Source organism: Salinarimonas soli, from assembly GCF_008386575.1.
Taxonomy (GTDB): Bacteria; Pseudomonadota; Alphaproteobacteria; order Rhizobiales; family Beijerinckiaceae; genus Salinarimonas_A; species Salinarimonas_A soli.
This window is the reverse complement of record NZ_VUOA01000034.1, coordinates 1-113,779: the sequence shown is the minus strand read 5'-3', so window position 1 is coordinate 113,779 and position 113,779 is coordinate 1. Positions and strand designations below refer to the sequence as shown.

General features: G+C 69.5%; 99 protein-coding genes and 1 pseudogene (1 of these 100 cut by a window edge). 51 read left to right on the top strand and 49 right to left on the bottom strand.

Annotation, left to right across the window (positions count from 1 at the left end; translation table 11 throughout):
* The 3 genes in view from F0L46_RS18975 to F0L46_RS18965 are tightly spaced (at most 38 nt apart) and all read left to right on the top strand, a layout consistent with a single transcriptional unit that may run on beyond the window.
* Positions 1–539, top strand: the 3' portion of a protein-coding gene (locus tag F0L46_RS18975) for an MAE_28990/MAE_18760 family HEPN-like nuclease (protein ID WP_149820462.1). Its footprint begins 196 nt before the window's first position; only the last 539 of its 735 coding nucleotides appear in the window; its start codon lies beyond the left edge, outside the window; it ends in the stop codon at positions 537–539.
* Entirely contained in the window at positions 536–1,606 is a 1,071-nt protein-coding gene (locus F0L46_RS18970) for a DNA cytosine methyltransferase (RefSeq protein ID WP_149820460.1), read from the top strand. The genes F0L46_RS18975 and F0L46_RS18970 overlap by 4 nt, the downstream gene beginning before the upstream one ends.
* A gap of 38 nt (positions 1,607–1,644) precedes the next feature.
* Positions 1,645–2,067 carry a very short patch repair endonuclease gene (locus F0L46_RS18965; protein WP_149820458.1) on the top strand — a complete coding sequence of 141 codons (423 nt, stop codon included), beginning with the start codon at positions 1,645–1,647 and terminating at the stop codon, positions 2,065–2,067.
* Positions 2,068–2,298: 231 nt separating this feature from the next.
* Here the strand turns inward: F0L46_RS18965 and F0L46_RS18960 are convergent, their stop codons facing one another.
* The 5 genes from F0L46_RS18960 to F0L46_RS18940 are packed head-to-tail and all read right to left on the bottom strand — an operon-like array spanning position 2,299 to position 8,614.
* A complete protein-coding gene (locus F0L46_RS18960) occupies positions 2,299–5,229 on the bottom strand; it encodes a hypothetical protein (RefSeq protein WP_149820456.1) in 2,931 nt (976 codons plus the stop codon).
* A complete protein-coding gene (locus F0L46_RS18955) occupies positions 5,229–6,938 on the bottom strand; it encodes a hypothetical protein (RefSeq protein ID WP_149820454.1) in 1,710 nt (569 codons plus the stop codon). The genes F0L46_RS18960 and F0L46_RS18955 overlap by 1 nt, the downstream gene beginning before the upstream one ends.
* 3 nt (positions 6,939–6,941) lie before the next feature.
* The gene (locus F0L46_RS18950; RefSeq protein WP_149820452.1) at positions 6,942–7,448 is read right to left on the bottom strand and encodes a hypothetical protein; all 507 of its coding nucleotides are present in this window, start codon (positions 7,446–7,448) and stop codon (positions 6,942–6,944) included.
* 58 nt (positions 7,449–7,506) lie between these two features.
* A complete protein-coding gene (locus F0L46_RS18945; protein ID WP_149820450.1) occupies positions 7,507–8,133 on the bottom strand; it encodes a hypothetical protein in 627 nt (208 codons plus the stop codon).
* Positions 8,126–8,614 (bottom strand): GNAT family N-acetyltransferase, encoded by a 489-nt coding sequence (locus F0L46_RS18940; RefSeq protein ID WP_149820448.1) that lies wholly within the window; start codon positions 8,612–8,614, stop codon positions 8,126–8,128. Before F0L46_RS18940 ends, F0L46_RS18945 begins: the two co-directional genes overlap by 8 nt.
* Before the next feature lie 702 nt (positions 8,615–9,316).
* On the opposite strand from F0L46_RS18940, the gene F0L46_RS18935 reads away from it, so the two are divergent.
* Positions 9,317–9,517 (top strand): hypothetical protein, encoded by a 201-nt coding sequence (locus F0L46_RS18935; protein ID WP_149820446.1) that lies wholly within the window; start codon positions 9,317–9,319, stop codon positions 9,515–9,517.
* Positions 9,518–10,096: 579 nt separating this feature from the next.
* Positions 10,097–10,384: a helix-turn-helix domain-containing protein gene (locus F0L46_RS18930; RefSeq protein ID WP_240540064.1), complete on the top strand. Its 288-nt coding sequence runs from the start codon at positions 10,097–10,099 to the stop codon at positions 10,382–10,384.
* 6 nt (positions 10,385–10,390) lie between these two features.
* On the opposite strand, the gene F0L46_RS18925 is transcribed toward F0L46_RS18930, so the two are convergent.
* The 6 genes from F0L46_RS18925 to F0L46_RS18900 form a co-directional block, all read right to left on the bottom strand.
* Positions 10,391–10,729, bottom strand: coding sequence for a hypothetical protein (locus F0L46_RS18925; RefSeq protein ID WP_149820444.1), 339 nt, complete (start codon positions 10,727–10,729; stop codon positions 10,391–10,393).
* 51 nt (positions 10,730–10,780) lie between these two features.
* A complete protein-coding gene (locus tag F0L46_RS18920) occupies positions 10,781–11,245 on the bottom strand; it encodes a hypothetical protein (protein WP_149820442.1) in 465 nt (154 codons plus the stop codon).
* A gap of 531 nt (positions 11,246–11,776) precedes the next feature.
* Complete coding sequence (locus F0L46_RS18915) at positions 11,777–11,992, bottom strand: hypothetical protein (protein ID WP_149820440.1); 216 nt, start codon at positions 11,990–11,992, stop codon at positions 11,777–11,779.
* Between the two features lie 799 nt (positions 11,993–12,791).
* Positions 12,792–14,029 (bottom strand): IS3 family transposase gene (locus F0L46_RS18910; RefSeq protein ID WP_149820438.1). Its coding sequence is split into 2 segments (ribosomal slippage): positions 12,792–13,669 and positions 13,669–14,029, totalling 1,239 coding nucleotides; the frame shifts between segments, so codons are not numbered across the junction.
* A gap of 122 nt (positions 14,030–14,151) precedes the next feature.
* Positions 14,152–15,024, bottom strand: coding sequence for an EamA family transporter (locus F0L46_RS18905; protein WP_149820436.1), 873 nt, complete (start codon positions 15,022–15,024; stop codon positions 14,152–14,154).
* 33 nt (positions 15,025–15,057) lie between these two features.
* Entirely contained in the window at positions 15,058–15,438 is a 381-nt protein-coding gene (locus tag F0L46_RS18900; RefSeq protein ID WP_149820434.1) for a hypothetical protein, read from the bottom strand.
* Between the two features lie 1,571 nt (positions 15,439–17,009).
* On the opposite strand from F0L46_RS18900, the gene F0L46_RS18895 reads away from it, so the two are divergent.
* Positions 17,010–17,285 carry a hypothetical protein gene (locus F0L46_RS18895; RefSeq protein WP_149820432.1) on the top strand — a complete coding sequence of 92 codons (276 nt, stop codon included), beginning with the start codon at positions 17,010–17,012 and terminating at the stop codon, positions 17,283–17,285.
* Positions 17,286–17,381: 96 nt separating this feature from the next.
* Here the strand turns inward: F0L46_RS18895 and F0L46_RS18890 are convergent, their stop codons facing one another.
* Complete coding sequence (locus tag F0L46_RS18890) at positions 17,382–18,104, bottom strand: class I SAM-dependent methyltransferase (protein ID WP_210247662.1); 723 nt, start codon at positions 18,102–18,104, stop codon at positions 17,382–17,384.
* 196 nt (positions 18,105–18,300) lie between these two features.
* Here F0L46_RS18890 and F0L46_RS18885 point away from each other — a divergent pair, with 196 nt between their 5' ends.
* On the top strand, positions 18,301–18,738 hold the full coding sequence (locus F0L46_RS18885; RefSeq protein WP_240540063.1) for a translation initiation factor 2: 438 nt from the start codon (positions 18,301–18,303) through the stop codon (positions 18,736–18,738).
* Positions 18,739–19,489: 751 nt separating this feature from the next.
* Here the strand turns inward: F0L46_RS18885 and F0L46_RS18875 are convergent.
* Positions 19,490–20,467 (bottom strand): phospholipase D family protein, encoded by a 978-nt coding sequence (locus tag F0L46_RS18875; protein WP_149820428.1) that lies wholly within the window; start codon positions 20,465–20,467, stop codon positions 19,490–19,492.
* Between the two features lie 169 nt (positions 20,468–20,636).
* Between F0L46_RS18875 and F0L46_RS18870 the strand changes: the two genes are divergently transcribed.
* The 4 genes from F0L46_RS18870 (at position 20,637) to F0L46_RS18855 (ending at position 24,276) form a co-directional block, all read left to right on the top strand.
* Positions 20,637–20,993, top strand: a complete 357-nt coding sequence (locus tag F0L46_RS18870; protein WP_149820426.1) for a hypothetical protein — start codon at positions 20,637–20,639, stop codon at positions 20,991–20,993.
* Between the two features lie 71 nt (positions 20,994–21,064).
* A complete protein-coding gene (locus F0L46_RS18865; RefSeq protein ID WP_149820425.1) occupies positions 21,065–21,259 on the top strand; it encodes a type II toxin-antitoxin system ParD family antitoxin in 195 nt (64 codons plus the stop codon).
* A 55-nt stretch (positions 21,260–21,314) separates the two neighbouring features.
* Positions 21,315–23,687 carry a PAS domain-containing hybrid sensor histidine kinase/response regulator family protein gene (locus tag F0L46_RS18860; protein ID WP_149820423.1) on the top strand — a complete coding sequence of 791 codons (2,373 nt, stop codon included), beginning with the start codon at positions 21,315–21,317 and terminating at the stop codon, positions 23,685–23,687.
* A 298-nt stretch (positions 23,688–23,985) separates the two neighbouring features.
* Complete coding sequence (locus F0L46_RS18855; RefSeq protein WP_240540062.1) at positions 23,986–24,276, top strand: DUF6894 family protein; 291 nt, start codon at positions 23,986–23,988, stop codon at positions 24,274–24,276.
* 570 nt (positions 24,277–24,846) lie between these two features.
* Here F0L46_RS18855 and F0L46_RS18845 read toward each other — a convergent pair.
* Positions 24,847–25,083, bottom strand: a complete 237-nt coding sequence (locus F0L46_RS18845) for a hypothetical protein (RefSeq protein WP_149820419.1) — start codon at positions 25,081–25,083, stop codon at positions 24,847–24,849.
* Positions 25,084–25,167: 84 nt separating this feature from the next.
* Positions 25,168–25,512 (bottom strand): hypothetical protein, encoded by a 345-nt coding sequence (locus F0L46_RS18840; protein ID WP_149820417.1) that lies wholly within the window; start codon positions 25,510–25,512, stop codon positions 25,168–25,170.
* Between the two features lie 1,069 nt (positions 25,513–26,581).
* On the opposite strand from F0L46_RS18840, the gene F0L46_RS18835 reads away from it, so the two are divergent.
* Together F0L46_RS18835 and F0L46_RS18830 are read left to right on the top strand one after the other, a co-directional pair.
* Positions 26,582–26,863: a hypothetical protein gene (locus tag F0L46_RS18835; protein ID WP_149820415.1), complete on the top strand. Its 282-nt coding sequence runs from the start codon at positions 26,582–26,584 to the stop codon at positions 26,861–26,863.
* A gap of 21 nt (positions 26,864–26,884) precedes the next feature.
* Positions 26,885–27,133, top strand: a complete 249-nt coding sequence (locus F0L46_RS18830) for a hypothetical protein (protein WP_149820413.1) — start codon at positions 26,885–26,887, stop codon at positions 27,131–27,133.
* A gap of 11 nt (positions 27,134–27,144) precedes the next feature.
* On the opposite strand, the gene F0L46_RS18825 is transcribed toward F0L46_RS18830, so the two are convergent.
* Positions 27,145–27,429 (bottom strand): hypothetical protein, encoded by a 285-nt coding sequence (locus F0L46_RS18825; RefSeq protein ID WP_149820411.1) that lies wholly within the window; start codon positions 27,427–27,429, stop codon positions 27,145–27,147.
* 281 nt (positions 27,430–27,710) lie between these two features.
* On the opposite strand from F0L46_RS18825, the gene F0L46_RS18820 reads away from it, so the two are divergent.
* From F0L46_RS18820 to F0L46_RS18815, 3 genes are all read left to right on the top strand, one after another.
* The gene (locus F0L46_RS18820; protein WP_149820409.1) at positions 27,711–27,929 is read left to right on the top strand and encodes a hypothetical protein; all 219 of its coding nucleotides are present in this window, start codon (positions 27,711–27,713) and stop codon (positions 27,927–27,929) included.
* Between the two features lie 123 nt (positions 27,930–28,052).
* Positions 28,053–28,187: a hypothetical protein gene (locus F0L46_RS27090; RefSeq protein ID WP_276315607.1), complete on the top strand. Its 135-nt coding sequence runs from the start codon at positions 28,053–28,055 to the stop codon at positions 28,185–28,187.
* A 992-nt stretch (positions 28,188–29,179) separates the two neighbouring features.
* Positions 29,180–29,410, top strand: coding sequence for a hypothetical protein (locus F0L46_RS18815; protein WP_210247661.1), 231 nt, complete (start codon positions 29,180–29,182; stop codon positions 29,408–29,410).
* A gap of 166 nt (positions 29,411–29,576) precedes the next feature.
* Here F0L46_RS18815 and F0L46_RS18810 read toward each other — a convergent pair whose 3' ends face one another.
* Complete coding sequence (locus tag F0L46_RS18810; protein WP_438646693.1) at positions 29,577–29,888, bottom strand: DUF6894 family protein; 312 nt, start codon at positions 29,886–29,888, stop codon at positions 29,577–29,579.
* A 326-nt stretch (positions 29,889–30,214) separates the two neighbouring features.
* Between F0L46_RS18810 and ku the strand changes: the two genes are divergently transcribed.
* Genes ku through ligD form a run of 3 tightly spaced genes read left to right on the top strand, consistent with a single transcriptional unit; the run spans position 30,215 to position 34,068 of the window.
* On the top strand, positions 30,215–31,114 hold the full coding sequence (gene ku, locus F0L46_RS18805) for a non-homologous end joining protein Ku (protein ID WP_149820403.1): 900 nt from the start codon (positions 30,215–30,217) through the stop codon (positions 31,112–31,114).
* A gap of 11 nt (positions 31,115–31,125) precedes the next feature.
* Entirely contained in the window at positions 31,126–31,443 is a 318-nt protein-coding gene (locus F0L46_RS18800) for a hypothetical protein (RefSeq protein ID WP_149820401.1), read from the top strand.
* A 3-nt stretch (positions 31,444–31,446) separates the two neighbouring features.
* A complete protein-coding gene (gene ligD / locus F0L46_RS18795) occupies positions 31,447–34,068 on the top strand; it encodes a DNA ligase D (protein WP_149820399.1) in 2,622 nt (873 codons plus the stop codon).
* Positions 34,069–34,271: 203 nt separating this feature from the next.
* On the opposite strand, the gene F0L46_RS18790 is transcribed toward ligD, so the two are convergent.
* From F0L46_RS18790 to F0L46_RS26260, 8 genes are all read right to left on the bottom strand, one after another.
* Positions 34,272–36,881, bottom strand: coding sequence for a DUF3987 domain-containing protein (locus F0L46_RS18790; protein WP_149820397.1), 2,610 nt, complete (start codon positions 36,879–36,881; stop codon positions 34,272–34,274).
* A gap of 82 nt (positions 36,882–36,963) precedes the next feature.
* A complete protein-coding gene (locus tag F0L46_RS18785) occupies positions 36,964–37,347 on the bottom strand; it encodes a hypothetical protein (RefSeq protein WP_149820395.1) in 384 nt (127 codons plus the stop codon).
* 527 nt (positions 37,348–37,874) lie between these two features.
* On the bottom strand, positions 37,875–39,092 hold the full coding sequence (locus tag F0L46_RS18780; RefSeq protein ID WP_149820393.1) for a tyrosine-type recombinase/integrase: 1,218 nt from the start codon (positions 39,090–39,092) through the stop codon (positions 37,875–37,877).
* Positions 39,093–39,553: 461 nt separating this feature from the next.
* On the bottom strand, positions 39,554–40,594 hold the full coding sequence (locus tag F0L46_RS18775; RefSeq protein ID WP_188312041.1) for a DUF1176 domain-containing protein: 1,041 nt from the start codon (positions 40,592–40,594) through the stop codon (positions 39,554–39,556).
* Between the two features lie 283 nt (positions 40,595–40,877).
* Complete coding sequence (locus tag F0L46_RS18770; RefSeq protein WP_149820389.1) at positions 40,878–41,459, bottom strand: hypothetical protein; 582 nt, start codon at positions 41,457–41,459, stop codon at positions 40,878–40,880.
* Positions 41,460–41,597: 138 nt separating this feature from the next.
* Positions 41,598–44,297 (bottom strand): tetratricopeptide repeat protein, encoded by a 2,700-nt coding sequence (locus F0L46_RS18765; RefSeq protein WP_149820387.1) that lies wholly within the window; start codon positions 44,295–44,297, stop codon positions 41,598–41,600.
* Between the two features lie 325 nt (positions 44,298–44,622).
* Positions 44,623–45,165: a hypothetical protein gene (locus F0L46_RS18760; RefSeq protein ID WP_149820385.1), complete on the bottom strand. Its 543-nt coding sequence runs from the start codon at positions 45,163–45,165 to the stop codon at positions 44,623–44,625.
* A gap of 248 nt (positions 45,166–45,413) precedes the next feature.
* On the bottom strand, positions 45,414–45,590 hold the full coding sequence (locus tag F0L46_RS26260) for a hypothetical protein (protein ID WP_188312040.1): 177 nt from the start codon (positions 45,588–45,590) through the stop codon (positions 45,414–45,416).
* A gap of 269 nt (positions 45,591–45,859) precedes the next feature.
* On the opposite strand from F0L46_RS26260, the gene F0L46_RS18755 reads away from it, so the two are divergent.
* From F0L46_RS18755 to F0L46_RS18740, 4 genes are all read left to right on the top strand, one after another.
* Positions 45,860–48,550: an ABC transporter transmembrane domain-containing protein gene (locus tag F0L46_RS18755; RefSeq protein ID WP_149820383.1), complete on the top strand. Its 2,691-nt coding sequence runs from the start codon at positions 45,860–45,862 to the stop codon at positions 48,548–48,550.
* Positions 48,543–48,995 (top strand): Crp/Fnr family transcriptional regulator, encoded by a 453-nt coding sequence (locus tag F0L46_RS18750; protein WP_149820381.1) that lies wholly within the window; start codon positions 48,543–48,545, stop codon positions 48,993–48,995. The genes F0L46_RS18755 and F0L46_RS18750 overlap by 8 nt, the downstream gene beginning before the upstream one ends.
* Positions 48,992–50,779: an adenylate/guanylate cyclase domain-containing protein gene (locus F0L46_RS18745; protein WP_149820379.1), complete on the top strand. Its 1,788-nt coding sequence runs from the start codon at positions 48,992–48,994 to the stop codon at positions 50,777–50,779. Before F0L46_RS18750 ends, F0L46_RS18745 begins: the two co-directional genes overlap by 4 nt.
* A gap of 136 nt (positions 50,780–50,915) precedes the next feature.
* Positions 50,916–52,787, top strand: a complete 1,872-nt coding sequence (locus F0L46_RS18740) for an adenine deaminase (protein WP_149820377.1) — start codon at positions 50,916–50,918, stop codon at positions 52,785–52,787.
* A 1-nt stretch (position 52,788) separates the two neighbouring features.
* On the opposite strand, the gene F0L46_RS18735 is transcribed toward F0L46_RS18740, so the two are convergent.
* The 5 genes from F0L46_RS18735 to F0L46_RS18715 are packed head-to-tail and all read right to left on the bottom strand — an operon-like array spanning position 52,789 to position 57,860.
* The gene (locus tag F0L46_RS18735) at positions 52,789–54,111 is read right to left on the bottom strand and encodes an amidohydrolase family protein (protein ID WP_188312039.1); all 1,323 of its coding nucleotides are present in this window, start codon (positions 54,109–54,111) and stop codon (positions 52,789–52,791) included.
* Positions 54,111–55,175 carry an ABC transporter ATP-binding protein gene (locus F0L46_RS18730; protein ID WP_149820374.1) on the bottom strand — a complete coding sequence of 355 codons (1,065 nt, stop codon included), beginning with the start codon at positions 55,173–55,175 and terminating at the stop codon, positions 54,111–54,113. The genes F0L46_RS18735 and F0L46_RS18730 overlap by 1 nt, the downstream gene beginning before the upstream one ends.
* 6 nt (positions 55,176–55,181) lie before the next feature.
* On the bottom strand, positions 55,182–55,970 hold the full coding sequence (locus F0L46_RS18725; RefSeq protein ID WP_149820371.1) for an ABC transporter permease: 789 nt from the start codon (positions 55,968–55,970) through the stop codon (positions 55,182–55,184).
* Positions 55,967–56,794, bottom strand: a complete 828-nt coding sequence (locus F0L46_RS18720; RefSeq protein ID WP_149820369.1) for an ABC transporter permease — start codon at positions 56,792–56,794, stop codon at positions 55,967–55,969. The genes F0L46_RS18725 and F0L46_RS18720 overlap by 4 nt, the downstream gene beginning before the upstream one ends.
* Positions 56,795–56,822: 28 nt before the next feature.
* Complete coding sequence (locus F0L46_RS18715; RefSeq protein ID WP_438646695.1) at positions 56,823–57,860, bottom strand: ABC transporter substrate-binding protein; 1,038 nt, start codon at positions 57,858–57,860, stop codon at positions 56,823–56,825.
* 202 nt (positions 57,861–58,062) lie between these two features.
* Here F0L46_RS18715 and F0L46_RS18710 point away from each other — a divergent pair, with 202 nt between their 5' ends.
* The 3 genes from F0L46_RS18710 (at position 58,063) to F0L46_RS18700 (ending at position 61,483) form a co-directional block, all read left to right on the top strand.
* Positions 58,063–58,719 (top strand): SOS response-associated peptidase, encoded by a 657-nt coding sequence (locus F0L46_RS18710; RefSeq protein ID WP_149820363.1) that lies wholly within the window; start codon positions 58,063–58,065, stop codon positions 58,717–58,719.
* A gap of 22 nt (positions 58,720–58,741) precedes the next feature.
* Positions 58,742–59,440 carry an HAD family hydrolase gene (locus F0L46_RS18705; protein WP_149820362.1) on the top strand — a complete coding sequence of 233 codons (699 nt, stop codon included), beginning with the start codon at positions 58,742–58,744 and terminating at the stop codon, positions 59,438–59,440.
* 336 nt (positions 59,441–59,776) lie between these two features.
* The gene (locus F0L46_RS18700; RefSeq protein ID WP_149820361.1) at positions 59,777–61,483 is read left to right on the top strand and encodes an IlvD/Edd family dehydratase; all 1,707 of its coding nucleotides are present in this window, start codon (positions 59,777–59,779) and stop codon (positions 61,481–61,483) included.
* 30 nt (positions 61,484–61,513) lie between these two features.
* On the opposite strand, the gene selD is transcribed toward F0L46_RS18700, so the two are convergent.
* Positions 61,514–63,673 (bottom strand): selenide, water dikinase SelD, encoded by a 2,160-nt coding sequence (selD, locus tag F0L46_RS18695; protein WP_149820360.1) that lies wholly within the window; start codon positions 63,671–63,673, stop codon positions 61,514–61,516.
* 308 nt (positions 63,674–63,981) lie between these two features.
* Here selD and F0L46_RS18690 point away from each other — a divergent pair, with 308 nt between their 5' ends.
* From F0L46_RS18690 to F0L46_RS18665, 6 genes are all read left to right on the top strand, one after another.
* Entirely contained in the window at positions 63,982–64,911 is a 930-nt protein-coding gene (locus F0L46_RS18690) for a LysR family transcriptional regulator (protein ID WP_149820358.1), read from the top strand.
* Positions 64,912–64,988: 77 nt separating this feature from the next.
* Positions 64,989–65,801 carry a putative hydro-lyase gene (locus tag F0L46_RS18685; RefSeq protein ID WP_149820356.1) on the top strand — a complete coding sequence of 271 codons (813 nt, stop codon included), beginning with the start codon at positions 64,989–64,991 and terminating at the stop codon, positions 65,799–65,801.
* A gap of 59 nt (positions 65,802–65,860) precedes the next feature.
* Positions 65,861–66,913, top strand: coding sequence for a TRAP transporter substrate-binding protein (locus F0L46_RS18680; protein WP_149820354.1), 1,053 nt, complete (start codon positions 65,861–65,863; stop codon positions 66,911–66,913).
* Between the two features lie 139 nt (positions 66,914–67,052).
* Positions 67,053–67,667: a TRAP transporter small permease subunit gene (locus F0L46_RS18675; protein ID WP_149820353.1), complete on the top strand. Its 615-nt coding sequence runs from the start codon at positions 67,053–67,055 to the stop codon at positions 67,665–67,667.
* Positions 67,668–67,670: 3 nt separating this feature from the next.
* Complete coding sequence (locus F0L46_RS18670) at positions 67,671–68,957, top strand: TRAP transporter large permease (RefSeq protein ID WP_149820351.1); 1,287 nt, start codon at positions 67,671–67,673, stop codon at positions 68,955–68,957.
* Positions 68,958–68,959: 2 nt separating this feature from the next.
* On the top strand, positions 68,960–69,640 hold the full coding sequence (locus tag F0L46_RS18665) for a DUF2848 domain-containing protein (RefSeq protein WP_149820348.1): 681 nt from the start codon (positions 68,960–68,962) through the stop codon (positions 69,638–69,640).
* 96 nt (positions 69,641–69,736) lie between these two features.
* Here the strand turns inward: F0L46_RS18665 and F0L46_RS18660 are convergent, their stop codons facing one another.
* The 3 genes from F0L46_RS18660 to F0L46_RS18650 form a co-directional block, all read right to left on the bottom strand.
* Positions 69,737–72,028: a xanthine dehydrogenase family protein molybdopterin-binding subunit gene (locus F0L46_RS18660; protein ID WP_149820346.1), complete on the bottom strand. Its 2,292-nt coding sequence runs from the start codon at positions 72,026–72,028 to the stop codon at positions 69,737–69,739.
* A complete protein-coding gene (locus F0L46_RS18655; RefSeq protein ID WP_149820344.1) occupies positions 72,025–72,483 on the bottom strand; it encodes a (2Fe-2S)-binding protein in 459 nt (152 codons plus the stop codon). The genes F0L46_RS18660 and F0L46_RS18655 overlap by 4 nt, the downstream gene beginning before the upstream one ends.
* A 153-nt stretch (positions 72,484–72,636) precedes the next feature.
* Positions 72,637–73,041 (bottom strand): hypothetical protein, encoded by a 405-nt coding sequence (locus F0L46_RS18650; protein WP_149820341.1) that lies wholly within the window; start codon positions 73,039–73,041, stop codon positions 72,637–72,639.
* Positions 73,042–73,206: 165 nt separating this feature from the next.
* Here F0L46_RS18650 and F0L46_RS18645 point away from each other — a divergent pair.
* A pseudogene (locus F0L46_RS18645) lies at positions 73,207–74,076 on the top strand (NAD(P)-dependent oxidoreductase); the annotation flags it as partial.
* A gap of 207 nt (positions 74,077–74,283) precedes the next feature.
* Here F0L46_RS18645 and F0L46_RS18640 read toward each other — a convergent pair.
* The gene (locus F0L46_RS18640; protein ID WP_240540061.1) at positions 74,284–74,916 is read right to left on the bottom strand and encodes a 4'-phosphopantetheinyl transferase family protein; all 633 of its coding nucleotides are present in this window, start codon (positions 74,914–74,916) and stop codon (positions 74,284–74,286) included.
* A gap of 72 nt (positions 74,917–74,988) precedes the next feature.
* Between F0L46_RS18640 and F0L46_RS18635 the strand changes: the two genes are divergently transcribed.
* Complete coding sequence (locus tag F0L46_RS18635) at positions 74,989–75,591, top strand: TenA family protein (protein WP_149820626.1); 603 nt, start codon at positions 74,989–74,991, stop codon at positions 75,589–75,591.
* Between the two features lie 4 nt (positions 75,592–75,595).
* Here the strand turns inward: F0L46_RS18635 and F0L46_RS18630 are convergent, their stop codons facing one another.
* Positions 75,596–76,888 carry an FAD-binding domain-containing protein gene (locus F0L46_RS18630; RefSeq protein ID WP_149820338.1) on the bottom strand — a complete coding sequence of 431 codons (1,293 nt, stop codon included), beginning with the start codon at positions 76,886–76,888 and terminating at the stop codon, positions 75,596–75,598.
* Positions 76,889–77,039: 151 nt separating this feature from the next.
* On the opposite strand from F0L46_RS18630, the gene F0L46_RS18625 reads away from it, so the two are divergent.
* Both F0L46_RS18625 and F0L46_RS18620 read left to right on the top strand, forming a co-directional pair.
* The gene (locus F0L46_RS18625; RefSeq protein WP_188312038.1) at positions 77,040–77,732 is read left to right on the top strand and encodes an AzlC family ABC transporter permease; all 693 of its coding nucleotides are present in this window, start codon (positions 77,040–77,042) and stop codon (positions 77,730–77,732) included.
* Positions 77,725–78,039, top strand: coding sequence for an AzlD family protein (locus F0L46_RS18620; protein ID WP_149820334.1), 315 nt, complete (start codon positions 77,725–77,727; stop codon positions 78,037–78,039). The genes F0L46_RS18625 and F0L46_RS18620 overlap by 8 nt, the downstream gene beginning before the upstream one ends.
* 215 nt (positions 78,040–78,254) lie before the next feature.
* Here F0L46_RS18620 and F0L46_RS18615 read toward each other — a convergent pair whose 3' ends face one another.
* Complete coding sequence (locus F0L46_RS18615) at positions 78,255–78,815, bottom strand: superoxide dismutase family protein (protein WP_149820332.1); 561 nt, start codon at positions 78,813–78,815, stop codon at positions 78,255–78,257.
* Between the two features lie 128 nt (positions 78,816–78,943).
* Here F0L46_RS18615 and F0L46_RS18610 point away from each other — a divergent pair, with 128 nt between their 5' ends.
* Entirely contained in the window at positions 78,944–79,675 is a 732-nt protein-coding gene (locus tag F0L46_RS18610; RefSeq protein ID WP_149820330.1) for a TlyA family RNA methyltransferase, read from the top strand.
* On the top strand, positions 79,668–80,900 hold the full coding sequence (locus F0L46_RS18605; RefSeq protein WP_149820328.1) for a class I SAM-dependent RNA methyltransferase: 1,233 nt from the start codon (positions 79,668–79,670) through the stop codon (positions 80,898–80,900). The genes F0L46_RS18610 and F0L46_RS18605 overlap by 8 nt, the downstream gene beginning before the upstream one ends.
* Positions 80,901–81,250: 350 nt before the next feature.
* On the opposite strand, the gene F0L46_RS18600 is transcribed toward F0L46_RS18605, so the two are convergent.
* Together F0L46_RS18600 and F0L46_RS18595 are read right to left on the bottom strand one after the other, a co-directional pair.
* The gene (locus tag F0L46_RS18600) at positions 81,251–84,979 is read right to left on the bottom strand and encodes an AsmA family protein (protein WP_149820326.1); all 3,729 of its coding nucleotides are present in this window, start codon (positions 84,977–84,979) and stop codon (positions 81,251–81,253) included.
* Between the two features lie 42 nt (positions 84,980–85,021).
* Positions 85,022–86,437: an FAD-binding oxidoreductase gene (locus F0L46_RS18595; protein ID WP_149820324.1), complete on the bottom strand. Its 1,416-nt coding sequence runs from the start codon at positions 86,435–86,437 to the stop codon at positions 85,022–85,024.
* Between the two features lie 229 nt (positions 86,438–86,666).
* Here F0L46_RS18595 and F0L46_RS18590 point away from each other — a divergent pair, with 229 nt between their 5' ends.
* Complete coding sequence (locus tag F0L46_RS18590; protein WP_149820323.1) at positions 86,667–87,215, top strand: thioesterase family protein; 549 nt, start codon at positions 86,667–86,669, stop codon at positions 87,213–87,215.
* Positions 87,216–87,259: 44 nt separating this feature from the next.
* On the opposite strand, the gene F0L46_RS18585 is transcribed toward F0L46_RS18590, so the two are convergent.
* Positions 87,260–87,526 carry a hypothetical protein gene (locus tag F0L46_RS18585; protein ID WP_149820322.1) on the bottom strand — a complete coding sequence of 89 codons (267 nt, stop codon included), beginning with the start codon at positions 87,524–87,526 and terminating at the stop codon, positions 87,260–87,262.
* Positions 87,527–87,653: 127 nt separating this feature from the next.
* Between F0L46_RS18585 and F0L46_RS18580 the strand changes: the two genes are divergently transcribed.
* On the top strand, positions 87,654–90,011 hold the full coding sequence (locus tag F0L46_RS18580) for an ATP-dependent helicase (protein WP_149820320.1): 2,358 nt from the start codon (positions 87,654–87,656) through the stop codon (positions 90,009–90,011).
* Between the two features lie 113 nt (positions 90,012–90,124).
* Positions 90,125–92,491 carry a CHASE3 domain-containing protein gene (locus tag F0L46_RS18575; RefSeq protein ID WP_188312037.1) on the top strand — a complete coding sequence of 789 codons (2,367 nt, stop codon included), beginning with the start codon at positions 90,125–90,127 and terminating at the stop codon, positions 92,489–92,491.
* A 217-nt stretch (positions 92,492–92,708) separates the two neighbouring features.
* On the opposite strand, the gene recJ is transcribed toward F0L46_RS18575, so the two are convergent.
* From recJ to glpX, 3 genes are read right to left on the bottom strand one after another with little or no spacing between them, the layout of a single operon-like run.
* Entirely contained in the window at positions 92,709–94,526 is a 1,818-nt protein-coding gene (gene recJ, locus F0L46_RS18570; RefSeq protein ID WP_149820319.1) for a single-stranded-DNA-specific exonuclease RecJ, read from the bottom strand.
* Positions 94,523–94,966 carry a GNAT family N-acetyltransferase gene (locus F0L46_RS18565; protein ID WP_149820622.1) on the bottom strand — a complete coding sequence of 148 codons (444 nt, stop codon included), beginning with the start codon at positions 94,964–94,966 and terminating at the stop codon, positions 94,523–94,525. The genes recJ and F0L46_RS18565 overlap by 4 nt, the downstream gene beginning before the upstream one ends.
* A 59-nt stretch (positions 94,967–95,025) precedes the next feature.
* Entirely contained in the window at positions 95,026–96,027 is a 1,002-nt protein-coding gene (glpX, locus tag F0L46_RS18560) for a class II fructose-bisphosphatase (protein WP_149820317.1), read from the bottom strand.
* 197 nt (positions 96,028–96,224) lie between these two features.
* Here glpX and F0L46_RS18555 point away from each other — a divergent pair, with 197 nt between their 5' ends.
* Complete coding sequence (locus tag F0L46_RS18555) at positions 96,225–96,788, top strand: putative glycolipid-binding domain-containing protein (RefSeq protein WP_240540060.1); 564 nt, start codon at positions 96,225–96,227, stop codon at positions 96,786–96,788.
* A gap of 3 nt (positions 96,789–96,791) precedes the next feature.
* Here the strand turns inward: F0L46_RS18555 and F0L46_RS18550 are convergent, their stop codons facing one another.
* Positions 96,792–98,114: a homoserine dehydrogenase gene (locus tag F0L46_RS18550; protein WP_149820315.1), complete on the bottom strand. Its 1,323-nt coding sequence runs from the start codon at positions 98,112–98,114 to the stop codon at positions 96,792–96,794.
* Positions 98,115–98,380: 266 nt separating this feature from the next.
* Here F0L46_RS18550 and F0L46_RS18545 point away from each other — a divergent pair, with 266 nt between their 5' ends.
* Both F0L46_RS18545 and F0L46_RS18540 read left to right on the top strand, forming a co-directional pair.
* Positions 98,381–100,039: a M20/M25/M40 family metallo-hydrolase gene (locus F0L46_RS18545; RefSeq protein ID WP_149820313.1), complete on the top strand. Its 1,659-nt coding sequence runs from the start codon at positions 98,381–98,383 to the stop codon at positions 100,037–100,039.
* 19 nt (positions 100,040–100,058) lie between these two features.
* Positions 100,059–101,150, top strand: a complete 1,092-nt coding sequence (locus F0L46_RS18540) for a sulfite oxidase (protein WP_149820312.1) — start codon at positions 100,059–100,061, stop codon at positions 101,148–101,150.
* A 236-nt stretch (positions 101,151–101,386) separates the two neighbouring features.
* On the opposite strand, the gene F0L46_RS18535 is transcribed toward F0L46_RS18540, so the two are convergent.
* On the bottom strand, positions 101,387–102,118 hold the full coding sequence (locus F0L46_RS18535; protein ID WP_149820310.1) for a ceramidase domain-containing protein: 732 nt from the start codon (positions 102,116–102,118) through the stop codon (positions 101,387–101,389).
* A gap of 87 nt (positions 102,119–102,205) precedes the next feature.
* On the opposite strand from F0L46_RS18535, the gene F0L46_RS18530 reads away from it, so the two are divergent.
* Positions 102,206–102,985: an exodeoxyribonuclease III gene (locus F0L46_RS18530; RefSeq protein ID WP_149820308.1), complete on the top strand. Its 780-nt coding sequence runs from the start codon at positions 102,206–102,208 to the stop codon at positions 102,983–102,985.
* A 154-nt stretch (positions 102,986–103,139) separates the two neighbouring features.
* Here the strand turns inward: F0L46_RS18530 and F0L46_RS18525 are convergent, their stop codons facing one another.
* Complete coding sequence (locus tag F0L46_RS18525) at positions 103,140–103,958, bottom strand: tetratricopeptide repeat protein (protein ID WP_149820306.1); 819 nt, start codon at positions 103,956–103,958, stop codon at positions 103,140–103,142.
* Positions 103,945–105,672 carry a dihydroxy-acid dehydratase gene (gene ilvD / locus F0L46_RS18520; protein WP_149820303.1) on the bottom strand — a complete coding sequence of 576 codons (1,728 nt, stop codon included), beginning with the start codon at positions 105,670–105,672 and terminating at the stop codon, positions 103,945–103,947. Before ilvD ends, F0L46_RS18525 begins: the two co-directional genes overlap by 14 nt.
* Before the next feature lie 400 nt (positions 105,673–106,072).
* Here ilvD and F0L46_RS18515 point away from each other — a divergent pair, with 400 nt between their 5' ends.
* Complete coding sequence (locus F0L46_RS18515; protein WP_149820301.1) at positions 106,073–106,966, top strand: NAD-dependent epimerase/dehydratase family protein; 894 nt, start codon at positions 106,073–106,075, stop codon at positions 106,964–106,966.
* A gap of 9 nt (positions 106,967–106,975) precedes the next feature.
* On the opposite strand, the gene F0L46_RS18510 is transcribed toward F0L46_RS18515, so the two are convergent.
* Entirely contained in the window at positions 106,976–107,617 is a 642-nt protein-coding gene (locus F0L46_RS18510; protein WP_149820299.1) for a hypothetical protein, read from the bottom strand.
* Between the two features lie 194 nt (positions 107,618–107,811).
* On the opposite strand from F0L46_RS18510, the gene metZ reads away from it, so the two are divergent.
* From metZ to F0L46_RS18485, 5 genes are all read left to right on the top strand, one after another.
* A complete protein-coding gene (metZ, locus tag F0L46_RS18505; RefSeq protein ID WP_149820296.1) occupies positions 107,812–108,996 on the top strand; it encodes an O-succinylhomoserine sulfhydrylase in 1,185 nt (394 codons plus the stop codon).
* Between the two features lie 74 nt (positions 108,997–109,070).
* Entirely contained in the window at positions 109,071–109,637 is a 567-nt protein-coding gene (locus F0L46_RS18500; RefSeq protein WP_149820292.1) for a class I SAM-dependent methyltransferase, read from the top strand.
* Between the two features lie 271 nt (positions 109,638–109,908).
* Positions 109,909–110,616: an NAD-dependent deacylase gene (locus F0L46_RS18495; RefSeq protein ID WP_149820290.1), complete on the top strand. Its 708-nt coding sequence runs from the start codon at positions 109,909–109,911 to the stop codon at positions 110,614–110,616.
* Positions 110,617–110,647: 31 nt separating this feature from the next.
* Positions 110,648–111,283: a glutathione S-transferase family protein gene (locus F0L46_RS18490; RefSeq protein WP_149820288.1), complete on the top strand. Its 636-nt coding sequence runs from the start codon at positions 110,648–110,650 to the stop codon at positions 111,281–111,283.
* Between the two features lie 71 nt (positions 111,284–111,354).
* Complete coding sequence (locus tag F0L46_RS18485) at positions 111,355–112,338, top strand: DUF808 domain-containing protein (protein WP_149820286.1); 984 nt, start codon at positions 111,355–111,357, stop codon at positions 112,336–112,338.
* A 4-nt stretch (positions 112,339–112,342) separates the two neighbouring features.
* Here F0L46_RS18485 and pcaDC read toward each other — a convergent pair whose 3' ends face one another.
* Entirely contained in the window at positions 112,343–113,503 is a 1,161-nt protein-coding gene (gene pcaDC, locus F0L46_RS18480) for a bifunctional 3-oxoadipate enol-lactonase/4-carboxymuconolactone decarboxylase PcaDC (RefSeq protein WP_149820284.1), read from the bottom strand.
* Between the last annotated feature and the right edge of the window lie 276 nt (positions 113,504–113,779).

Genomic DNA, 113,779 nt, shown 5'->3' with positions numbered 1-113,779 from the left:
CCGCCAGCGGCTGCATCGACGCCGTCTGCGACGCCTGCCGAAGTGGCGCGTGGCTGCCTCGGGACCTATCCGCCGCGCTCCGCCGCGAGTGGGTCCGGTATATCGCCCGGACGCACGAGGACCTGAACCATGAGAACCGCCTCCATCGGACGGTCGAGTTGGTGGAGGCGCTCGTCGATGCCCTCCCGATCTCGCGCTTGAGCGTGGAAAAGTCCGGCGGCAGCTGGGACGATGGTCAGATCGAGAGTATCGTGAAGCGCATGGGCTTCGAGCTTCGGATCACGCGTGACGTCTACAGGGGCATCAAGCGCGCGGTGCGTGACGACAAGGGCCCGATGAAGTTCGTGGCCGACCTCCGCAACCAGCTCGCCCACGGCAGCATCTCGTTCGTCGAGTGCGGGGACGGCGCCACCGTGGGGGACCTTCGCGACCTGCGGGACCGGATCGGGCTCTACCTCGGCGAGATGGTGGACGCCTTCGCGGTATGGATCGATGCTCATGAGTTCCTCGTGCCCGAGCGCCGGCCGGGGCCCGCGTGACGGCGCCGCGGATCCAATGCGTCGACCTCTTCTGCGGGGTCGGCGGGCTGACGCACGGTCTCGCGAGAGCCGGGATCGAGGTGGTCGCCGGCATCGACCTGGATCGAACCTGTCGCTTCCCGTACGAAGCCAACAACCGCGCTCGCTTCATCCATGCCGACGTCAAGGATCTGAAGGGCGACGACGTCGCAGCACTGTTCGACGGGCGGTCCCTACGGCTGCTCGCCGGCTGTGCCCCGTGCCAGCCCTTCTCGACCTATAGCCGGAGCTCGCGGCTCGAACGGCCCGACCACAACTGGGCGCTCGTGGGCGAATTCGCCCGCCTGGCGCGCGAAGTCCGGCCCGACCTGATCTCCATGGAGAACGTGCCGCAGCTCGCGGACCACCCCGTCTTCGGGGAGTTCGTGGCAGCCCTTGATGGCTACAGCGTCTCGTGGCGAGTCGAGGACTGCGTCCGTCACGGGATCCCGCAGACCCGCAAGCGGCTCGTACTCGTCGCCTCGCGCCTCGGCCCCGTCGGTGTCGCCCCTTTCGATGCGGGGCCGCACCCCGTCACCGTTCGTGAGGCCATAGCTCATCTCCCGGTGCTGCAAGCCGGTCAGGCGGACCCGGAGGACGTCCTTCACGTCGCGTGTCGGCTGAGCGAGATCAACCTCCGGCGCATCCGGGCCTCGCGTCCGGGCGGCACATGGAGGGACTGGGATCCCTCCCTGCGAGCGCGCTGCCACCGGGAGAAGAGCGGCGAGACCTACCCGAGCGTCTACGGCCGGATGGCCTGGGACGAACCCTCGCCCACGATCACGACGCAGTGCTTCGGATACGGCAACGGCCGGTTCGGGCATCCGGAGCAGGATCGCGCCATCTCCTTGCGGGAGGCGGCGATCCTCCAGACCTTCCCGCGGGACTACCGTTTCATTCCTCCCGGCGAGCGGGCGCGTTTCAGCGTCCACGGCCGCCTGATCGGGAATGCGGTGCCGGTCAGGATCGCCGAGGCAATCGGGCGAGCGCTCGTTGCCCACGTCCGGACCCATGCCGCCGAGAGCGGCCGCACCCGCGACGCCGCTTGACGAGCGAGCCTCCTCCGACGCCCGAACGATCGGCGCTCATGTCGAGGATCCGGGGGCGCGACACGAAGCCCGAGATGGTGGTGCGCTCCGTTGCGCACGCCCTCGGGCGGCGTTTCCGATTGCAGCGCCGAGACCTCCCTGGGACGCCCGACCTCGTATTTCCGCGGTCCAGAGCGGTCATCTTCGTCCACGGCTGCTTCTGGCATCGACACTCAGGATGCAGGAAGGCCAGCACGCCGAGCACGCGCCGCGAGTTCTGGGAGGAGAAGTTCGCCCGCAACGTCGTGCGCGATGCCGCCAACGAGCGCAAGCTCCGCGCGATGGGTTGGGCAGTCCTCGTGATCTGGGAGTGCGAGACGAGGGACAGAGAGCGCTTGGCCGAGATCATCGGCACCTTCCTCTCCGAACGGGATTGCGAACTATGCGCGACCCGTGGCCGTCGAGGCGGGATCGAGCAATGAGCCGAACGGGTCCTCGACCTCTCACAGATGAGCGGCGCCGCGAACATTGCCGCGATGCACGCTATACGATCATCGCTGGCGCTATACTGTCTGAGTGGACGCGCGCTGCATAGGGTCGGATCAGGCCCTTGTGACGGCAGTAGTCGAACCAAGCGCGTGTGACGGCGCCGGCGAGCTCGCCGTCCTCGTCGAGGACGTGCTACTCCGGCTCACAGGCCTCCGTGCGGACGTTCAACGCCGGAAAATCGCGTCCTTCACCGGGTCCTCGTCCTCCAGCATGTCGAGCACCGTCGACACCTGATTCGGCATCCACGTCTTGGCGCGCCGCGCCAGCGCCGCCCGGTTGGCCGGGTTGTTCTCCTTGAGCAGGACGGCGGCCGCCTCCGGGTTGAGGAGCGCCTCGTCGAGCAGGCGGTTGATCGCCCCCTCGCGGGCCCGCGTGACGGCCCGGCGGCCGGCGACTGCCGCGATGGAGGTGAAGAGGTACGATCCGCTCACCTGACCGCGCTTGTAGGCGTAGAATCGGCTCTGGAGCGTCTCGGGCGTGAGCACGTTCGAGGCCTGCGCCGTGCCGCTGGAGTTCGGCGCCTTGGCCCGCGTGCGCACCTCGACACCCTGGAGCGCCTCGGCGATGTTGCTGATGTTCATCAGATGCGATGGATCGTCACGATAGAGGCGCGCCAGCACAACGGAGTTGCGAGGATCGTCGAGGAAGCTCTTGAGGGCGTTCGGCATCCAGGGCTGCTGCCCCGTCACGCTTTTCGTCGATTCGCCCCCGCGCCGAGCGTTTTTCTGCATCATCTCCCAAAGGATCCGACGTGCGCCCTCCACGGCCTCCGGCGTGTTGCCCGCGAAATTGAGCAGCTCGTCGATGGCCTCGCCGGGCCTCGGGGCGTTGAGCACCCCGCGCATCGCCCGCTCGGCGTTCTCGTCGCCGAAGACGAGGTAGCGGCCAACGGGCCCGCGGCCCCTCACGTTATCGCTCCCGAGGTCCCGGACGAGGCTCGTCGCGGCGTCCTCGGCCACGCGCACGGCCCGGCCGACGCCGGCCGCCGTCCCGAGCTCCTGCCGCAGGTCCGGGAAGCGTTCGAACACCCGCCCGTATTGGCGCAGGTAGGCGTCGAGCTGATCCGGTTGTTCCAGCAGCCCGCGGCTGCGCACGTCGGAGACGATCTGGTCCCGCACGGCCGAGCGCACGCGATCGTCGTTGCCGGCCTCGCGCATGAGGCTCTCGAAATCGGCGATGCGGCCCTCGTCGGCTTGGACGAACTTCGACGGCACGGCGCTGTCCGGCTGGCGGTACATGCCCTGCTGGCGGTCGAGCGATTGCGCGATGGCCGTCTGCGGCCGGGTGAAGCGGTCGTTGAGGTCGCGCGACACGCCGCGGGCCTGCTCGTAGGCTTGGCGCAGGTTCTCGGGCACCGTGGCTTCAAGGTGGCCGTCGATGGCCTCGATGTACTGGTCAATCAAGCGCGCCTTGTTGTCGTCGCCAGCCGTGCGCGCCTCGCGCGCCGCGGTCGACAACCGGCTCCGGAGGTCCGTGACCTGGGAGATGGGGTAGACGGCCGGCTGCGGCCCCTGGAGACCCTGCGCGGCGGCCACGGTCTCGTCGGGCTGGGCCCGGCGCACAAGATCGTCGGGGATACTCGTGAGCTCGCGAGGAAGTGCCGTGCGCTGCGACGCCTCGCCCGTGGCGTCCGTGATGGCGCGGAAGCGCTCGGCAAGCGGCGTGACATCGGCCGAGCCCGCGTTCGCAACGCCGCTCCAGGCCTCGCGCTCAACCTCCCGGGCAGCCTCCTTGGCGTCCTCCAAGGCGGCGCGGATGTTGGCGCCGCGCCCCTCGGCGTTCATCGCCGTGTTGAGGCGCGCGGTCGCCTCGTCGAACCGCCGCTGCACGGCCTCGACGTTGGCCGACGCCTCGCCGAGCAGATTGTCGCGGCGGTCCTCCAGGGCAACACGAAGCTGCCCCGGGCTGCCTTGCGGCTCGGATCGCGCCATGGCGGCGTCGATGGCGTTCGTGTTCTCGCCGACGCGCTGCGTGTACATGCCCGAGTTGGGGCCGCTCTGGCGGCCGTATTCGAGGGCCGCGAGGCCGGGGTTCTGCGTGCGGTCGGCGAGGCTCTCCTGGTAGCCCGGCACCGCGTCGTTAACCCGCGAGCCGCGCTGGATGGCTTCGACGAGCGGATCCGTGTTGAAGTCGCCCGTCTCGCCCATGCGGGCGCCGGGCAGGTTGGCGGCCTCGCCCAGGCGGTTGACGACGGTCTCACGCACGACGCGGTCGGTGTAGTTCGGGCTGCCGCGCAGCGCGTTGAGAACCTCGATCACCTTCGGCACCGTGGCCCTCGTCATCGCCCCGGCGCCAAGGGCGGCCAGCCCGCCGCCCAGCTCGGCCGCGCCCTGTACGCCCTTGCTCTGACCCTGCGTCAGCTCGCCGCCCGTCGCGGCGCCCACACCCATCAGGCCCGACGCCATGACCTCCTTTTGCAGGAAGCGCCCGGGATCGACGGCGGCCGGCTCGACGAACATGCGGGCGAGCGGCCCCATCTCCCGCGCGCCCTGGACGCCGGCGCGGGCGCCCGCCGCCAGGAGCCCCGCAGTCGGCACGGCCGACGCCCCGATCTCCTCGCCGATGCGCTTCGTGAAGCGCTCGGCCGCGTTGACGGGCGCCGGCGGCGGGGCCGGGAGGAGGTTCTCCTTGAGCCATTCGGATCCGGCAAACGGCTTACGGCTCATCGGGCCGAAACCGCGCGGTTGTTCGCCCGTGACAAGATCGCTCAAACTGGGGGATCGCTGCACGCCTGGAATCAGATTGAGCAGCATCGGCGCGGCGTTCACGAGATCGACGGGCAGGCCGGCGAGGTTCATCGCGCCCTCTGACGCCCCGCGCACGCCCTGCGCCGCCATGCCGGCCGCGCCCTGGAGGCCTTCGATCAGCATGTCGAGGCCCGAACGGGGCTTCGCCTGCGGAATCGGCTGGCGCGGATCGGGGATGCCGAGCGCCTTGAACTGATCGGCCGTGCTCGGCCCCGCGGGGAGCGCGGCGGGGGCTGGGGGTGCCGCGGGCGTTGGTGCCACGGGCGCGTCCGGGAACTGTGACCACGGGTCGATGGCCGCCGGTGCGGCGCTCGGCGCGTCAGGGAAGATGGCCCAAGGGTCCGACATCAGGGCCTCACCTTCTGTCGCCCGTCGGGCGTCACGAACGGCGTGCCGGGCGGAAGCGCCATCGCCTCTTCGAGGGAGTTGACGCGCCGCGGCGCGCCTGGCCCCTCGCCAGTTGGTGACGGCACGCCGGGCCGCAGCGCCACGGTGCCACCCGACAGCACGCCGATGGCCTTGCGCTCCTGGTCGAGCACCTTGCGGGACGCGCCGACGGCGGCCAACGACGAGGCGGTGTTCTGGAGATAGCCGCCCTGCACGCGCTCAAGCGCCCGTTCGTAGGCCTGTCGGCTCACCTCGCCCGACGGGTTCTCCGTGCGCGCGATGCCGTAGGCGATCGTGCTCTGGAGGAAGGCCGCCTCCGGAATCGAGGGGTCGAAGAGTTCGGGCGCGACGCCCTGGAGTCCCTTGCGGATTTCCGCCGCCGCTTCTTGGATCTGCGGCGCGTCCTTCCCGAACGAGCGCGCCATGTCGCCGACAACCTGCACGGCGTTCTGCGCCGTGCCGCGGATGAGACCCGGGAGGCCGATTGCGCCGGGATTGCCGCGCAAGAGGCCCTCGTAGAGGTCGAGCGTACCTTCCATGCGCGTGATCTCGGCGAGCCGGTTGTTGGCCGCCGTGGCGTTGGCCGTGGTGGGCTTGCCAAGGCCGAGTGCCTCACGCCCGCCCTGCGCCTGCATGGTGTAGGTCTTCGATCCCGTCGGTAGGATCTGCCTGTTCTGGCTGTCCACCCAACCGCCCCGCCCGGCGTCGTAGACGGCCGTGCCCGTGCGCCCGTCGGGCGTCTCGTAGTTCGCGAGCTGGGCGTTCCGGTCCGCGAGCACGGGCGCCTGGCCGACGGCGTCGGCGCTGTAGGCGACGCGCGGACCCTCGGGCGTCTGGATGTTCGTCGTCGGCGTGGAGCCCATGGCGCGGGCGCGCTGAGCGCTCTGCGGCATGCTCTGGATGACGGCGCCAAGCACCTCCTCCTGAGTAAGCGGACGATAGGGCTGCTGGCCGACAGCCTGGGACCGCGGCAGGATCGTCGGCCCCTGCGGGGTGACGACGGTCTCGACGGGCGTGTTGCCGAAGACGATGGCGTCCTGCGTCGCCGGGTTCTGGCGCTCCAGGATCGCGCCCTTGACCTCGGCCTCCGACCGCGGCTTGGGCGCGCCCTCGATCACGCGGCCGTCGGGCAGCGTGGCGCGGTCGCCCGGATTGACGCTCACGACGCCCGTCTGCGTCTCGGGCACGCCGAACATCGACGCGATGGAGGGCGGCACGAAGCGCGTCGCGCCGGCGCCCACGGGCGCCAGCATCGTGCGGGTCGTCTCGCCCTGCTGCTGCATCTGCGTGCGCTGCGTGTCGCCCGCCTCCTTCAAGCGGACGCCCTGAAAGGTGTTCCCGGCGTTCTGGCCCGTGGCGTAGACGAAGGGGTCGAGCACGCTGATGTCGCCGCCGGGCGCGATCCGGCCCGCGCGCTCGTAGAGGTCGGCGTTCGTGTACTGCCCCGTCGGGTCGTTGACGCCGAGGTCGAAGAAGTCGGCCAGCCGCGCGTTCGTGCTCCGCAGCCGCCCGGAGGCCGCCGCGCGGGCCTCGGCCTCGGAACGGACCTGCGCCGCCTTCGTCCAGGCCAGCATGTCGCTGCCGTCCGGCGGCCCGAACATCTTCCCGATGCTGGAGACGGCCTGGGCGATGCCCGGGTCGTTGTAGTAGCTGTTCCGCCGCACGGCCATGCGTCAGGCTCCAGTGTCAGGTTCGAGGATCGGGAGGGGCTTGATCGACCTGTAGGCGGCAAGGTGCACCACGTTGCCGGCTCGCTTCGCCCGCGCATCGGCGCGCTCGAGCGCCTCTTCCACCGCGACGATGCTGTCCAAGGTGTTCCGAAGAATGCGAGCCATGCCCTCGACATCCCGTATGCGATCCCGGTCGCGACGCTCGGAGACATGCGGCGGGTCGGACCACAGGACGACAAGCTCCTGGAGGGCGGCCATGCCGTTCAGGAGCATGGCCGGCAGGAGGGAAGGGAGATCGGTCAGGGCCCGAAAATGGACGGCGTCCAGAACGTCGAGCATACGCTCCCGGTCCAACACTGTGATCACCGACACGCGGTGCTGCCGCATAATCACCCGTGCGGCGCCCTCAAGCGCCCACGCGAGGTGCTCGCCGCGGGCAGCCTGCTCGAGCATCTGCAGCAGGAAGAGAACTTGATCGTCGGGAGCCACGCGGGCGGTGCTTGCTTTCATCGGATTGCTGCTCGTCGCTGGATGAGGAGCGGGGGAGTTCCGGCCGACATGGCGAACCTCAGGGCCTGTTCACGACGGGATCGCGTCTTGGTGCGAACAGCCCGGTATCGAAGCGGGCGCGATAGGCGTTGTTGCTGAGGTACTGCGCTCGCTCCTCGGCCGCCTGCTGCCCCAAGGTCGAGGTGAACTCCGCGAACATCTGCCCGATGGGACTGTAGGGCGTCGGCTGCGACAAGGCCGACGCCCGCGAGATCGCGCTGTTGGCCGCGCCCTCGGCGTCCCCCGTGGCGTTCAAGGACGTGATGAGGTTGGAGCGGGCACCCTCGATAGCGTTACGGGCTTGCGTTTCATGACCTAGCGCCTGATCCGCGACCTCGCGCCGGCGCTGATCGTACGTCTGCTGGAGATCCCCGAATTTCTGGGCTCGAACCGAACTGTCGGTGAGGCCGGAGCGGTCGAGAGAGTAGACCAGCTCCTCGCGCGCCTTGCCGTATTGATCCTCGAGCTGGGGATTTGCGAACGCCAGATAGCCCTCGCGTCGCCCCTTGAAGAAGTCGTCGCCGAAGTTCTGCTTGAAGATGTCGTCGACGCGCGTCGTGCCGGCCCGGACGCGTGCCTGGCGCTCCTGCTCGTCGGCCCGCGCCTGCTGCGCCTCGCGGTTGGCGCCTCCGCCCTTCTTACCCATGAGCTTGTTTCCTCACGCGTCGCATGAACACGCCGACACGCTGGAATCCGTGTCGCTCCAGGAGTCGGGCGGTCTGCTCCGTCAGGAGGCCGTTATCGTTGCCGCCGGTGATCTCGACGGCCCCCAAGCTGTCGCTCCAGCTGACGAAGGCCTCCAGCAGCGCGGTCGCCGCCCAGGTGCCGCGGCAGTCCGGCCGCACGAACAGAACTTCCTGCGTGGTGTAGAGCCCGTCGGCGAAGGTGTAGGAGCTCATCGTCGCGTTGAGGAAGCCGACCAGCTCTCGCTTGCGCTCGACGACGAGAATCGTCGGGTCGGCTTCGGCCAGGTACCGGTGGAAGGTCTCGCGCACTCGCTCGGGGTTGAAACCCACGTGCCGCGCGCTCTCGGCGACGGCCTGCCGCGCCAGCTCGACGTAGGCGTCTTCCTCGTCCTCCAGGGGCAGACGGACGAGAAACGGGCGGGTCGGGTCTAATCGGTCCATCGCCTCACCATCGGGCCGGCGCAGAGGCGCCGATCGCGGCTACGCGCCGCCAGCCCAAGGTACCAGATGTCGAGCGTAGTGCAATGAAAAACGGTTCTACGCGCTATCAAAAATGCGGTGCAATACGCTCCATATTCGAACACATTCGCATCAATCAGACATATCGTCCGTTTCGATATCTCTACAGCAATTTTGTATACCTCTTTGGCGACGCCGTCGCCGGAGCGATTGGAGTGTAGTGCGGGGGGCGGCCCCGGGGTCCGGCCACCCTTCGGACCACCGCTGGCGGGCGTTCGAACGCGCATGGTTACACTCGAACTATGCAAAACCGTTGCTGTGCAACGCTTCGAACCCGGATTGCGCCCCAAACCGGGGCGCAAGAGTCGAATTTCGCTTCGCCGCCGGCCGGCTCTGGTCGCGCAACGGCGCGAACTCGCCCACGCCAATGTTGGTCGATATTTCAAGTTGACATACAGTTGAGATACAGATTAGCGTCCGTTCGGGTCTAGAAAGCCCGTATGCGATAGCCGAACGCCTCTCCCGGTTAGGGGGCGCGCTCTCGGCACCGGTCCGGGGTCCCCATGCGTATGTCCAAGGCGAGAGCCCAAAGGCATGTGGGGGCCGACTATCGCCGGTTTTTCTAGCCCCGGACTACCCAACCAAAGCCGCCTAGAAAACGGCTCTCATGAAAGCGATAGACCCATGTCCAACGTGATCAAGTTCAAGCCCCGCCCGGTCTCCACCACTGACATCCGGCGCGAGCCGATTGCCGAGAAGGGGGTCCGTCCCCGTTTCGAGGTGATCGGTGACGCCGCCGAGTCCGACTTCGTGATCGTAGAGGCGCTGCTCACGCGGGACCAGGCGTCCCGCTTATTACCGGTGCTTCGCGAGCTCACGGCCTAACCGCCAGCACGGCTTATTACGAAGGGCGCCCGGTGGGGCGCCCTTTCCGTTTGTGCGGCGGTGGGTCACCGTGGCCGGCTGCTAATGCCTGTTACCTAACCGGGCGTCCGGGCCGCTTGGACTTAGCCCCGTCCAGCATCCCGGGCGTCGTCTGACCTAATGCCGCGGGTGGGCGCCGGAGCGCCAGGCGGGCAACCCTGGCGAAATAGTCGGGCCGCTCCGACGTCGATCTCCCCTGCGGTGTGCCTCAAGGTCCTCAAAAGGTTTAGCTTGATCGCTGGCCGAAAACTTGTCCCGCGGCAGAATCTTTGCCCGTGAAGTCCCTGGGGATTTTCCTCTTTTTTCGCCGGAGAAATTTGGGGCTTGAGACATCACCGGCGGGGTTCGTCCGCCAATATGTCGGTCGAATGGAGATCGGGCCTCGCCAGGTAAAGATTAGGAGGGACCACCCCTCGGAATGGCGATGTATGTCAGCACATTCCAGTGCATGTCAGGTGTTCACGCCAACGATGGCCACACTTTGACATACACACTCCCACACCCCTAGCGTCGCGCAAAGCATCCGTGGTGAGGACGGTCTTGGACAAGAAATCAGTGCTACTCACAGAGCCGGAGGTCGCGGAGCGGCTGCGCTGCTCGACGAGCAAGGTCAAACGCCTCCGGTTGGAGGGGAAGCTCCCTTACATCCCAGGGCGGCCGCTGATGATCGTCGAAGCCGATTTGGAGGCCTACATTGAGGCGGCACGGCGTACCGCCGAGGCTAAAGACGCTCCGAAGAGCGAGGCCGACCAAGTGGCCGAGGCAGCAGCCCTTGCACGGCGCATCTGGCTCACGCGGCGCCTTCAGGGCAGAGGCCGGACGCCCTAGGGCCCACTATAAGAACCCGTCGCAGGGACCCTCGTGGCGTGCCGAGAGGATCCTGTTGTCTGCACCGGTCCGCATCGTCACCTTGCAGGTAAACGCGCTTGAGACCGTCGGCGTGTAGCCAGAACCGACCGCAGTGAGGACCACCGTCGCACCTTGAAAAGTGACATACCTCTCGGCGCCCACGTCGACAGACGACGACGGCACCTTGCCTGTCCTGTCGATGAAAACGGCAAGTGGGAAGCCGGCATAGGCATCAAGGCGCTCCTGAAGGCCTACTTGCCGGTCCTGGGTGGTCTGACACGCACCGAGCGTCAGAAGCGCAAATCCGAGTGCAAGGTAGCGCATAGCGATCTCACGATGCCGACCGCCGACGCCTGGCGATAGGGCTGAGCCGCGTTAGTCAAAGATCCCTGGTTGTGTGTCAACCTTCGGCAGATCGAGCACTGGCTTCGATCTTACCGCGGCCTCATGCTTGAGCTTCTCGAGCTCGTTGATCGCCCGGGCGAGCTCCTCGCCGGACATCTCCCAAGGCTCTTTCGGCGAATCTGTGGCCTGCGCACCTAGCGTCCGATCGAGGATGACCTTTGCGGCGTGTACACGGGCGCCGGCCGGTGCTCGCTGATCCGTCACAAGAGAGATCAGACACGAGACGGCCGCAGGGAGCGCCTCATTCTGGAGGCGGATGCGCTGCTCCTCCACGATCGCATCGACGACGGCCGTGCGCTGCATCAACTTGTGGGCGTTTTGCGCAGGGTGCGCGTAGCCGGCCTTCGCTGCGGCGTAGTTTGTGTCTCCGGTACTCGCAACGACGGCCGCGAACGTTTGCTCTTGCGGTGTGAGACGACCGCTTTTCAGAGGCATCGCCAGCATTCCTTTTAGTTTCGGACGCGTAACAATATGCACAATCATCCGATAGCCGCAAATGTGGCTGGGAGGTCGTCCAGTGCTTGAGGCCACTGTGTCCGCCTTACCCGACATTGGCCACGCTTGAAGTCGGCCTCGTCTGGGAAGATTGGGGCTTGCGTGCGTGAGATATGTAGCGAGATGAAGTGAACGGGGAAGTGCAGAGGATTATAAATGAGATAGGAACAGGCAATTTACCTCTGCGCACGCAAGCCCCAATTTCCCCAAACGGCCGAATGCAACCTGACGGGTCGCCGCAGCCGCTGTCTCGCGTGGCATGCGCAGCCGAAGCTTGGACCGCTGCCGATCTTACAGCCCTCTCAAAGCTTCCTCGTTCGGTGTAATCAGGGCTCGGCGAGCTGCGCCGGGCGCACGCGCAGCACCCACCAGGCCCGGCACACGATCCATCCGCATCCCGGGCACGTGATTGCGACGCCATCGAACCCTGCGGCGCGGAGCTCGTCGATGGTGCGCCTGTCCGGCTCCCGCTTAGAACGGGAGCTCATCGAGGCACCGCATCGCCTCGGGGATGAGCACGGTCCAGTGCTGGTCGACGTCGCGCCTGATCAGGCGCTTGCGGTCGGGCTCCGCGAGCCGCGGGTACCATCCGGCACGCTCGATCCGCCGGCGCACGAGGTGCCGCGCGACGGATTCGATCTCGCCGTCGGTGAAGCGGGGAGGGTCGAAGGGAAAGCGCTCTCTCATGGCTGCCTCTCGCGTGCAGGTCCGATGAGAACAAAATGAGAACAGGAGAGTCAAGTTCCCGACCACTCGTACGCGGTCAACGGCGCTCCGTGCATTACCTCCTAGTCGAGACTGTAGGAGTCCCGCGGCAGGTTGGCGCGATAGACTGGACCGAAGCCTTCCGGACCGAATGCCGCAAATGGGCTACCCTGGCAACGAAGCTCCGCAATTTGCTTCGTCCCGCGGTAGACGAGAACCCCCGCATACTGACCTGAACGCGGGCCGTCGGCGTACTCGATGGAGTAGGTGAGGTTGCCATTTGTGAAACGCACAAAGTCGCCTCCGCCAGCCCCGATGATCCCTCCACGGAAAAAGCTCTTCGCCGATCCAGGTCCGTCTGGATAAGCCAACTCGATCCTCGCCAACCTCCCAAATCTGTAGGTCAGCGAGCCTTCCGTCTCGGATAGGTTCCGCGTGGCGCACAGCGACATAATTTTTCCGGCGCTCCGGGTTAGGCACGAGACGACCGGGATCTCGTTCCTTTGGCATAGGGTCGCCGCTGCCACCGCTGGCGCAGCCGGGCCGAGTACCGCGAAAGTGAGCAGGAATCTCAGCGAGCGCATCAGAACCTCGAGAATGTTAGCTCCAAGACAAACCTTGCCGGTGCCGTGTGTTTGGATCACCTCGCAACAGGAGTTTAGGATTGCTCGACTGTGTCGTGGGTCGATGTGACAAGACACACTTGACGCGTTCCTCTTTTCGGAAAAGCGCCAGCCTGTTGGAGTGCACCCCGTTTAGCCGGACAGGCGGCTGGGTGGGTTTACGCACTCTGGGCGATGAACTCTCGCGGGGAGAGCATGCGCAGGCCTGAGTGCGGGTGGACGGTGTTGTAGTCCTCGAACCAGCCCGGGAGAAGGTGCAGGACCGTTGCGGCATCCGGCAGGAGGGTGACGCGGGCGTAGTCGCGCTTGAGCGTCTTCACGAACGCCTCCGAGATCCCGTTGCTCTCCGGCGAGCGCACGGGCGTGAAGGCCAGATGCAGGCCGAGCGCCGTAGCGATCTGGGCGGTCTCGCGAGCGATGTAGGCGCTGCCGTTGTCCGACAGCCATTCGACCGCGTGTGGGGTGCGCGTCGCCCCAAACCGCCGCTCGACGCAGGCCACCATCAGGTCGCGCACCATCTCGCCCGACACCCCGCCCGTCGTGGCCGACCAGGCGATCACCTCGCGGTCGCAGGCGTCGATGGCAAACAGGACGCGCACCACCGCCCCATCGCGGCAGTGGAGTTCCAGGTGATCAGAGCACCAGCGCACGTTCGAGCGCAGCGCTACGACGACCCCGTCGTGGGTTCTGCCCTGGCGTTGGGCGGTGTGAGGCGCGAGCGTCAGGCCATTGATCCTCATGATCCGCAGCACGCGCTTGGCGTTGACCACCGGCTTGCCGTCGCCACGCAGCTTCCGGTTCACGAGCGCGGTGACCCGGCGATAGCCGTAGGTGGGCCGCGCATCGACGATCTCGCGGATGAGCGCCAGGAGAGGCAGGTCCTCCGGCTTGCGGTAGGGACCACGCGGCCGAGGAGGCTTGGCGAAGCGCTCGGCGAGGTTCGAGCGAGCGACGCCCAGGGTGTCGGCGACCGCCTTCATCGGGAAGCGTCCTCGCCGGTGTTCCAGGAGGGCAGCTGCCAGGCGGGTTTTTTTGCCCGTGCGAGGTCGAGCGCCTCTTTCAGGATCTCGACTTCCATGGTCTTGCGCCCGAGCAGCCGCTCCAGGTCGCGCACCCGCTTCTCGAGCTCGCGGACCCGGCTTGTGCCGACCATGTCCTCATCGGCCTGCACGGCTTGTCGACCGCCCTCCAGCATGCGCCGTTTCCAGGTGAACAGAAGGCTCGGCGAGAGGCCGTAGCGTCGGGCTATGAGGGACACCGACGAGCCCGGCTGCATGGCCTCTTCGACCAGGCGGACCTTCTCGGCCGTTGACCAGCGGCGACGGCGTTGGACCGAGGTGATGATCTCGACGCGCGGGGATGGGGTGATCGGATCAGACGACATAGCCTTACTCATAGGCTCACGCCTATGCCTTAGCGAGCTACGCCGCCTGTCCGGTCAAATCGGGGTGCGTTCCACCTGTATCCGCATGGCGCTTACGCGATTGGTATGGTCCCGCGCGGACGTGAACTGGCTTTTCAGCTTGCCCCGAGCAACACGACGCCTCCGATGAGCACAAGGCATCCGGTAAGCCGCCATCCGCCTACCGTCTCACGCAAAAACACGATGCCGAACACAGCTCCGATCATCATCGACATCTCGCGCACTGGTGCGACGACACTCAGCGGCGCGCCCATGTCCAACGCGCTCAGAACCAAGATGTAGGACAGTGGCGACAGAAGGCCCACGCCGACCGCACGAAGCCAGTGCCCCCGCATCAGATCACGGGCCCGGCCGAGGTTGCGCAGGACGACAGGCGCGAGCAGGAAGAAACGAAGGACGTTGCAGAACCAGTCGAGAATGACGGGCTGGATGCCCAGCGACTTAACCCCGAAGCCGTCCACCACCGTGTAGCTCGCAATCAGCGACCCAGTGGCCCCTCCCCAGCGCACGCCGGCCTGCCCGCTCGGCCTCCGGAACGCAGTGACGTCGCCGCGCGTCGCGATGAGGGCGATTCCGACCACCACGGCGGCAAGGCCGAGAAGGCCGTGGAGCGAGGGAGGCTCGCCCAAGAGCAGGAAAGCTCCCAACGATGACAGCATGGGGCCGGTGCCGCGGGCGACCGGGTAGACCACCGACAAATCTGCGACCTGGTACCCGCGCTGGAGGCACAGGCTGTAGGTGAGGTGGATCAATCCGCTAAGGAGAATGCAGCCAGCGATGGGCCAACTCCACGTCTGAGTGCCCTCTGCCAGGTGCCAAGCGACCCACGGCGCGTAAGCCGTGCAGGCAACCAGATTGTAGGCGAAGACGAAGGCGGGCCCGGCAGTGGCAGCCTGCTTGGAGAGTAAGTTCCAGGTGGCGTGAATGAACGCAGCGGCGACGACGAGCAGGAGGGGGGCAGGCGACATGAGACCTCAGGGCACAGTGAGGCAAACTGGGGCTCAGTGAAGCGCGTGCTCGACACCGTCCGGGCTGCGCCGGCTGCCAGCTCGATCGGCGCGTGTCAGCATGGCCCGGAGATCATCGAGTAGGTCCTCGGCCGCCGCGGCGCGCTCCTCGGCCTCTGCAGCGCGGGCTTCCGCCTGCCGCAGGCGCTCGTCCTGCTCCCGGCGCTCCTGCTCGAGCTGAGCCTCCGCTGCTTCGACACGGTCGCTCGCATCCCGCAGGCGCTGCTCGACGATCGCGAGCAGCTGCAGCGAGCACTCGCCGAGCTCGGCCGTGCGCGACTGCGCCTCGCGGGCGCGTTGCTCCGCGTCCTGCACCGCAGCGATAACAGCGAGCATGGCCGCCCTCACCTGTTTCGGATCGTGAATGTCGATCATGCACCGCCCTCCGCCGCCATGGAGCCGGCAGGACGGTGCTTCGTCAATCGACCTGAGCCGTATGGACGCGCGGGCCGCAGCGCACGCTCACCGGGGCATGTGCTCTAGGGAGTAGGCGAGGAGCGCGGCCGAGCCGGCGTACAGGAGCATGAGGCGCCAGAGCATGGGCCCTTGTACCGCATCCTCCTTTTGCCGGGCTGAAGACGTCGGCGCTGCGGGCGCAGGGCCTGTCCCTGCCGCAACCTGGGCCCGGGCTGCGGCGGCAGCCTCGGCGCGAGCGAGAGCCTCATTCAGCGACGGACGTCCGTCGGAGGCGTGAGCAGGGGCCTGATCGAGCATGGAGGTGACGTATCGGAACGTCGCTGAACAGAGACTTTCACCGGCTGTTGAAACCACGGTCCTACGCGGGATTCAGCCAGGGCGGCCGCGCGTCGTTATGAATCTTGATGATCAGTCGGAGCTGCCCCACCGTCTCGGCGGTGGCGCATTCCGCAGTGCGCCAGCCCGGGCCCGCAACTCCATCGCTCCAACCTGATGTCGACGCGCCAAGGCGAAAAGTGTTTCTTGCGTCATCCGCTTCAAGCTCGCATCCCACCGAGTTGCGAGATCGAAGAGCGCCTCAGCAGCGCGGTCACGGCGATCGGCATGCCGCTCGAGAGCTTGCGCGTAGGCCTCTGACCTTCCATCCGGCTCGGCCATGGATCGCACCTCGGCGAAACCCGAGGGGAAGTAGGACGGAAAGGGCTAGGGTCAATGCGTCGGCACGCACGACAACCGCCTCGGGCTTGCCACTCGGTGCTGCGAGCTTGGACGGGCTCGTGGTGCGGTGTCCGGTCTGCGGCTGAATCGTCTGCACACCCTGGCCGATGCTCCAAGCGCGGGCTAGGACGACCGTGGAGCAAGCTCGCCTGCCGCTGCAGTGCACCCGACGCGGGACGGGCGCGGGCTGAGCTCACGTGTGGCCCTGACGGGTGGCGGATCTCCAGCCGACGGTGAGGATGTGAGAGGACTCAGAACAGCCCGACAGCCTTCGCCACGAGCCACAGCAGGATGAAGGCGAGCGCGATCGGGATCACGGGCGGGACAGAGAACATAAGCGGGTGCTCAGATGAGGCGTTTCCTCCGGAGATACGCCACGATCGCACAACACATAGCACCTGCCGAACCGGTGTGTATGTCGGGGTCGAATACCACAAATATCACGGCACCAATCACGGCACCCGCTACGTAGTACGGCCAATCTTCGAACATGGATCTTTTCACGTACGGCCCTAGCGTCAACCGCAACTTCAGTCGGAGGCTAGAGTATGCTCCTGCGGCTGCCATTCAAGCAAAGGCCCGCCGGCATGACGCCAAGCGGGCCCTGAAGTGACCCGGCCGCTTTGGGGGCGCAGATGGCCGGGGTGCCAGGTCAACGTTGGCGAGCCGCATAGGGTTGCGCCGCTGCTTTCTCCGTGGCGAGGCTTACCGTTTTGCGCCCAAGGCAGAGCACGTAAGCCGTGCGGCGACACACAGACGCTACCCCTCGCAGATGTAAGATGCCCTCATCGAAATGGACATGAGTGCGGAAGATGGAAATCGGTTTAGCCGGACAGATCGTAATATATGGAGTTTTTCTGCTCGCGTTCGTCGGCGTTCCGATGTTCTTCGCAATTTGTTTGCTGAGCATATGGCTCCCGATCAGAACGGCGCTGTTGATCGGCTACTTCGCCGGCGCGATACCCGCCATTTTCGTATTTGGCATTTTTTTCGAATTCCTAGTGGTGACGGCCATTCTGTGTGCCACCTACATGATCAGCGTGTTCATCGGGGGCAGCATTTTAAGGTTGGCCCGGCATTCGGATTGATCACGCACCGCCTACTCAAGGTACATGACTTCTCGTCGTAGTACGGCATGCGCGTCGTGCTCTCCGATCTCGACATCCGTTCCGGGAACGGGTGCCTCACACGCCTGGCTTCGCCCACTCCATGATGTGGAAGTACGGAACGCGACGGTAGCGGTCGGCCTTCGCAGGATCGCCGCCATGGGGCGCAGGCTCCGCGAAGTGGCGAAGTTCCAGGCCGTGGCCGAGGAGCAGCGCCAAGTACGCGCTCAAGGGCCTGTGCCAGTTCTGGATCCGGATGCCCCTCCAGCCCACCCAGATCGCCCGCTCCTCGAGGTAATGGTCGATGCAGAAGCGGGGCTCGCCTTCGGCGTCCAGGGTCCACCCGTCCGGCATGCCGGCCGTGTTGAAGCTGTTGAGGTTGGCGATCAGGAGAGTGCCCCCGGGTCGCAGGGCCGCGACCATGCGATCGATCGCGATAGCCAGGTCGGGGATGTCGATAAGCGACAGGTAGCTCACGACGAGATCAAACGTGCATGGCGCAACGTTCAACGCCTCGGCGCGGGTGACGCGATAGTCGCCGGCCGGGTCACGCAGGCGCGCCTGGGCGATCAGAGCCTCGGTGGGGTCGATGCCGACCGTCCGGATGCCGTACCGCTGCATCATGCGGCAAAAGCGGCCTTCGCCGCAGCCCACGTCGAGTGCCGTCGTATAGGGGCGTAGCTGGAGGCGGGCGATCATGGGCGCGTCGAGGACGTAGCGGCGGCCGTAGTCGCCCTCCTCGCCCTGCTCCGTGATCCATGCCTGCGATGAGGCGTCCCAACCTGCGGACATGTCGGCCATAGGCGAACCTCCCCTGCCTGAGGACACGGCTAACGTGAGTCATGCCTCATCGCAAACCTACGTCCGCCAAGATGCCGGCCCCGCATGACACAGTGTTGCCACAAATCCGCACCCTTGCGTTTTACTCCGCCCACCCTTGTCGCAAAGCGCTAGCTCATGTTTCGGTGCCCTGGTTATTCCCAGAAGGGCAGAATCAATGAAGATCGTCGTCCTCGTCGCCGCGCTCGCGGCGATGCCTCTCGCCGCTTGCGCCACTATCACCCGGGGCTCCGACGAGCCCGTCCAGTTCGTTTCCGAGCCCGCCGGCGCGACTGTCCAGACGAACATCGGCCTCGGCTGCCCCGCTACGCCGTGCGTCATCCAGGTCCCGCGCAAGGATCAGTTCGTGGCCACGTTCGATCTGCCCGGCCATCGATCGGAACAGGTCATGGTCGCTACACGGATGAGCGGCGGCGGCACCGCCGGGCTCGCTGGAAATGCCATCTTCGGCGGCATCATCGGCGTGGTGGTCGATGCGAACACGGGCGCAAGCATGGACCACGTCCCGAACCCGGTCGTGGCTCGCCTTCAGCCGATCCGGCCCGTCTCGCCGCTCATCGAGCGCCGCACCCGCCGCCGTGCCCCAACCTCCTGATCTTCTAGCTGGCGACGGCGCTGGGGAGCTGTTGGCGCCCCAGCGCCGTCATACCTGGGCAGGCTCAGAGGATACCCTGGGGAGACCGAGGACGGATTGACGAGCACCTTGAACCGAGCCATCGCTATCGCAGCCGAGGCCCACGCGGGCCAGGTCGACAAGGCTGGCGCTCCGTACATCCTAAATCCGCTTCGAGTCATGATGCGGCTCACCGCCAACGACGAGCGCATCGTGAAAGCACCTGACCATGACTCCCGCTTTGACCCTGCCCGACCTGCGCGCGCTGCCTCTCATGGACAGCCTTGCCGCCGGCCATGCGCTGTACTTCATCACGGATGGGGCCTCCTGGCCCCACCTCCGCCCCGGCGAGTTCGCCGTGATCGACACGGGCGACCGTGCACCGGCGCTGGGTGAGCCGTTTGTCATCGAGTGGTCTGGCGGGCGCCGGGAGGTAGTTGAGACGTATCTGCTGCGCCGCTCTCCCCGGGCTGACGGCTCGATCCCGTGGGCCGCGGCGCCATTCAACCGGCCCCGCTCACTGGCGGAGGTCGCCGAGGGCGGGCGGCCGGCCGATGGTGACGAGCGAAGGCCCGTTCATGCCCGAGCGCCCGTCCGAGAAGCTGGTCGGGCGTGTGGTCGCTGTATTCGCTCCAACCTGCGACGAGGCGCGACTGCGGACGGTGTGACCGTCGAGCGCGGTTGGTTTAACATAGCTTCGGTCGTAATTGACCAGTTCACCGGTAAGCGGCTCTTACAGCTTCTCCAGTGCGTCAGCTAAGTCATAGGCAGTTGGAAAGACGCCTCCCCCACCCTCGCGAAGCCGCTGTGCAAGCTCACGGTCGACCCGTTGAGCCTCTGCGAACGAAGGTACACCGGACGGGAGCATATCCCGCACCGCGCGAGCATCACGAACAGAAAAGACGTTGCCGTTTTTCGGATCAAGCGCCCTGACCGAACGAGGAAAGATACGCAGGGAGCTCTTCGGGATCCAAAATTCCAGGAATGTCGCTGGCCAACGACGCACATCAGCCTTTGACCATCCGATGAACATGCCATCGTCGGGAATTGCGGCGAGCGACGTTTTCGTAGCGATATTGGCTTGAACTGCCTGCCGGAGTGCGGTCGCCCGCCTAGCCTCGGTACTCACAACGCTGGCAACTACAAAGCCGACGTTTTTGAAAAGCTCCGGTTTCATACGAATCATGTTCATCAGAGAGCCGGGTACTAATGGCCCTGCTTTGGTCCATGGGCCGACCCTGCTGAAGCGCTGACGAGCTGTCGCAATAGCATCTGCATCAACCTGCGCCGCACGCTCGAAGAGTTGTTCAAACCATGCTGCTGCAGCCGACCAGGCATCCTCATGTGGTCCATAAACGACACCAGCTTCGGTCAATCCCGCAACGTCCTGCTCTAAACCGATGCCGTTTTCCGAGACATTGGCCGACCCAACGACAAGTCCCCGGTCTGAAATGTACACCTTGGCATGTAGACCCTGTTGGTGACGCAAACGGCTGTTGTCTGGCGCGCCAAGCTCAACCAAAGCGTCGGGGTTAGTTCCGCCCATCTCAATGTTGCACACGATCCGTAGATCCGTGAGATCTGCCCCAACGCTTTTCAGAAATGCTCCTGTGCCCTTGCCCCAGAAAGCAACCGCGCAGCGGACATGAGCGCCTCCCAAGACACGCCGGATCTCTTGGCTAAGCTCGTGGCCGCTATGGAAGATTGTCATCCGTATCTCGTTCGCTCTGCCTGCCGTTGACTCACTTTCACGGCAACCTGTCCGGATTGCAATCTGGTCCCCGCTGCGACCGAGGAGAGGCAGCACCGCACAGATGAGCAACAAGGCAGGGCCTCTGTCAGCTATTTCCAGGGCCCGATGTTCGCGCTACGTTCTCCCCATGCGCCACGCCCGCCGCGCCTGCCGGCAAGCCATGGCCTCAGCGCCGATCGGTGGCGACGCCTACAAGGCGGCTGGCAGCGTCATGGACGCGATCGACGAGGCGGCCGAGATCCTGACGGGTGAGCCAGGCGCCTTCCTCCCCCGGCCTCACGGGGGCGGCAGAGATGGCACGCCGAACCCCACGCCCGGGGAGACGAGCCCCGCCCTCCAGGCTGCCATCTTCGACGTGCTGCGGGCCGAGCTGTACGTGTCTTATGTCGACGATGAGGGGCAAAACGACCACCTCCGGGCCCTCGCGGCGAAGGTGACGACGGCGGCGCTGGTAGTTGCCTATACCGCACAAGGCGACAGCTGACCCGGCGCTTGAGGCCCGCCGTGGATGCGCTACATCGGGTCACAAATCTAGTGACCCCCATGGACCCGAGCATGCCAGCAAAGATCGTCGGAACGGTTTCGCTCACCCCAGAGCTAACGGCTCTCATTGAAGCCAAGGTGGCGACAGGCCTCTACGGTAGCGCCAGCGAGGTCGTGCGCGCCGGGCTGCGACTGCTCGTCGAGCAGGATCGTCAGGAAGAGCAGACAGCCAAGAAGGTCACCGAAGGCCGGCGCAATGCACGGTGACGCGCCAAGCGCAGATCCGGCTTTTCCAGTTAGCGGCGGGGAGGTTGGCGCACTGATGCGCGCTCATGATTGGGCGGCCTCGCCGCTCGGCTCACCCGAGACTTGGCCCCAGTCGTTGCGCTCCATCGTCGGCCTTCTGCTCGGTTCCAAGTTCCCGATGTTCGTCGCGTGGGGGCCCGATCTAGGCTTTCTCTACAACGACGCTTACGCCGAGATCCTGGGCGCCAAGCACCCGAGCGCGCTGGGCGCTCGCTTCCAGGAGATCTGGGCCGAGATCTGGTCGGACATCCTGCCTTTGATCGATGGGGCCTTAGCCGGTGAGGCGAGCTATCATGAGAACCTGCCCCTGATCGTCAGCCGGCGGGGTTTTGAGGAGCAGGCTTGGTTCACCTTCTCCTACTCCCCGGTGCGGGATGAGAGTGGCCGGGTTGCAGGCATGTACTGCGCGGTCACCGAGACCACGGCCACCGTGCTTGCCGAACGGCAGCTGCGCGAGAGTGAGGCGCGTCTGCGTCTCGTTCAAACGGCGGGCGGCATCGGCAGCTTCGACTATGACCTCCAACGAGATGACGCGGTCTGCTCGCCAGAGTACTACGCCATCCTGGGCCTGCCGAATGGGCACCCGATCAACCGCGAGACCTGGGCCGCACGGATCCACCCGGATGACGCCGCTACGGCCATCGAGTCGCTCGACCGCGGGATCCGCGAGCGGAAGCCGTTCGACTACGAGTACCGGATCGTGCGTGCCGACGACGGCAAGGTGCGTTGGCTTAGTGGGCGCGCGACAATCGTCTTCGACCCGGATGGCAACCCTTGGCGCTATGTCGGCGGGAATATCGACATCTCGGATCGTAAGTTGGCGGAAGAGCGGCTGCGTGAGCTCAACGAGACCCTCGAAAGCCAGGTCGCCGAGCGCACCGTCGAGCGCGACCGCATGTGGGCGAACTCGCGCGATCTCCTACTCGTCGTCGGGACGGACGGCATCTTCCGAGCCGTGAACCCGGCCTGGACGTCGCTCCTCGGGTGGAACGCCGACGAACTGGTTGGCCACAGCTACCTCGAGTTCATCCACCCGGACGACCATCCCACAAGCCAAGGTGCACTCAAGGTAGCAAGCCAAGAACTGCTACCACTGTTTGAGAACCGGTACCGACACAAGGACGGCTCCTACCGCTGCATCTCCTGGCTGGCCTCGCCCGAGGGCGACCTCATCTACGCCTATGGCCGAGACGTCACCTCGGAGCAGAAACGTGACGCGGAGCTTACCGCGGCACAGGACGCCCTCCGCCAAGCGCAAAAGATGGAGGCCGTGGGCCAGCTCACGGGTGGCGTCGCGCACGACTTCAACAACCTACTCACCATCATCAAGTCGTCGACGGACTTGCTGCGGCGCTCGGATCTCCCGGCCGAGCGCCGACGGCGGTACGTGGACGCGATCTCCGATACGGTTGACCGCGCGTCCAAGCTCACCGGGCAACTCCTGGCCTTCGCCCGCCGGCAGTCGCTCAAGCCTGAGGTGTTCGACGCCGGGGAGCGGATCCGCTCGGTTTCCGACATGTTGCGCACCATCGTGGGCTCGCGGATCGTGATCCGGACGGAAGTCGAGCACGAGTGCTGCTTCGTGGAGGCGGATGCAGCGCAGTTCGATACGGCTCTGGTCAACATGGTCGTGAACGCTCGCGACGCCATGGACGGCGAGGGAAGCCTTACGATCCGTATCGATGCTGCCGATCTCTCGGTCATCGTTGGCCACGGTGGTAGGTCCGGTGCACTCGTCGCAGTGTCTCTCACGGACACCGGAACTGGGATCAAGTCTGAGCAACTGCCTCACATCTTCGAGCCGTTCTTCACCACCAAGGAGGTGGGCAAAGGCACGGGCCTGGGGCTGTCCCAAGTCTATGGCTTTGCCAAGCAGTCGGGTGGTGACGTGGCGGTGGAGAGCGAGGTCGGACGGGGCACCACCTTTACCCTCTACCTGCCTCGCGTTGATCCGGCCAGAAGCGAGGTCGCAGAGGGTGCTGCTGTCAGCACAGTTCGGCGCGAGCATGGGCGGGGCACCCGAGTGCTCGTTGTCGAGGACAACAGGAACGTCGGAGAGTTCTCGACGCAATTGCTGCAGGACCTCGGTTATGAGACCACCTGGGCCGGGAATGCCGCCGATGCTCTCGCATATCTCAACGAGCAACAGGCTTTTGACGTGGTGTTCTCGGACGTGGTGATGCCGGGGATGAACGGCGTGGAGCTCGGTCATGAGATCCGCCGGCTGTATCCTGAACTGCCGATCCTGCTCACCTCCGGGTACAGCAACGTGCTGGCCGAGGAGGGCCGGCATGGCTTTGAGCTTCTCCAGAAGCCCTACGCGGCCGAGGAACTGTCACGCGTGTTGCGGCGGGTCGTGCGCCAGGTAGGAGGGAGGCAAGACAACTAGACGGTCCGGATCCACGCCATCGGTTGGAAAATCACCACGGTGCATTTTGAGTAAGCCCCGCTTTCCAGTTCGCCATTTTCGACGTGCTGCGGGCGGAGTTGTACGTGTCGTATGCCGGAGGCGTGTGGCAGGACGATCACCTCCAGGACCTCGCGGCGAAGGTGACGACGGCGGTACTGGCGGTTCGTGCAGACAGCGCGCCCCAAGGGGCTCGGGCATCCGCATAACGCCCACATCCACGCCCTACTTTCACCGGCCTAGGGAGGCGTCATTTCATGACGAGCGGCGTTACTGTCGGATGAGCGACACGCCCCACTCTCAAGAGGATGCCTTCGGCCTCCCGCCCCAACCACCTAGCAGGCGCTTTTACTTCGATATTTCGGACGGCGAAAAGCTCATCGTAGACGACACGGGCCTTGAGCTGGATGGGCTCCAGGCGGCCCAGGATGAGGCTGTTCGGGGCCTTTCCGAGATCGCCAAGGATGCCCTGCCAGATGGCGTGAGGCGTGACTTCATCGTCGAGGTCCGAGACGAAGGTGGGCGCAAGCTGCTCCGAGCTTCTCTGTCCCTTACGGTCGAGAAGCTTTGACCTCAAGCGCTGCCGCCAGTGCCTGCCTCGCCCTCGGTATAGCGGAGGTGAAGCAGCAGAGCCTCCACAGCGTCCGTCAGCCGCTCGACCCTCTCGTCAGTTGTTGGAGCCGCCTTGGCGTTCTCCAGATGGCGTAGGGCAATTTGCATCCCAGACCCGTGCGAGGCCGCCGCCTGTTCGTGCTCTTCCACTTGGCTCTCCGCCGGACTGATTGAACCCTCGCCTCGTAGCACAAGGCCCGAAGCTCCGGGGCGAGATGGTCAACGTCCGGCGGTCCTGAGGATCAAGCCTTCAAGATTGTATGATGACCATCTCCTCAGCCTGCCATGTCGACCTGATCACTTACCCCAACGCTTCGCAGCAGCCTTCCGGGCAATCTCAGCCCGACGCTCCGGGGTCATGGTCGCAGCTCGGGCGACGCCCCCCTTACGCCCCAACGACACGGCAGCCGGATCCTTGGCAGGCTTCATCGGCTCGGCCACGTGCTCTTCCTGCGCCGCGCCCGTGTCGCTCAGAGCGCCACGGTTGGCGTTGCCTGCCACGTCGGCGGAGTGCCTGGGCTTGTGGGTCTCAGACATAGGGCGACACGCTCGTGTTGCGGCTGAGCACCCGGTCAATCTCTTCCTTGAGGTCGATCGTTGCTGGCAGGCCCATGATCTTGCCAGAGGTCGCTAGACGGTAGATCGAGGCGCGGAGCTCGGGTGGGAGAGTGTCCCAATGCGCGATGAGGCTTCCAGCCAGATACTTGAGCGCGTTCGTGTCATCCGCGCTCTTCAGGTGTAGCTTCGCGAAATCCAGATGCGCCATGTGGCCCCCATGCTTTGCGCCAAGCATACCAAAGCTGGTCCGCCAGCGCGAGAGCGAGTCGAGGCCCGCCGACCCCAGCAGCCTTTAGCTCGCAAGCGCTCCCACGACACCGACGAGCTGAACCGACGTGATCGGCGACCGGATGATTGGTGCCCCGCGAACCCGCGCCGTCTCCGGGACCCTCTGAGGAGCTGCCGCAGAATACACCACGCCAACGTCGGGACGGGCCATGCGGACCTCGCGCGCAAGATCAAGGCCGCCTCTGTCGACGTTCGCGAAGATAACTGCCCTGCCCCGCTGCGCCTTCACGTTCGCAGTGATCTCGGACGCGGGCAGCGTCACAACTTCGTAGCCGTTCTTCAACAGCGTGGCCGACAGCTCGCGAGCGACCACGGGGTTCTCGTCGGTCAGGTAAATGACAGGGCGCATGGCGATCGCTCACGGTGCAAAGGGAGACGGTGAGGTCGTATGGTTAACACTGCCTTAACAGATCCGGGGTCGCCCCGCTCTGCACGTTGATCCGGGTCGGGTAACCTCGCGTTTACCGCGACTGCCCATCCTGGCATTCGAGGGCGCGTTGCGTATCAGGCCCTGAGCCCCGCCGCGTCCCGACCTTCGCGGCGGGGCTTCCTATTTCAGCGGATCCCACATGCGCGACGGAACCGCCTTCTCCCACCTCGTCCGTGGAATGGCGCCACGAGTGTGAGCTAGTTTCAATTCGAACAATTCGACTGAGCGCCTCAGGGCTTTTCTGAAGGTTCATGCGCTAGGCTTCGACTGATCACCCCTGGAGGTCTCGATGCACCGCTCTCCACGCCTCTCCGCCGCGCTGGCCGCGGCATTGTTGGCCGCTGGCGGTATGCTGTTCCTGAGTGCTCCCGCGGAGGCTAAGCGCGGGTTCCGGATGGGATCGACAACGCGACCGGTCGCGAGACCCGCCACCGGGGGAGCTGTGGTTATCATCCCGAGCGGCAGGGCGGGCACTTTCTCCGAGCAGAGCAGGCCGTACGCGGAGCGGGAAAACCAGGACTTCAGCCGCCTCGTGTCCCGGTCTCCTGCGCCTAATCCTCCGCAGCCGACGACGGCTGCGCCGCCACCGCCCAGGGAAACCACCACCTTTCAGGTTGTCTCGTCCGGTGCAGCCGGACGCTTCGAGGTGCTCTCCCCCCGCGCTCCGTGATCCTGGCCCGGCACACGTCGCTCATCGGCGGTGTCACCGCTTCCCGGGGCGCCGCGGCGGCCGACCCGGTCCGGCAGGACATGTAACGGCTGGAGGAGCTCCGGCGGGCGGCGAAGAAGTGACGAGGAGCGAGCACCCCGGCCGCCGGGTCGTGAACGCTCTGCGGCTGGAACGCCCCCTCGCCATCGTTCCGATCGTTTTCGGCCGTGTTGGTCCTATACCGCACCGCTCAGGCCGGCGCTTCGAACCGGGCCCACCCCTGTCCTTAGCCCCGCCCACCGCCAGGTGGGTTGATCCCATTCGAACCCTGGAGTGTCTATGTTCGGCCGCAAAGCCCGACAGGAAATCCGATTGAGAAATGAGCAGGAACGACAGCAGGCGGCAGCAGCTGAGCGTGCCCGCGAGTGGAGAGATCGCTTCGACGACGCGAAAGACGAACACGAGGTGGTTCGCATCTGCCTCGAGTACCGCGCCGAGATCGAGGCGGAGGCTCACAACCGGCTGAGTGCAGCCGGAATAGGAGGAGGCACAACGATCCTCCTGAGCTGGATCGCCGTGGTGTTACTCCTGCTCGTCACCTACCAATGGTGGGTCGAGTAGCGCGCCGGATTGGGATCGACCTTGATCACCGGCCAGCGGCTCTTATCGACCTACCCCGGCGCCAAGGTGCGGATCGCCTGCAAGACCTGCGGAGCCTCGTGGCAGTTCGACAAGGCCGCTCTGCTCGATCGCTTCGGGGATGTGGGGCTAGCCTCGCTGCACACGGAACTCGCCCGTGGGAAGGGCTGCATCAAGGGGCGCTCCTTCGAGCTCTACGATCTCTGCGGGGCGTACTACGTCGACCTCTGGACGTCGCCGGCTGAAGCGTGAACCGCTCGGAGTTAGGCTCCGTGATTTGGCCTGCCGACCGAGACATCGGCCTGACGAGTTCCGACCCGGTATTGCGTGATTGTGATCGGCATGACCTCGCCGCCGTCGAGCTTCAACTCGACACCACGTATGGCCGTGAATGCGATGAATAGAACGTCGTCAGGGCCGGCGATCGTGCCGACCCCCGATGGGCGCCGATCATTGCCCTGGACCGCGATGTCGTAGGTGACATGTGCCGCTGCGTGTCCATTGATCAGCAGACGCCCTCGGCCAACGTAGCTGCTGGGAAGACTCATGTGTGCGCCTCCTTTGCGGCTGCTCGGCGGGTGATCAGCGGACGTTAGCACCACAGCTATGAGCGCGCCCAGGTGGCAATTCGACTTGTAGCCAACTCAATACCAGGGTCGGGTAGGCTCCCTCGCCGCTGGCGCTATGGCCATACCTACGGACCCGTTCGCGCCACAGCTCGCGTTTCCCAGCGTGCGTTTTGTTCCACACCCACAGGTCGGCAATTCGGCTAATGGCGTCGAGTACCCGACTTAGATACGAGGGCGCCGGTTCTGAGGAAGGGCGCCCCATGCAGACTTATAAGGTCACCGTGGCGACACCTACCGGGCGGCTGCACCTGAGCCGCGATACGGCCCTAAGCGCCATTGAGACCGCACGCTCGATCAAGCGCGAAGGGCTGGGCGAGGTCATCATCACGGACCCGAGCGGGCAGGACGGGCAATGCGAGGATCTTGCCGACGAGTTGGGGAGCTTGGCCTCAGATGTGAACCCGCTTTCTGGCAGCTGAGGCGATCAGCCACGATCCCTCCCCTGATGATACAGCGGAAAGACAGCGGACGGCAGTCCTGATGAGCGCTCTCGACGCCTGGGACTTGGCGGCGCATCATGCTGCCGGGGGCGGGAGGTCGCGATGAAGATCCTCTACGCTACGACGTTGATCGTCGCCGGCTCAGACCTTCTGTTCCTCCACGGCGGTGGCATGGGTGAGGTCAGCCGAAGGTTCAGCAAGGGTCTGCGGGCGCTCTGGTCTGCCCTAAGGCGCTGAGCGTCGTCCGTCCCTGATTATACAGGGCGGAAACAGGCCTCCTCAGAGCACAATCGGCCGGGCGGGTGGCTTTCGCGGTTTGCGCCTTTGGGACGCGCTCCGCTTGGGTTTGCTCGCTGGCTTAGGCGGCGACCAAGGCCCAAGGTGATCATCGGTGAGCTGGCGGACGAAGCTCCACCCGTTCTCTCGCGAGCGCCGCTCTCGATCGATGATCCAGGCCTCGATTTCCTGACGAAACGCCGTAAGGCTGTTGGAGCGGCGGGCGCCGGTCTCGACCGCCTTCAGCAATCGCCACCTGCCGCGCTCCGAGGTAGCGTCTACTCGGCTCATGTGTGAGCTCGCGCCACTGCGGGTGGCAGGATGCTTGCTGCAAAGGGCTTATGAGTGACCCGGAAGCCAGCTCAAGCCGCTACCTTGTCGCGGTATGGGACGGTATCGCCTCGTTTCAGGGCGTGACGGATCCCGTCGTGCTGCGTGAGGTCGCTGCCCCCCTGAGAGAGCTCTCGCCGCGGCACTCGCTTGTCCGCGCTCTCGAGGCGAAGGCGCATCGCGAGGCGAACGGACAAGCCTTGATGGAGGCTGCCCGAGCAGGTGCCAGCATCGGCTGGGATCACCCGGCGCTGTGGGCTAACGCCGCTACAGATGGGCACCATCCCGAGTGGCGTTAACTATTTGTTAACTATCACAGCCCAGCCTCGATCGTGCTCCCACCGACTGAGCAAGAGGCTGGCCCATGTCCTCCCGGAAGAATGACGCACGGCCTCGGATCGGCCGGATCACCATGCGCAAGATCGGAAGGGCCATACGGGAAGAGCATCTCGCTCCTGTAGAGTGCCCTGTTCCAGATACGCTGGCGGCCCTCCTCGCCAAGCTCGCGGACGCGGAGGAAGAGCTAACTGCACCGCCCACGCTGACGGCCGCCTAGGAGTGGCAGACCGTACGGTGTGGCGCGGTCTGCCATGACGTCCATCAGATTACAGGTAGGCTCCGCAATGGCCGCACCCCAATACCCATCCTGTGTGATCGTCAAGGCGGTGGTAGACGCTGCTGAGGCTCTGGCCCGTGAGCTTGAGCCGCGCCAGCTTCAGTCCGCGGCGGTGTCGATCCGCATGATCGCGCCGAAGCTCGCCCGCGATCTTGATACCAGGGCCCGCAACGCGGTCATGGTGCGTATTATGCTTGCCCGGGCGCTCGATGGGCAGCTCGGGCAATTCCAGGACTGAGATGCGAAGTAGGGCCCAGGCTGGAGCACGGGTCAGCTCCGGCTTAGGCAAGCCGCGACGCTGGCGGCCCCGCTGCGGCCGCGGGAAGCGCCTTAGCTCTGAACCGTGCGAGGTGGCGAAGGTCGCGGCGTGGTGAGCCTGAGATCCACTACATATGTGGGGCCTGTCACGTCGACCCTTGGACGCAGCCGGCGGAGGCGTAGGACAGCACCTCACTCCGCATCGCAGCGAGCGCGTCGCCGCTGCCACAGGCTACATTGAGCAACTCGTCGAAGCTGATCGCACCGTGCTGTCGGCCATCCTCGTCCTGGATCGTTATAACCCAGTCCTCCAGGGCTGAGGCTGGGTAGTTGACGAGCACATCGAGAGCGACCGCCGTCGCTCGCTCGCGCAGCTCAGAGTCGTTCTCGACCAACTGACCAGTCCGGTCGATCACGAGAGCTGCACCATTGGTGCAGTGGAAGCGATACGCACACATGAGACACCTCGGCATGCCCCGACGTCTCGTCGACTTCTTGGACAGTACGAAGTTCCCGGCGGCGGATCATGTCAAAGCTTTCCGGCCCGTTGGTCCCCAGAATGCCCGCTATCCACAGGGGTAAGCAGCGTCGCACGGTCGAAAGATGATCGGGCCGCTCGGTCGCGCCGCGATGAGTCCTGCTGAAGAAGAGAGGCCCGCAGGTTGAATCGAATTTGATTCGGAACGACTCAAACGGGGTCACGTTTGATTCGAACTGGAGTCAAGTGGACTCCCGCACGAGTCAACAAGACTCTGCGCGCCAAGTAGTGAGTGGAGTATTACGCATGGCCGCGCGAGCGATCTGGAAGGGATACTTGAAGCTGTCGCTGGTGTCGTGCGCCGTCGCGCTCTACCCCGCCGCAAGCTCGTCCTCCCGCGTCCGGTTCAACACCCTCAACCGGAAGACCGGAAACCGGGTCAAGCGCCAGTTCGTCGACCCCGAAACGGGCGAGGCCGTCGAGGCGGACGAGCAGGTGAAGGGCTACCCCGTGGGGAAGGGCTCGTATGTGCTCGTCGAGGAGGAGGAGATCGACGCGCTCAAGCTGGAGAGCACGCACACCATCGACATCGAGAGCTTCGTGCCGCGGGCCGAGGTGGACGAGCGCTACCTCGACACCCCGTACTACCTCGCGCCCGACGATCGGGTCGCCCAGGAGGCGTTCGCCGTCATTCGCGACGCAATCCGCGAGAAGAGGATGGCGGGGCTGGGCCGCGTCGTCATGGCGCGACGCGAGCACCTCATTCTGCTGGAGCCGCTCGATAAGGGCCTGCTCGGCACCACGTTGCACTACGCCTATGAGGTGCGTGACCAGTCGACCGTGTTCGAGGACATTCCCGAGGTCGACTATCCGAAGGAGATGCGCGAGCTTGCCGCGCACATCATCGAACGCAAGGCCGGCCACTTCGACCCGAGCCTGTTTGAGGACCGCTACGAGAACGCGCTCATCGAGCTCGTGAAGTCGAAGCAGACCGGGGCCCCGGTCCGCACCTCGTCAGCTCCCAAAGCCTCAAACGTGGTCAACCTGATCGACGCCCTTCGCAAGAGCCTCGATGCGGAGAAGGGGGCGCCCGCCAAGCCGAAGTCGGCCGGCAAGACCTCCACGCGAGCACCTGCAGCAAAGAAGGCTGCACCTCCGAAGACGGCGCCACAAGCGAAGGGCAAGAGCCTCAAGCGGGCGAGCTGAGGTCTCCTACGATGTGGAACACGCTTTCGCAGATCCCCTCGGCTGCGCGCCAACGTCGACCGCTCCTCGTTGTCGGCTCTTGTACCGCGTTGCCGGCCGAGGCGCTCGCGCGGCCGGGGGGACACGTCATCGAGTTCGTGTCGGATGTGGATGCATGTGCCTGGCTGGAAGAGGAGACGCCCTATGCCGCGCTGTTCCTCGGGATGCCCGGCTCTGAGATCGTGCGGGAACTGTCTGAGAGAGGCGTGCCGATGCTGGTCTGTGGCGCGGGGCTGGAGGCGGGCGGCTCCGATCGTGTGCGGAAGGCTCTGCGAGCCTTGGAGGAGTAAGCCATGGGAACGCGCAAGCCGAAGGACGTGATCAAGGCCGCGCTTCCAAAGAAGCCGCGCCGCACACCGTCGCCGAAGCCGCCGCAAGGCAAGGCGGGTCCTGGCGCGGAGCCTCTCGAGGAGTACCGTGCCAAGCGCTCGTTCGAGCGCAGCCCCGAGCCGCAGGGCGCCAAGGCGGCGTCGCGGGCCGGCGAGAACCAGTTCGTCGTCCAGAAGCACGCAGCACGCCGCCTGCACTACGACCTTCGCCTCGAGCTGGACGGCGTTCTGAAGAGTTGGGCCGTGACCCGCGGTCCCAGTCTTGTGCCTGGCGATAAGCGCCTCGCGGTCCAGACCGAGGACCACCCGCTCGACTACATCGCGTTCGAAGGCGTCATCCCGGCCGGCGAGTATGGCGGCGGGACGATGATCGTGTGGGACCACGGCCGTTGGAGCCCTGAGGGGGATCCAAGTGAGGCGCTCGCTACAGGGCGTCTCACCTTCACCCTGTCGGGCTCGCGGCTTCGCGGTCGCTGGCACCTCGTGCGGACGCGTTCGAGGGACAAGAAGGAGCAGTGGCTGCTGATCAAGTCGGACGACGAGCACGCCCGCGCGCCCGGAGCCCTGGACATCCTCGAGGAGCACCAGACCTCGCTCCTCACCGGCCGTACGAACACCGAGCTGGCCGCAGGCGGAGAGGTGAGGTCCGACCATGCTGCGCGGGCACGAGCCACACGGCCGAAGCTGGCGGCTCCGAAGGGTGCCCGCAAGGCGCTGCTCCCGACCTTCGTCGAGCCGTGCCTGGCCAAGCTCGCCGAAGAGGCGCCAAGCGGCAGCGATTGGCTGCACGAGATCAAGTTCGACGGCTACCGTCTCCAAGCGCGCATCGACGGCACGACGGTGGGCCTTCTCACCCGCAAGGGCCTCGACTGGACCGCGCGCTTCGCACCCGTGGCCGACGCGTTGCGGGAACTGGGCCTCGGCTCCGCTCTCATCGACGGCGAGCTCGTCGTGGAGGACGACACCGGCGTGTCGAGCTTCTCGGCCCTGCAAGCCGACATCAAGGCCGGACGGGGCGACCGCCTCGTCTTCTACGCTTTCGATCTCCTGTACCTCGACGGGACGGACCTGCGTTCGCTCGCGCTGCGCGAGCGTAAGGACCTCCTCATCGGCGCTCTCGACGACCTGCCGGCCGGCGGAACGGTCCGCTGGAGCGAGCATCTGGAGGAGGACGGGGAGGCGCTGATCCGGCACGCCTGCCGCATGGGCCTGGAGGGGATCGTCTCCAAGCGGGCCGGCAGCCCCTACGTCTCGGGCCGGGTCGACCATTGGCGCAAGACGAAGTGCACGCAGCGCCAGGAGTTCGTCGTAGCGGGCTACCTGCCCTCGACGACGAGCCGCAAGGCTGTGGGCTCGCTCGTTCTCGGCGCCTATGACGGTGACCGACTCGTCCATGTCGGACGGGTTGGGACGGGCTTTCCGGCCACGACGGCTGGCGCGCTCTGGAGCGACCTCGACGCCCTCTCGCGGCCGAGCGCGCCGTTCGCCGATCCGCTCCCGAGTGATGCGAGCCGGGGTGTGCGGTGGGTCCGGCCTGACCTCGTGGCCGAGGTGGAATATCGCGGCTGGACCGCGGACAGCCTGCTACGGCATGCGTCGTTCAAGGGGCTCCGCGACGATAAGGACCCGCGCGAGGTCGTGATAGAACGGGAGGGCACGGCGGAGCCGGCGAAGGCTCGCGACCTCGCTGGTGTCGCGCTGACTCACCCCGACCGCGTGCTGTGGCCCGACCAGGGCCTCACCAAGCAGGGGCTGGCCGGCTTCTATGCCGAGATTGCGGACTGGATCCTGCCGCATGTCGTTGATCGGCCCCTCGCGCTGGTGCGGTGCCCGAGCGGAACGGAGAAGGCGTGCTTCTTCGCGAAGCACCCCTGGGCCGGGATGCACGAAGCGGTCTCACGGGTGCGCATCGGCGACGAGGAGGGCGTGGCGATCCACGACCTTGCGGGGCTGCTCGCCCTGGTCCAGGCCGGCGTACTTGAGATTCATCCCTGGGGGGCGAGCCTTGCCGATGTCGACCGGCCCGACCGCATCGTCATGGATCTTGACCCGGACGAGAGCGTCGGCTTCGCGGAGGTGATCGCGGCCGCGCGTGAGGTTCGCGATCGTCTTGGCGCGTTCGGGCTGGAGAGCTTCGTCAAGACGACGGGCGGCAAGGGGCTGCATGTGGTGGCGCCACTCACGCCTGCCGCGGGCTGGGACGAGGTGAAGGCATTCACGGCGGCACTGGCCGAAGCGATGGAGCGCGACAGCCCTGGGCGCTTCACGCGCACCCTGGAGAAGAGCGCGCGAACGGGACGGATCTTCATCGACTACCTGCGTAACGGACGAGGAGCGACGGCGATCGCGGCGTATTCGACCCGGGCCCGTCCGGGGGCGCCCGTCGCGGTGCCGCTGGGATGGGAGGAGCTGTCGCCCTCACTGACGCCCGGCTTCTTCACCGTTGCCAACCTGCCAACGAGGCTGCGGCACTTGCAACGCGATCCATGGGAGCCGGTCAGGTCGCTTCGTCAGCGGTTGCCGACGCTCAGAGTCCGTCGCCGAAGGCCGGATCGCAGGGGACAGGTGCCGAGCCCGAGTCGATGACCCCGAGCGGCTCGTTTGCGCTTTGATTATCAGGGACTCAAACTCCGACCATCGTGCGTCCGCCAGCACCCTACTTCTCTGGCTACAACCGCCGTACAGCACAGTCAGGCAACTACGAGGTCAATCGAGTATTAGGCCGAGCCGTCCTAGATGCGTCACGGCCGCAGCTCTCGACGTAGCTTTCGTCGTGCACAGCGGACCGATTACCGAATGTCCCGAGGCAGGCTCACGTTCTCGCATGACGCCACGAGCGCGCGGCGAGCGGCTCCAGCTTCAATGATGAGCTCTCGCCTGCGACCACGCTCCCGGCGCTCGCGCTCGCCCCGGGCCGCAAAACGGACATGGATCAGCGGGTTGACGCGCCAAAATTTCGGCCCTTGCACGTCGCGCTGGTCGCTCGCGGCGCACCAATCCGCCTGTTCGAGTTCCGCCATGGCTGCGAGCAGAGCTCTCCGGTTCGCTTCGCCCTTCAGGTTGGGACGGGCATGGTAGATGTCCCGTCGCTTCACCTCGGTAAGGCCCGGGCGCGTGAGCAGATAGCCGGCAATCGCCACGGCCTCTGAGGCCGCTTGGCTCCCTCCGAAATACTCTTCGTAGAAAAACAGGCTGTGCTTGAGGAGGAAGCGCGCGAACGCTGCGGCTCGGTTTGCTGTATCCCTGTCGACCTCCGTGTCAGGCAGCACTCCTCCGAAGACGCTCCATTGCTCCAGAGCATGGAAGGTCAGCACAATCCGTGGGAGCAGCTTGCCCCACTTGGACAAGTGTCCCTTCCAGGCGCCCGATGCACCTGGAAGATGCTGGAGGCGACGTACGTCATGCCAGAACGCGGCCAGTTCTTCGTGCGCACCTGAGGAGATCCGAACGGGTCCGGTGGATCTTACTCCGGCAATGGCGAGCCCCCGCAGCGCTGCCCGATATTCCCCGAGCGCGTCGTGGTCCTCCTCCTCGTCGACACCCTCACGGTCGCAACCGTCGTCGAGGATGAAGACGAAGCGTTGAAGCATGCCGTCCGCCTCAAGATCCCGTACCAACTGCCGGAGCTTCTCGGGCTGCGTGCCCGCCAGGACGCCCATAAGAGCCGACGAGGCGAAGGCGGCGCCGGCGCCCACGCGGTCGGTCCCGATCTCGTCGCCGTCGAAGAGACGAAGCATGTGGCTCCGGTCGCCACCGCCATTCCTCTTGTAGGCACCGAGAGTGTCGAGCATCCCGGAGAGCTCATCCGTCGAGCGCATCAGCCCGCGCGGATTGTCACGATGGAGCCGGATCTGGGCCTCCATGGTGGTGTCGTCTACGAAGATGCGCCGGGGCTTCGGCTCAGGGCCGGCCTCAGTCACCGCCTCCTTGCTCCGCTTCACTTTAGCTCGAAGCGTCCAAGCGGCGTGCGCGGCCTGGTAGACGCGCCGCCACTCCGCATCGAGTTCACGCAGAGGTGCAAGGGCGGCCCTTACGATCGCCGATTTAGCGCTGCCGGGATCGGCCACGAGAACGGTCCAGAAGGAGGCTGGTTCCATCCAACCTCCGTCGCGAGCCCTAACCTGGATACGCAGGGACGCGCCGATCGCACCAGCCGCAGCCGCAACCCCGGCCGCCGCGGCAAAGGCCATCGAAGTTCCCTTCCGGCGGGCCTCGCTGCGCGCCCACCGCTCGATGATTGTAGGTAGCGAGCCGGAAGGCGGGTTGGTGAGCTCTGCCGGGTCAGCGTCACCGAAGATGTCGAGCGGCTCGGGCCATGTCCCCATGCCGTTCGATCCGCCTGATCGTGCAGCTTCGTCGCCGATCTCGTCGTCAACTTCGTCGAACCACACCTTCGCGCGATCGAATCTGCCGCCAGTCACACGCTCCGTGAGTTCGAATAACCAGGGCGCGCCGATCTTGTATGGCGGTTTGAAGCGGCGCCACTCGGCCTCGACGTATGCGGGGTCGTTCGCCTCACCCTTCGGTCCGACCCATCCGGCGGCCCAGCGTTGATACAACTCGAGTGCCTCCTCCTGGTCGTCTGGAAGGGCTGCCTTGATCGAGTAGCCAACGTCACGAAAGGCATCACGTGTCGGGAACAGCTCGTCCGTATTGGGGAGGGCTTCGACGGCCGCGCGGACATCCCCTAAGCGGCCGCGCAACGCAGCCTGGTTCACCGTTGCGCCGGCCCCCTCTCGTATGACAGGGGACGCAGCCGGCAAGATGGTCCGCAGTTCGGCGAAGAACGCTTCGATGACTGCCGGGCCGGCGTACGGTACCGTATCGAGGCTCGGGATGCCCTCTGGCCAGGTGTAGGGCAGGCGTGTGTTCGGATGAACCCCGTGCGCCACGAACTGGCGACCCTCGGCCAGCAGCTCGACCCGCTCGTTCTTTCCGTCGCTGCCCTCGAACTCGACACGCATGTAGGAGACGCTCGGCTCCGTGCGTACGAGATAGAGGCACTTCGGTTGCCGACCGATGCGCGAGTGTAGGGTCCCGAAATGCTTTTCGGCGCATGCGCGGACCTGCTCGGCAACAGCGGCGTCGTAAGTGTCGGCGTCGACGCCCACGAATCCGTCACCCGTTCTTATCCCGACGCCCGCGCCCATCTCGAACCACAGGTCGAGATCTTCTTCAGCCGTTTCGTGCTTCAGCCAATCGAAGCCGCGCCAAAGCCCATCACGGCCCCGGATGCCTACCGCCTTGCCACGCGAGTCGAGCCGTTTGAACAACGTGCTTTTGGGGCTGACGTCGGCATCGGGCGGCACGATGGGCACGAGTCGTCTGTAGCCGAGGTCCCAAAGGCGCCTGAACGGGTTGATCGTTGCGCCAGGCGGCGGAGGTGTTATCTTGTTCATATCCCATGCGCTTTCCCAATCGACGAGCCGTCCGTTCCAGCGGGCGGTTCGTCATTGCGCCTATGCGGGTGTGTCGGGGGGCCTACCGTGCGATCGATGCGCAGGGCCGATGTAGGATCGGCCGCAGCTCGTCGATGAGAGCTTGCAGGAGCGGCTCATTCCGTCGTGCCTGGCGCAGGGCGTACCGGGCATTCGCCCGGGTGTTCGACCGGCGGCTCTCCGGGAGAACTAGATTGAAGCGGAGCTTCAAACCCGAGCCGAGCTCGATGACGAGCATCCATAGGCCCGGCGGGTAGTTGATGCCGGCTACCATGTCGCTCAGCAGCAGAGGCCTGATCTGGACCCGGCGATCAGTGTCCAGAAATCGAGCGTCGCCGCGCTTATGGTCGGGCCGCGGCACTTGCAGAGCGCCCGGTATGTCACCGCCAGCGATCATGTAGAAGGGTGCAGACCTGTCGACGCTCATGGCAAGCCCATCCACTCACGAACATGACCGGCGAGGTAGCGTGGACGCCCTTCGACACGGGTTATCTGAGGCCCCTTCCCTGTTCGCGCCCACGCTTTGACCGTGTCGATCGCGAACCCGCTCATTGCGGATAGCTGCTGGGGGGTGATCAGAGCGGTTGGGGGTAGCTCGTCGAGGTTCGGAATCGGCTTGGGGCGGAACGTTCGACGCCGGACCGTTCGCTGGACGACAGGCAGGCTTGTCTCTGGCATGGGACCCTCCACAAGCGAGGGTCGGACGGTGTCCTGACCCTCGCCGCAGTCGATGCGGTTGGAATCGAGGTGCCGTCAGGACAGCTGGGAAGACAGGAACAACAGGAAAGGAGCAGCCTCATGTTGATGTTGGCGCGCGTAGTAGGCGGTTGTCAAGGGTATTTACGCGATCTTTTCGAAATCAAGCGACACCTGAAGGCTCGCCCGATTGTTGATCCGACGCTCGATATCCGATGACATACATCTGATATACGTCTTTTGCACCCGATCAGCCCGCTATACATCTGACATACATTCATTTAGCGCGACAACCCTGCTGACGTGCCCGGACCATGCCTGGAATGCTCGACGCAGCTCGGCTATTGCCTCGTCACGATTGTAGATGGCCTCGAGATCGGCCCGCGCATGGCCGAGCGCCAATTCGGCCGTCTCGGTGTCGATCCCCAGCCGCGAAAGGCCGGTTCGGAAAGTGCGGCGCAGGTCGTGGAGCTCGAAGGTGACCCCTGCCCGCTTGTTCAGCCCCGCCACGAGCTTCGACCACCCACCAATCGGCCCTCCTGTCCTAGCCGACGGGAAAGCGAGGTCGGACCGCGCGTCGACGACACAGGCATCCAGAAGGACAGCCAGCTCCTGCGAGATGGGAACGACATGCCCCCTCCCCTGCTTCGTGAAGGTGGGCGGCAGATCGATAAGACTGCGCTCGCGATCGATCATGCCCCGCGTGAGGCCGGCGCCCTCGCCGCGGCGGCACCCGGTGAGGATGTAGAACCGGACGAGGCGCCCGAACGCCGTCGCAGGATCGGCTGCGGCCCACACCTTCCGCAGCTCGTCGTCGCCCAGCGCCCGCCCGTGCTGCGACTTGGCTATCCGATCGGCCCGTGTGGCGCGCTCCTTCCGATGGCCGGCAAGCGGGTTAACGGGAAGCACCTTCGCCTTGATTACGCACCAGGTGAGAAACGCCCGGCATCGGGAGCGAAAATCCTCGGCCGCTCCCTGGCTGCCGCCCCTTTCGAGCCCCTCAATGATGGCTGCGAGTTCAGCCCCGGTGACTTCGTTGACGTCCCGCGTGAGGTGCGGTCTGAGCCTTGCCCGCAAGCCGGCGATGACGACCTTGCGGTTCACGTAACCGCGCCGCGTTAGATCCTCGTCGTAGCGGGTGAGAAGATCGTCGACCCGCGACCGCTCACGCCTTTTCTGCGCTGCTCGGTCTTGCAGCGGATCACCGCCGCTAGCGATCCGGCCCAAGGCTGCGCGCGCGAGATTGCGCGCTTCGGCGGTCGACCTCACGGTCTCCGGCGAGCCGAGCTTCAGGCGCTTCATGGACGCCGACCGCCCGGCCCCAAGCGGCCTGTAGGCGAGGATCCAGGTACGCCCACCAGGACGGATGCGCAGACCGAAGCCCGTGACCTCGGTGTCCCAGTAGACGGTCTCCTTGCTGCTCTCTGGAAGGCGAGCGCGCGCCACGGAGGCGTCGGTCAGCTTGATCTTCGGCACGGCTTAGACACCATAGGGGAGCACCGGGGCAGCACGCGAAGGATCGCCGTGCTACACCAGCCTAACTGCTCTAACGCTAGAAGCAAAGCGGCAGCAGTGGGTTACGCTGACGACGCAACCCCCACACACCCCGAGCAACACTCCTGAAAACTCCCTTGGTAAGGGAGAGGTCGAGAGTTCAATCCTCTCCGGCAGCACCATCCAAAGCCGTCGACCGGGCCCTTCCCAAGCCTCGTTCCAGCCTCCTGGCCCGTCGGTGGTAAACGTGCCGCTCGCTGGGTCCTCGCGATGGCGCGTCCGGTCAGGCACCCGAAGGCGGGGGTCTCCCACTTCAGGCGAAGGCGCCGGGTTGCCCTCGTCGGCCATCTCGGCCGCCCTTTGGAGGGGCGGTCGCTCGGCACCAAGGATCCGTCCGAGGGCGGTCCCCGACGACGTGCAGCGATACGGCCTTCCGGACGGCGTCAGCGGGTGTCCGCGCGCCACGTGACGAGCCAGCCCTCATGCGGCACGCCGCGGCAATCGGGCATCGCCGCCATCCCGAGAACCTGGAAGCTTTGTCCATCCCAGGCAAACCGCCCGGACGTTCCGCAATCCCCGAGGCTGCGGCCGAGATCGTCGAGGGACAGGATCCCGGTCCGGCGATCGAAGGCTGCGCCGGTGAGCAGGTTGGGCCTCTCCGTGACGAGGCCGAGGCTCGGCCGGGCAAGATCCGCCGCGCGGGCGACCCGCTCGCCCGTGCGATGGGTGAACAGCGCGTAGGTCTCGCGATAGGCGCCACGGGTGCACAACACGCCCCAGAGGAGGGTCCGCTCGTCGAGCCAAGCCCGGATCGGGCGGGTTTCGGGCGGCTCGTCGCAATCCGCGTCCGCGACGGCTCGCGCGATGGCAGCCGGCATGGTTGTCGGAACGCGGGCGGGCGGAGCCTTCACGGTGCGAACCCGGGGAGGCGCCGGCACCGGCGGCACCTCCGTGGCAGGTCGCGTCCCCGGCACGGCCAGAGCCGTCACCGTCCCTGTTCGCTTCTGCAGGGCATCCATGGCGGCGAGAGCCGCCGCCAAACCCTCTCCGCCGATCGTCACCGCCGGTCCAGCCTCCTCACCCTGCACCACCGTGATCGTGACGGCGCGCGCCCCGCGCAGGGCCGGCAGCACCGAGGCGCCGGGCAAAGCCGTCTCAACGTGTCCGAGAGGATCGCGGCTCGTCGCATCGAGATCCAGCAGCCGGGCCCCGTCGACATCAATGCGGATACGCCGTGCCCCGCGCCGCTCGTCATAGGCGTGAAGCGTCAACACGGGTGCAGCGTCGGCCAGCCCGCTGCGCGCGATCCGCAGGTGGGTGCCCGTGACCTCGTGGGCCGGCTCGAGGCTGACGACGGCGCAGGATCGCAGGTTGTCGCAGCCGAGCATCCAGGCGCCGTGGGTTTCGAGGGTTTGCGCGTGGACCGGCCCGGCAGGCGATCCGAGAAGACAGAGCGACAGGAGGGCGCAACGCGCAGGGACCATCGCACGCTCCCCACGGCCGACGAGACGTGCGAGACGGACGATCGCCCGCGCGGCGGCTCCTCGTCGCGAGAACGCCATGGGTGACGCTGACGGTTCGGCGAGGGAAGGTGCTGGGGACATCGTGGCAGCCTTTCGGAGTGGATCGCGAGAGAGTGCGCTCCGATTGTTGCGGCTCAGTCCCGGCGGCGACTGCCGTTCATGTCGTCGCCGCGATCCCCAGCCGCCGGCCACACCATCGACGCTTCACTGGGTCGATGCCCGGCCCCGGGCCCACCGGAGCCGATCAGACGGGCTCGAAGCCGAACCGAAACCGCACGAGCCGCCCGGCCTTGAACGCATAACGGGCAAAGTAGCTCGGCGAACCCGATCGCTTGAGCAACGGGTGCCCCGGATCGGTGATCGCGTAGGCGATCACCGCCTCGCCGTGGCTGCCTTGCTCGCGCCGGAAGCAAGGGCCGAGCAGGCGCACGACATCCGCCCGCCGCATCCCGAGCCTCACGCCCCTCTCGGTCGCGAGCGCGACGCCCGGCATCGTCGGCACCGCGGTCGCATCGGGGTCGGCCGGCCCCACCTCGATCTCGCTATAGGCGCCGAGGGTGCCGCCGTGATGGGTGAACAGCTTGGCTTCGTGCGTTCCATCGCGGCTCCGGATCCGCACGAAGGGGAAGCCTGAATCCCTCCCATCGCCGTCCACGGGCTGCTCGGAGCGCAGCTCCGAGGGCGGCCCGAGCACGCGAGCGGTGCTCTCCTCGTCGGCGAGCCGAATACCGGTGACATCGCTCTCGGCTCTGAGCGCGCGGCATGCGGCGTCCGTCGGTTGGGGAACGGCAAGCAGGATCAGGAGGGCGAGCGTCCGGTGCGGCATCGAGATCTTTCCTTTGCGGATGGACAGTGCGCCTCGTGGGAGGACGCCTTGGGCGGGGACCCGGCCAACGTGGGGGCGCTCCGTTGCCGATGGGTGCCGGGCGGACGAGCGGATCGTTTCGCGACGTCGCAGCGCCCCTCAGCGGCTGGCCGGCCGACCCCTCGTGTCGAGCTCGCGCGCGAGGCGGAGGATGTCCTCTCGCGCCTCGCGCCGCAGGCGAAGCTCGGCCCCCGACGGACCTGCCGCACGGGCCCAAGCGACCAGGGCCGTGCGAGCCACGTCGTCGCAAAAGTTGCGCTCGCCGATTTCGGGCACGCCGCGGCGCACCGCTTCCCTGGTCAGGACGAGGCAGGCCCGGGGAGCGACATCGATCTGGCCGAAGATGCGGCCCAGATTCGCTTGGAGGCGCAGGTCGTCGCGCAGCCAGTCGAGAAACGCCGACGCGAACGCGTCGTGGTCGCGCCGCTTGGTCATCACGCCGATGATGTTGAACAGGAACTTGAACTCGACCTTCTTCGCGTAATCCGGCCGGGTGAGCATCATGTCGAGGCTGTAGCGGGTGATCTCGGCGGTCGAGACCGCGTCGCGGATGTGAGGATCGTCGTCGAAGCGGTCGACCAGGAACCAGCGGGCGGTGGGATCGCCGATCCGCGCCATGAGGTTCACGAGCCCGATCGCTCGGCGCCAGTCCGCCACCGTCCCGGCACCCTGGATCAGGCCTGCCACGTGGCGCGCGACCCGCTCCCCGTCCTCGAAAGAAACGGTGACCTTGTTGGGGTCGCCCCCGTCGTCACCCGGCGCGAGCGGAGCGGGCGGCGCATCCACCGGCGCAGGCGCCAGCATGGGTTCGGGCCCAAGCGGGCCTTCGGCGTCGGCCCACGCCTTCAAGGCCGCGCGCGCTTGCGGACCGAGATGGCCCTCGGCCTTGCCGGTCAGGTGCCCCCGGGCGATCAGCTCGCGCTCGATCGCGATGCGCAGCCGCAGGGGCATGTCCCGCACGAGGGGCCGGAACCGCTCGTCCTCGAGGCCGGCGGGCACGAGACGCAGCGCGTCCATGACGGCCCGCGCGACGGTGTCGAGGCCGTGCCGGTCGATGAGCGGACCGTTGAAGTTCGGCAGCGCCTGAATGTTGATGCGCTCGAGATGGAGCGCGACGACGTCCGTGATGCCCTCGCGCAGGGTCATGTCGCCCCGGGTGAACGCGAACAGGAAGCCGAGCCGGTCGACGCCGCGCAGCCAGCCGGCCGTCACGGCGGCCCGCGTCCAGCGGAGCTCCCCGGCGCGGTCCTTCGGGACCCCGAGCCCGTCGCGGTAGGCGTCGGCGAGGAGCGTCATGGCTTCCATGTCGCCGCTCTCCGCGCCGCGCCGGATGGCCTGCGTCGCGGCGACGTCGTCCTGCGGATAGAGCCAGCCCAGGCGCAGAAGCTTGCCGTGCACCGTATGGGCGATCGGCAGGTTTGCGGGAAGCAGGCGCTCCAGGGCGGCACGTGCGTGCTCCGCCATGACGGGCGTGCCGTCGGCGGCCCAGCGGCCGTAGCGGAAAGCGAGCAGGGCCGCCGCCTCGTCGCTGCCTGCCGCCTCCGCCGCTTCCAGGAGCTTGTAGCCGCCGGCCTCGTCGCGCAGCCCGGGGTGGGGCCCGAGCTTGAGGCGGGCGAGGGCCAGCATGGCGCGAAGATCGCCGGTATCGGCCCTCTCCTCGAGCCGGAAGCGGACGGCGTCGGCCTGCCCCCGATCCAGCGTCGTCGACACCTGGGCCAGCATCTCGGCCAGCGGCCAGATCGCGTCATTGGGCAGGTAGAGCACACGAGACAAGGCGCACACCGCCGCTGCTCGGTCGCGTCCCAGCACGCCACCCTCGCGCAGGAGGCGGGCGCGCAGCATCTGCATCTCGGGCGAGAGGACGGTCGGCAGCGATGTCTTGCTCATGAGCGTCACGGCCCGCCTCGCGTCCTGCGGTCCGCCTTCTCCCGCGAGCAGCATCTCCGCAAGCTCGGCGCCCGCCTCCCCTTCCAGGTGCTCGTGACGGAGGAGCTCCTCGAAGATCGCGCGCGCCCGTGCCGGGTCGGCCTGCGTGCCGATTCCCCGGCGCAGGTAGCGGCCGAGGAGGATCCGGGCGGACGGACGCGAGGAGCCGCCATCCTCCGCGACGATATCGAATGCCCGCTCCCGCTCGGCTTGCGTTGCGAGCGGGTCGACGGCGACGAGGCGCGCATAGTAGATCCGCGCATCCCCGCGCCTGGAGGACCGAGCGGTGGGCGCCATGGCCCTCTCGAGCCAGATCCGAGCCTCGACCGGGTCGCGACGCATGGCGCCGCCGACGGCGAGCGCGCGGCCCAGATCCGCGATCGCCTCCGGGTGCCCGCCCACGGCGGCGCGGCGCAGGCCCGCTTCGGCCTCGGCCCGGGTGACGAGCCTACCGCCGACCGTCGGACCCGCCCCGTCGCGATCGATCGCGTCGTAGGCACGGTGCAGAAGATAGTTCGCTTCGAGGTCGCCTTCCGCCGCGATGTCGCGCAGGAGTGGAACCGCCTCGGGCTCCCGGCTGGCGCGCAGCACGCGGGCATATTGCAATGTCAGGCCCGTCGGGCGGAAGCTCGCCCGGTGGGCCGCGCGGCAGGCCTCGACCGCCGCCGAGAGCTCCTTCGAGACGGTGAGGTCGACGACGGTGACGGGGATCTCCCGCGGGTCGAGGGAGGGCAGCGGCGCGATGCGGTTGCAGGTGGCGGCAGCGCCAAGAGCGAGGCTGCCGGCGGCCGCGGCGCCCTGAAGGGCGGCGAGGATCATGCCGGCAAGAAGCGCGACGACGTGGAGGCGGATCAGACGGATGCGGGGTGTCATGGGGCGGGCCGAGCGCTGGATCGGAGCCCACACGATGCGGGCGCCTTGTTTCGCGCGTATCCCGCCGACATTCTTTCCCGTTTCGTCGCCCCTGCCCCGGCGATCGCAAGCGAGGGCACGGCCACCGGCCCTGGCCCGGTGCCGGAGGTCGTGCCTGGCTGCCCGCTCCGACCGGACGGCTGCCCTCACGTGCTCGCCTCGTCAGGGCAGGCGATGGTGTCGTGGGCGAGGTTGATGCGCCTCGCGCCCTCCGCCGGCGCCGACGTCCGGCACCTCATGCGCGCCGCCGGAGGGACGCACGCCCTGCAGCCGGGGCGAACCCCTCTCAGCGTGACGCGTCCGCGGGGTCAATCCCGTCCGTGGCGCAGGCCGCGCCTGACGTCAGGGGCACGAAGCCGCGGGCGTGGTCGATGCGCCAGGCGGCCCGGACCGGGGACATGGGCGCGTCGCCGCCGGGCGCGGACGCGAACACACCGAGGAAGACGCCCTCGAGCTTTCGGCCAGCCACCTCGCAGACCGTCGTCGAGAAGGCCGGAGCCGCCCGCGAATGGGGCGGCAGCTCGATCGCGTCCCGCGCGACGTCGCGGACGTGGAGCACGACGAAGTCGCGCCCGCAGATCCGCCAATAGATCGTGTCGACGCCGTCGGCGACGATCTCGGCCCCCTTGTGCTCCAGGCCGATCGCCTTGCGCCTCGCCTCGATGGCTGCAACGGGCCCGGAGTTGCTCACCCTCGCCCCCACGAGGGCCGGCACGACCGCACGATCGCAGCGCACCTTCTCGAAGCCGTCGGCCGCCCGAGATGACGACGCGGCGAACAGGATCGCGCCCAACGCGGCAAAGCCGGCGCATCGAACGGGATTGGACATGGGCTGGCTCCGTAGGGTCTTGCTCATCTAACATGAGGGACCGGCTTGTAGCGCCGCCCGACGGCTAGCTCGGTGCGGGCGTGCACGGGGCGACGCCCCCGACCATGTCGCGGCCGGCCGCAGGGCTCCGCACCTCCCTGTTCAGCCGATGGATGCTGCCGGTCGCGACGGCGACGCCGCAACGATGGCGATCCCACCGACCTAGATCATCGTTGTGCCGCGCGGACGGGCGATCTCGCCGCTCCGGCTCAGCCGGTCGCGCGGAACCTGTCGCGCGGCTCGAAGCTGCCCGACCGCCCGGCATCCATCGATCCCATCCTGCTGGCAAAGAACGCTTCCTCCTCGGGCGTCGCATCGAGCGGCGTCCAGCTGAGGTCGACGCGGGTTCCCGCGCCCTGGTCGGTGAGCAGAACAGCCGTCGACAACGCCAGAGGGAAGCGCTCGGCGAACGGGGGACGATGCGGTTTCTACCTGACCACAAGCATCGCATCGGGCGGCGAGGGAGGGAGTACGATGAGGACAGCCCCCGCATGGCCCTCGACGGCTTGACCCCGGGGGCCTACGCACCCCAAGCTGAACAGAGCGAAAGCCTGCATCAACCCCGGAGCGCGGACGGGGTCAGGGCAGCCCTGCCGCAGCGTCGATCAGAAGGGCTCGGATCAGCCGAGGTCTGGTCGGGAGAGAAGGTGCCGGGTTGGATCAGAACCTCTTTCGCTATGTCTGGAGGCACACTCGCCGCAGTCAGATCCTGATCCTCGGCCTCATCCTGCTGTCCTTGCCGACCTACTTCCTGTCGTTCGAGATCCCTAAGCGCATCATCAACGAGGCCATCCAGGGCCGGCCCTTCGTCAATCCCGGGGACACCGTCTTGTTCGGGCGGTGGGTGGTCGGACTCCCGGAGCTCCTCGGTGGCGCGTCCCTCGTGGTCAGCCCCGGATTCCCCCTCGACCAGACCAGCCTGCTCTTCGCCCTCAGCGGCCTCTTCCTCGGCCTCGTCATCGTCAACGGCGCCTTCAAGTACGTCATCAACGTCCAGAAGGGCATCCTGGGCGAGCGCATGCTACGGCGCATGCGCTACGAGCTTTTCGCGCTCCTGATGCGCTTCGGGCCGGAGGACCTGCGGGCCGTGAAGCCCGCCGAGGCCGCGACGATCATCAAGGACGAGGTGGAGCCGATCGGCGGCTTCACAGGGGACGCGTTCATCCAGCCCGCCTTTCTCGGTACGCAGGCCCTCACCGCGCTGGTCTTCATCATGGTCCAGAACGTCTGGCTCGGTCTCGTGGCTCTCGCCGTGGTGCTCATCCAGGCGTTCGTGATCCCAGGCCTCCGGCGCGAGCAGCTCCGGCTCGGGCGCGAGCGCCAACTGGCCTCGCGGCAGCTCGCCGGGCGCATCGGCGAGATCGTCGACGGGGCGCCCGCCATCCTGGGCCACGGCGCACGACGCTTCGTCGGCGCCGAGATCGGCGACAGGCTCGGCGCGTTGTTCCGCATCCGCGTCGAGCTGTTCCGGCGCAAGTTCGCGGTCAAATACCTGAACAACCTGCTCGCGCAGGTGACCCCGTTCTTCTTCTATGCGATCGGCGGCTACCTCGCCCTGCGCGGATCCCTCGACATCGGTCAGCTCGTGGCGGCGATCGGCGCCTATCGCGACCTGCCGCCGCCGATCAAGGAGCTGATCGACTGGGACCAGCAGCGCGCCGACGTGATCGTGAAGTACGAGCAGATCGTCGCGCAGTTCCCGGCGGGCCGCGCCGAGGCGCAAGGCAGCACGGCCGCCGCACCGCCGTCGGACGCGCCGCTCGCGATCGAGGGCCTGCGGGTGCTGGACGGGCGCGGCATGCCGCTCCTGGAGAGCCTCGACCTCGTCCTCTCCCGCCCCTCCGCGATCGCGCTCGCGGGTCCGGCGGGGAGCGGGCGCGACATCCTGCCGAAGGTGCTCGGCCGCCAGGTCACGGCCGATCGCGGGCGCGTGCGCATCGGCGAGTTCGTCCTCACCCGCGCCACGGCGGAGGACGCCGCCCGCGTGGTCGCCTATGCGGGCTCCGAGCCGCACCTGTTCGGCGGCACTCTTCGCGACAATCTCCTGCTCGCGCTGCGCCGCGCCGAACCGGCCTTGTCCGCCGAGGCGGCCTCGCCCGAGGAGCGCTGGCGGCGTCTCGAGGCCGAGCGCAGCGGCAACCCGCTCGTCTCGGCAGGCGCCGATTGGATCGACGGAACGCTCGCGGACGGGCTCGATGCCCGGATCATGGCCGCGCTCGCCGTGGTGGGGCTGAGGGACGACGTCCGCCGCCTCGGCCTTTCGGGACAGCTCGATCCCCTGCACGACCGCGACGGGATCCAGCGAGTGCTCGCCGCGCGCCGGGACCTGCGCGAGCGGGTCGCCTCAGGGCCGCTCGCGCGCCTCATCGAGCCGTTCGACCCGGAGCGGTTCGCCATCAACGCCACGCTTGGCGAGAACCTGCTCTTCGGCCGCCCCACAGGACAGATCTTCGCCGAGGGACGGGTCGCGGCCGATCCTTTCGTGCGCTCGATCCTCCAGGCGGAGGCGCTGCAAGTGCCGCTCCTGCGCACGGGCCTGCGCATGGCCGAGACGGCCCTCGAGATCTTCGCGGGGCTGCCGCCCGGCAGCCCGCTCACGCAGCGCTTCTCCTTCATCCGCTCGGACGAGCTGCCGGATTACCGGGCGATCCTGGAGCTTGCGCGCCAACGCCGCGCCGTGACGCGCCTTCCGCCCGAGGCGCAGGCGCGCCTGATCGAGCTTGCCCTCTCCTATGTCGAGCCGCGCCACCGCATGGGCCTCGTGGACGCGGCCTTCGCGGCTCGCACCTTGCGCGCCCGCCGCAGCATCAGCGCCTACCTGCCCCAGGCCTATGCGGGCGAGATCGAATTCTACGACCCGCGCCGCTACCTCGCGGCGGCCTCGATCCATGACAACCTCCTCCTGGGCCGCATCGCCTATGGGATCGCCGACGCGGAGGTCAGGGTGCGCGACGCCTTGGCCGAGACCTTGCGCGCCCACGACCTCGAGGGACTCGTCGATCGCGTCGGCCTAGCCACCGACGTCGGGCCGGGCGGCCGCTCGCTCTACCCGCCCCAGCGCGCCGCCGTCGCGATCGCCCGCTGCCTTCTCGGCGAGCCGCAGGTTCTCGTCCTGGACGGGGCGCTCACCTCCTTCGGCCCCGGCGACAGCCGGCGCATGATGGCAAGCCTCCTCGCGGCCATGGCGGGGCGGACGCTGATCGCGACCGTGGTGGGGCGCGAGGACGCCTCCGGTTTCGACCGGGTCGTCACCTTCGAGGGACCACGCCTGTCCGAGGACCGCACCCCGAGCCGCACCGTCGCGGCGGTGCCGGAACCCGAAAGCCTGAGGGACGAGCATGTATGAGGATGAAGTCGGGCGCCTCCAGGCAACGCCGATGCTGCGCGGCCTCGAACCGGCGCATCTCAAGCTTCTCGTGCTCGGCGGCATGAGGACGCGCTACGCGCCCGGGGAGGCCGTGATCCGGGAGGGCGAGCCGGCGGAGGCAGTCCATGTCGTGCTGTCCGGGGAGGCGTCGGCGCGGTCCCGAGGCGGGGTGCCCTTCCCGCCGTTCGGCCCGGGCTCGATCTTCGGCGACGTGTCCGTCTTCCTGGACCGGCCGTACCGCATGAGCGTCGAGGCCGCGACGGTCCTCGTCACGCTCCGCCTCGACAAGGCCACCTTCGTCGAGCTGGTATCTCAGATGCCTGATCTCGCCCTCGCGGTGATCCGGGATCTCGCGGGCCGCCTGCACGACCTGCGCGACCGCGTCGAGGCGGCGCCTCCCGCACAAGACGGAACCGCACGATGACCGCTCCCGCCACGCCCTCCGCCGAAAGGCCGCACCTCCTGTGCCCGCAGTCGATCGAGCGCGCCCTGCGCTTCGGGGCCGGCACCGTCCTGATGGTCTTCGTGGCCATGCACCTCCTCAACCACGCCCTCGGCGTGTTCGGCGTCGCGGCGCTCGATTGGGGCCAGACCCTGCGCTTCGCGATCTGGCGCAACCCGATCGGGACGAGCCTGCTCTACGGCTCCCTCGCGGTCCATGTGGGGCTCACCTTGAAGCGCGTGCTGGCGCGCCGCACCCTGCGCATGCCGCCCGTCGAGGCCCTGCAACTCGTCCTTGGCCTCGCGATCCCCATCTTCCTGGCGCCCCATATCCTCGGCACCCGCTTCATGGCCGAGCGCGGGGTGAGCGACTACTACATCCATGTCCTGCGCAATCTTTGGCCGGGGCTGGCGCTCTGGCAGACGGCGCTCGTCGCCATGGTCTGGGTGCACGGCGTCATCGGCATCCGCGCCGCCTTCCGCGACAAGCCCCGGTTCGCGCGCTGGCGCGGCCCGCTCGTCGTCCTCGCCGCGCTCCTGCCGATGCTGGCGCTCGCGGGCTTCGTCGCCGGCGGGCGGGAGGCGCAGGCCACCCCGACCGAGCGCGTCGCGCCCACGGCGGCCGACGTGGAGGCCTTCAACAGCGCCGCGATGATCGCCAAGACCGGGACCTGGCTCGTCATCGCCGGCGTGCTCGGGGTGTTCGGCTGGCGCGCCGGGCGGCGCTTCCTCAAGCCGCACGTGTCGGTGCGCTACGTGGGACATGGCGCCGTGCGAAGCCCGGTGGGCATGACGCTCCTCGAGATCAGCCGCTCGAACCGGATCCCCCACGCCTCGCTGTGCGGCGGCAAGGGCCGGTGCTCGACCTGCCGCGTGCTCCTGACGAGCGGGCACGAGACGCTGCCGCCGCCGATGGGCATCGAGCTGCGCCTCCTCGATCGGATCCGCGCGCCCCAGCGCGTGCGGCTCGCCTGTCAGGTCCGACCGACACGCCCGCTCGGCGTGCGCATCCTCCTGCCGGGGGACGTCGGGCGCGACGAGGGGGCATCCGACGCGGCCCTCGACTGGGGCCGCGAGCAGGAGGTGGCCATCCTGTTCGCCGACATCCGCGCCTTCTCGGCGCTCGCCCGCCATCAATTGCCCGCCGACGCGGTCTCGCTCCTCAATCGCGTTCTCACCGACATGATCCAGGCCGTGGAGGCGCATGGGGGCGAGGTGGCGCTCGTGCCGACCGACGGCATCATGGCGATCTTCCGTGCCGACCGTACGCTCCGCCGCGCCACGCTGGCGGCCCTGACGAGCGCATCCGACATCCTGCACGCCGTCGACGCGACGAACCGGGAGATGGGCTCGGCCCTGCCGCAGCCGCTGCGGGCCGGCGTCGGGGTTCATGCCGGGCCGGTGATCCTCGCCAGGATCGGCGACGGCGAGCGTGCCCGTCGCCTCACCGCCATCGGGGAGGCCGTGTTCGCCGCCGACGCCCTGGAGGCGGCCTCGAAGGAGCACGCCGTCGACGCGATGATCTCGCAGGACGCGCTCAAGGCGGCCGGCATCGCGCCGCCGTCCGGCCCGGCCCGGTCCATCGCCTACAAGAGCGGCGAGACCGCGCTGATGGCCTACGCGGCCGAGGATGCCCGGGCGCTCGACGATCTGCTCGGCCGGCGCGCCCGCCCGAATCCTGAAGCCGCCCGACCGCCGCGAGGCGGCAAGCCCCACGTCACCCATGCCGACGCCATCGAGGCTTCCCTCGACGGCGGTTCGGGCTGACGCGCGCCGGTCGGCGATGCCGACGGCGCCCACGCAACCCTCGCTTCGCTTTGCCCGACCGTGCTGTCCAGAGACACACGCATCGGACATGTACCGGCCGAGCGCCCACAGGCCGCACGACGGAGCATAAGGATCGATGCCGGCACCGCTTCCCCCAGATGATCTCCTCATCGCTTCCGGCGACGAGGTGCGGATCCGCCAGGATCTCGTCCTGGTCGCCCTCGGGCGACGGCCCGCGGACCGCGTGTTGCGGGTCGGGCGCCTCCTCGACGTGGCAACTCGGACTTGGCTGGAGGATCAGGAGATCGCCGTTCGTGGTCGCCGCATCGCCTGGGTGGGCCCGTCCGGGACCTATGGCGGCACCGCCGCCGAGCGCGTCGACCGGCGGGATCTGACGGCTGTTCCCGGCTTCGGCGAGGTCCACAAGCATATCGAGAGCTCGCATCTCACGCCCGAGCACGAGGCCGCCCTCGTCCTCCCACGCGGCAACACCTGGACCTGCGAGGCGAGCCACGAGTTCTCCAACGTGAACGGCCCGCACAATCTCGAGTTCTGGCTGACCGCTCGCCGGCACGGTTCGCCGATGAAGATCTTTCCCCTCCCCGGCTCCGCGGTGCCGCCCACGGCATACGAATGGGGAGGAGGCCATTACGGCTATTCCGAGCAGGCGGGCTTTCTGGCGAGCAGCCTGATGGTCGCGGGTCTCGACGAGGTGATGGACTGGCCCGCCGTTTGGGATCCGCGCAACCCCTCGCATGATCGCGTCTGGGGCATGATCCGGGCCACCTTCGAGCACCGGGGCGTCGTCGAGGGTCACGGCGCCGGCCTGAGGGACCTCGCCTCCATCAACGCCTTCGCGGCCGCCGGGCTCGCATCGGACCACGAGGGCTGGACGGCCCAGGAGGTGTGGGACAAGCTCAGGCACGGGCTTTTCGTCGAGATCCGCCCGCACTCCATGCCGGAGATCGTCGGCGGCCTCCTGGAGAGGGGACTCGCCGACTGGTCGCAGGTGGCGTTCGCCACCGACGATCGGAGCGCGTCCGACACGCTCCGGATCGGCGCGACGGATCACAACGTGCGCCTTGCCATCCGGAGCGGCCTCGCCCCGGAGATCGCAATCCAGTGCGTCACGCTCAATCCCGCGCGCCACATGCGGCTGACGCCCTGGGTCGGGAGCCTCGCGCCGGGCCGCTACGCCGACGTGGTCCTGCTGGACGACGTGGACACCGTGAGCATCGCGGAGGTCTGGGCCGACGGGCAGCCCGTGTCGGACCGCTCCCGGTATACGGGCCCCCTCCCCTCGATCGCTTGGCCGTCCTGGGCGACCGACACCGTCAACATCAAGCGCCGGCTCGGTCCGGACGACTTCGCGATCCCGGCGCCGTCGGACGCCCCGACGGCGCAGGCCGCCCTCCTTCGCCCGTTCCATTGGGACGACGCGTTCATCACGATGGAGCTGCCGGTCGTCGGCGGCGAGGTGCAGCGGGATGCGGCCCGGAACGTGACGAAGTTCGCGATCGTCGATCGCTTCTCGGGGGAAGCGCTCACCTCGCGCATGTTCTGGCTTGGCTGCGGTCCGCGTACGCCGGACACGGCCGTCGGGTGCACGGTCGCCCACGACAAGCACAATCTCTGGATCGTCGGCTCGTCGGATGCCGCCATGGCGCAGGTGGCCAACCGGATCGCGGAGATCGGCGGCGGCTGGGTTCTGGCAAGCGGCGGAAGGATCCTGGCGGAGGTGCGCTACGAGGTCGGAGGGCTGATGACGCAGAGGCCGGCCGAGGCGCTCGATCGGGACATGCAGGCCCTCTACGCGGCGGCGGAGACGATCGAGTGGCTCTACGAGCCCACCTACTCGCCGCGCTGGTACCCGGGCTTTCCCGAGCGCCTCCAGTTCGCGACGCTCACCTGCGCGCCCTGGCGGTGGGCGCTGGTCGCGCCCTGCGAGGCAGCGCCGCAGGGCTTCGTGAACGTGGCGACGGGGGAAACCCACCCGGTGGTGTGGTAGCCTAGCCCGCCCCGTCGATGCGAGCCATCTCGGCCTTGAAGGTGGCCGCGATCTGCCCGGCGTCGCGCAGGACGCGCTTTCGCTCCAAGGTTTGAACCTGACGCTCGCGCATGATCCAGCGCCCGTCCACCATCACGTCCCGCACGTCCGAGGGCATCGCGGCAAAGATCAGCGTCGCATAGACGTCGTAGATCGGCTGCGTCCGCGGCGCGCTCAGATCGATCCGGATCAGGTCCGCCTTCTTGCCGGGCACCAGCGAGCCGATGCGGTGGTCGAGGCCCAGCACGCGCGCGCCCTCGAGGGTCGCCATGCGGATGACCTCGCGGGCCGGCATGGGTTTCCGGCTGTGGCCGAGCAGCTTCTGGAACATCGAGACCGGACCGAACTGCGAGAACAGATCGAGCGTGTTGCCGCTCATCGGGCCGTCCGTCCCGATGCCGACCGGTATGCCCGCCGCCCGCATCGCCTCCACGGGCGCGATGCCGCGCCCCGCCTTCGCGTTGGAGCGCGCATTGTGGGCGACGCGCACGTCGGCGCGCGCCATCCGCTCGATCTCCCCGTCGTCGACGTAAAGGCAGTGAGCCGCGATCAGGCCGGGCCGCAGCAGGCCGGCTTTCTCGACGACGGCGACGGGCCGCAATCCATGGTGCTTGCGGCACCATTCCATCTCGCTATCCATCTCGGCCAGGTGGATCTGCACGGGCACGCCCGGGTTCGCATCGGCCCAGCGGGCGACCCGCGCCATCACCGGAACGTCGGTCGAGTACGGGGCGTGAGGGGCGATCGAGGCGAGGATGCGCGGGTGTCCGGCGAAAGCCGCGGCAAGGTCGTCCACGAGCCGGAACCCGTCGTCGACGGTCTTGTGATCGGGCGGGTCGAAGTCGGCGATGGTCTGCCCGACGACGCCGCGAAGGCCCGCCTCGTCAAGGGCGCGGCCGACCTCGGCCTCGAAATAGTACATGTCGGCGATCGTCGTGACGCCGCCCTCGATGGACTCGTAGGCCCCCAGCAGCGTCCCGACCCGCACCATCTCCGGCGTGACGAACTTGCGCTCCATGGGCAGCACGTAACGAAACAGCCGATCGTCGACGTCCTCGCCGAGCCCGCGGAACAGGGTCATGGGCAGGTGGGCATGCGGGTTGACGAGGCCCGGCATGACTACGTCGCCGCCCGCGTCGATCATCTCGGCGCCGTCGGGACATGGGGCCGGCCCGGTCCCCACGGCAGCGATCGCGTCGCCCTCGACATGGACCCAGCCGTCTTCGCGAACGCTCATGACGTCGTCGATCGGGAGGAGGCAGGCGTTGTGGATGACGACGGCCATCACGGCGTCCTTTCGGGGCTCAGAACGCAGCACTGATCCGGCACCGGCACGAGCCACGCCTGCGTTCCCGGATCGAGCGGTTGCGAGAGCGGTCCGTTGGCCACGAGGGGCCCGGCCGGCGTGTCGCACCGGTACTGGTAGGCGCGGCCCAGATAGGTGCGGATCCCGATCGTCGCGGGTATCCCCGTGGCTGCGACGGGCGTGGCAAGGAGCCCTTCGGGACGTGCCCCGAGCAGGAAGCGGTCCGGCACCGGGCCCATCGCTTCCTCCGTCAACGCAAGCGCTATCCCGGCGACCTCGGCCTGGATGCTCGCCCCCTCCCGCGCCGTGACCCGCATGGGGACGATGTTCTCGAAACCGACGAAACGGGCGACGAAGACGTTCGCCGGGCGGCGGTACAGCGTCTCCGGACGGTCGAACTGCATCACTCGGCCGGCATGCATGATGGCGACGCGGTCCGAGATGGAGAAGGCCTCCTCCTGGTCGTGGGTGACATAGACGGACGTGGTGCCGTTCGACCTCTGCAGCTGGCGGATCTCGACCCTCATGTCGACGCGAAGCTTCGCGTCGAGGTTCGACAGCGGCTCGTCGAACATGAGCAAGGGGGGCTCGATCACGAGGGCGCGCGCAAGCGCGACGCGCTGCCTTTGCCCCCCCGACAGCGCCGCCGGCAGACGGTCGGCGTACTCGCCGAGGCCGACGCGGTCGAGCATCGCGCGCACCCGCCTCTCGCGTTCGGCGGTCGGAACCCCGCGCTGCTTCAGCCCGAAACCGACATTGCCGCGCACGGACAGGTGGGGAAAGAGCGCGTAGTTCTGGAACACGAGACCGATGTTGCGGCGATAGGCCGGCAGCCGCGTGAGATCGCGCCCGCCGAGGCGGATGGCGCCGGAGGTCGGCGCAAGGAAGCCCGCGATCAGGCGCAACGTCGTCGTCTTGCCGCAGCCGCTCGCGCCGAGCAGGGACACGAGCTCGCCCGCGCCGACCGCCAAGGACAGGTCTTCGAGAACCTTCGTCGTGCCGTAGCGAGCGGTGACGGACTGGAGATCGAGGGGTTGGGTCAAGGCGGGCTACTTCGCGAGGAACGTGAGGCCGAGCGTACGCTCGACGATCGCCATGAAGCCGACGGTGAGCACCATCAGCAGCACGGAGACCGACGCGACCGTCGGATCGAAGAACTGCTCCACATGGGCGAGGATCTGGATCGGGAGCGTGCTGATGCCGGGACCGGTCAGGAAGAGCGAGACGGACACGTCGTTGAGCGACGTGATGAAGGCCAGGATGAAGGCGGCGATCACCCCTGCCCGCACGTTCGGCAGGACGATCGTGAAGAACGTTTTCATCGGCGGGGAGCCGAGGCTGACGGCCGCCTCCTCGATCGAGAAGTCGAACGAGGACAGGCTCGCGCCGATCACGCGCACGACGTAGGGCAGCACCAGAACCGTGTGCCCGGCCAGCAGGGCGACGAAGATCGGCGCGCCCGCCCCGGCCGCGACGGACTTCAATAGGGCGAAGCCGAAGACGATCTCGGGGACGATGATCGGCAGCACGAACAGCGTGCCCAGCCAGGGCGGCAGTTGAACCCGGTAGCGGCTGAGCGCGTAGGCGGCCGGGACGCCGATGACGAGCGCCAGCATCGTCGCGAGGAACGCGACCTGGAAGCTCGTGACGATGGTGCGGCGGAAGGCGCTGATCTCGAAGATGTTCTCGAACCAGCGCAAGGAGAGGCCCTGGGGCGGAAACGTGAGATAAGTCGTATCGCTCAGGGACGCTCCCAGAATGATGACCAGCGGTCCCACGAGGAAGAGGTAGACGAGGACGGCGACCGCGACGACCGCGGGATTGAGCCGGGGCGTCACGAGGCCGCCACCGGGTTGAGGCGGCGTGCCGTGCGGCTCATCACGAGCACGACCGAGATCGTGATGGCCACCATGATGGCGGCGATCGTCGAGGCGCCGACCCAATCGAACGAGACCATGGCCCGCTGCTGGAGGAGTGTCGCGAGCACGGTCTGCCGCTCGCCGCCGAGAAGCTGGGGCGTGGCATAGGCGGTGAAGCTTCCGGTGAACACGAGCACCGCGCCGACGATCAGGCCCGGCACGGCCATCGGCATCAGCACCTGCCAGAACGTCGCCGTCGGGGTCGCGCCGAGCGAGGCCGATGCCTGAAGGAGGTCTTCCGGGATGTTCTCGAGAACGCCGACCAAGGTGAGGATCATCAGGGGCACGAACAGGTAGACCATGCCCACGATGACCGCGCCTTGCGTGTAGAGCAACGCGAACGGCTCGTCCGTGACGCCGGCCGCGACGAGGGCGCCGTTCAGGATCCCGTTCCGGCCGAGGATCACGAGCCAGGCGAAGGCCCGCACGACGACGCCGGTCAGGAGAGGAAACACCGCCGCGACGATCAGGAGGCTTCTGAGGCGTCGCGGCGCACGGGACACGGCGTAGGCCGCGACGAACCCGAAGACCAGCGAGATCACCGTGGTGATCGCCGAGATCTGCAATGTGCGGACCAGGACCGTCGTGCGAAAGCCGCTGTTGAAGAACGCCGCGTAGGGCGCCCAGGGTCCGCGCGGGTCGGTGAGGGTCGCTGCCAGGACGACGGCGACCGGCACCACGAGGATGCCGATCACCGCGAGTGTGGCCGGCGCAGAGAGCAGCCATCCAGCGAAGCGTCGCAAAGCGCCGATCTCCTTCGAGGCGCCGAGGTCAGCGACCGAAGACCTCGCTCCATTCGTCCAGCCAGTCGGCCTTGGCGGCATTGAGCTTCTCGTAGTCGACGCGCTTGAGGGAGGAGACCATCGCGGCGCCGTAGGTCCAGCGGGACGCCTCCTCCGGCGAGAGCTGAACCGCTGTGGCGACCGGCGCGTCGACGCCGTTCTTGGCGAGGCTCTCCTGGATCTTGGGATCCAGGATGAAGTTGATGAATTGGTGCGCCAAATCGGGGTTGGCGGCGCCCTTGGCGACGTTGACGGTGTTGAGCGTCGCGAAGTCGCCATCCGAGAGCTGCGCCCACCGCGCGGTGGGCACCGCGGCCTGGATCTGGGCGAGGGTGAAGTCCTGTGCGATCGCGGCCTTCACCTCACCGGTCGAGAACAGGTTCACGAGTTCCGAGCCCGTGTTGTAGTTCTTGACGACATTGGGCTTGAGCTTCGCGAGCGTGGCGAAGGTGGCCTTCGGGTTCGCGTAAGGATCGACGCCCGCGACGGAGCCCGCGATCAGCACGGTCATCGGCCCGGCGGTCGTGGTGATTCCCGGCAGGGACAGGCTGCGGCGCATGTCGTCCCGCCAGAGATCCTTCCAGGAGGTGGGGGGCTGCTGCACCTTGGCGCTGTCGTAGATGATGCCGACGCGGCCGATCGTGTAGGCAGGCCCGAAGGCGCCCTGCGGGGCGCGTGCCATGTCATAGATGCCTTCGAGGTTCGGGATCTTGGCGCGATCGACCGGCCGGAACACCCCGTCCTTGACCCCGATCTGCGAGAAGCTGTCGGTCAGGTAGATCAAGTCGACGCCGGCGCCTGCGCGGATCTTGAGCTTGTTCAGCCGGTCTGCGTTGTTGCCGGTCTCGAACACGAGCTCGCATCCGCATTGTGCCCGGAACGGCTTCAGGACGATCTGCTCGAGCTTGTCGCCGTTAAAGCCCCACCAGGAGATCGTCAGGGTCTTGGTCTGCGCGACGGCGGGCGCCGCCGTCAGGCCCGCCAGAACGAGGAGCGGCAGCGCGCCGACGAAGCTTCGAAGCATGATGGGCTCCTCGGGGGCGCGACGATCGAGACGTCGACGGGGCTTTTCAGGACCATAGCGGCTGCGCAATTCCTGCAAAAGTGGAAAAGCCGGGCTCTCCAGCCTCCCTGATCACGACCGACTCGACGCCACGCCGCCCAGCAGCGCCGCATCGACCGCGAACGCATGCCTTGAGTTCCGGCCTGCATCGCGGCAGCCTGCGGGCATGTGCAATCTCTACTCCATCACCAAGGGCCAGGACGCGATCCGGCAACTCTTCGCGGTCACCCGCGACGAGGCGGGCAACCTGCCCTCCATGCCCGCCGTCTTTCCGAACACGAGCGCACCGGTCATCCACGTCCGGGACGGCCAGCGCACCCTGTCGACGATGCGATGGGGTCTGCCCTCCCCCGCCTTCGCCCTGCAGGGCAAGAAGGTCGACCCGGGCGTCACGAACGTGCGGAACACGGGTTCGCCCCACTGGCGGCGCTGGCTGTCGCCGGCGCATCGCTGCCTCGTTCCGTTCACGTCGTTCTCCGAGAACGAGACGGCAGCGGACGGCACTCATCCGCCGGTCTGGTTCGCCCTCGACCCGGAGCGGCCTCTCGCGTGCTTCGCCGGCATCACGGTGGCGGGATGGAAGAGCGTCCGGCGGCTCAAGGACGGCGAGACCACGGACGATCTCTACGCCTTCCTGACATCCGAGCCGAACGCGGAGGTCGGGGCCGTGCACCCGAAGGCGATGCCGGTGATCCTCACGACCGAGGAGGAGCGGGACGCCTGGCTTCGCGCGCCATGGAGCGAAGCGTCGGCCTTGCAGCGCCCGCTTCCCGGCGGCGCCCTGATCGTCGTCGCTCGGGGCGAGCGCCGGGACGACGGCTGACGGATCGGGAGGGATGGCGAGCATGCTGCCGCGAGTGATCGCCTTCGACGGGGACGACACGCTCTGGCACAACGAGACCCTGTTCTCGATGACCCAGGAGCGCTTTCGCGCCATTCTGCGGTCCCACCTGGACCTCGACCCCGCGGACCTGGATGCCCGCCTCCTCGAGACGGAGCGGCGCAACCTGCGAGCCTATGGCTACGGCATCAAGGGATTCGTGCTCTCGATGGTCGAGACCGCCATCGAGTTGACGGACGGGCGCATTCCCGCCGCCGACATCGCGGCGATCCTGCGTTTCGGGCGCGCCATGCTGGATCACCCGGTCGAGCTGATCGAGGGCGTGGGCGAGGTTCTAGACCGCCTGCGGGGGCGAGACCATGAACTCTGGCTCGTCACGAAGGGCGACCTCTTCGACCAGGAGAGCAAGATCGCACGGTCGGGGCTGGAGGCGTTCTTCGACCGGATCGAGATCGTCTCCGAGAAGGACCAGCGAACGTATCGGCGCCTGCTCGACCGCCACGGCATCGCTCCTGACGAGTTCGCGATGGTGGGCAACTCGGTGCGCTCCGACATTCTGCCCGTCGTCGCGCTCGGGGCCCGCGCCTTCCATGTGCCCTACGCCGTGACGTGGGCGCACGAGCACGTCGAGGGTGATCTGCCGGACGGCGCGCTCGCCTTGAAGGGCATCGCAGACCTGCTCCATCTGCGCCCGGCCGGCTAGGACAGCCCGAAGGCAACACGGCGAGACTAGCCTGGGACACGAGCCCGAAACCGTGCAGGCGTATTGAGGCGGCGTCCGCCTGGTGGGCAAAGTCGAACTCGCCAGCCATGTCGCCGAGATCGACCCGAGGGCCGGATACCCGGTGGCTCCCGGTGCTCCGCGGCGGCTTACGGGCGTTCGACGCCCAGAGCTGCCCTTCGGAGCCCGGCACCGAAGCCGGACCTGGTTCGCCTGGGGCGTCGTCCCGGTCCGCGAGCGCCACGCGGACGACCAGACACCGGCCGCGTCGCGGCCGACCGCTTTTGACAACCCCGCCGCCCGCGCCATGATGGCGCGATGACAACCGACCCGCCCAAGCCCCCGACGGGCCTGCGCCGCAACCTCGCGAGCTACGGCGATCCGGGGTTCTCGCTCTTCCTGCGCATGGCCTTCATCAAGGCGGCGGGCTTCTCCGACGACGCGCTGGATCGCCCCATCGTCGGCATCACCGACACGTTCAGCGACTACAATCCCTGCCACGGCAACGTGCCGGCCCTGATCGAGGCGGTGAAGCGAGGCGTGATGCTGGCGGGCGGGCTGCCCATGGCCTTCCCGACGATCTCGATCCACGAGTCGTTCTCGAACCCCACCTCCATGTTCCTGCGCAACCTCATGGCCATGGATACGGAGGAGATGATCCGCGCCCAGCCCATGGACGCGGTGGTGTTGATCGGCGGCTGCGACAAGACGGTGCCGGCCCAGCTCATGGCGGCGGCGAGCGCCGACGTGCCCGCGATCCAGCTCATCACCGGGCCAATGCTGGTGGGATATCACCGGGGCGAGATGCTCGGCGCCTGCACGGACTGCCGCCGCCTATGGGGGCAGCACCGGGCCGGCGCCATTGACGAGGACGAGATCGAGGTGGTGAGCGGGCGCCTCGCGCCCACAATCGGCACCTGCATGGTCATGGGCACCGCGAGCACCATGGCCTGCCTTGCCGAGGCGCTCGGCATGGCCCTGCCTGGCACAGGCAGCATCCCGGCGACGCACGCGGACCCGATCCGGGCCGCCGAGGCGAGCGGGCGGCGCGCCGTGGCCCTCGCCGCCGGGGGGCCGCGGCCGAGCGATCTCCTCACGAAGGCGGCCTTCCACAACGCGCAGGTCGTTCTCCAGGCCATCGGCGGATCGACGAACGGGCTCGTCCACCTCGCGGCGATCGCCCGCCGCCGGGGCCTGCGGATCGACCTCGACGCCTTCGACAGGATCGGCCGGGAGGTGCCGGTGCTCCTCGACCTGAAGCCCACGGGCGCGAACTACATGGAGCATTTCCACTGGGCGGGCGGCATGCCGCGCCTTCTCGGCGAGTTGCGCGACCACCTCGTCCTCGACGCGCCCACGGTCGCCGGGCCCACCATCGGCGAGATCGCGACGGGCGCGGGCGATTTCCCGGAGGGCGGCGTCATCCGCACGCGGGACAAGCCCCTCAGGCAGGGCGGCGGCATGGCGGTGCTGCGGGGCAATCTCGCGCCGCACGGCGCGGTGATCAAGCATGCGGCCGCCTCCCCGGCGCTCCTGACCCATGCCGGCCCGGCGCTCGTGTTCGACTCCGTGGAGGACCTCGTGACCCGGATCGACGACCCGGACCTTCCCGTGACGGCCGACAGCGTGCTGGTGCTGCGCAACGCGGGGCCGAAGGGCGCGCCCGGCATGCCCGAGGCGGGCTACCTGCCGATCCCGAAAAGGCTCGCCCGGGCGGGCGTGACCGACATGGTCCGGATCTCGGACGCCCGCATGAGCGGCACCGCGTTCGGCACGATCGTCCTCCATGTTGCGCCCGAGAGCGCCGTCGGCGGCCCGCTCGGGCTCGTGCGCGACGGCGACACGATCCGCCTCGACGTTCCTGGACGCCGGATCGAGCTCTTGGTCGACGAGGACGAACTGGAGCGGCGACGGGCGGAGTGGCGGCCGCCGCACCACCTCGGCGAGCCGTCCAGAGGTTATCGCGGCCTGTACCTGCGTTCCGTTCTCCAGGCCGACGAGGGATGCGACTTCGACTTCTGCTGAGGCAAGGCTTCCGCCCCGCGCCCTCGAACATCACCCCTTCGCGAGCCGCAGGCCCGGCTCGGCCTCCACGCGGCCGACGATCGCGGCTGCGACCCCGGACTTCGCAAGCGCCGCCAGGCAGGCCTGGGCTCGCTCCTCCGGTACCCCCGCGAGGAGCCCGCCCGCGGTCTGCGGGTCGAAGAGGAGGGCGACGCGCGGGTCGGCCGAGGCGGCGCCGACGAGGGGCACGTGGGCGTTCGCCTCGTGAAGGGTGCTGACGATGCCGGCGGCGAGCATGTCGAGGGCGCCCGGCAGGGCCGGGACGGCGTCGAGGTCGAGGCGCGCGCCCGTGCCGGAGGCCCGCAGCATCTCGTCGAGATGGCCCGCGAGCCCGAAGCCGGTTACGTCGGTGCAGGCCCGTGCCCCATGGGCGGCGAGAACCGCCACGGCGGGCTGGGCGCGCGCCAGCATGGCAGCGAGCGCGGCCTCGATGGCCTCGGCCGGCGCCTCGCCCCGCATCGCGCCCGCAAGGATCGCCCCGGTCCCGAGCGGCTTCGTGAGAATCAGGCGGTCGCCGGGGCGAAGCCCGCCCTTGCGCAGGAGCGCTGCCTCGTCCCCCTCCCCCGTGATCGCGAAACCGAGCGACGGCTCGGCGGCCTCGGCGCTGTGCCCGCCGACGAGCCGGGCTCCCGCAGCCTCCAGCTCGGCGAGGCCGCCCGCGAGCATCTGGACCAAGTCCTCCTCCAGCAGGGCCGGCGCCATCGGCGGCAGGCCCACGACGGCGAGCGCCGTCACGGGACGCCCGTTCATCGCCACGATGTCGCCGAGCGCATGGAGCGCCGCGATACGACCGAACAGGTGGGGATCGGACACGAAGGGCCGGAAGGCGTCGACGGTTTGGAGAAGGACGCCGTTTTCCGGCGGTCGCACGATGGCGGCGTCGTCGGGGGCATCGAGACCCGCGACCACGGGCCCGCCAGCCTTCGGCGCCAGGCGGGCGAGCGCGGCGCGCAGAACCGACGCCGGCAGCTTCGCCCCGCAGCCGCCGCAGCGCATCGAAGGCGGCTGCGGGGCGGCCGTCGCCTTCATGGGGCGCAGGCGCTGGTACCCCTCGATCCAGCGGCGGTCGATCGCCTCCTTGATGCGCCAGACGATCCGTCCCTCGACGGCGAGAGGTCCACGTGCCGCAACCGCCCTCCCCTCCCCCGTGCCGATCAGCGCCAGCGCCGTGCGCTGCGGCGTGAAGGGCCGCAGGCGCTCGCCGCGCAGCGCCCGGCGCAGGTTTTCGGCGAGCGGCGGGCCCTGGCGAACCGCGTAGACGCCGGCCTTCGGTCGCGGATGGGAGAGAACGGCCGCCATGTCGCCCACGGCGAAAACCTCGCCGTGGCTCGTCGAGCGCAGGCTCGGCTCGACGGCGACGAAGCCTCGCTCGTCCAGGGCGAGCCCCGTCCGGGCAAGCCAGGCCGGGGCGCCGGCCCACGTGACCCATAGGACGTGGTCGCAGGAAATCTCGCGCCCGTCGCGGCATGCGACGCGGTCCGCGTCGACGCGCACCACCTCGGCATCCTCGAGAACAGCGACCCGGTGCCGGTCGAGGGCCTCGCGGAGAAGGCGGCGGGCGCGGGCGTTGGTGGACCGCAGGAGCGGGCCGCGGGTGAGGAGCGTGAGCGACGACGTCGCGCCGGGCCGGGCGCGCCCGAGGCGCTCGGCGAGCGACAGCACCGTCTCGACCCCGCCCGCGCCCCCGCCCACGACGGCCAGCCGCAGCGGCCCGTCGCCCGCCAGGATGCCGTCGAGGCGGTCGAGAAAGGGGGCGACGGGCTTGACGGGGATCGCATGGGCCGCCGCGCCCGGCACGTCAAGAGTGGGAGTCGAGCCCGTGTCGAGGGAGATCACGTCGTAGCGCACGGGCGGCCGGTCGCGCAGGACGAGGCGGCGCGCCTGCGGATCGAGGCCGATCGCCTCCGCCCGGAGGAACCGGGCGCCGCACGCCGCCGCGAGCCGGTGGAGGTCGATCTGCGCCTCGGCGGGCGCGTAATGGCCCGCGATCAGTCCCGGCAGCATGCCCGAATAGGGGGTGAGCGGGTCCCGGCTCACCAGGGTGACCTGCACGCCGGGCTCCGGTCGCGCCCGCAGGCTGCGCAGGACATGCACATGGGCATGGCCGCCGCCCACGAGGACGAGGTCTTTGGCTGGGAAAGCGGGCTGCATCGGGGGCAGAGTAGTGCGGCCCGTGCGCGGCGGCCATCCCCTCCCCCGCGGCGAGACGTCCGGCCGCGGCCGTGACCGCGCCATCCAGGGCGGCCGATCGCGGGTCGTCGCGGGCTGCCGGTGCGTCTGCGATCGCGGATCCAAAGCGCGTCGGGCGCATGGTCGCCACGCCCGATCCCAGCAAAAGGGCGAGCGAGGTCACGCTCGATCGTGAGGCCCGGAAAAGCCGCCCCATGCGTGACGAAGGTCATCGACAAGACGGCCCGGGTTGCCGATAGCTCGTGGGCTTTTCCCGCGGGAGCCTGGGCATGCTGGAGCTGAAGGAGATCGAGACGTTCCTCTGGGTGGCGCGTCTCGGCGGCTTTCGCGCGGCGGCTCACAAGCTCAACACGACGCAGCCCTCGATCTCGAACCGGATCGCGGCGATCGAGGCGACGCTCGGCGTCCAGCTGTTCGATCGGGGGCCGCAGGGCACGGCCCTGACGGCGCGAGGCCGCGAGCTGATCGGCTATGCCGAGCGGATGCTGGCGCTGCGGGCGGAGATCATGCGGGCCGTCGGGTCGCCGGATGCCCTGCGCGGCGTGGTGCGCCTCGGGGTGTCGGAGACCATCGTCCACACCTGGCTGTCGCGCCTCGTGGAGCGCCTGCACGGGCTCCATCCCAACGTCACGCTCGAGATCGACGTCGATACGACCCCGAACCTGCGCGAGGGGCTGCTCACCCAGAGCCTGGACGTCGCGCTTCTGCTCGGGCCCCTCGCCGAGCCGCGCACCAAGAGCCTCTCGCTCTCGACCTATCCCTTGAGCGTGGTGGCGCGCGCCGATTCCGCGCTGGCCCGGGGCGCCCGGCCCGTCGGCGTCGAGGCGCTGAGGGCGCAACCCGTCATCACCTATCCCCGGAACACCCGGCCCTATGCCGACCTGCGCGACCTGCTGAGCGTGCCGGGCGAGCCGGCGCCCCGCATCTACGCCAACGCCTCCCTCTCGACGATCGTGCGCATGGCCCTCGACGGCATCGGCGTCGCGGTCATCCCGGCGGTCCTCGTCGAGCGCGAGGTGGAGGCGGGCGATCTCGTCGTCGTCCCGTGCGCCCTGCCCCTCGCGCCTCTCACCTTCACGGCGACTTGGCTCGTCGACGCGCATGATCATTCGGCCCTTGCCGTGATCGCGGTCGCGCGAGCAGTGGCTCGTGAGCAGCCGTTCGCTGCGGAAGCGATAAGCCACAATGATCACATCTGATCGAAACAAATGATTAGACACTTATCGCCCCCCCTGGTTTCGTAGAGGCAAGTCGCCTTCAGCCGAAACGGACCAGCATGTCGGACCAGCGCCAGGATCTGCTCCCCAGGGATCGCCTCGACGGGGCGTCGGTGCGCCGGCTCGCCCGCGAGGGGCGGCTGGTGGGTCAGACCTCCGGGCTCGCCCCGGGCTACGTCCAGGGCAATCTCGTCATCCTTCCCGCCGACGTGGCGGCCGACTTCCTGCGCTTCTGCCAGCGCAACCCCAAGCCCTGCCCCGTCATCGGCATCTCCGAGCCGGGCAGCCCGCACATCCCCTCTCTCGGCGCCGACCTCGATCTGCGCACCGACGTTCCGCTCTACCGGGTGTGGCGCGACGGGGTGCTCGCCGAGGAGCCCACCGACTTGGAGGCGCTGTGGCGCCCCGACCTCGTCGCCTTCGTGCTCGGCTGCTCGTTCTCGTTCGAGGAGGCGCTGATCGCGGACGGCCTGGAGGTGCGCAACGTGTCATGCGGCGTGAACGTGCCGATGTTCCGCACCTCGATCCCGTGCGCGCCCGCCGGCCCCTTCGCCGGGCCTCTCGTCGTGACGATGCGTCCTTTCAAGGCGGCGGACGCGGTCCGCGCCGTGCAGATCACCTCGCGCTTTCCCGCGGTCCACGGCGCCCCGGTCCACCTGGGCCGGCCCGACCTCATCGGCATCCGCGATCTCGCCCGGCCCGATTACGGCGATCCCGTGCCGGTCGCCGACGACGAGATCCCCGTCTTCTGGGCCTGCGGGGTCACGCCCCAGGCCGTAATGGAGGCGGCGCGGCTCGCCTTCGCCATCACCCACGCGCCCGGCGCCATGCTGGTGACGGACGTCAGGAACAGCCGCTTGGCCGCCCTGTGAGGGCAGCCCTCCTGCGGCCGGCGCGGGCCGGCCGCCACTATCGCGATGAGGGGAACACCATGAAAAAACGCGTTCTTGCCGGACTTCTCGGGGCGCTCGCCCTCTCGGCCGGGGTCGTCCAGGCCCAGGAGCTGCCCAAGACCAACCTCAAGGTGGTGGGGGCGTGGGGCAACCTCTCGCAATACAAGAACTTCGAGCAGCCGTTCTGGTCGAAGGAGATCACGGACAAATCGAAGGGCGCGATCACGGCCGAGATCACCCCGTTCAACGAGATGGGCCTGAAGGGCGCCGAGATTTTCCGCCTGATGCGCCTCGGCGTCATCGATTTCGGCTCGACGGTGCTGGGCTACGTCGCGGGCGACGACGCGCGCAACGAGGCGATCGACCTCGCGGGCCTCGCCCCCGACGTCGCCACGGCGCGCAAGATCTCGGACGCCTACAAGCCGGCCTACGACAAGTTCTACGGCGAGAAGTTCGGCGTGAAGGTGCTCGGCATCTGGCCCTATCCGGCCCAGGTCGTCTTCTGCAACGGCGAGATCAAGGGCCTCGCCGACCTCAAGGGCAAGAAGGTCCGCACCGGCAACCGCACGCTCGCGGAGTTCGTCGAGGCGCTCGGGGGCACGGGCGTGACGCTCGCCTTCAACGAGGTGGTGCCTGCCCTCCAGAACAAGGTCGTGGACTGCGCCATCACCGGAACGCTCTCGGGCAATGCCGCGAAGTGGCACGAGGTCTCGACCCACATCTACGAGCTCCCCGTCGGCTGGAGCCAGGTGATGTTCGGCGTCAACCAGCGCCGCTGGCAGAGCCTCGATCCGAAGGTGCGCGCGTTCCTGGAAAAGGAGATCGCCGGCCTGGAGGACCGCATCTGGACGGCGGCGGCCGAGGAGACGCAGCAGGGCTTCGACTGCAACGTCGGCAAGGACACCTGCACGATGGGCACGAAGGCGAAGATGACCCTTGTCCCCGTCTCGGGCGGCGACCGGGAGCTTCTCAAGAAGGTGCTCTCCGAGACCGTGGTGCCGAAATGGGCGGCGCGCTGCCCCGGCGACTGCATGCCCGTCTGGAACGACACCGTCGGCAAGGCGATCGGAATCGAGGCGAAGGCGCGCTGATCGCTCCCGCCGTCACCTCGACGGTCCCGCCCCGGTCCTTGTTCCCGGGGCGGGACGCACCTCCCTCCCGCGGGGCCGGGCTCACCCTCGACCCTACGGGGAGCGAGCGCATCGCGTCCGCAACTCACGAGGCCCTCCCATGTCCGCGTTCCTCGACCGCTGGCTCGCCCTCGCCGACCGCCTGAGCGTCTACGCCGTGCGCATCGCCGGCCTCATGATCCTCGCCTCGGCGATGCTGATCAGCTACGACGTGCTCGTCCGCAAGTTCCTGCTCATCACCGTCGGCGGCGCCGACGAGCTCGCGGGCTACGCCTTCGCCGTTGGCACGAGCTGGGCTTTCGCCTTCACGCTCCTGCGTCGGGCCAACGTGCGGGTGGACGCGCTCTATTCCCGCCTGCCCAGCCGCGCCTGCGCGTTCCTCGACCTGCTCGGCCTCGTCTGCCTGCTCGTCTTCGTGGGCTATCTCGCCTGGCGCGCCGCCCTCGTCCTGCAGGATTCGATCCTGTTCTCGACCCGTGCCACGACGCCCCTCGCCACGCCGCTCTGGATCCCGCAATCGCTTTGGGTGGCGGGCTTCTCGCTCTTCCTGTTCGCCATCGTACCCCTGATCTTCATCGTGGCTCAGGCCCTCGTCACAGGCGACGACGCAAGGGTGTCGCGCCTTGCCGGCGCGCGCACGAACGAGGAGGACGCCGCGGAGGAGAAGGAACAGGCCGCCCGCCTCACCACTCTCAAGACGATCAGGGAGCGCTGAGCCATGCTGGGCACCACCCTTCTCCTCCTCCTGGGGCTGCTGGCCCTCTCGCTTCCCGTCGCGGCCGCGCTCGGCGTGCTCGGGTTGCTGCTGGAGCAGCTCTACAGCTCGATGCCGCTGTCTCTCGCCATGGGCGAGGTGGCCTGGTCGGCGAGCCGCGACTTCCTGCTCGTGTCGATCCCGATGTTCGTCCTTCTCGGCGAGATCCTGCTGCGCTCCGGCGTGGCGGAGCGGATGTATGGCGCGATGGTGAAGTGGCTGTCCTGGCTGCCGGGCGGGCTCATGCATTCCAATATCGGCGCCTGCGCGGTCTTCGCCGCGACCTCGGGTTCGTCGGTCGCCACCGCCGCAACGGTCGGCACGGTGGCGCTCCCCCTCGTGAAGCGCCACGGCTACAACGAGCGCCTGTTCCTGGGCACGCTGGCGGCCGGCGGGACCCTCGGCATCCTCATCCCGCCCTCGATCAACATCATCATCTACGCGGTGCTCACCGACACCTCGATCCCGAAGCTCTATCTCGCGGCGATCATCCCGGGCCTCACGCTCGCGGGCCTGTTCATGGCTCTCGTCGTCGTGGCCTGCCTCGTCCGGCCGGCGTGGGGCGGGACGCCTTTGCGCACGAGCTGGGGCGAGCGCATCGCCTCGCTCCCCGACCTCCTGCCGCCGCTCGGGATCTTCCTCGTCGTGGTGGGCTCGATCTATGCGGGGCTCGCCACGCCCACCGAGGCCGCCTCGCTCGGCGTCCTCGCCGCGCTGATCCTCGCCGCGTGTTTTCGCCGCCTCACGCTCAAAATGATGATCGAGGCCTTCGAGAACACCATGCGGACCACGGCGATGATCATGCTGATCATCGTGGCGGCCTATTTCCTGAATTTCGTCATCACGGCGATCGGCCTCACGGGCATGATCACGAACGCGGTGTCGGGGCTCGGGCTCTCGCCCTATGCCATGCTCGTCGTCGTCGTGGTGTTCTACCTCGTGCTGGGCTGCTTCATGGAGACCCTCTCCATGATGATCACCACGATCCCGATCATCGCCCCCGTCATGGTGGCGCTGGGCTTCGATCCGATCTGGCTCGGCGTGATCATCGTGATCCTGATCGAGGCCGCGCTCATCACGCCGCCTGTGGGGCTCAATCTCTACGTGGTGCAGTCCCTGCGCGCGGGCGGACGGCTCGACGACGTGATCGTCGGCGCGCTGCCCTTCGTGCTCTCCATGCTGGTGATGATCCTGCTCCTGGCGCTCTTCCCCGGCCTGGCGCTCTGGCTTCCATCCTTGTTCAGGACCTGACCATGCTCACCTTCGATTGCCTGAGCTTGGGCGGCGGCGAGACCCGCAGCGCCCTGATGCACGACCTCGTCATCGCCGGCTGGGCCGGGCGCGACGAGGCGGGGATCCGCCACCACATCGAGGAGCTTGCCGCCATCGGCGTGCCGCCTCCGTCCTCCGTGCCGGTGTTCTATCGCGTCGCCGCGGCGAACCTCACGCAAGCGGACGCCCTCGTGGTGCTGGGGCCCGATTCGTCGGGGGAGGTCGAGCCGGTGATCGTCTCGCTAGACGACGGCCTGTGGCTGGGGCTCGGCTCCGACCACACCGACCGGAAGGCCGAGACCGTGGGCATCGCCCTGTCGAAGCAGCTCTGCGGCAAGCCCGTCGGCCGCATGCTGTGGCGGCTCGACGAGGTCGAGGATCACTGGGACAGCCTCGTCATGCGGGCCCATGCCGTGATCGGCGGCGAGCGGGTCGTCTACCAGGAAGGCCCGCTCTCGGCCCTGCGAACGCCCGCCGACCTCCTGGCGCGCCGCCCCGGCGGCCCGGCGCTGCCCCCGGGCTGGGCGATGTTCGGTGGCACGCTCGGCGCGATCGGCGGCATCCGCCCGGCCACACGCTTCGAGATGGAGCTCGACGATCCGGTGCTCGGGCGCGTCATGCGCCACGCTTACAGCATCGTCGAGCTGCCCGTGGTGGCATGATCGCGCCCGCTCGCTCCGAGTCCGGACGGTGAAGTGAGCGCCGGGGCCCGTGCGCATCGCGCCAGGTCCCGGCATGGAAGACCGCCGCCCGGCGCCTCAGGCGACGAACTGGTCGCGGATCGGCAGCGTGCGGATGCGCTTGCCCGTCGCCGCGAACAGGGCGTTGGCGAGGGCCGGGGCCACGGGGGGCACGCCGGGTTCCCCGACGCCGCCCAGCGGCTGCCCGTAATCGCCCGCCCCCACGAGATGGACGCGGATGTCGCGCGGGGCCGAGTCGATGCGCGTCAGTTCGTAGGTGTCGAAGTTGTTCTGCTGCGCCCGCCCGTCCTTGAACGTGATCTCGGCGGAGGTGGCGAGCCCCGCGCCCATGATCACCGCGCCCTCCATCTGCGAGCGGATCCGGTCCGGGTTCACGTGCGGCCCGCAGTCGATGGCGATGTCCACCCGCGGGATGATCAGGCGCGGGCCGTCGACCTGGACCTCGGCCGCCACCGCTACGTAGCTCACGAAGCTGTAATGGCCCGCGATGCCGAGACCGCTGCCCTTCGGCATGGTCCGGCCCCAGCCGATCCCGTCCGCCGCCGCCTCGACCACCCGCCGCAGCCGGCCTGTGTCGATGGGATAGAGCTGCGGATCCTCGCCGTGGTTCCAGGCGTCGCCGATATCCGTGGGACTCAAGATCCGCGCCGGACCGATGAGCTCCAGGAGGTAGTCCTTCGGGTCGCGGCCCGCCGCATGGGCGAGTTCGGCCACGAAGGACTGGATCGCGAAGGCGTGCGGCACGTTCGAGACCGAGCGGAACCAGCCGATGCGGACATGGGCCTGCGCCTCCGGGTTCTCGATGCGCAGGTTCGGGATCGCGAAGGGCGTGTTGACGAGGCCCATGCCGAGCTCGAAGGGCAGCTCCTGCTTGGGGTCCTCCGCGAAGATCGAGCCGATCGTGGGCGCCGCGCTGCGGTGCAGCCACGCCACGGGCTTCCCGGCGGCGTCGAGCCCCGCTTCCAGGCGCTCCACGGAGACGGTGTGGTAGTAGCCGTGATGCAGGTCGTCCTCGCGGGTCCAGGTGACCTTGACCGGCGCGCCGTCCATGGCCTGGCTGACGAGGCCCGCCTCCAGGACGAAGTCGGGCTTGGATTTCCGCCCGAAGCCGCCGCCGAGCAGCGTCACGTGCACCGTGACGTCAGCCTCCGGGATCTTCAGCCGCTCGGCGAGCCGCGTGCGCGTCGCCTGCGGGGCCTGCACGCAGGCCCAGGCCTCGCACTTGCCTCCGCGGATCTGGACCAGGGCCGCGGGCGGCTCCAGCGGCGACTGGGCGAGGTGCGGGATGTAGTACTCCGCCTCGACGCGCCGGGCCGCCTTGGGCATAGCCTCGTCGATATCGCCCTGGGTGCGCACCACCTTGGCGGGCCGGCGCGCGCCTGCCTCGAGCTCGGCGCGGTAGGCGTCGGACGAGTAGCCGGCATGGGGGCCGTCGTCCCACTCGATCTTGAGCGCCTCCCGGCCCTTCATCGCGGCCCAGGTGTTGCGGGCCACTACCGCGACCCCGCCGAGCGGCTGGAACTCCGAGGGGATCGGGGGCGGGTCGATGCGCACGGTGCGGATCACGCCCGGGACCTTGAGCGCCTCGCTGTCGTCGACGCTGCGCACCTTGCCGCCGAACACGGGCGGGCGCGCCACGACGGCGTAGAGCATGCCCTCGGCGCGGGCGTCGATGCCGTAGACGGCGCGGCCGGTGGTGATGTCGCGGTTGTCGACGAGGCCGATCGTGTCGCGGCCGATATAGCGGAAGGTCTTCGGGTCCTTGAGCCGCAGGGTCTCGCGGGCAGGAACCGGCAGGGCGGCGGCCGCGGCGGCGAGCTCGCCGAAGGCGATCGTGCGGCCCGAAGGCACGTGGCGCACGAGGTGGTTCTCCGCCCGTACCTCGGCCGCGGGCACGCCCCAGGACGCGGCCGCGGCCTGCTCCAGCATGACCCTCGCGCCCGCGCCCGCCCGGCGCAGGGGCCGGAAGAAGTGGCGCAGGCTGCGCGAGCCGTCCGTGTCCTGGTTGCCGTAGCGCGCCTCGTCGGCGTCGGCCTGGACGACGCGCACCCGCGCGAGATCGGCCTCGAGCTCGTCGGCGACCACCATGGCCACCGAGGTGCGCACCCCCTGCCCCATCTCCTGGCGGTGGCAGGTGACCGTCACGGCGCCGTCGGGAGCGATGGCGACGAACAGGCGCGGATCGTCCCGCCAGCCGTTCGGCATCCCGTCGGCGCCGAACTTGTTCTCCTGCGCCTCCGCAGGCATGGGCAGGCCCACGGCGATGACGAGGGATCCGGCCGCCAGCCCCTGGAGCAGGGCGCGGCGGCTGACATTCGCGAGGGGCATCGGATCGACGGGGCGGTTCATAGCCGGGCTCCCTTGGCGGCCTGCTTGATGGCGGCGCGGATGCGCGGATAGGTGCCGCACCGGCACAGGTTCCCGCTCATCGCGTTGTCGATGTCGGCGTCGGAGGGGTTCGGGGTCTCGCGCAGGAGCGAGGCGGCCTGCATGATCTGCCCCGTCTGGCAGTAGCCGCATTGCGCGACGTTGAGATCGCGCCAGGCCGCCTGAAGCGGGTGATTGCCGTCGGGGGACAGGCCCTCGATAGTGGTGACCGCCGTTCCGGCGGTGGCCGAGAGCGGGGTCTGGCAGGCCCGCACGGCGGTCCCGTCGAGATGGACCGTGCAGGCGCCGCAGGCCGCGACGCCGCAGCCGAACTTCGTGCCCGTCAGGCCCAGCTCGTCGCGCAGATACCAGAGGAGCGGCATGTCCTCGTCGCCGTCGAACGTGCGCTCGACGCCGTTCACCGTCAGCTTCACCATGGCTCATTACCCTTGTGCGAGCGGGCCGGCGCCCCTCGGCGTCGGGCCTGCGATCTGCGTCACGCCACAACGACACGGCCGGCTCGGGCCGGGTCGCAACATTGCGCCTCTTCTTTCCGTTCGGGAAGGTCCGGTCTTGCGGGAAACGATCCGCTACCGCGACGCCTCGAGCTCGCGCCGGACCCGCTCGACGGCGCTCATGCAGCCGGCCGCGTCGCCGTCGCGGTCGAGGGCCTGCGCCTCGTTGAAGGCGGTGCGGGCCTTCATCGCCCGGTCGCCGCCCTCCAGGGGCCGTGCCGCCGCGGTGGCGTTCACGTCGTGCTCGGGCAGGGACTGGACGGGGGGCGTGGGCTTCTGCCCGCGCTCGGCCTGCATGGCCTGGCTCTCGCGGGAGGCGGCGACGCCCTGGCCGCCCGACGACAGGGAGACGCTGCGGGACGCGGCGGCGTCGACCTGCGGCTCCAGGGTGCGCAGCTGGTCGCCGCAGGGCGAGGCCCAGGCCGGCGCGGCGCAGAGAAGGCCGAGGACGGCGGCGACGGGAAAGGCGCGGCTCGACATGCGATCCTCCTGGGCTGGACCCCACGTCAAGCCAGCCGCGCGAGATCCGGTTCCCGCACGCGCGCCGCCATTCGTGCCAGGAGCATTTTCTTCGCCCGGACCGGATCCAACGCGCCGGAAATGCTCTAGAACGTCACCCCATCACTCCACGGGTTTGGGAATCGGACGATGGCGAAGGTCGCGTTTCTGGGTCTGGGCGTCATGGGCTACCCCATGGCGCGGCACCTCAAGGCCAAGGGCCACGAGGTCACCGTCTACAACCGCACGGCCGCGAAGGCTGAAGCGTGGGTGGCCGAGAACGGCGGACGCATGGCGGCGACGCCGAAGGAGACCGCGCGCGATCAGGAGATCGTGTTCGCCTGCGTGGGCAACGACGCGGACCTGCGCGAGGTCACGATGGGCCCGGACGGCGCCTTCCACGGCATGAGCCGCGACGCGGTCTTCGTCGATCACACCACGGCGTCGGCCGAGATCGCCCGCGAGCTGCACGAGCTCGCCGCGCGCGGCGGCTTCGCCTTCATCGACGCCCCCGTCTCGGGCGGCCAGGCCGGCGCCGAGAACGGCGTGCTGACGGTGATGTGCGGCGGCGACCCGGAGCCCTACGCCCGCGCCGAGCCGGTGATCATGTCCTTCGCCCGCGCCTGCCGCCTGCTCGGCCCCGCCGGCGCCGGCCAGCTCACCAAGATGGTCAACCAGATCTGCATCGCCGGGCTCGTCCAGGGGCTCGCCGAGGGCATCCATTTCGGCAAGCGCGCGGGCCTCGACATGGAGGCCGTCCTCGACGTGATCTCGAAGGGCGCCGCCGGCTCCTGGCAGATGGAGAACCGGGGCAAGACCATGAACCAGGGCCAGTTCGAGTTCGGCTTCGCGGTGGACTGGATGCGCAAGGACCTCGGCATCGTGCTCGCCGAAGCCCGCCGCAACGGCGCCCAGGTCCCCGTCACCGCCCTCGTCGACCAGTTCTACGCCGAGGTCCAGAAGATGGGCGGCCGCCGCTGGGACACCTCGAGCCTCATCGCCCGACTGGAGGAGTGAGCGCGGTACCTCCTCTCTCCTATTGGGAGAGGGGCCGGGGGTGAGGGGTTGGACGCTGATCCAGGGATCTCCCGCCCCGCTGCTCCCACCCTCACCCTCGTCCTGAGGCGCCCCGCGACGCGGGGCCTCGAAGGGCGCTTCAGTGGTCTCCGGACCGCTGTGGCAGGGGTCCTGCGTGCTTCGAGACGGCCTGCTTTGCAGGCCTCCTCAGCATGAGGGCGTTGGAGGTACCCTGGTTTCAGGTGGTACCCCCTCACCCCCGACCCCTCTCTCCATGGGAGAGGGGAGCACCACCAGCGCCACCGCGTAGCGCCTCCCCTCCCCCTCGAACCACCGCGTCTGCGCCCACGCTTCGCCCCGCTCTGGATCGTCGATCCACGCCCCATCCGCCGCGAGCGCCACCCGGAAGCCACCGGGCTCCCGCGACAGGCCGAGCCTCAGCGCCTTGAGATAGGCCTCCTTCACGGCCCACAGCCGCGCGAAGGCCGCGGCGCGCTCAGGTTCCGGCAGCGCGGCGAGCGCACGGGCCTCGTCCCGGTGCAGCACGGCGAAGGGCACGTCGCCCCCGTCCACCGCCTCCACGTCGATCCCGACGGGCGCGCGGGCGATGGCGGCGGCCGAGAGCCCGGGGCGGCTCGCGCAGGAGACGCGCACGTCGTCGCCGGGCAGGCGCGGCGCGAAGCCCTGGCGATGGCGGATCTCGACGGGGCCGCCGAGCGCGCGCTCCACGAGACGCGCCAGCAGCGCGCGGCGGTCGCCCGGCCCCACCATCGCGGCGGGGATCCGCACGGCGGCCTTGCCCGTATCCTCGATCCAGTCGACCATCCCCGCCGATTCCACCGGAGCCCCTCCTTGTCCTTCTCCCAAGACGCCTGGCGGCGCAACGAGGCCGCCTACGAGACCATCCGCACCATGCCGTTCAACGCGGAGCTCGCGGCAGGAACCTTGAGCGAAGCGCGCTTCAAGCACTACATCGTCCAGGACGCGCATTATCTCGTCGCGTTCGGCCGGGCGCTGGCGCTTGCCGCCGCGAAGGCGCCGACCCCCGACGGGATCGTGCATTTCGCCAAGGCCGCCGAGGTGGCGATCGTGGTGGAGCGCTCCCTGCATGGCGGGTTCTTCCTGCAATACGAGATCGCGCCCGACACCTTCGAGGCGACGCCCGTCGCGCCCGGTGCCCATCATTACGTCTCGTTCCTCCTCGCGACCGCCCATGCGGAGCCCTTCGAGGTGCTGCTGGCGGCGCTGCTGCCGTGCTTCTGGATCTATGCCGAGGTCGGCCGCGAGATCCATGCCCGCGCCGCCCCCGACAACCCCTACCGCGCCTGGATCGACACCTATGCCGGCGAGGAGTTCCACGACGCCGTGCGAGCCATGATCGCGGCGACCGACGCCGCCGCCGAGGGCGCGTCGGCGGGCCTCCTCGCCCGCATGCATGCGGCCTACACCCGGGCGACGCAGCTCGAATGGATGTTCTGGGACTCCGCCTACCGCCTGGAGCGCTGGCCCGTCTGACGGCTCAAGCCTGGTCGCGGTGCGCGGCGCGCTTGGGCACGCCGCGCTGAGGCGGCGCCTGGCCGAACAGATCCGTCTCGGCGGGCGGCAGCAGCCCTTCCGCCTCCAGGAGCTCCGGGATCGCCTCGCGGAAGGTGAAATAGCCGGCGAGCGCTCGAGGCCAGAACCGGCCGTCGAAGGCGCGGCGCTGGGGGACGAGGGCGATGCCGCGCGCCCGCAGCTCGGGCTCGAGGGCGGCGAGCCGCTCGGCCACGGGACCCACGGGGGCATAGCCCGTCACGAGGGTGTGGACGCCGGCCGCCCGCGCGAAGCGGCACAGCGCCTCGACCTCGAGGCCCGCGAGCGCCTGCGAGGGCACGCCATGCGCCGCGCCGGCCCGCGACAGCCCGTCGGCGAGCGCGCCCGACACGAAGGCCCCGGCCGGCCCGGATCGGCCCGGCCGCGCATCCCCAGCGTCGACCGCGCCCACGGCCCGCACCTCGCAGGACCCGAGCGGCCAAGCCTCGGGCCCGAGATCCTCGGGCGTCAGCAGGAGCGCGACCGCCCCCTCCGGCGGGGGCGGCACGCGGGGGAGCGGGCGCGCGGGCGGCGGCGGCTCCTCCATGAGGGGCGGCGCGCTGCGGGCAAGCCCCTGCGGCGAGAACCGGCCGCCCGTGGCGCGGGCGATCGCCTCGGCGGTGGCGAGATAGGTCTTGCCCCGGGTCTGAAGCCCGCCGACCCAGCGCCAGGAGAGCGTATTCGTGGCGGGATCGGCGTCGACGAGATGATGCAGGAAGTGATCGGCGCCGAGCGCCCAGGGCAGGCGCAGGGTGAAGATCCAGATCGAGGCGAACCACATCCGCGCGAAATTGTGCAGATAGCCCGTCTCGCGGAGCTCACCGGCCCAGGCGTCGAAGCAGTCGATGCCCGTGCGCCCCGCGACCGCCGCCTCGTAGCGTGCCCTCAGGTCCGGCTCGGCGTCGAGGCGCGCATGGGCGGCGTCGGCCTCGGCGCGGTAGCGGGTCCAGATGCCGGGGCGCATCTCCAGCCAGCCCTTCCAGTAGGTCCGCCACAGGACCTCCTGGACGAAGCGGGTGCAGGCGTCCGGGTCGTGCCGGGCCAGCACCGCCGCCAGCACCTCGCGCTCGTCGACGAGGCGATGGCGCAGATAGGGCGACAGCATCGACACGTTGCGCCGCAAGCCCGGCCCCCGGTCCTCCTGGCGCGTCTCGGCATAGAGGCGCCCCGCCCGCGGCACGAAGGCGTGCAGGCGCTGAAGCCCCTGGGCGCGAGTCGGCGGGAAAAGGCGATCGGTCATCCCTTTTGATTACGGAGCCGCCGGGCGCGTCGCTATGGCAGGAAGGCCACAGGGCGGGGCGCACGACGTGCATGGGGGTCCTGCGTGCCGTCCGGTTGACCGCGGCGGGCGTTCCGGGCGAATGCGGCAGGGCTTATCACGCGAGGCCCTCATGGCGGCGCCCTACACCCCCGCGGGCTGCCGGCACGGCGCCCGCCTCTGCCTGCCCCTGACGCCGGGCCTCCTGGTCTTCGGGGCGGCCTTCGGCACGGCCGCGGCCCAGAAGGGGCTCTCCCTGTGGGAGGCCGTGGGGCTCAGCGCCTTCGTCTTCGCGGGCGCGGCCCAGATGGTCGCGCTGGAGCTCTGGCGGGAGGTATGGACGCCCTCCACGCTCCTCGGGATCGCCGTGCTGACCGCTACGATCAACGCGCGCATGATCCTGATGGGCGCCTCCGTCCAGCCCTGGATGCGCGGCGCCCCGCTCGCGCCGACCGCCCTCACCCTGTTCCTGTTCACGGACGCGAGCTGGCTGATCGGCACCCGCTACCAAGCGGAGCGCGGCAACGATCTCGGCGTGCTGCTCGGCGCGGGCGTCGCGCTGTGGGTGCTCTGGGTCGTTTCCACCGTGCCGGGCTATCTCGCGGGCTCCCTCGTGACGAACCCGCGGGCATGGGGGCTCGATCTCGTGATGCCGATCTTCTTCGCCATCATGCTGGTGCCCCTCTGGCGAGGGATGAGCCGCGCGTTGCCCTGGGCGGTCGCGGGCGTCGTGGCGCTGGCCGTGCAGGCGCTCGTGCCGGGCTACGCCTATATCGTGGCGGGCGCGCTCGCGGGCGCGGCCGTCGAGGCCTTGCGCGATGGTTGAGCTCTCCGGCCCCGCCTGGAGCGCCGTCGCCATCGGGCTGATGGCGCTCGTCACCTATCTGTGCCGGATCGGGGGCATCCTCCTCATGAGCCGCGTCTCCGTGACGCCGCGCATCGCGCGCGCCCTGCGCGCGCTCCCCGGCTGCATCGTCGCCGCCACGATCCTCCCCGTCGCTCTCGCCTCCGGCCTCGCCGCGAGCCTCGCTCTCGCGGCGGCGGTAGCCGTGATGGCGATCGTCCGCCACGAGCTCGCCGCTCTCGCTGCGGGCCTCGGGACCGTCGCGCTCGCCCGCGCCGTGGGATTGTGAGGGCGCGGCTTCGCCGCAGCTTTTAGCGCTGGATCCCGGATCTGCGTCCCGCTGGCGCGGGATTTGTCCGGGAAAGTGGCGTTGAGGGTGGTCCAGAGGTCTCGGGAACCTCCAACGCCACTGTCCCCGACAAGCCTCGCGTAGCGAGGTGCAGATCCGGGATCCAGGCTTCAGATGCCGCGCAGCGGCGCCGAATGCCTACTTCAGCAGGCCGCCTACTTGATCACCGCGCAGGCCACCCGGTCGCCCGCGCCGCCGATCGGCTGGGACATGTGGTCGTCCTCGTTGGCATGGATCACGAGGGCGGAGCCGTCGGCGTCGAGGAGGCCGGGCTCCTGGTCCTGGGCGCGAAGCCCGATGAGGAAGGTGGAGATCTCGGCGTTCACCGAGCCGTCCGCCGCCGCGAAGATGTTGGGCAGGTCGCCCTCGTCCGGGCCCTCCGCGTTGAGGAGGCCGTGCTTGGACTGATCGTGGTTCACGTGCCCCTTGGAGTTCTGGAACTTCGGCGTGTCCGAGCAGTCGCCGACGGTGTGGAAGTGGGCGCCATGCCAGCCGGGCTTGAGGATGCCGGGCTGGATCTCGATGCGCGCCACCACGGCGCTCTCGCCGCCGCGTAGGGTCAGCCGCCCGATGGTCTTGCCCTCGTTGTCGACGAACTGCGCCTGGTAGGGGTCCTGCGGCGTCTGGCCCGCTTGGGCCGAGGGCGGCGGGGTCTGGGCGAGCGCCGGGAGGGCGATGCCGGCGATGAGGGCGGCGAGGGACAGGGTGCGGATCATGCGGGTCCTCCGGTGGGGCCTTAAGGGTCGGCCGGTCTCGTGCTTCCGTCAACACGCGACGCCGGTCACGGTTGCGATGCTAGCCGCTTCGTGCGATTCGCCGGACCCGTCCCGAGCCCCACGCCCCGATGAGCCGCCGCCGCGCCGATCTCCTTCTCGTCGAACGAGGCTTCTTCGACAGCCGCGCCAAGGCCCGGGCGGCGATCGAGGCGGGGCTCGTGCGCGCGGGCGGCGAGCCGGTGCGCAAGGCCGCCGACATGCTGGACCCCGACGCCGCGATCGAGGCGCAGGCGCCCCACCCCTGGGTGTCGCGCGGCGGGGTGAAGCTCGCGGCGGCCCTCGACGCCTTCGGGATCGACCCGTCGGCCCGCACCTGCCTCGATTGCGGCGCCTCCACGGGCGGGTTCACCCAGGTCCTGCTCGCGCGTGGCGCGGCGAAGGTCTACGCGGTCGATGTCGGCCGGGGCCAGCTGCACCGCGACGTGGCGGGCGATGCGCGCGTGGTGAGCCTTGAGGGCACGGACGCCCGCACCCTCGACCGGGCGCTCGTGCCCGACCCGATCGAGGTTCTCGCGGTGGACGTGAGCTTCATCTCGCTGCGCCTCGTCTTGCCGCCTCTTGTCCCCCTGCTCGCCCCCGGCGCGTGGCTTGCCGCGTTGATCAAGCCGCAATTCGAGGCGGGACGCGCGGCGCTCTCGAAGGGCGGCATCGTGCGCGACGAGGCGGTGCGGACGGCGGTGTGCCAGGAGATCGAGGCGCTCGTGCGGGGCCTCGGCTTCCAGGTCCTCGGCCTCGTCCCCTCACCGATCGCCGGCGGCGACGGCAACGTCGAATTCTTGATTGGAGCGCGCCTTGGCTGAACGGATCCGCATCGAAGCCCTCGGCGCCCGCGGCGACGGGGTCGGCCCCGGGCCGACCTTCGTGCCCTATACGTTGCCGGGGGAGACGGCGCTCGTAGAGCGCGACGGGGCCCGCGCCCGGCTCGTCGCGGTGGAGGATCCCTCCCCCAGCCGGATCGAGCCCTTCTGCCCCTATTTCTTCCAGTGCGGCGGCTGCGTCACCCAGCATATCGCGTCCGACACCTACGCCGCTTGGAAGCACGGGCTCGTCGTGGACACGCTGCGACGGGCCGGGATCGAGGCCGAGGTAGCGCCTCTCGTCGACGCCCACGGCGACGGGCGGCGGCGCCTCACCTTCCATGCGCGCCAGACGCCGGAGGGGATGGCGGTGGGCTTCATGGCGCTGCGCACCCACGATCTCGTCTCCATCACCCATTGCCCCATCGCGACCCCGGCGCTCTTGCCCTCGCCCGCCCTCGCGCTGGCGGTGGCCCGGCGCCTGGCGCGCTCGAAGAAGCCACTCGACATCGGGGTCACGGCAACCGACGGCGGTCTCGACATGGACGTCCGCGGCCACGGCCCGGCGAATCCGTCCCTGCGGCAATCCCTCGTCGCGGCCGCGAACGAGCTCGACCTTGCCCGCCTCTCGATCCATGGCGACATCGTCGTGGAGCGGCGCCCCCCGACCGTGCCGATGGGACGCGCGACCCTCGTCCTGCCGCCGGGGGGGTTCCTCCAGGCGACGCGGCTCGGCGAAGAGACCCTCGCGGGGCTCGTCGTCGAGGCTTGCTCCGGCGCGAAGCGCGTCGCGGATCTCTTCGCGGGCTGCGGGCCCTTCGCGCTCCGCCTCGCCGAGCGGGCAGAGGTGCTCGCGGTGGAGCAGGACAAGCCGGCGCTCCAGGCTCTCGACCGCGCGGCGCGCTCCACGCCGGGCCTGCGTCGCGTCATGATCGAGCCCCGCGATCTCTTCCGCCGCCCGCTCCTGCCCCTCGAGCTCGACCGCTTCGATGCCGTGGTGATGGATCCGCCGCGCGCCGGCGCCGAGGCGCAGGCCCGGCAGCTCGCGGCCTCGAAGGTGCCCGTGGTGGCGAGCGTCTCCTGCGACGCAGGCACATTCGCCCGCGACGCCGGGATCCTCATCGCGGGCGGCTACCGCCTGGAGCGGGTGACCCCCGTCGACCAGTTCCGCCACAGCCCTCACGTGGAGCTCGTGGGCCTGTTCCGGCGGCCGAAGAGCCGGCGGTGAGGGGCTGATCTGCGGGCGATTGGTCCCACCCTCCCCTCGTCCTGAGGCGCCCCGCAACGCGGGGCCTCGAAGGGCGCTCCAGAGGTCGCCGGACGGCCTTGGCAGAGGTGGTGCGTGCTTCGAGACGCCTGCTGGCGCAGGCTCCTCAGCATGAGGGGGAGATGATTGGATCCGCGTGGTACCCCCTCACCCCCGACCCCGCTCCCCCTGAGAGAGGGGAGTGCTTAAGCCGCGACGGGCGCTCCAGGGATCTCCGGACGGCGGTTGCAGCGCCCTGCGTGCTTCGAGACGCGCTCTGCGAGCGCTCCTCAGCATGAGGCGAGTGAATTGCAACCCGCGAAGCGAACCCCTCAAATCGGCGGGGGCGGCTCGGGCGGGCGGGCTGGGGCCCGGTTGATCTCGCGCTGCGTCTCCTCGATGAGGCGCTTGAGCTCGGCCTCCTCCGCAGCGCGGCGCGCGGCCTCGGCCTCGCGGCGGCGGCGCTGGGTCTCCTCGGCGGCGCGGCGCCGCTCGGCGTCCTCGGCGGCCTTGCGGGCGGCGGCCTCCGTCTCCTGGCGGCGGCGCTCCTCGATGCGGGCGCGGTCGGCCTCCTGGCGCGCGCGCTCCGCCTCCTGCTGGGCGCGGATCCGGGCCTGGCGCTCGGCCTCGGCCTGGGCCTCCCGGGCTTGGCGCTCCTCGATGGCGCGGCGGGCCGCTTCCTCCTGGGCGCGCCGGGCGGCCTCTTCCTGGGCGCGCCGGGCATCCTCCCGGCGCTGGCGCTCCATGCCGAGGCGTTGCTGGAGCCGGGCGCGCTCGTTCGCCTCCATCTCGAACAGCTCGATGCGCTCCAGCTCCCGCTGAAGCACGATGGCCGCGAGGCCGTTGGTGAGCGGCCCCGGATCCGCCTCCCGGCGGAGCCCACGGACCGGGCCGCGCCAGGCGAGCGCGACGGCGGGCAGCGGCCCGGACCAGCCCTTCGGGGCGACGCCGCCCGTCAGGAGGCCGCGAGCCTCGACGGTGAGGTTGCGCAGGTCGAGGGAGACTGCCCCCTGCCAGGCGGCCCCGCTCGCCGCGAGGTCGACCGGGTTGGCGCGCATGACGCCGTTCACGACCGTCATGGCCGCGTCGAGCCGGGGCACCGTGAACGGGCTGCGGGCGAGCTCGGCGTCGAGGGTGTCGGCGAGGCGGCGCGGGTTCAGGGGATCGCTCTCGGCGAGCACGCGGGTGAGGGTGCGCTCCACGGCGGCGGGCGCGGCCGACGGCAGGGCGAGGCCGGCGATCGACGCCCTCCCCTCGCCCGCGAGGTTCGCCACGAGCGCCGCCGGGCTCTCCCCCGCCCCGCCGAGGTTCACCTGTCCCGTGAGGCGCCCGGCCGGGGCGCCGGCGCCCAGGAGATCGGCGAGTGGGATGTCGGCGACGCTGCCCTCGCCCACGAGCGAGAGCCGCGCACCCTGGCGCCCGAGGGTCGCGGTCCCGGCCACCTGGCCGCCCGCGAGGCCCGCCGTGAGATCGCGCAGCGCAAGGCCGTCCCGGGTGGCGGCGAGCTGGAAGCGGGCGTCGCGCGCCTCCAGGCCCCGCCCGAGGTCGAGGCGCGCGGCCCGCACGCCGACCGCCCCCTCCAGGGCCGGCCGGCGCGGCGCCGCGAAGGCGGCGTTGGACCACAAGTTGCCCGGGCGCGGCTCGGCCACGGGGCCGGTGGCGAAGGTCTGGACGAGCCAGGGCACCGAGACGGCGCCGAGCGAGACCTCGCCCGCGATGTCGCGAAGCCCCGTGCCCGTGAGGCGCGCCTGGACGGGCTCGCCCGCGATCCGCCCGCCCGCGGCGAGAACCGAGGAGGCCCGGTCGCGCGACAGGCTCAGGCGCAGGTCGGCGGGGACGGGCGCGCCCGCCGCGTCGCCGGCACCGAGCAGGAGCAGGACGGGCCGCAGGTCGGCCGTGGCGAGCGTCGCCTCGCCCGCGTCCAGCACGCCCTCCTCATTGAGATAGGCGAAGGGCCGCACGGTGGAGAGCCGCAGCCCGGCGAGGTCGCCATTGGCCGAGACCGTGAACCGGCCGGGCCCCGTGCGCTTGCCCTGGAGCGTCAGCGCCGAGGGCTTGCCGGCCACCAGCGGATGGGCCTGGCCGAGCCAGCGGGCGGTGTCGGCGGTCTGGAGCGAGACGTCGAGGGATTGCGGCATGCCGTCGGCCGCCAGAAGCTGCGCCTCGAACGGACCGCCCGCCACCGTGCCCTTGAGGCTCGTGCGCAGACCCGGCGCGGAGCCGCCCGCGACCGGCACCGTCCGTTCCGCGCTCAAGGCGAGGTCGAGCGCCCCCTCGCGGACGAAGGCGGGCACGAGGCCTAAGGGTGCGTCGGCCGCGAAGGCGGCGAGGCCGTCGATGACGGGCGCCGCGTGCTTGGCGCGGATGCGGCCGTCGATCCGTCCCGAGCCGTCGGGCAGGAGCCGCCCGCTGACCCGCGCCTCGGCGCCCGCGAGATCCTCGACCTGGAGCTCCTCGATCCGCAGCGCCCGCCCCTCGGAGGCGATGCGGGCAAGGATGCGGCCTGCGCCCGCGCCCGCATAGCGCACGCCCCGCGCCTCCAGGGTGAGGCCGAGGTCGAGCCCCTCGCCGAGCGCGAAGATGCCGTCGAGGCGCGGCAGGTCGGACAGGTCGAGCCCCTGCGTCGCGATCTGCGCGTCGAGGCGCGGGCGTTTGAAGCCGTCCCGGTCGCTGTAGCGGACGGTGCCCGTGAGGGCCGCGCCCGCGGCCTCGACCCGCAGGTTGCGCAGGGAGATCACGGGCGGGCTGACCGTGATCCCCGCCTCCGCCTCGAAGGGGGCGCCGGGGATGGCGGCCGTCGCCGGCTCCGAGAGGCCGAGCCGCGACAGGAACAGGCCGAAGCGGTCGGGCGCCTTCGAGGAGACCCGCGCCTGACCCGTGAAGCCGGTGCCGAGGGCCCCGCCCTGGCCCGACAGCGCCAGGGTGGTCTGGCCCGGAGCGGTGACCTCGAAGGCGTCGAGCCGCAGGCCCTCCGCGGCGCTGCGCCCCGACAGGCGCACCCCCGTGAGTTCCTCGCCGAGATAGCCGACGCTTCCCAGCGACAGATCGAGGGCGACCGGAACGCCGCGCGGGGGCAGGGTTCCTTGCGCCACGCGCTCCCGCAGGGCCGCGCCGCCCGCGGTCGCAAGCAGGCTGTCGAGATCGAGGCGTCGTCCCTCGAGGGTCAGCGCCAGAAGGGGGTCGTCGAGGGTGAAGCGCCCCGTACCCGTGAGGCGCGCGCCGGTGGGTCCCTCGCCGAGATCGATCGCGAGCTTGTCGAGCTCGACGACGCGGCCGGCCATCCGGAACTCGCCCGCGGCCGCCGCCGGCAGGGGGAACGCCTCGGCTTCCTGGGCCGGCGGCCCGGCCGCAAGCCGCGCCGTGCCGGCGAGCTGCGGCGCCACGCCCTCCCCCTTGCGGTCGAAGGACAGGCGGGCGTCGAGGTCGAGGCGCGGATTCGCGCCGCCCCCGCCCCCGAGCCGGATCGGCACGGCGCCGTCGCGCCCGGGCAGGCCGGAGGCGAGGCGGAACGGGAACGTGCCCGTGCGGCCCTCCACCCGCCAGGGGCCGGCAAGTGAGGGCCCCGAGATCCGCACGTCTTCCGCATGGATCTGGTCGGTCCGGCCCGTCTGCGGCGCGAACGCGGTGACGAGGAGTTGGCCGATGGAGAAGTTCTCGAGCGCATAGCGCTCCGCCACGTCCCCCTGGCCCAGGGCCGGCAGGAGCAGGCGCCCGTCCGGGCCCATGGGAATGCGGATCTCCGCGCGCTCGACCTGCCCATCCATGAACCGCACCTCGCCGCGCAGGAGCGAGGACAGGCCGATCTCCGACGAGAGTTCGGCGGCGCGCAGCGAGGGACCGGCGCCCTCGCCGAGCCGCAGCCGCTCGATGCGGATGCGCGGGGTCGGCAGGAGGCGGATGCCGATCGCGCCCTCGGTATGGGCCGGGGTGCCGGCGGCCTGGGTGATGCCGCGGTCGATGATCTCGCGATAGGATTCCCAATGCACGAACGGGGGCGCGGCGACCGCGGCGGTGAGCGCCGCGATCAGGATGATCGCCAGGACGGTGAGGATGTCGCGCAAGTGGTGCGGGTCTCGTGTGGCGCCGGACCCGGCAAGGTGGCGTCAGAGCGCGACTATCTTGCCGGGGTTCATGATGTCGTGGGGATCGATCGCCCGCTTGAGGACACGCATGAGGTCGAGCGCCTCGGGCCCGTGCTCGGCCTCCAGGTACTTCATCTTCTTCTGGCCCACCCCGTGCTCGCCCGTGCAGGTGCCCTCCATGGCGAGCGCCCGCTCGACGAGGCGCTCCACGAAAGCCTTTGCCCGCGCGATGTCGCCCTCGTCGTCCATGTCGACGAGCGGCAGGACATGGAAGTTGCCGTCGCCCACATGGCCGACGATGGGCGCGATCATGCCGGACGCCTCGATGTCGCGCTTCGTCTCCTCGACGCATTCGGCGAGGCGCGAGATCGGCACGCACACGTCCGTCGACACGCCCTTGGCGCCGGGGCGGAGCACCATGGAGGCCCAATAGGCGTCGTGGCGGGCCTGCCAGAGCCGGGAGCGGTCCTCGGCCTTGGTGGCCCAGTCGAAGGGCCCGCCGCCCGCGTCGCCCGCGATCTCGCCGAAGCGCTCGGCCTGCTCCTGGACTCCGGCCTCGGTGCCGTGGAACTCCACGAAGAGCATCGGGGTCTCGGGCAGCGTGAGCTTCGAGTAGATGTTGCAGGCGCGTACCTGCACCTCGTCGAGGAGCTCGATGCGGGCGACGGGGATGCCCGACTGGATCGCGAGGATGGTGGCGTCGCAGGCCGCCCGAACGGTCGGGAACGGGCAGACGCCCGCCGAGATGGCCTCGGGGATGCCGTGGAGCTTCAGGGTGATCTGCGTCACGATGCCGAGCGTGCCCTCGGAGCCCACGAAGAGGCGGGTGAGGTCGTAGCCGGCCGAGGTCTTCTTGGCGCGCCGCGAGGTGCGCACCACGTCGCCGTTCGGGGTCACGACGGTGAGAGACAGGACGTTGTCCTTCATCGTCCCGTAGCGCACGGCGTTGGTGCCCGACGCCCGCGTCCCCACCATGCCGCCGAGCGAGGCGTCGGCCCCGGGATCGATGGGGAAGAACAGGCCCATATCCCGCAGGTGCTCGTTGAGCTGCTTGCGGGTGACGCCGGGCTCGACCACGCAGTCGAGGTCCTCCGCGTGGACGGCGACCACGGCCTTCATCATCGAGGTGTCGACGGAGACGCCGCCGAAGGGCGCGTTGGTGTGGCCCTCGAAGGAGGTGCCCGTGCCGAAGGGGATGATCGGCACCCGGTGCTCGGCGCATAGCCGCACCACCTGAGCCACCTCCTCCGTGGTCTGGGGATAGACCACCACGTCGGGGGGCTGGTTCTCGACCCAGGTGAGCGTGTTGGCGTGCTGCTGGCGCACGGCGAGGCTCGTCACCACGCGGTTGCCGAAGGCGGCCTGGAGCGCGTGGGTGACGGCCTCGACCGCGGCGGCATCGGGCCTCGGGCGGAGGGCGGCGGCGGGAGCGTTCATGACGAACTGGCCTTGCTGGAATCCTGCGCCCACGCATAGCAGGAACCACAGGCCCGCGACACCCGGCGAACGGGGGTCGAACGGGGCGTCGGAGCTCGATTTCCGCGCCGTGGTGGCGTCCGGGACACGCCGTCGCGTCGGTTAACCGCCCGGCGCGACTCGTCTCGCCTCCGCCGCCGCGGCGTGCTACCGTGCCGCAAGGTCACATCCACAGAGACGGAGCGTTGAATTGGCGGACGAGAAAACCGCACCGATCTTCTTCTTCGCGCCCTTCGTCTCCTCGACGATGCGGATCGAGCCGGCCTGGATCGACTATAACGGCCATCTCAACATGGCCTATTACCACGTGCTGTTCGACCGGGCGGTGGACGAGGCGTTCGGGATCGCGGGGCTCGGGCCCGACTACGCGGAGGAGCGCAAGGCGTCCTTCTTCGCCGTCGAGATCCACACGCTCTACCGCCGCGAGCTCACCGCCGAGGACACGGTGCGCGTGACGCTCCAGCTCATCGACTACGACGAGAAGCGCCTGCACTATTATCTCGAGATCCGCCAGGCCGCCGAGGGCTGGGTCGCGGCGACCTCCGAGAACCTGTCGCTGCACGTCGACACCGCGAGCCGCAAGGTCGTGCCCTTCCCCACCGACATCGCGGCGAATCTCGCCATCATGAAAGCCTCCCACGCCCGCCTGCCACGCCCCGAGGCGCTGGGCCGGGTGATCGGCATCCCACGGCGCGGCGAGTTCGACCCGGCCGTGCGGGCGACGGGCACGCGGCATTAGGCGGAGCCGCCGAGCGGCGGCCCGCTTCTCGCGCGAGCGCCCCCTCAGCAGCCGATGGAGCCCACCGGGCAGCCCGGGTTGACCCCCGGGGACGTCAGGAAGGGCATGGTGCGGCTGCGGTCGATGTCCTGGCGCAGCTGGTTGATCTCGAACTGCGACTGCGCGTCGCGGGCCTGGAAGCGCTGCTGCTGCTGGATGACCTGGTTCGACGAGCGCACCTGGCGCTCCGCCGGGCTCTCGCGGGGGAGAACCTGGGCCGCCGCCGGGACGACGGCGAGAAGCGTGACGAGAGCCGAGAGACGGAACAGCATGGCGTGACCTCCGATCCGCCTTAAATTGGGGCTGCCCCCATGCCAAGGGAAGGGGCGGTCCCGGCGACGGGTCCGGATTCACGCCGCGGCTCTCGACGGCGTTCGCGTTTTGGTCCATGGACGTGCGATGACCGACCTCACCCCAGTTCACCGCCCGGGCTCGATCTCGCAGCGCGCCCGCGCCGCGCTCCAGCCGGGGGGCGCCTCCTATCTCGAAGGCCTCAACCCGGAGCAGCGCCAGGCGGTTGAGACCACCGAGGGACCCGTCCTCGTGCTGGCCGGCGCCGGCACGGGCAAGACCCGGGTGCTCACCACCCGCATCGCCCATCTCATCGCCACGGGACGCGCCCGCCCGTTCGACATCCTCGCCGTGACCTTCACCAACAAGGCGGCGCGCGAGATGAAGGAGCGCATCGGGCACCTGGTCGGCCCCTCCGCCGAGGGCATGCCCTGGCTCGGCACCTTCCACTCCATCGGCGCCAAGATCCTGCGCCGCCACGCCGAACTCGTGAATCTCCGGTCCGACTTCACCATCCTCGGGATGGACGACCAGCTGCGGCTCCTCAAGCAGGTGATCGCCGCCGAGAACCTCGATGACAAGCGCTGGCCCGCCCGTCAGCTCGCCGGTCTCCTCGACGACTGGAAGAACCGGGGGCTGACGCCTGAGCAGGTGCCCCAGGGCGAGGCCGGCGCCTTCGGCGGCGGCCGGGGCGTGAAGCTCTACAAGGCCTATCAGGACCGCCTCGCCACGCTCAACGCCTGCGACTTCGGCGACCTGCTGCTGCATTGCCTGCGCCTGTGGCGCGAGAACCCGGACGTGCTGCAGAACTACCAGGACCGCTTCCGCTACATGCTGGTGGACGAGTACCAGGACACCAACGTCGCCCAATATCTCTGGCTGCGGCTGCTCGCCCAGGCGCGCAAGAACCTGTGCTGCGTGGGCGACGACGACCAGTCGATCTATGGCTGGCGCGGGGCGGAGGTCGATAACATCCTGCGCTTCGAGCACGACTTTCCCGGTGCCGTCGTGGTGCGCCTGGAGCGCAACTACCGCTCCACGGGCCATATCCTGGCGGCGGCCTCGCACATCATCGCCTACAACGAGGGGCGGCTCGGCAAGACGCTGCGCACCGAGGACGAGCCCGGCGAGAAGCTGACCGTCACGGGCGCCTGGGACTCGGAGGAGGAGGCCCGCCTCGTCGGGGAGGAGATCGAGGCCCTGCACGCCAAGGGCCACAAGCTTTCCGAGATGGCGGTCCTGGTGCGCACCTCCGCCCAGATGCGCGAGATCGAGGACCGTTTCGTGCAGCTCGGCCTACCCTACCGCGTGGTGGGCGGTCCCCGCTTCTACGAGCGCGCCGAGATCCGCGACGCGCTCGCCTATCTGCGCTGCGTGGCGCAGCCCGCCGACGACCTCGCCTTCGAGCGCATCATCAACACGCCCAAGCGCGGCCTGGGCGACGCCACGCTCCAGATCCTGCACAACCACGCCCGCTCGGCCCGCATCCCCCTGATGCAGGCCGCCCGCCTCGTCACGGAGACGGAGGAGCTGAAGGCCAAGCCCCGGGGGGCGCTGCGCGACCTCATGCGCGGCTTCGAGCGCTGGCACCGGATGATGGAGGGCACGCCCCATTCCGAGGTGGCGAGGGTCGTCCTGGAGGAATCCGGCTACACCGACATGTGGCAGAAGGAGCGCACGGCCGACGCGCAGGGCCGGCTCGAGAACCTCAAGGAGCTCGTGCGCTCCATGGAGGAGTTCCCTGATCTCGGCGCCTTCCTGGAGCACGTCTCCCTCGTCATGGACGCCAACGAGGGCGAGGGCGGCGACCGGGCGAGCCTCATGACGCTGCACGCCGCCAAGGGCCTGGAATTCGACACCGTGTTCCTGCCCGGCTGGGAGGAAGGTCTCTTCCCGAGCCAGCGCTCCCTCGACGAGAGCGGCCGGGCGGGCCTGGAGGAGGAGCGGCGGCTCGCCCATGTGGGCCTGACCCGGGCGCGCAAGCGGCTGAAGCTCTATTTCTCCTCGAACCGCCGCATCCACGGCCTGTGGCAGGCCACCGTGCCGAGCCGCTTCATCGACGAATTGCCGGAGGCGAGCGTCGAGGTCATGGAGGCCCCCGCATCCTTCTCGCACGGCATGGGCGGCTCGCGCTTCGACCGGGTCACGCCCTTCGGCTCGTCCTACGCGACGCCGGGCTGGCAGCGGGCGCAGGCCCACCAGGCGAGCGTCGAGCGCGGCAGCTTCGGCGGCGGGCGCGGCAACGAGCGCGGGCGGCCGGCGCAGCGCGGTCCCCTCACCATCGAGGGCGAGCTCGTGGCGAAGTCCACCTCGTCCGAATCGTCGTTCACGACCGGCGCCCGCGTTCTCCACAGCAAGTTCGGGCCCGGCACCGTGGCGGCGGTCGACGGCAACAAGCTCACGGTGGACTTCGACAAATCGGGCCGCAAGATGGTTCTGGACAGCTTCGTGGAGCGGACGAGCTAGCCCCCGGGCCGGCGTCCGTCGTCATGCAACATCGGGTTTCGGCAACGCCGCGGCTTGCCGTGCGTTCACGAAAAGGTGAGATTCGCCCCCGACCTGCCCCAACTGCGCCCGTGATGCTCGACACCTCCTTCCGGCGGCAAGCCGGTTTCCCCCGCCGCGTCCAGCTCACGATCGCTGTGGCCCTCGTTGCGCTGATCGTCGGCGCCGTGTGGCTCTCGCGGCAATACGACAACCGGATCGGCTGGGTACGGCATACGCTCGAGGTGCAAAACGAGCTCTCCCGGCTCCTGAACACGCTCCAGGAAGCCGAGACGGGCCAGCGCGGCTACCTCCTCACGGGTGATGTCGCCTATCTCGGCCCCTACCAGAGAGCCCGCGACCTGGTGCGGGAGGAGATCCACCGGCTCGCGGGGCTGACCCGGGACAACCCCGACCAGCAGCGCGCCCTGCGCCAAGTCGACGAGATCGCGGACCTGAAGCTCGCGGAGCTGCAGCGCACCGTGGAGCTGCGCCAGGCGGGCGACACCGAGGGCGCCCTCGGCGTGGTTCGCACCGACCGGGGGCGCGAGCTGATGGAACGCCTGCGCGAGCAGATCGCCGGCATGGCGGCCGCTGAGGACAGTCTGCTCCAGGAGCGATCGCGGGACGCGGTCGCCTATAGCTGGGCCCTGCTCGCCGCGATCGCCGCCGCGGGGCTCCTCATCGTGGCCTTCACGGCGGCCTGGGTGCGCGGCGCACGCCGCGCCGGGCGGGCGCTCGCCACGGCGAACGAGTCGATCGCGCATGCCAACGAACGGCTGGAGCGGACGGTCGAGGAGCGCACCCGCGCGCTGCGGGAGAGCACGGAGCGACTGACCCTGATTCTCGACAGCGCCGTGGACTACGCCTTCATCACCATGGACGTGGGCGGGCGCATCACGAGCTGGAGCCCCGGCGCGCAGAGCATCTTCGGCTGGACCGCCGAGGAGGCCGTCGGGCAGCCGGGCAGCCTCATCTTCACCGACGAGGACAAGCGCGACGGCGCTCCCGAGCGGGAGGTGGGCCAGGCGCTCACCCATGGGCGGGCGCCCGACGAGCGCTGGCACCGGCGCAAGGACGGCTCGCGCCTGTTCGCGAGCGGCGAGCTCATGCGCATGGGCGGCGCGGAGCACGGCGTGACCCTGCTGAAGATCGCCCGCGACCGCACCCAGGCACGCCGGCAGGAGGAGGAGCTGCGCGAGTTTACCGCGGCCCTGGAGCAGCGCGTCGCCGAGCGCACCCGCGAGCTCAGCGACTCGAACCGGGCGCTCGTGGCCGAGATGAAGAGCCGCGAGAGCGCCGAGACCCAGGTTCGCCAGCTCCAGAAGATGGAGGCCGTGGGCCAGCTCACGGGCGGCATCGCCCATGACTTCAACAACATGCTGGCGATCGTGATCGGGTCGCTCAACCTCGTGCAGCGCCGCCTCGCCAAGGGCGACACCGACATCCTGAAATATGTCGACGGCGCCATCGAGGGCGCGACCCGCGCCGCGACCCTGACGAGCCGGCTGCTGGCCTTCTCCCGCCGCCAGCCGCTGGCGCCGGAGCCCGTGGACGCCAACCGGCTCGTGACGGGCATGTCCGAGATCCTGCGCCGCACCATCGGCGAGGAGATCCGCCTGGAGACCGTGCTTGCCGGCGGCCTCTGGCGCTCGCATGCCGATCCGAGCCAGCTGGAGAACGCGATCCTCAACCTCGCGGTGAACGCCCGCGACGCCATGCCCGACGGCGGCAAGCTCACCATCGAGAGCGCGAACTGCCACCTCGACGACGCCTACGTGTCCCAGAACGAGGGCGCGGTGCCGGGTCAGTACGTCATGCTCGCGGTGAGCGACACAGGCACCGGGATGACGCCCGAGGTGCGCGACAAAGCCTTCGAGCCCTTCTTCACCACGAAGGATGTCGGCCGCGGTACGGGGCTCGGCCTGTCGCAGGTCTACGGCTTCGTGCGCCAGTCGGGCGGCCACGTGAAGATCTACTCGGAGCCCGGCCAGGGCACCACGGTGAAGCTCTACATCCCCCGCTTCATCGGCATCGAGGAGAAGCTTGCCGTGGCGCCGGTCAAGCAGGCGACGCCGGCCGGCAACCCGCGGGAGATCATCCTCGTCGTCGAGGACGAGGACCGGGTGCGCCAGTTCGCCGTCGAGGCCCTGCGCGAGCTCGGCTACACCACCCTCCACGCCGACGGTGCCGCGCCGGCCCTCCGCGTCCTCGACGGCCATCCGGACGTGACCATGCTCCTCACCGACATCGTCATGCCCGACGTGAACGGCCGCCGTCTCGCCGAGGAAGCCCTGAAGCGCCGCCCGAACCTGAAGGTGGTCTACATGACGGGCTTCACCCGCAACGCCGTGGTCCACAACGGCGTCCTCGATCCGGGGGTGAACTTCCTGCAAAAGCCGTTCACCCTCGACCAGCTCGCGAGCAAGGTGCGGGGCGTACTGGGGGCGCCGCCAGTTTAGACGGAGAGCCGCTGCGCGGCTCGGTTCATGCAGGGCTGGATCCCGGATCGGCGATCCGCTCCGCCTGCGGCTCCGCTCCTCTTGTCCGGGAAAGTGGCCGTGGAGGTTCTGGAGACCTTTCCTGCCAACCTCCACCGCCACTTTCCCGGACAAGTCCCGCGCAAGCGGGACGCCGATCCGGGATCCATCGCAAGAAGCCGCCGAGAAGCGGCTCCCCTTACCCCGCCGGCGCGATGTCGAGCACCCTCAGGCTCACCCGCTCGCCCCCGCCCCAGCGATCGATCGTGAGCGTCCCCGCCACATGGGCCGCCTCGCCGCGCGCGGCGAGCAGCGCCTGGCCCAACGGCTGCTCGGCCGAGCGGAAAGCGATGCCGGAGACCACCGAGCCGTCGCCGGACCGCAGCCGGATGCGCACGTGGCCCGTCCCCACTTCCATGGCGTCCATCACCCGGTGGCCCGCGAAGGCGAAGACCGGGTCGGGGCAGCCGGCGCCGAAGGGACCGGCGCGCTCGATCGCCTGGACGAGGTCGGGCCGCGCGCCGCCTGCCGTGAGGGTGGCGTCGATGGACAGGCCGTCGACGAGCCGCGCGTCGCCCACCGCGCTCGCCAGCCGCTCCGAGACGAAGGCCGTGAAATCCGGGATCGAGGCGCCCGGCACCGTGGCGCCCGCCGCCATGCCGTGGCCGCCGCCCTTGATCGCGAGCCCCGCATCGACGGCGGCCCGCACCGCGCGACCGAGATCGGCGCCCGCGATGGAGCGCCCGGATCCCGTGGCGACGCCCTCCGCGTTGATCGCGAAGGCGAAGGCCGGGCGACGGAAGCGCTCCTTGAGCCGCGACGCGATGAGGCCCACCACGCCCGGATGCCAGGCGTTCGAGGCCGTCACCACCACGGGCCGGTCGGGATCGCCCTCGATCGCGAGATGCGCCTGCGCCTCCGCCTCCAGGAGCGCCGCCTTCTCGATGTCCTGGCGCTCGCGGTTGAGCCGGTCGAGCTCGGCGGCGATGCGCGACGCGGTGCCGGGATCCTCGGTGAGGAGCAGCGTCGCGCCTAAGCCCGCGTCGCCGATGCGGCCGCCCGCGTTGATCCGGGGCCCGACGAGATAGCCCAGATGCCAGCCCTCCGGGGACTCGTTCAGGCCCGCCACGTCGAGGAGCGCCGCGAGCCCCGGGCGGCGGCGCTGGCGCATCACGGCGAGCCCCTGGCGCACGAAGGCACGGTTGAGGCCGGTGAGGGGCACCACGTCGGCCACGGTGGCGAGCGCCACGAGGTCGAGGGATTCGAGGAGGTTGGGCTCCGCCCGCCCGGCGAAGAATCCGCGCTCGCGTAAGACCCTGTTGAGGGCGACGAGGGTGAGGAAGACCACGCCCGCGGCGCACAGGTGGCCGAGCCCCGACAGATCGTCCTGACGGTTCGGGTTCACGAGGGCGTCGGCGGTGGGCAGCAGCTCGGGCGCCTGGTGATGGTCGAGCACGATCGTGCCCTGTCCGAGGCGCCGGGCCTCGGCGAGGGGCTCGTGGCTCGCGGTGCCGCAATCCACCGTGACGAGGAGGCCGGCGCCCCGCCCGGCCAGCGTCCGGATCGCCTCGACGTTGGGGCCGTAGCCCTCGGTGATCCGGTCGGGGATGTGGATCTCGTGCTCGATGCCGCAGGCGCGCAGGTAGCCCCCAAGCAGCGCCGAGGCGCAGGCGCCGTCGACGTCGTAGTCGCCGAAGATCGCGACGCGCTCGCGCCGGTCGACCGCGTCGGCGAGGCGCGCGGCGGCCCGGTCCATGTCCTGGATGGTGAGCGGATCGGGCAGCAGGTCGCGCAGCTTCGGGGCCAGGAACGAGGGCACCTCGGACAGGCCCACGCCGCGCCCGGCGAGCACCCGCGCCAGCACCTCGGGCACGCCGTGCGCCTGCGCGATCGCCACCGCGAGCTGCGCGCCCTGCGCGTCGCAGCGCTCGCGCCAGACGCGCCCGCAATGCGAGCGCGCGACGCCGAGGAACGGGCGGGAGTCGAGGGAGGGCCTGAGAAGCGCGGTCTGGGTCACAACATCTTGCGGTATTGAATGAATCCGGTGCGATCGGCGACCTTATCATAAAGGATGCGGGCCTGGGCGTTGGTCTCGTGGGTGAGCCAGTACACCCGGCTCGCCCCCTCCTCCGCCGCGCGGGCATAGACGGCCTCGATGAGGGCCCGCCCGACGCCGCGCCCCCGCGCCTCCTCCACCGTGAACAGATCCTGCAGATAGCAATAGGGCCCGGACGTCCAGGTGGAACGATGGAAGATCAGGTGCACGATGCCGAGAAGCCTCTCGCCCTCGAACGCGCCGAGCGCATGCATCGGCTCCGTGGCGTCATGAAGGCGCGCCCAGGTCGTGTCCGTGACCTCGGGCGGGATCGTCGCCTTGTAGAACGTGGCGTAGCCCTGCCACAGGGGCTCCCAGGCGGGGCGGTCGGCGGGAGTCAGGGGGCGAATCGCGAGCGGCATGCGCGGAGTGTAGCGCAAACGCCCTCCCCTCTCCCCATAGGAGAGGGGAGGGCAGCCTCTCACCCCAGGTGGAACTTGTCGAATTGGCGGTGCTCGCCGTAGATGCGCCGCACGGTGCCCGTGGCCGAGCGGTAGACGATGGTCTCCGTCTCGATGACCTCCGAGCCGAAGCGCACGCCCTTGAGGAGCGCGCCGTCGGTGACGCCCGTCGCGGCCACGACCACGTCGCCGGAGGCGAGCTCCGTCATGTCGTAGCGCTTGTTAGGGTCCTTCACGCCCATGCTGGCCGCGCGGGTCCGCTTCTCCTCGGTGTCGAGGATGAGGCGACCCTGCATCTGGCCGCCGATGCAGCGCAGCGCGCCTGCCGCGAGCACGCCTTCCGGCGCGGCGCCGATGCCGAGATAGATGTCGACGCCGGTCTGGGCGGGGTTCGAGGTGAAGATCACGCCGGCCACGTCGCCGTCCGTGATGAGGCGCACGCCCGCGCCCGTCTTGCGCACGGCGGCGATGAGCTCGGTGTGCCGCGGGCGGTCGAGGATGAGCGCGGTGATCTCGCTCGGCTTCACGCCCTTGGCCTTGGCGAGGCTCTGGATGTTGTCCTCGGGCGAGGCGTCGAGGTCGACGACGCCCCGCGCATAGCCGGGACCGACCGCGATCTTGTGCATGTAGACGTCGGGCGCCGCGAGCAGCGTGCCGGCCTCGGCCATGGCCATGACGGCGATGGAGCCGGGCATGTCCTTGGCGCAGAGCGTGGTGCCCTCCAGCGGGTCGACGGCGATGTCGACCTTCGGTCCCATGCGGTTGCCGACGCGCTCGCCGATGAACAGCATCGGGGCCTCGTCGCGCTCGCCCTCGCCGATCACCACCGTGCCGTCGATGGGCAGGCGGTTCAGCTCGCGGCGCATGGCGTCCACGGCGGCCTGGTCGGCGGCCTTCTCGTTGCCCTGGCCGCGCAGGCGCGCGGCCGCGACGGCGGCGCGCTCGGTGACGCGCACCAGCTCGAGCGTGAGGATGCGCTCGATGATCTGCCCCTGGGGAACGGTGATGTTGTCGCTGGTCATGAGGCCTCCCGCGGCGTTGTTCTCTCGATAAGGCTCGCTAGCTTATCGCACGCGTGCTGTCACGCATGCCCCGCCGTTTCGCAGCGGAATGGCGCCGGCGTCTTGCCGGAGAGCTTAACGCAAAGGTCGCGGCGCGGCCCCCACCGTGCCCGGATCGGGCTATGATGGGTGTCACCAAGCGGGTGGAGGAACGCGTCGTGAGCCGATCGGTCCTGTTCTGGCGCCGCATCGACATCGACGGTCTCGAGCGCCTGGAGCTCACCGTCGAGGCGGACGGCGTCACCGCGGCGTCGACGGTTCTCTGCCTCGACGACGGCGGCTACAGGCTGGAGCACCGCTGGCGCCTCGATCCCGACTGGCGCGCGCGCTCGGCGACGGTGGAGCGCTGGAGCGCGGGCGGCCACGGCGTCCTTCGTCTGGAGCGGGCCGGCCGGGGCTGGCGTGTCGACGGAGTCTCCCGTCCGGACCTCGACGGCGCCGAGGAGGCGGACCTGTCGGTCACGCCCTTCTGCAACACGTTCCCGATCAGGCGGACGCCCGAAGCCGCGGGCGCGAGCCTTGCGCTCGACGTCGCCCTCATCGACGGGGCGGCCCTGACGGTCGCGCGCTCGCGGCAGCGCTACGACCGGCAGGGGCCAGGCCGCGTCCGCTTCGTGAGCCTCGGCCTCACGCCGGGCTTCGAGGCGGATCTGCTCGTCGACGGGCGGGGCCTCGTCCTGCGCTACGAGCACCTGTTCGAGCGGGTGGCGCCGCCGGTCTGAGCCCTATTCCCGCTCGATGCGGATCACCTGCGGCGGCTCGGAGACGAGGCCGTCGGCGGCGATGCGGTCGAGGGTCTCGCGCACCGTGGCCTCGGCCGCCGCGTAGGTGATGAGGACGAGGGGCACGGGGGCGCCGGAGCGGCCGTGCGGGTCCTTGGCGGCCGAGGACGCGGCGCGCTTCTGGAGGATGCTCTCCAGGGAGATCTCGGCCTGCGCCATGCGGGTCGCCACGCCCGCCGCGACGCCGGGGCGGTCGTGCACCGTGAGGCGGATGTAATAGCCGCCCTCGTGGCGCTGCATGGGGGCGCGCTGCGGCTTCTCCAGCCGGTCCACCGGACGGCCGAAGGGTGCGCGGGGCGGTGCGCTCGCGACGTCCGCGATGTCGGCCACCACCGCCGAGGCCGTGGGGTCGCCGCCCGCGCCCGGGCCGATGAGGGTGAGCTCGCGCACCGCGTCCGCGTCGATGGTGACGGCGTTCGTCACGCCCATCACCTGCGCGATGGCGGAGGATTTCGGCACCATGGTCGGGTGCACGCGCTGCTCGATGCCGGTCTTGGTGCGCTCGGCGACGCCGAGCAGCTTGATCCGGAAGCCGAGCTCGTCGGCCATGCGCAGGTCGAGGGGCGTGATCGAGGAGATGCCCTCCACGTGGATCGCCTCGGCATCGATCTCGGTGCCGAAGGCAAGGCTCGTCAGGATCGCGAGCTTGTGGGCGGTGTCGAAGCCCTCCACGTCGAAGGTCGGGTCGGCCTCGGCATAGCCCAGGCGCTGCGCGTCCTTGAGGCAGTCCTGGAACGACAGCCCCTCCAGCTCCATGCGCGAGAGGATGTAGTTGCAGGTGCCGTTGAGGATCCCGTAGAGCCGCGAGACCGCGTTCCCGGCGAGCGCCTCGCGAAGGGCCTTGACGATGGGAATGCCGCCGGCCGACGACGCCTCGAAGGCGAGCGCCACCCCCGCCTCCTCGGCTGCGCGGGCGAGCCCCAGGCCGTGGCGGGCGAGGAGCGCCTTGTTGGCCGTCACCACGTGCTTGCCGGAGGCCAGCGCCGCCTCGACGGTGGCGCGCGCCGGGCCCTCGTCGCCGCCGATGAGCTCCACGACGCAATCCACCTCGCCCGAGCGGGCCAGCTCCACAGGATCGTCGAACCAGGCATAGCGGCGCAGGTCGATGCCCCGGTCGCGGCTGCGGTCGCGGGAGGAGACGGCGGTGACCCGCACAGGGCGGCCGCAGCGCGCCGCGAGCGCATTCTCCTGGCGCGCGAGGATGCGAACGACCGACATGCCGACGGTGCCGAGGCCGGCGACGCCGACCCGCAATGGCTGGCTCATGCCCAGATCCGACTATGGGCCGGCAGGGAGAGCCGGCTTTCCGCGAGAGGCCCCGTATTGCACCGTTTCGGGCGGGCGTTCAAGGAAGCCGGGCCATGCCGGACCCGTAACCTGGCCCGTCATTCCGCCGCCGGGGCGGCGGAATGACGGGCTCTTCCGATCGGGCCCAATACGGACGCCGTTGCCGAACCCGCGACGACGTGTCTTAAAGAATCGGAGCCTGTCGACGGAACCAATTCGCGCCGTCACAACAAAAGCGAGCCGCCATGAGCCCGATCCAGCTGCGCCGCCCCGACACGCAGGACGACCTCGCGGCACGCAGCCGCGAGATCTCGATTCGCCTCACCGAGTGGCCGAGCGTGACCGGCACCCGGGACGAGGCAGCGTTCTCGCTGCGCCTCGCGGGCTTCCTGCGCTCGTTCCCCTATTTCTCGGCCCGGCCCGACCAAGTGGTCGTGGCGCCGATCCCCGGCGACCCGCTGGGCCGCTCCAACGTTCTGGCGCTCGTGCGGGGCACGGGCACGGCGGCGTGCGTGCTGGCGGGGCACTTCGACGTGGTGCCCGTCGACGATTACGGCGACCTGAAGCCCCTCGCCTTCTCGCCCGAGCCCCTGCGCGAGGCGATCGTCGCGCGGCTCGAGGCCACCGGCGAGAACCCCAAGGCGTTGGAGGACCTGCGCAGCGGCGCCTTCCTGCCCGGACGCGGCCTCCTCGACATGAAGTCGGGCCTCGCCGCCGGCATCGCCGTCCTGGAGGCCTTCGCGGCGGACCCCGCGCGCCAGGGCAACCTCGTCCTCGTGGCGACCCCGGACGAGGAGGACCGCTCGGCCGGCATGCGGGCGGCGGCCGACCTGCTGCCGGCTTTCCTCGCCGAGAACGGGCTCGACGCCCGGCTCGGCGTCAACCTCGACGCGATCCAGGACGAGCACGACGGGGCCGGGGGCCGGGTCGTCACCTTCGGCTGCGTGGGCAAGCTGCTCCTGTCGGCCCTCGTGGTCGGCAAGGAGGCCCATGCCGCCTACCCGCTCGCCGGCGTGAACGCGAGCTACCTCGCGGCCGAGATCGTGGCCGAGATCGAGCTGTCGCCTGAGCTCGCCGACGTGAGCGAGGGCCAGCACGCCGCGCCGCCCACCGTGCTCGGCGCCCGCGACCTCAAGACGGGCTACAACGTCACCCTCCCCCACGCGGCCTGGCTCACCTGGAACGTTCTCGTCCACGGCCGCAAGGCCGCCGAGGTGCTCGACATCGCCCACCGGCTGACCGCCGATGCCTGCGAGCGGGCCTGCGCCACCATGCGCCGCCGCCGCGAGGGCACCGCGCCGATCCCCATGACGCAAGCCTGGGAGAGCATCCCGGTGCGCTCCTTCGCCGAGGTGATCGAAGCGGCGCGGGCGCGCTCGCCCGAGTTCGATCCCGCCTTCAAGGCGCTCGCCGACGAGCTTGCCGCCCAGCACGACCTCGACCTGCCCTCCCGCTCGCGCCGCCTCGTCGAGATGGCCTGGAGCGCGTCGGGCCTGGAGGGCCCCGCCGTGGTGCTCGCCTTCGGGTCGATGCCCTACCCGGCCGTCCATTGGCCGGCGCAGGCTGTGGACCTCCGGCAGACGATTCGCGAGGCCATGGCCGAGGTCGAGGCGGAGCACGGCCTGTCGGTGGGCGAGATGGCGTTCTTCCCCGCCATCGCCGACATGAGCTTCGTGGGTCCGGTGGACGGGGCGGACCTCGTCGCGGCCGCGGCCAACACGCCGATCTGGGGATCGAGCATCCGCTGGGACCTGTCCCGGGGCGCCACGCCCGACATCCCGTTCGTCAATATCGGGCCCTGGGGCCGGGATTATCACCACTGGCTCGAGCGCGTGGACGAGGCCTATTCGTTCGGGGTCTTGCCGCATCTGGTCGAAGCCGTGGTAAGAAAGGCGCTCGCCTGAAACCAGAACGCGAGGCTTCGTGATCCCGACGGACGCTCCGGACACGCTCCGAACCGACCCCGATCTCATCGTCCACGGTGGGGGCCCCTACAACGTCGAGACGCCGCCGCATCTGCTCGACGATCCCATCACCCCCATCGGCCGCTTCTTCGTGCGCAACAACGGGGATTGGCCGGCGGTCGACCGCGCGACGTGGCGCCTCGCCGTCGACGGCCTCGTGGAGCGGCCGCTCTCCCTCTCCCTCGACGACCTGGAGCGGCGCTTCGAGGCCGTGACGGTGACGAGCGTGCTCGAATGCGCCGGCAACGGCCGCAGCTATCTGGAGCCCGCCGTCGAGGGCGTGCTGTGGGGCTACGGCGCGGTGGGCTGCGCCCGCTTCACGGGCGTCCGGATGCGCGACGTCCTGGAGGTGGCCGGGCTCAAGGAGGGCGCGGTCTACACGGCCCATCACAGCCCGGACCGGACGGAGACCGGCAAGGTGGCGCTCTCCCGCGGGCTGCCGATCGCCAAAGCCCTCGCGCCCGAGACGCTCATCGCCTTCGCGATGAACGGCGAGCCGCTGCCGCTCGCCCATGGCGGTCCCTTGCGCGTGGTGGCCCCGGGATTCCCGGGCTCGGCCTGGCAGAAATGGCTCGCGCGCCTGGAGATCCGGGACCGGGAGCACGACGGGGCGAAGATGACGGGGCTCGACTACCGCCTCCCCACCGCGCCTGTCCGCCCCGGCGAGACGCCCGATCCCGCGCTCTTCGCCGTGATCGAGGACATGCCCGTGAAGTCGCTGGTGAGCCATCCGGCCGACGGCGCCCGCCTTCGAGCTGGCGAGCCCTGCGAGATCCGGGGTTTCGCCTGGTCGGGTCGCGTGCCCGTGGAGCGCGTCCACGTCTCGACGGACGGGGGCACCACCTGGGCCATGGCGGAGCTGGAGCCCGGCGAGGGCCCGCACGCCTGGCGCCGCTTCCGCTTCGCCTGGACCCCCGACCATGCCGGCCCCTTCACCCTCGTGGCCCGCGCCGGCGACGCCAGCGGCCGCGTGCAGCCGCTGGACCAGACCTGGAACCCGCGGGGCTATTGCAACAATGGCTGCCAGCGGGTGGGCGTGACGGTGGGGTAGCTCCCCCCTCCCATCGGGAGAGGGGCCGGGGGTGAGGGGGTACCACGCCCATCCAGCGGTCTCCCCACCCCCTTATGCTGAGGCGCGAGCCGAGCGAGCCTCGAAGCACGCAGCACACTCGTGAGCCGGATGGAGATCCCTGAAGCGCCGTTCGAGGCCTACTTCCTGGGCGCCTCAGAACGCGGGTGAGGATGGGATCAGCGGGGTTGGAAATCCCTGGATCAGCGTCCAACCCCTCACCCCCGACCCCTCTCCCCATGGGAGAGGGGAGGCGCGCGCAAGGTCCCGTGCCGGATCGCGCCGCGGACGAGGAGGTAGAGCACCAGCCCATTCAGCCCATGCCACGCGAAATGCGTGCCGATCGGGATCGTGGCGCAGGCAGCGTGGTCGAGGGTGCGGAAGGTCAGCGAGAGAGCGAAGACGGCCGCCGCGCCGAACAGGGAGCGCGCCGCGAGCCGGTCGAGCCCCGGAAAGGTGGCGCGAGGCGCGCGCCAGGAGAGGAACGCGCCCACCGCCACGAGGGCCGCGGCCGGCGGCAGATAGCCGACGGACCCGTTGAGCGTCGGGGCGCCCGGGCCGAGCGCCAGGCGCCAGAGGGTCTCGAACGGGACGTTGAAGGCCAGGAACGCCCCCGTGATCGCGAGCGCCGCCGGGACGCCCAGCCCCACGAACCGGCGCATCGCCAGGACGAAATAGCCGTAGATGAACACGGTGATCGGCAGCACGTCGGCGAGGAGCGACCAGCGATTGGCGAAGGTGTGGAAGAGGAAGCTCCCGATCCCGACCACCGCCACGATGCAGATCAGGGCGAGCGCCGGCCCGTCGCGGCCCCCTCCCCGCCGCCACAGGAGGTAGGCGGCGCTGGCCGCGATGAGGAAGGCGGCGTTGGAGAACGCGTTCACCGGCTCGGCCCAGAAGCCCGCGGACGTGCGCTCGCAATAGAGGTCGATGGGGGCAAACCAGCTCACGGCGCGATGTCCTCAACCCGGCCCGCCTTGTCAGGCGCCCGCGAAACGCGGATGACAGGAGCGTCTCACGGCACGAGGACCCAAGGCATGCGGATCACGACCTGGAACGTCAACTCCGTCCGGCAGCGGCTCGACCACCTCCTCACGGTCCTGCGCGAGGAGGCGCCCGACGCGCTGTGCCTCCAGGAGCTGAAGTGCCAGGACGACGCGTTCCCGCGCGCCGAGGTGGAGGGCGCGGGCTACCAGGTGACGACGCATGGCCAGAAGGGCTTCAACGGCGTCGCGATCCTCTCCAAGCTGCCGCTGGAGGACGTGACCCGCGGCCTGCCCGGCGACCCGGCGGACGAGCAGTCGCGCTATCTCGAAGGGGTGATCCGGACCGAGGGCGGCCCGGTTCGCGTCGCGTCGATCTACCTGCCCAACGGCAACCCGGCGCCGGGCCCGAAATACGAGTACAAGCTCGCCTGGTTCGACCGGCTCATCCGCCACGTGGAGGGGCGCCTTGCCCTGGAGGAGCCGCTGGTGCTCGGGGGCGACTACAACGTCATCCCGGAGGAGCGCGACGTGGCGAACCCCGACGCCTGGCGCGCCGACGCGCTCTTCCTGCCGCAAAGCCGCGCGAAGCTGCGCGAGCTCGCCGCCCTCGGCCTCACCGACGCGGTGCGGGCCTGCGACGACGCCGACGGCCTTTACACGTTCTGGGACTACCAGGCGGGCTCCTGGCCGCGCAACCTCGGCATCCGCATCGACCACCTGCTCCTCTCGCCCCAGGCCGCCGACCGCCTGAAAGGCATCACCATCCACCGGCACGTGCGCGGCTGGGACAAGCCGTCGGATCATGTGCCGGTCAGCGTGGAGCTGGCGTAACACCCCTCCCCCTTGCGGGGAGGGGCTGGGGGTCAGACAGTCGGGGCTGTAGTTAGGGTGGGGAGCACGCACGCCAGTACAGCCCTTTTCTGGACCGACGCAGGTTGGCGTCCCGACCCCCACCCCTAACCCCTCCCCGAAAGAGAGAGGGGAATCAACGCCGCCGCCTCAGGTGGCTCTCCAGACGCGCGAGCGCGCTCTCGCGTTCCGTCTCGCTCGCGCCGGCCACGGCCTCGTCGTAGAGCGCCAGGATCCAGGCGTCCTTGTCGGGGTCGGCCGCGTCGCGGGCGAGCGTCAGCCACATGAGCCCCTGCGCGCGCTGGCGCGGCACGCCGACGCCGCCGAGCAGCATGTGCCCGAGCACCGCCTGCGAGGCGTGGTGGCCCTTCTCCGCCGCGAGATTGAACCAGCGGGCCGCCTGGCGGGGATCCTTCGAGACGCCCATGCCGTCGAGGTAGAGGCGGGCGAGATTGTACTGCGCGTCCGAGTCGCCGAAATAGGACGCCGCGTAGCTGAACATCTCGTGCGCCCGGCCCGGATTGGCCCGCACGTAGCTGCCCGCGATCCCGTCGAGGAAATACGTGCCCAGCGCCACGAAGGCGCTCGCCACCACGCGGGCGTTGGGCGAGTCGGGCGATTCGTCCGCGTGCTCGTCGGCGATCTTCGAGAAGTACTCGAAGGCCTTGAGATCGTCGTGGGGCACGCCGTCGCCGGCCGCGTACATGCGCCCGAGCTTCCAGCGCGCGAGGGCGTGGCCCTTGGTGGCGGCGAATTCGAGGGCCCGCACGGCGTTGGTCATGTCGCCGGCATTGTAGTCGCGCACGCCCGAGCGCAGCGCCTCGCCCGCCGAGTCGTAGGCGGCGAGAGGCGTATGCGCGGACGTCTGGCGCTGCGGCTCCAGCGCGCCCGCCGGGAGGGCGGGCGTGCCGAGCAGCGCCAGGATGCCGAGGACCGTGAGGCTAGATGTCCGCATAGCACTCTTTTTCGTGGGCGCCCCCAGGATGCGTGACGGCGCCGTCCTTGGCCGATCCGACCGTCTGGGCGTACTTCCAGAGATAGCCGGAGCCCGTGGAGAGCGGGCGGGCGGTCCATTCCGCTCGGCGGCGCGTCAGCTCCTCATCCGAGAGCTCCACCGACAGCGTGCCCGCGATGGCGTCGATGGCGATGATGTCGCCGTCGCGCAGCAGCCCGATGGGGCCGCCCACCGCCGCTTCGGGGCCCACATGGCCGATGCAGAAGCCGCGGGTGGCGCCGGAGAAGCGCCCGTCCGTGATGAGCGCCACCTTGTCGCCCATGCCCTGGCCGTAAAGCGCGGCCGTGGTGGAGAGCATCTCGCGCATGCCGGGGCCGCCCTTCGGGCCTTCCCAGCGAATCACGAGCACCTCGCCCTCCTTGTAGGCGCGGTTCTTCACCGCCTCGAAGCAGGCCTCCTCGCCGTCGAAGCAGCGGGCGGGGCCGCGGAAGGTCTGCCGGTCGGCCGCCATGCCGGCGACCTTCACGATGGCGCCCTCGGGGGCGAGGTTGCCCTTGAGGCCGACGACGCCGCCCGTCACCGTGATGGGGGACTCGGTGCGGAACACCACGTCCTGATCCGGGTTCCAGGACACGCTGGCGAGGTTCTCGGCCATGGTGCGGCCGGTGACCGTCATGCAGTCGCCGTGCAGGAATCCGCCCTCGAGCAGCGCCTTGAGGATGAGCGGGATGCCGCCGACCTCGAACAGGTCCTTGGCGACGTAGCGCCCGCCGGGCTTGAGGTCGGCGATGTAGGGCGTGCGCCGGAAGATCTCGGCCACGTCGAACAGGTCGAACGCGATGCCCGCCTCATGCGCGATGGCCGGCAGGTGCAGGGCCGCGTTGGTCGAGCCGCCCGACGCCGCGACCGTCATGGCGGCGTTCTCCAGCGACTTGCGGGTGACGATGTCGCGCGGGCGGATGTTCTTCGCCACGAGCTCCATCACCATCTCGCCCGCCGTCATGCAGAACCGGTCGCGCAGCTCATAAGGAGCGGGCGCGCCGGCCGAGTACGGCAGCGCGAGGCCGATCGCCTCGGAGACGGTGGCCATGGTGTTGGCGGTGAACTGCGCCCCGCAGGCGCCCGCCGACGGGCAGGCCACCTGCTCCAGCTCCTCCAGATCCGCGTCCGACATGTCGCCGACGGAGTGCCGCCCGACCGCCTCGAACACGTCCTGGACCGTGACGGGCTTGCCGCGGAAATTGCCGGGCAGGATCGAGCCGCCATAGATGAAGATCGAGGGCACGTTGAGGCGCACCATCGCCATCATCATGCCCGGCAGGGACTTGTCGCAGCCGGCAAGCCCAACGAGCGCGTCGTAGGCGTGGCCGCGCATGGTGAGCTCGACCGAATCGGCGATGACCTCGCGGGACGGCAGCGACGACTTCATGCCCTGGTGGCCCATGGCGATGCCGTCGGTCACCGTGATGGTGCAGAACTCGCGCGGCGTGCCGTTCGCCGCCGCGACACCCTTCTTCACCGCCTGGGCCTGGCGCATGAGGGAGATGTTGCAGGGGGCCGCCTCGTTCCAGCAGCTCGCCACGCCGACGAAGGGCTGGTGGATCTGCTGCGACGTCAGGCCCATCGCGTAATAATAGGACCGGTGCGGCGCGCGGGAGGGTCCCTCCGTGACGTGGCGGCTCGGCAGCTTCGTCTTGTCGATCAGGCGCACCATAGCTTCAAACACCCCCTTCGCGCGGCTCTTCGGCCCGGGCCGGCTGACGCGGCCCTGATGGCCTGATCTGCCACGCGTCCACCCGCCCGTGCAATCGACGGATTCGGTGGCACGGCACGGCTCAACCAGCCCTTTCACGAGTCCATCCCGTGAAGGTTAAGATACTGCAAAATCACGCGGAATTTGCTTCTTACCGTGGTGCCTCCGGTTTATGGCGGCTATGCGGCGGAGCCTGGGGCGTCGTGGGGCAAACTGAGGATGGATCCGTGGTGTTGCGGTGCCGCAACAGGATCACGGGAGCCTGTGACGGGCGAAGGCGCGCAAGCCGTTCCCGCCGCCCGGCGCTGCTGGCTGACAGCCGGGTCGCCCTGCCCTAACCTCCGCTGTCGGGAGGAGCGCTATGACCATTCTCGTGACCGGAGGCGGCGGGTTCGTCGGTGCCTGGATCATCCGGCGGCTCGCGGCCGAGGGGCGCGCCGTGCGTGTCCTCGACGCCCGCGACGATCGTCGCCTCGTGGCCGAGATCGCGGGCGACGTGCCGCTCGACTGGCGGGTCGGCGACATCGTGGACGGGGAGACGGTGGCGGCCGCCGCCGAGGGCTGCGAGGCCGTGATCCACCTCGCCGCGATCCTAACGCCCGCCTGCGCGGCCGATCCCGTGCGCGGCGCCATGATCGATCTCGTGGGCACGCTCCACGTCTTCGAGGCCGCCCGGCGCCACGGGATCAGGCGGGTCGTCTACATGAGCAGCGCGGGCGTGTTCGGGCCGCATGACGGGGCGGTGCCGTGGCCCACCACCCATTACGGCGCGTACAAGCTCGCCTGCGAGGGCTGCGCCCGCGCCTATGCGGAGCGCGACGGCACGGCGAGCGTGGGCTTTCGCCCGTTCATCGTCTACGGCCCCGGCCGCGAGGTCGGCCTCACGGCGGGACCGACCCTCGCCTGCCGGGCGGCGGCGCGGGGCGAGGCCTACACGATCCCCTATACGGGCGGCGCCGACATGATCCACGTGGAAGACGTTGCGGCCGCTTTCGTGGCCGCGACGCTCGCGCCGGGGATCACGGGCGCGCACGTGTTCAACATCCTCGGCGAGGTGGCGACCACGGCCGAGATCGTGGACGCGATCCGGGCCGAGGTGCCGGACGCCCGGATCGCGGTCGACGGCCCTCCCCTGCCGATCGTGAGCGCCATCGCAGAGGATCGGGGGCTGGCGCGCCTGCTGCCAGGGCTGCCGCGCACGGGGCTGCGGGAGGGGATCGCCCGCACGATCAGGCACTACGGCCCCCTCCCCTGAGCGCCCGGCTCAGTTCGCGGCGAAGCAGTAGATCTTGCCTGCGCCGCCCGTGCCCCGCAGTCCCTCCTGCGAGCAGCCGCGGGACGGATGCGAGGTGTTCCAGGACTTCGCGGGCGGCTGCTCGTCGAGGCCCCGGCGGTCGTGATGCCCGACCATGGCGGACCCGTCGGCGCCGGATTTCGTCCAGTTGCCGCAGGTGCGGTCCTCGCCCGCCGCGAAGGCGGTGCCGTCGGCTTGCGTGCCCGTGAGGATGTCGTGCTCGTTGGGCTGGTCGCCGCGGCCCTTCACGGGCTCGCCCCGCTCGTCGAGGGCGGTGTCCTTGGTGAGGTTGTTGCCGTCGTGGAGCTCCGCCACGTCCTTCGCGATGACAGCGCCCTTGGCGTTGCGCCAGGGTCCCTTGCCGATGCGGTCGCGGGCGTTCACGGCACCGGCGCCCTGGGTCGAGAGATAGGCCCGCCACGTCCGGCCCTTCGAGCCCGCGGCCTCGGCGAGGGTCTGGCAGATGCGGTCGGCGCCCTCCAGGCCGCCGAGATCCGCGCCCTTGCCCGAGCCCGCGCTCGAGACGAAGAAGGACATGTCGGCGGTCTGGGCGAGGGATGGGGAGGCCGCGGCGAGCAGGGCCGCGGCGGCAAGCGATGCGAGGCGGATCATGGCGTGTCCTCCGGTGATGCGCCGGCTTCTCCGACGGGCCGGTCGCCCGCGCAGGGTCGGAGCATATGGCGGCTGACGCAAGGAGAATCGGCTGTCGTCCGGCCCCGCTTCGTTCGGAATGGCGGACGTCCGTCGTTTACAACGAACGATCGAGCCCTTAGATTGCCGGCAACCCCTTCATCTCCGGCTGCATCATGGCGCTCCCCGAGGACCTTCATCCCGAAACCCTGCTCGTCCACGGCGGCACCGCCCGCACGCCGTTCGGCGAGACGTCGGAGGCGCTCTTCCTCACGCAGGGGTTCGTCTACGACAGTGCCGCCGTGGCCGAGGCGCGCTTCCTCAACGAGGACCCGGGCTATTCCTACACCCGTTACGCCAACCCGACGACGAGCGTGTTCGAGGAGCGCATGGCCCTCCTGGAAGGCGCCGAGACCGCGCGTGCGGTGGCGAGCGGCATGGCGGCCGTCACGGCGGCCATGATGGGGCAGTTGCGGGCCGGCGACCATGTGGTGGCCCCGCGCGCCATGTTCGGCTCCTGCCGCTGGGTGATCGAGGATCTTCTGCCGCGCTACGGCGTCGCCTCGACCCTTGTGGACGGCCCCGACCTCGACCTGTGGCGCCGCGCCGTGCGCCGCGAGACCCGGGCCTTCTTCCTGGAGACGCCCGCAAACCCGACCCTGGAAGTGTTCGACATCGCCGGCGTCGCCGAGATCGCGCATGGAGCGGGCGCGACGCTCACCGTCGACAACGTGTTCGCCACGCCCCTGTGGCAGAAGCCCCTGGCGCTCGGCGCGGACTGCGTCGTCTATTCGGCGACGAAGCACATCGACGGCCAGGGCCGATGTCTGGGCGGCGTGATCCTCGGCTCCAAGGCGTTCATCGAGGAGCGGATCCAGCTCTTCCTGCGCATGACGGGCCCGTCGATCTCGCCCTTCAACGCCTGGGTGCTCCTCAAGGGGCTGGAGACCCTGCCGCTGCGCGTGGAGCGCCAGACCGCCTCCGCCGCCCGGATCGCGGAGGCGATCATCGGCCACCCGGCCGTCCGCCGCCTCACCCTGCCCGGACGCGCCGACCACCCCCAGGCGGACCTCATCGCCCGGCAGATGACGGGCGGCTCGACCATGCTCGCCATCGCGCTCAAAGGCGGCAAGGCCGAGGCCTTCCGCTTCCTCGACGCGCTGCGCCTGATCCGCATCTCCAACAATCTCGGCGACGCCAAGAGCCTCGTTACCCACCCGGCGACCACGACCCACCAGCGTTTTCCCGCGCCCGAGCGCGCCGCCATGGGCATCCCGGACGGCCTGATCCGCCTCTCCGTCGGGCTGGAGCACCCGGATGACCTGATCCGCGACCTCAGGAACGCGCTGGAGCGCGTCTGAGGGCAACGAACGGGCGCTCTCCACGTTTGCTGGATCGGCGGGCGGTTCGCGCCCGTGGTCCCCTGGAGAACCGCGTGAGCCGGTCGGACGTCGTCCCCTTCCTCAAGGCGTGGCTGCGCCAGCCGCTGCATGTCGCGTCCGTGGTTCCCTCGAGCCGGGCGCTCGCCAACCTCATCACCCGCGAGATCGGCCCGGCGACCGGGCCGGTGATCGAGCTCGGCCCCGGGACCGGCGCCTTCACCCGCGCGCTCCTGGAGCGCGGCGTGGCGGAGCGGGACCTGGTGCTCGTGGAATCCGAGCCGGATTTCGCCGCGCTGCTGCGCGAGCGCTTCCCCGCGGCCCGGGTTTGCGAAATGGATGCCGCGCTCCTCGCCCGCCTGCGCGTCTCCCCCGGGGAGGCCGGCGCCGTGGTGAGCGGGCTGCCTGTCCTCACCATGCCGCGCGTGAGGCTCGCCGCGCTGCTGACGGGCGCCTTCGCGCATCTCGCGCCCGGCGCCGGCTTCTACCAGTTCACCTACACGCTCGGCTGCCCCATCCCCGAGCCGCTGCTGCAGGGCCTCGGCCTGGAGAGCCGCCTCGTCGGCTGGACCCTCGCCAACATGCCTCCGGCCCGTGTCTACCGGATTACGCGGCGTGCGTGAGGATGAGCCTCGCTTTGCCCAAGCTCCACTTTCCCGGACGCCTGCAACGGAGCGCCAGCGGAGTGGAAGGTGATCCGGGATCTAACGCAGGAAGCGCGGCGAAGCCGTACATCATGAGAGCCGCTGCGCGGCTCGTCTGACTCCTGGTTCCCGGATCGGCGCTGCGATTTGCGCAGCTTGTCCGGGAAAGTGGAGCGTGTTTGGACGGCTGCGCCTTCCTTGTCTGGCTGCGGCTCTATCCGTCTTCCCCCTCCTGTGAGACATCACCGCTATGAACATCTTCGTCCTCACCGGCGCCGGGGTCTCGGCGGAAAGCGGGCTCGGCACGTTTCGTGACACGGGCGGGATCTGGGCCAAGTTCGATCCCATGCAGCTCGCCACGCCCGAGGGGTTCGCGAGCGATCCCCGGGCCGTGCACGCGTTCTACAACCTTCGCCGCCGCAACATGATCGAGGCCGAGCCCAACGAGGCGCACCGCGCCCTGGCGCGGCTCGGGCGGGACCTGGAGGCCGCCGGCGGGCGGCTCTTCCTCTGCACGCAGAACATCGACGACCTCCACGAGCGGGCCGGTGCGAGCCCGGTCGTGCATATGCACGGCGAGCTCCTGAAGATCCGCTGCGAGGCCTGCGGGCACGTCACGCAGTGGCCGAGCGACCTCACCGTCGAGACCCCCTGCCCGGCTTGCGCCCGCGCCGGGGGAATGCGGCCCCATGTGGTGTGGTTCGGCGAGATGCCGCTCCACATGGAGGAGATCGGCGACGCCCTGATGGCGGCCGATCTCTTCGTGGCGATCGGCACCTCCGGCTCCGTCTATCCGGCCGCGGGCTTCGTGGCCGAGGCGCGGGCCGCCGGCATCCCGACCTGCGAGATCAACCTGGAGCCCGCCGACAACGCCCGCCTGTTCGATACGGGGCGTTATGGCCCGGCAAGCGAGGTGGTGCCGGCCTGGGTCGAGGAGGTGCTCCGGGGCCGGGGTTGAGCGGGCGGGCCGGCGCTCTTAAGCTTCTCCCATGGCACCTTTCACGCTCTACGGCCGCACGGGCTGGGGTTCGGCCCTCGTCGAGGCGCAGCTCACGCGGCTCGGCCTCGATTACGATTTCCGTCCCGTGGGCGACGTGTTCAAGGACGAGGCGGCGCGGGTCGCGCTCGCGGCCGTGAACCCGCTCGCCCAAGTGCCGACGCTGGTCCTGCCCGACGGGGCGATCATGACGGAGAGCGCCGCGATCACGCTGCATCTGGCCGACCTCACGGGGCGGGACGATCTCGTGCCCGGCCCCGCGGCGCCCGAGCGCGCCGCGTTCCTGCGCTGGCTCGTCTTCCTCGTCGCCAACATCTACCCGACCTTCACCTATGGCGACGAGCCCGAGCGGTTCGTGGCCCTGGAGGCGGCGCGCCGGCCCTTTCGCGAGGCCGCCGACGCTTACGCCGAGCGCCTCTATCGGGTGGTCGAGGGGGCGGCGGGCGCGCCGTTCTTCCTCGGCGAGCGCTTCTCGGCCCTCGACATCTATGTCGGCGTCATGACCCGCTGGCGGCCCAAGCGCCCGTGGTTCGCGCGGAACGCGCCCCGGCTCCATGCGATCGCGACCCGGGTCGACGCGATGCCCGATCTCGCCGGGGTCTGGGCCCGAAACTGGCCCGACGGATGAGAGGCGGCGGGACCTTGGCCGTGCCTCGCGCGTTGCGTTAACTGACCCCTCCCCGACGCGAAGGACATCCCTTGAGCACCGGCCTCCTTGCCCTCCTCGACGACGTGGCGAGCCTCACGAAGGTCGCCGCCGCCTCGCTGGACGACGTGACGGCGCAGGCCGCGAAGGCCGGCGCCAAGGCGGCCGGCATCGTGATCGACGACGCGGCCGTGACGCCGCGCTACGTGGTGGGCTTCACGGCCGACCGGGAGCTGCCCATCGTCTGGCGCATCGCTTTGGGCTCGCTGCGCAACAAGCTCGTCTTCCTGCTACCTGGCGCCCTCGCGCTGAGCGCGCTCGCGCCCTGGGCCATCACGCCGCTCCTCATGTTCGGCGGCGCCTTCCTCTGCTACGAGGGGGCCGAGAAGGTCTACGAGGCGTTGTTCCCGCACGCCGCGCACGCCCACGAGGCGGCGGCGCGGGCGACGCCGGCGGACCCCAAGCAGCTGGAGGACGAGAAGGTCGGAGGCGCGATCCGCACCGACCTCATCCTCTCGGCGGAGATCATGGCCATCACGCTCTCCACCCTCCCCGACGGTGCCCTGTGGGTGCAGGCGCTGGTGCTCGCCGTGGTGGGCGTGGCGCTCACCGTGCTCGTCTATGGCGGCGTCGCGCTCATCGTGAAGGCCGACGACGTGGGCGTGGCGCTCGCGAAAAACGGCATCGGCCCCGTCACCCGCGCCATCGGGCGAGGCCTCGTCATCGGCATGCCGGTCTTCCTGCGCGTGCTCAGCGTGGTCGGCACCGCGGCGATGATCTGGGTCGGCGGCGGGATCATCGTGCACGGGCTCGAGGAGTATGGCTTCCCGGCGCTTGGCCACGCCCTCCACGCCGCGTCCGAGAAGGCGGCCCACGCGGTGCCGGTCGGCGCCGGGCTCGTCTCGTGGCTCGTCACGGCGGCGGGGTCGGGCATCGTCGGCGGCATTCTCGGAGCGTTCCTGATCCCGATCGTCGGCAGGGTCCTGTCGCCGCTCTGGCGGCGGCTGCGGGGGCGCACACCGGCCCCGCACCATTGAACCCCTAGCCGAGCTCCTCGCCCAGCACCTCGCGCACCCAGCGGAACGCCGCGTTCGCGGCGGGCACGCCGGCATAGATCGCGCTCTGGAGAAGGAGCGCGCGCAGCTCGTCGAGGCTCACGCCGTTGCCGAGCGCCGGCCGGACATGGAGCTTGAACTCCTCCTCGCGGTGGAGCGCGATCATCATCGTGAGAGTCAGCATCGAGCGCGTCTTGCGCGGCAGCGTCGGGTCGCCCCAGATCTCGCCCCAGGCATAGCGCGTGATGAAGTCCTGCCAGGGGCCCGCGAAGGCGCCGGCCGCGGCGAGCGAGCGCTCCACATGGGCCGCGCCGAGCACCGCCTTGCGGTTGACGAGCCCGTCCTCGAAGCTCCAGCCGCCGGGCGCCGGCCGGTCGAAGCGGGCGAGGAAGGCCAGAAGGTGCGAGGCGGTCACGTCGGGCCGCTCCACCGCGAAGAGATGGGCGGCGCGCGGGATGACCACGAGCTCGGCGTCGGGGATCCGGGCGCGGATCTCCTCCATGTGGGCTACGGGAGTCGCGGGATCGTCGGCCCCCGCCAGGATCAGCGTCGGCGCCGCGATGCCAGAGATCCGCTCGCGCAGGTCCATCGCGGCGATCGTCTCGCAGGCGCGGGCATAGCCCTCCGGATCGACGGCAAGGAACGCCTCACCGACGGGCGAGATGCGCGAGGCGTCGGCGGCGGGCGTGAACCAGCGGGTGAGGACCGCATCAGCGATCGCCGCCATGCCGTCGCGCCGCACGAGCGTCACGCGGTCCGCCCAGGCCTCGGGCGGCGGCATATGGGCCGATGTCGCCATGAGGACGAGGCCGCGCACGCGCGCGGGATGGCGCAGCGCGAAGGCCTGGGCCGTCATGCCCCCGAGCGACAGGCCCACCGCATGGGCGCGCTCGATGGCGAGCGCGTCGAGGAGCGCGGCGAGATCGTCCGCGAGATCGTCGATCGTGGCGCCTTGCGGGCCCAGCGTGGAGGCGCCGTGGCCGCGCGTGTCGTAGGTGAGGACGCGGTAGCCCCGCAGCGCCGGCAGGAGCGCGTCCCACATCGCGCGGGTGGTGCCGAGCGAGTTGGAGAACGCCACGACGGGCGCGCCCTCGGGACCGGTGAGGGTATAGGCGAGCGTGGCGTTTGCGAGCGTAATCTGCGGCATCGCAGTCTCCCTCCCCTCTCCCATGGGGAGAGGGATGCACGAAGTGCCCCGGGTGAGGGGTTGCGACCCGACACAGCTTGCTCCAAGCCCCTCATGCTGAGGAGCCTGCGTCGGCAGGCGTCTCGAAGCACGCACCACGCTTGTAAGCGGGAGGGAGATCCGCGAAGCGCCCTTCGAGGCACTGCTCCGCAGGGCACCTCAGGACGAGGGTGAGGATTGGATCGGCGGGGGGCTCCCCCCTTCAGTGCCCGCCGCGGCTCTGGCGGACGTCGCGGG

Bases quoted from the DNA above. Each gene is read 5' to 3' on its own strand.
- F0L46_RS18965 (WP_149820458.1), top strand. From the start codon at position 1,645: ATGTCGAGGATCCGGGGGCGCGACACGAAGCCCGAGATGGTGGTGCGC.
- F0L46_RS18960 (WP_149820456.1), bottom strand. From the start codon at position 5,229: ATGTCGGACCCTTGGGCCATCTTCCCTGACGCGCCGAGCGCCGCACCG.
- F0L46_RS18955 (WP_149820454.1), bottom strand. From the start codon at position 6,938: ATGGCCGTGCGGCGGAACAGCTACTACAACGACCCGGGCATCGCCCAG.
- F0L46_RS18950 (WP_149820452.1), bottom strand. From the start codon at position 7,448: ATGAAAGCAAGCACCGCCCGCGTGGCTCCCGACGATCAAGTTCTCTTC.
- F0L46_RS18945 (WP_149820450.1), bottom strand. From the start codon at position 8,133: ATGGGTAAGAAGGGCGGAGGCGCCAACCGCGAGGCGCAGCAGGCGCGG.
- F0L46_RS18940 (WP_149820448.1), bottom strand. From the start codon at position 8,614: ATGGACCGATTAGACCCGACCCGCCCGTTTCTCGTCCGTCTGCCCCTG.
- F0L46_RS18935 (WP_149820446.1), top strand. From the start codon at position 9,317: ATGTCCAACGTGATCAAGTTCAAGCCCCGCCCGGTCTCCACCACTGAC.
- F0L46_RS18925 (WP_149820444.1), bottom strand. From the start codon at position 10,729: ATGCGCTACCTTGCACTCGGATTTGCGCTTCTGACGCTCGGTGCGTGT.
- F0L46_RS18920 (WP_149820442.1), bottom strand. From the start codon at position 11,245: ATGCCTCTGAAAAGCGGTCGTCTCACACCGCAAGAGCAAACGTTCGCG.
- F0L46_RS18915 (WP_149820440.1), bottom strand. From the start codon at position 11,992: ATGAGAGAGCGCTTTCCCTTCGACCCTCCCCGCTTCACCGACGGCGAG.
- F0L46_RS18905 (WP_149820436.1), bottom strand. From the start codon at position 15,024: ATGTCGCCTGCCCCCCTCCTGCTCGTCGTCGCCGCTGCGTTCATTCAC.
- F0L46_RS18900 (WP_149820434.1), bottom strand. From the start codon at position 15,438: ATGATCGACATTCACGATCCGAAACAGGTGAGGGCGGCCATGCTCGCT.
- F0L46_RS18895 (WP_149820432.1), top strand. From the start codon at position 17,010: ATGGAAATCGGTTTAGCCGGACAGATCGTAATATATGGAGTTTTTCTG.
- F0L46_RS18890 (WP_210247662.1), bottom strand. From the start codon at position 18,104: ATGGCCGACATGTCCGCAGGTTGGGACGCCTCATCGCAGGCATGGATC.
- F0L46_RS18885 (WP_240540063.1), top strand. From the start codon at position 18,301: ATGAAGATCGTCGTCCTCGTCGCCGCGCTCGCGGCGATGCCTCTCGCC.
- F0L46_RS18875 (WP_149820428.1), bottom strand. From the start codon at position 20,467: ATGACAATCTTCCATAGCGGCCACGAGCTTAGCCAAGAGATCCGGCGT.
- F0L46_RS18870 (WP_149820426.1), top strand. From the start codon at position 20,637: ATGCGCCACGCCCGCCGCGCCTGCCGGCAAGCCATGGCCTCAGCGCCG.
- F0L46_RS18865 (WP_149820425.1), top strand. From the start codon at position 21,065: ATGCCAGCAAAGATCGTCGGAACGGTTTCGCTCACCCCAGAGCTAACG.
- F0L46_RS18860 (WP_149820423.1), top strand. From the start codon at position 21,315: ATGCGCGCTCATGATTGGGCGGCCTCGCCGCTCGGCTCACCCGAGACT.
- F0L46_RS18855 (WP_240540062.1), top strand. From the start codon at position 23,986: ATGAGCGACACGCCCCACTCTCAAGAGGATGCCTTCGGCCTCCCGCCC.
- F0L46_RS18845 (WP_149820419.1), bottom strand. From the start codon at position 25,083: ATGGCGCATCTGGATTTCGCGAAGCTACACCTGAAGAGCGCGGATGAC.
- F0L46_RS18840 (WP_149820417.1), bottom strand. From the start codon at position 25,512: ATGCGCCCTGTCATTTACCTGACCGACGAGAACCCCGTGGTCGCTCGC.
- F0L46_RS18835 (WP_149820415.1), top strand. From the start codon at position 26,582: ATGTTCGGCCGCAAAGCCCGACAGGAAATCCGATTGAGAAATGAGCAG.
- F0L46_RS18825 (WP_149820411.1), bottom strand. From the start codon at position 27,429: ATGAGTCTTCCCAGCAGCTACGTTGGCCGAGGGCGTCTGCTGATCAAT.
- F0L46_RS18820 (WP_149820409.1), top strand. From the start codon at position 27,711: ATGCAGACTTATAAGGTCACCGTGGCGACACCTACCGGGCGGCTGCAC.
- F0L46_RS27090 (WP_276315607.1), top strand. From the start codon at position 28,053: ATGAAGATCCTCTACGCTACGACGTTGATCGTCGCCGGCTCAGACCTT.
- F0L46_RS18815 (WP_210247661.1), top strand. From the start codon at position 29,180: ATGGCCGCACCCCAATACCCATCCTGTGTGATCGTCAAGGCGGTGGTA.
- F0L46_RS18810 (WP_438646693.1), bottom strand. From the start codon at position 29,888: ATGTGTGCGTATCGCTTCCACTGCACCAATGGTGCAGCTCTCGTGATC.
- ku (WP_149820403.1), top strand. From the start codon at position 30,215: ATGGCCGCGCGAGCGATCTGGAAGGGATACTTGAAGCTGTCGCTGGTG.
- F0L46_RS18800 (WP_149820401.1), top strand. From the start codon at position 31,126: ATGTGGAACACGCTTTCGCAGATCCCCTCGGCTGCGCGCCAACGTCGA.
- ligD (WP_149820399.1), top strand. From the start codon at position 31,447: ATGGGAACGCGCAAGCCGAAGGACGTGATCAAGGCCGCGCTTCCAAAG.
- F0L46_RS18790 (WP_149820397.1), bottom strand. From the start codon at position 36,881: ATGAACAAGATAACACCTCCGCCGCCTGGCGCAACGATCAACCCGTTC.
- F0L46_RS18785 (WP_149820395.1), bottom strand. From the start codon at position 37,347: ATGAGCGTCGACAGGTCTGCACCCTTCTACATGATCGCTGGCGGTGAC.
- F0L46_RS18775 (WP_188312041.1), bottom strand. From the start codon at position 40,594: ATGGTCCCTGCGCGTTGCGCCCTCCTGTCGCTCTGTCTTCTCGGATCG.
- F0L46_RS18770 (WP_149820389.1), bottom strand. From the start codon at position 41,459: ATGCCGCACCGGACGCTCGCCCTCCTGATCCTGCTTGCCGTTCCCCAA.
- F0L46_RS18765 (WP_149820387.1), bottom strand. From the start codon at position 44,297: ATGACACCCCGCATCCGTCTGATCCGCCTCCACGTCGTCGCGCTTCTT.
- F0L46_RS18760 (WP_149820385.1), bottom strand. From the start codon at position 45,165: ATGTCCAATCCCGTTCGATGCGCCGGCTTTGCCGCGTTGGGCGCGATC.
- F0L46_RS18750 (WP_149820381.1), top strand. From the start codon at position 48,543: ATGTATGAGGATGAAGTCGGGCGCCTCCAGGCAACGCCGATGCTGCGC.
- F0L46_RS18745 (WP_149820379.1), top strand. From the start codon at position 48,992: ATGACCGCTCCCGCCACGCCCTCCGCCGAAAGGCCGCACCTCCTGTGC.
- F0L46_RS18740 (WP_149820377.1), top strand. From the start codon at position 50,916: ATGCCGGCACCGCTTCCCCCAGATGATCTCCTCATCGCTTCCGGCGAC.
- F0L46_RS18735 (WP_188312039.1), bottom strand. From the start codon at position 54,111: ATGGCCGTCGTCATCCACAACGCCTGCCTCCTCCCGATCGACGACGTC.
- F0L46_RS18710 (WP_149820363.1), top strand. From the start codon at position 58,063: ATGTGCAATCTCTACTCCATCACCAAGGGCCAGGACGCGATCCGGCAA.
- F0L46_RS18705 (WP_149820362.1), top strand. From the start codon at position 58,742: ATGCTGCCGCGAGTGATCGCCTTCGACGGGGACGACACGCTCTGGCAC.
- F0L46_RS18700 (WP_149820361.1), top strand. From the start codon at position 59,777: ATGACAACCGACCCGCCCAAGCCCCCGACGGGCCTGCGCCGCAACCTC.
- selD (WP_149820360.1), bottom strand. From the start codon at position 63,673: ATGCAGCCCGCTTTCCCAGCCAAAGACCTCGTCCTCGTGGGCGGCGGC.
- F0L46_RS18690 (WP_149820358.1), top strand. From the start codon at position 63,982: ATGCTGGAGCTGAAGGAGATCGAGACGTTCCTCTGGGTGGCGCGTCTC.
- F0L46_RS18685 (WP_149820356.1), top strand. From the start codon at position 64,989: ATGTCGGACCAGCGCCAGGATCTGCTCCCCAGGGATCGCCTCGACGGG.
- F0L46_RS18680 (WP_149820354.1), top strand. From the start codon at position 65,861: ATGAAAAAACGCGTTCTTGCCGGACTTCTCGGGGCGCTCGCCCTCTCG.
- F0L46_RS18675 (WP_149820353.1), top strand. From the start codon at position 67,053: ATGTCCGCGTTCCTCGACCGCTGGCTCGCCCTCGCCGACCGCCTGAGC.
- F0L46_RS18670 (WP_149820351.1), top strand. From the start codon at position 67,671: ATGCTGGGCACCACCCTTCTCCTCCTCCTGGGGCTGCTGGCCCTCTCG.
- F0L46_RS18665 (WP_149820348.1), top strand. From the start codon at position 68,960: ATGCTCACCTTCGATTGCCTGAGCTTGGGCGGCGGCGAGACCCGCAGC.
- F0L46_RS18660 (WP_149820346.1), bottom strand. From the start codon at position 72,028: ATGAACCGCCCCGTCGATCCGATGCCCCTCGCGAATGTCAGCCGCCGC.
- F0L46_RS18655 (WP_149820344.1), bottom strand. From the start codon at position 72,483: ATGGTGAAGCTGACGGTGAACGGCGTCGAGCGCACGTTCGACGGCGAC.
- F0L46_RS18650 (WP_149820341.1), bottom strand. From the start codon at position 73,041: ATGTCGAGCCGCGCCTTTCCCGTCGCCGCCGTCCTCGGCCTTCTCTGC.
- F0L46_RS18635 (WP_149820626.1), top strand. From the start codon at position 74,989: ATGCCGTTCAACGCGGAGCTCGCGGCAGGAACCTTGAGCGAAGCGCGC.
- F0L46_RS18630 (WP_149820338.1), bottom strand. From the start codon at position 76,888: ATGACCGATCGCCTTTTCCCGCCGACTCGCGCCCAGGGGCTTCAGCGC.
- F0L46_RS18625 (WP_188312038.1), top strand. From the start codon at position 77,040: ATGGCGGCGCCCTACACCCCCGCGGGCTGCCGGCACGGCGCCCGCCTC.
- F0L46_RS18620 (WP_149820334.1), top strand. From the start codon at position 77,725: ATGGTTGAGCTCTCCGGCCCCGCCTGGAGCGCCGTCGCCATCGGGCTG.
- F0L46_RS18615 (WP_149820332.1), bottom strand. From the start codon at position 78,815: ATGATCCGCACCCTGTCCCTCGCCGCCCTCATCGCCGGCATCGCCCTC.
- F0L46_RS18610 (WP_149820330.1), top strand. From the start codon at position 78,944: ATGAGCCGCCGCCGCGCCGATCTCCTTCTCGTCGAACGAGGCTTCTTC.
- F0L46_RS18595 (WP_149820324.1), bottom strand. From the start codon at position 86,437: ATGAACGCTCCCGCCGCCGCCCTCCGCCCGAGGCCCGATGCCGCCGCG.
- F0L46_RS18585 (WP_149820322.1), bottom strand. From the start codon at position 87,526: ATGCTGTTCCGTCTCTCGGCTCTCGTCACGCTTCTCGCCGTCGTCCCG.
- F0L46_RS18580 (WP_149820320.1), top strand. From the start codon at position 87,654: ATGACCGACCTCACCCCAGTTCACCGCCCGGGCTCGATCTCGCAGCGC.
- F0L46_RS18575 (WP_188312037.1), top strand. From the start codon at position 90,125: ATGCTCGACACCTCCTTCCGGCGGCAAGCCGGTTTCCCCCGCCGCGTC.
- F0L46_RS18565 (WP_149820622.1), bottom strand. From the start codon at position 94,966: ATGCCGCTCGCGATTCGCCCCCTGACTCCCGCCGACCGCCCCGCCTGG.
- glpX (WP_149820317.1), bottom strand. From the start codon at position 96,027: ATGACCAGCGACAACATCACCGTTCCCCAGGGGCAGATCATCGAGCGC.
- F0L46_RS18550 (WP_149820315.1), bottom strand. From the start codon at position 98,114: ATGAGCCAGCCATTGCGGGTCGGCGTCGCCGGCCTCGGCACCGTCGGC.
- F0L46_RS18545 (WP_149820313.1), top strand. From the start codon at position 98,381: ATGAGCCCGATCCAGCTGCGCCGCCCCGACACGCAGGACGACCTCGCG.
- F0L46_RS18530 (WP_149820308.1), top strand. From the start codon at position 102,206: ATGCGGATCACGACCTGGAACGTCAACTCCGTCCGGCAGCGGCTCGAC.
- F0L46_RS18525 (WP_149820306.1), bottom strand. From the start codon at position 103,958: ATGCGGACATCTAGCCTCACGGTCCTCGGCATCCTGGCGCTGCTCGGC.
- ilvD (WP_149820303.1), bottom strand. From the start codon at position 105,672: ATGGTGCGCCTGATCGACAAGACGAAGCTGCCGAGCCGCCACGTCACG.
- F0L46_RS18515 (WP_149820301.1), top strand. From the start codon at position 106,073: ATGACCATTCTCGTGACCGGAGGCGGCGGGTTCGTCGGTGCCTGGATC.
- F0L46_RS18510 (WP_149820299.1), bottom strand. From the start codon at position 107,617: ATGATCCGCCTCGCATCGCTTGCCGCCGCGGCCCTGCTCGCCGCGGCC.
- metZ (WP_149820296.1), top strand. From the start codon at position 107,812: ATGGCGCTCCCCGAGGACCTTCATCCCGAAACCCTGCTCGTCCACGGC.
- F0L46_RS18495 (WP_149820290.1), top strand. From the start codon at position 109,909: ATGAACATCTTCGTCCTCACCGGCGCCGGGGTCTCGGCGGAAAGCGGG.
- F0L46_RS18490 (WP_149820288.1), top strand. From the start codon at position 110,648: ATGGCACCTTTCACGCTCTACGGCCGCACGGGCTGGGGTTCGGCCCTC.
- pcaDC (WP_149820284.1), bottom strand. From the start codon at position 113,503: ATGCCGCAGATTACGCTCGCAAACGCCACGCTCGCCTATACCCTCACC.